The 111,602-nt window shown below is 66.1% G+C and carries 101 protein-coding genes and 1 pseudogene (2 of these 102 only partly in view); 42 read left to right on the forward strand and 60 right to left on the reverse strand.

Annotated features, from left to right (window positions below; genetic code table 11):
* The 3 genes in view from RUGAMON1_RS24840 to RUGAMON1_RS24850 are tightly spaced (at most 2 nt apart) and all read left to right on the forward strand, a layout consistent with a single transcriptional unit that may run on beyond the window.
* Positions 1-286: the 3' end of an HlyD family secretion protein gene (locus RUGAMON1_RS24840; RefSeq protein WP_445233032.1), read on the forward strand. 788 nt of this gene lie to the left of the window's left edge; the window shows 286 of its 1,074 coding nt (coding positions 789-1,074); its start codon lies off the left edge, out of view; it ends in the stop codon at positions 284-286.
* Positions 283-3,018: a ribosome-associated ATPase/putative transporter RbbA gene (rbbA, locus tag RUGAMON1_RS24845; RefSeq protein ID WP_445233033.1), complete on the forward strand. Its 2,736-nt coding sequence runs from the start codon at positions 283-285 to the stop codon at positions 3,016-3,018. Before RUGAMON1_RS24840 ends, rbbA begins: the two co-directional genes overlap by 4 nt.
* 2 nt (positions 3,019-3,020) lie before the next feature.
* Positions 3,021-4,160 carry an ABC transporter permease gene (locus tag RUGAMON1_RS24850; RefSeq protein WP_445233034.1) on the forward strand — a complete coding sequence of 380 codons (1,140 nt, stop codon included), beginning with the start codon at positions 3,021-3,023 and terminating at the stop codon, positions 4,158-4,160.
* 6 nt (positions 4,161-4,166) lie between these two features.
* On the opposite strand, the gene RUGAMON1_RS24855 is transcribed toward RUGAMON1_RS24850, so the two are convergent.
* On the reverse strand, positions 4,167-5,096 hold the full coding sequence (locus RUGAMON1_RS24855; protein WP_445233035.1) for a Gfo/Idh/MocA family protein: 930 nt from the start codon (positions 5,094-5,096) through the stop codon (positions 4,167-4,169).
* Positions 5,097-5,262: 166 nt separating this feature from the next.
* Between RUGAMON1_RS24855 and RUGAMON1_RS24860 the strand changes: the two genes are divergently transcribed.
* Complete coding sequence (locus tag RUGAMON1_RS24860) at positions 5,263-6,372, forward strand: acyl-CoA dehydrogenase family protein (RefSeq protein WP_445233036.1); 1,110 nt, start codon at positions 5,263-5,265, stop codon at positions 6,370-6,372.
* An 8-nt stretch (positions 6,373-6,380) separates the two neighbouring features.
* Positions 6,381-7,469: a serine hydrolase domain-containing protein gene (locus tag RUGAMON1_RS24865; RefSeq protein WP_445233037.1), complete on the forward strand. Its 1,089-nt coding sequence runs from the start codon at positions 6,381-6,383 to the stop codon at positions 7,467-7,469.
* Here the strand turns inward: RUGAMON1_RS24865 and RUGAMON1_RS24870 are convergent.
* The 4 genes from RUGAMON1_RS24870 to RUGAMON1_RS24885 are packed head-to-tail and all read right to left on the reverse strand — an operon-like array spanning position 7,450 to position 10,857.
* Entirely contained in the window at positions 7,450-7,896 is a 447-nt protein-coding gene (locus RUGAMON1_RS24870; RefSeq protein ID WP_445233038.1) for a hypothetical protein, read from the reverse strand. The genes RUGAMON1_RS24865 and RUGAMON1_RS24870 overlap by 20 nt on opposite strands.
* Positions 7,897-7,916: 20 nt before the next feature.
* Positions 7,917-9,218 carry an ATP-binding protein gene (locus tag RUGAMON1_RS24875; protein ID WP_445233039.1) on the reverse strand — a complete coding sequence of 434 codons (1,302 nt, stop codon included), beginning with the start codon at positions 9,216-9,218 and terminating at the stop codon, positions 7,917-7,919.
* Entirely contained in the window at positions 9,215-9,877 is a 663-nt protein-coding gene (locus tag RUGAMON1_RS24880; protein WP_445233040.1) for a response regulator, read from the reverse strand. Before RUGAMON1_RS24880 ends, RUGAMON1_RS24875 begins: the two co-directional genes overlap by 4 nt.
* An 11-nt stretch (positions 9,878-9,888) precedes the next feature.
* Positions 9,889-10,857: a YncE family protein gene (locus RUGAMON1_RS24885; RefSeq protein ID WP_445233041.1), complete on the reverse strand. Its 969-nt coding sequence runs from the start codon at positions 10,855-10,857 to the stop codon at positions 9,889-9,891.
* A 241-nt stretch (positions 10,858-11,098) separates the two neighbouring features.
* Here RUGAMON1_RS24885 and RUGAMON1_RS24890 point away from each other — a divergent pair, with 241 nt between their 5' ends.
* Positions 11,099-14,287: a bifunctional diguanylate cyclase/phosphodiesterase gene (locus RUGAMON1_RS24890; protein ID WP_445233042.1), complete on the forward strand. Its 3,189-nt coding sequence runs from the start codon at positions 11,099-11,101 to the stop codon at positions 14,285-14,287.
* Between the two features lie 99 nt (positions 14,288-14,386).
* On the opposite strand, the gene RUGAMON1_RS24895 is transcribed toward RUGAMON1_RS24890, so the two are convergent.
* Entirely contained in the window at positions 14,387-15,553 is a 1,167-nt protein-coding gene (locus RUGAMON1_RS24895) for a 4-hydroxybenzoate 3-monooxygenase (RefSeq protein ID WP_445233043.1), read from the reverse strand.
* 126 nt (positions 15,554-15,679) lie between these two features.
* Between RUGAMON1_RS24895 and RUGAMON1_RS24900 the strand changes: the two genes are divergently transcribed.
* Complete coding sequence (locus RUGAMON1_RS24900) at positions 15,680-16,561, forward strand: helix-turn-helix domain-containing protein (protein WP_445233044.1); 882 nt, start codon at positions 15,680-15,682, stop codon at positions 16,559-16,561.
* A gap of 13 nt (positions 16,562-16,574) precedes the next feature.
* On the opposite strand, the gene RUGAMON1_RS24905 is transcribed toward RUGAMON1_RS24900, so the two are convergent.
* Positions 16,575-17,348: an IclR family transcriptional regulator domain-containing protein gene (locus RUGAMON1_RS24905; protein WP_445233045.1), complete on the reverse strand. Its 774-nt coding sequence runs from the start codon at positions 17,346-17,348 to the stop codon at positions 16,575-16,577.
* 142 nt (positions 17,349-17,490) lie between these two features.
* Between RUGAMON1_RS24905 and pcaH the strand changes: the two genes are divergently transcribed.
* From pcaH to pcaCD, 4 genes are read left to right on the forward strand one after another with little or no spacing between them, the layout of a single operon-like run.
* Positions 17,491-18,183, forward strand: a complete 693-nt coding sequence (pcaH, locus tag RUGAMON1_RS24910) for a protocatechuate 3,4-dioxygenase subunit beta (RefSeq protein WP_445233046.1) — start codon at positions 17,491-17,493, stop codon at positions 18,181-18,183.
* A 13-nt stretch (positions 18,184-18,196) separates the two neighbouring features.
* Positions 18,197-18,718: a peptidase associated/transthyretin-like domain-containing protein gene (locus tag RUGAMON1_RS24915; protein WP_445233047.1), complete on the forward strand. Its 522-nt coding sequence runs from the start codon at positions 18,197-18,199 to the stop codon at positions 18,716-18,718.
* 18 nt (positions 18,719-18,736) lie between these two features.
* Positions 18,737-20,140, forward strand: coding sequence for a 3-carboxy-cis,cis-muconate cycloisomerase (gene pcaB, locus RUGAMON1_RS24920; protein WP_445233048.1), 1,404 nt, complete (start codon positions 18,737-18,739; stop codon positions 20,138-20,140).
* Positions 20,137-21,399, forward strand: a complete 1,263-nt coding sequence (gene pcaCD / locus RUGAMON1_RS24925; RefSeq protein ID WP_445233049.1) for a bifunctional 4-carboxymuconolactone decarboxylase/3-oxoadipate enol-lactonase PcaCD — start codon at positions 20,137-20,139, stop codon at positions 21,397-21,399. The genes pcaB and pcaCD overlap by 4 nt, the downstream gene beginning before the upstream one ends.
* An 8-nt stretch (positions 21,400-21,407) precedes the next feature.
* On the opposite strand, the gene RUGAMON1_RS24930 is transcribed toward pcaCD, so the two are convergent.
* The 3 genes from RUGAMON1_RS24930 to RUGAMON1_RS24940 are packed head-to-tail and all read right to left on the reverse strand — an operon-like array spanning position 21,408 to position 24,602.
* Positions 21,408-22,595 carry an ABC transporter substrate-binding protein gene (locus tag RUGAMON1_RS24930; protein WP_445233050.1) on the reverse strand — a complete coding sequence of 396 codons (1,188 nt, stop codon included), beginning with the start codon at positions 22,593-22,595 and terminating at the stop codon, positions 21,408-21,410.
* Between the two features lie 13 nt (positions 22,596-22,608).
* Positions 22,609-23,574 carry a PDR/VanB family oxidoreductase gene (locus tag RUGAMON1_RS24935; RefSeq protein ID WP_445233051.1) on the reverse strand — a complete coding sequence of 322 codons (966 nt, stop codon included), beginning with the start codon at positions 23,572-23,574 and terminating at the stop codon, positions 22,609-22,611.
* Complete coding sequence (locus tag RUGAMON1_RS24940) at positions 23,571-24,602, reverse strand: aromatic ring-hydroxylating dioxygenase subunit alpha (RefSeq protein WP_445233052.1); 1,032 nt, start codon at positions 24,600-24,602, stop codon at positions 23,571-23,573. Before RUGAMON1_RS24940 ends, RUGAMON1_RS24935 begins: the two co-directional genes overlap by 4 nt.
* A 137-nt stretch (positions 24,603-24,739) precedes the next feature.
* Between RUGAMON1_RS24940 and RUGAMON1_RS24945 the strand changes: the two genes are divergently transcribed.
* From RUGAMON1_RS24945 to RUGAMON1_RS24955, 3 genes are all read left to right on the forward strand, one after another.
* A complete protein-coding gene (locus tag RUGAMON1_RS24945) occupies positions 24,740-25,234 on the forward strand; it encodes a MarR family winged helix-turn-helix transcriptional regulator (protein ID WP_445233053.1) in 495 nt (164 codons plus the stop codon).
* A 108-nt stretch (positions 25,235-25,342) separates the two neighbouring features.
* On the forward strand, positions 25,343-25,804 hold the full coding sequence (locus tag RUGAMON1_RS24950) for a cache domain-containing protein (protein ID WP_445233054.1): 462 nt from the start codon (positions 25,343-25,345) through the stop codon (positions 25,802-25,804).
* A 51-nt stretch (positions 25,805-25,855) separates the two neighbouring features.
* Entirely contained in the window at positions 25,856-26,317 is a 462-nt protein-coding gene (locus RUGAMON1_RS24955; RefSeq protein ID WP_445233055.1) for a cache domain-containing protein, read from the forward strand.
* 3 nt (positions 26,318-26,320) lie between these two features.
* On the opposite strand, the gene RUGAMON1_RS24960 is transcribed toward RUGAMON1_RS24955, so the two are convergent.
* From RUGAMON1_RS24960 to RUGAMON1_RS24990, 7 genes are all read right to left on the reverse strand, one after another.
* On the reverse strand, positions 26,321-27,022 hold the full coding sequence (locus RUGAMON1_RS24960; protein WP_445233056.1) for an ABC transporter ATP-binding protein: 702 nt from the start codon (positions 27,020-27,022) through the stop codon (positions 26,321-26,323).
* Positions 27,015-27,773: an ABC transporter ATP-binding protein gene (locus RUGAMON1_RS24965; RefSeq protein ID WP_445233057.1), complete on the reverse strand. Its 759-nt coding sequence runs from the start codon at positions 27,771-27,773 to the stop codon at positions 27,015-27,017. Before RUGAMON1_RS24965 ends, RUGAMON1_RS24960 begins: the two co-directional genes overlap by 8 nt.
* Positions 27,770-28,741 carry a branched-chain amino acid ABC transporter permease gene (locus tag RUGAMON1_RS24970; RefSeq protein ID WP_445233154.1) on the reverse strand — a complete coding sequence of 324 codons (972 nt, stop codon included), beginning with the start codon at positions 28,739-28,741 and terminating at the stop codon, positions 27,770-27,772. The genes RUGAMON1_RS24965 and RUGAMON1_RS24970 overlap by 4 nt, the downstream gene beginning before the upstream one ends.
* A gap of 59 nt (positions 28,742-28,800) precedes the next feature.
* Positions 28,801-29,667: a branched-chain amino acid ABC transporter permease gene (locus RUGAMON1_RS24975; RefSeq protein ID WP_116988981.1), complete on the reverse strand. Its 867-nt coding sequence runs from the start codon at positions 29,665-29,667 to the stop codon at positions 28,801-28,803.
* Between the two features lie 68 nt (positions 29,668-29,735).
* Positions 29,736-30,938, reverse strand: coding sequence for a 3-oxoadipyl-CoA thiolase (gene pcaF / locus RUGAMON1_RS24980; protein WP_445233058.1), 1,203 nt, complete (start codon positions 30,936-30,938; stop codon positions 29,736-29,738).
* An 11-nt stretch (positions 30,939-30,949) separates the two neighbouring features.
* Positions 30,950-31,594 carry a CoA transferase subunit B gene (locus RUGAMON1_RS24985; RefSeq protein ID WP_445233059.1) on the reverse strand — a complete coding sequence of 215 codons (645 nt, stop codon included), beginning with the start codon at positions 31,592-31,594 and terminating at the stop codon, positions 30,950-30,952.
* Complete coding sequence (locus tag RUGAMON1_RS24990; RefSeq protein WP_445233060.1) at positions 31,591-32,256, reverse strand: 3-oxoacid CoA-transferase subunit A; 666 nt, start codon at positions 32,254-32,256, stop codon at positions 31,591-31,593. Before RUGAMON1_RS24990 ends, RUGAMON1_RS24985 begins: the two co-directional genes overlap by 4 nt.
* Before the next feature lie 136 nt (positions 32,257-32,392).
* On the opposite strand from RUGAMON1_RS24990, the gene RUGAMON1_RS24995 reads away from it, so the two are divergent.
* Entirely contained in the window at positions 32,393-33,232 is an 840-nt protein-coding gene (locus RUGAMON1_RS24995; RefSeq protein WP_445233061.1) for an IclR family transcriptional regulator domain-containing protein, read from the forward strand.
* Here the strand turns inward: RUGAMON1_RS24995 and RUGAMON1_RS25000 are convergent.
* A complete protein-coding gene (locus RUGAMON1_RS25000; protein WP_445233062.1) occupies positions 33,229-34,320 on the reverse strand; it encodes a porin in 1,092 nt (363 codons plus the stop codon). The genes RUGAMON1_RS24995 and RUGAMON1_RS25000 overlap by 4 nt on opposite strands.
* A gap of 208 nt (positions 34,321-34,528) precedes the next feature.
* Between RUGAMON1_RS25000 and RUGAMON1_RS25005 the strand changes: the two genes are divergently transcribed.
* On the forward strand, positions 34,529-35,704 hold the full coding sequence (locus tag RUGAMON1_RS25005; RefSeq protein ID WP_445233063.1) for an ABC transporter substrate-binding protein: 1,176 nt from the start codon (positions 34,529-34,531) through the stop codon (positions 35,702-35,704).
* Between the two features lie 13 nt (positions 35,705-35,717).
* Here RUGAMON1_RS25005 and RUGAMON1_RS25010 read toward each other — a convergent pair whose 3' ends face one another.
* Both RUGAMON1_RS25010 and RUGAMON1_RS25015 read right to left on the reverse strand, forming a co-directional pair.
* Complete coding sequence (locus tag RUGAMON1_RS25010) at positions 35,718-37,445, reverse strand: tannase/feruloyl esterase family alpha/beta hydrolase (RefSeq protein WP_445233064.1); 1,728 nt, start codon at positions 37,443-37,445, stop codon at positions 35,718-35,720.
* A gap of 11 nt (positions 37,446-37,456) precedes the next feature.
* Entirely contained in the window at positions 37,457-38,629 is a 1,173-nt protein-coding gene (locus tag RUGAMON1_RS25015; protein WP_445233065.1) for an ABC transporter substrate-binding protein, read from the reverse strand.
* A 128-nt stretch (positions 38,630-38,757) separates the two neighbouring features.
* Between RUGAMON1_RS25015 and RUGAMON1_RS25020 the strand changes: the two genes are divergently transcribed.
* Positions 38,758-39,249 (forward strand): MarR family winged helix-turn-helix transcriptional regulator, encoded by a 492-nt coding sequence (locus RUGAMON1_RS25020; protein WP_445233066.1) that lies wholly within the window; start codon positions 38,758-38,760, stop codon positions 39,247-39,249.
* Between the two features lie 19 nt (positions 39,250-39,268).
* Here the strand turns inward: RUGAMON1_RS25020 and RUGAMON1_RS25025 are convergent, their stop codons facing one another.
* On the reverse strand, positions 39,269-41,086 hold the full coding sequence (locus tag RUGAMON1_RS25025; RefSeq protein WP_445233067.1) for a sigma 54-interacting transcriptional regulator: 1,818 nt from the start codon (positions 41,084-41,086) through the stop codon (positions 39,269-39,271).
* Between the two features lie 291 nt (positions 41,087-41,377).
* Between RUGAMON1_RS25025 and RUGAMON1_RS25030 the strand changes: the two genes are divergently transcribed.
* The 9 genes from RUGAMON1_RS25030 (at position 41,378) to RUGAMON1_RS25070 (ending at position 55,209) form a co-directional block, all read left to right on the forward strand.
* The gene (locus RUGAMON1_RS25030; RefSeq protein ID WP_445233068.1) at positions 41,378-42,847 is read left to right on the forward strand and encodes a benzaldehyde dehydrogenase; all 1,470 of its coding nucleotides are present in this window, start codon (positions 41,378-41,380) and stop codon (positions 42,845-42,847) included.
* 24 nt (positions 42,848-42,871) lie between these two features.
* Complete coding sequence (locus RUGAMON1_RS25035) at positions 42,872-43,639, forward strand: coniferyl-alcohol dehydrogenase (RefSeq protein ID WP_445233069.1); 768 nt, start codon at positions 42,872-42,874, stop codon at positions 43,637-43,639.
* Between the two features lie 63 nt (positions 43,640-43,702).
* Complete coding sequence (locus RUGAMON1_RS25040; RefSeq protein ID WP_445233070.1) at positions 43,703-45,406, forward strand: DUF1302 domain-containing protein; 1,704 nt, start codon at positions 43,703-43,705, stop codon at positions 45,404-45,406.
* Between the two features lie 13 nt (positions 45,407-45,419).
* The gene (locus tag RUGAMON1_RS25045) at positions 45,420-46,784 is read left to right on the forward strand and encodes a DUF1329 domain-containing protein (protein ID WP_445233071.1); all 1,365 of its coding nucleotides are present in this window, start codon (positions 45,420-45,422) and stop codon (positions 46,782-46,784) included.
* A 15-nt stretch (positions 46,785-46,799) separates the two neighbouring features.
* Positions 46,800-47,939: a YCF48-related protein gene (locus RUGAMON1_RS25050; RefSeq protein ID WP_445233072.1), complete on the forward strand. Its 1,140-nt coding sequence runs from the start codon at positions 46,800-46,802 to the stop codon at positions 47,937-47,939.
* Positions 47,940-47,975: 36 nt separating this feature from the next.
* Positions 47,976-50,405 carry an efflux RND transporter permease subunit gene (locus tag RUGAMON1_RS25055; protein ID WP_445233073.1) on the forward strand — a complete coding sequence of 810 codons (2,430 nt, stop codon included), beginning with the start codon at positions 47,976-47,978 and terminating at the stop codon, positions 50,403-50,405.
* A 4-nt stretch (positions 50,406-50,409) separates the two neighbouring features.
* Positions 50,410-52,044: a methyl-accepting chemotaxis protein gene (locus RUGAMON1_RS25060; protein ID WP_445233074.1), complete on the forward strand. Its 1,635-nt coding sequence runs from the start codon at positions 50,410-50,412 to the stop codon at positions 52,042-52,044.
* Positions 52,037-53,929, forward strand: coding sequence for a carboxylesterase/lipase family protein (locus tag RUGAMON1_RS25065; RefSeq protein ID WP_445233075.1), 1,893 nt, complete (start codon positions 52,037-52,039; stop codon positions 53,927-53,929). Before RUGAMON1_RS25060 ends, RUGAMON1_RS25065 begins: the two co-directional genes overlap by 8 nt.
* Positions 53,926-55,209 (forward strand): thiolase family protein, encoded by a 1,284-nt coding sequence (locus RUGAMON1_RS25070; RefSeq protein WP_445233076.1) that lies wholly within the window; start codon positions 53,926-53,928, stop codon positions 55,207-55,209. Before RUGAMON1_RS25065 ends, RUGAMON1_RS25070 begins: the two co-directional genes overlap by 4 nt.
* On the opposite strand, the gene RUGAMON1_RS25075 is transcribed toward RUGAMON1_RS25070, so the two are convergent.
* A complete protein-coding gene (locus RUGAMON1_RS25075) occupies positions 55,186-55,641 on the reverse strand; it encodes a MarR family winged helix-turn-helix transcriptional regulator (RefSeq protein ID WP_116988942.1) in 456 nt (151 codons plus the stop codon). The two genes, RUGAMON1_RS25070 and RUGAMON1_RS25075, sit on opposite strands and share 24 nt — an antisense overlap.
* 119 nt (positions 55,642-55,760) lie before the next feature.
* Between RUGAMON1_RS25075 and RUGAMON1_RS25080 the strand changes: the two genes are divergently transcribed.
* From RUGAMON1_RS25080 to RUGAMON1_RS25090, 3 genes are read left to right on the forward strand one after another with little or no spacing between them, the layout of a single operon-like run.
* Positions 55,761-56,594 (forward strand): p-hydroxycinnamoyl CoA hydratase/lyase, encoded by an 834-nt coding sequence (locus RUGAMON1_RS25080; RefSeq protein ID WP_445233077.1) that lies wholly within the window; start codon positions 55,761-55,763, stop codon positions 56,592-56,594.
* Positions 56,595-56,629: 35 nt separating this feature from the next.
* On the forward strand, positions 56,630-58,084 hold the full coding sequence (locus tag RUGAMON1_RS25085; protein ID WP_445233078.1) for an aldehyde dehydrogenase: 1,455 nt from the start codon (positions 56,630-56,632) through the stop codon (positions 58,082-58,084).
* A 14-nt stretch (positions 58,085-58,098) separates the two neighbouring features.
* Positions 58,099-59,964, forward strand: coding sequence for a feruloyl-CoA synthase (locus RUGAMON1_RS25090; protein ID WP_445233079.1), 1,866 nt, complete (start codon positions 58,099-58,101; stop codon positions 59,962-59,964).
* A gap of 20 nt (positions 59,965-59,984) precedes the next feature.
* Here RUGAMON1_RS25090 and RUGAMON1_RS25095 read toward each other — a convergent pair whose 3' ends face one another.
* From RUGAMON1_RS25095 to RUGAMON1_RS25120, 6 genes are all read right to left on the reverse strand, one after another.
* Entirely contained in the window at positions 59,985-61,322 is a 1,338-nt protein-coding gene (locus RUGAMON1_RS25095) for an MFS transporter (protein WP_445233080.1), read from the reverse strand.
* Between the two features lie 30 nt (positions 61,323-61,352).
* Positions 61,353-62,477, reverse strand: a complete 1,125-nt coding sequence (locus tag RUGAMON1_RS25100; RefSeq protein WP_445233081.1) for a porin — start codon at positions 62,475-62,477, stop codon at positions 61,353-61,355.
* A gap of 76 nt (positions 62,478-62,553) precedes the next feature.
* Entirely contained in the window at positions 62,554-63,009 is a 456-nt protein-coding gene (gene aroQ / locus RUGAMON1_RS25105) for a type II 3-dehydroquinate dehydratase (RefSeq protein WP_445233082.1), read from the reverse strand.
* A gap of 15 nt (positions 63,010-63,024) precedes the next feature.
* Positions 63,025-63,912 (reverse strand): sugar phosphate isomerase/epimerase family protein, encoded by an 888-nt coding sequence (locus RUGAMON1_RS25110; RefSeq protein ID WP_445233083.1) that lies wholly within the window; start codon positions 63,910-63,912, stop codon positions 63,025-63,027.
* Positions 63,909-64,754 carry a shikimate dehydrogenase family protein gene (locus tag RUGAMON1_RS25115; protein ID WP_445233084.1) on the reverse strand — a complete coding sequence of 282 codons (846 nt, stop codon included), beginning with the start codon at positions 64,752-64,754 and terminating at the stop codon, positions 63,909-63,911. The genes RUGAMON1_RS25110 and RUGAMON1_RS25115 overlap by 4 nt, the downstream gene beginning before the upstream one ends.
* Positions 64,747-65,631, reverse strand: a complete 885-nt coding sequence (locus RUGAMON1_RS25120; protein ID WP_445233085.1) for a 4-hydroxyphenylpyruvate dioxygenase — start codon at positions 65,629-65,631, stop codon at positions 64,747-64,749. Before RUGAMON1_RS25120 ends, RUGAMON1_RS25115 begins: the two co-directional genes overlap by 8 nt.
* 128 nt (positions 65,632-65,759) lie before the next feature.
* Between RUGAMON1_RS25120 and RUGAMON1_RS25125 the strand changes: the two genes are divergently transcribed.
* Positions 65,760-66,542 (forward strand): IclR family transcriptional regulator domain-containing protein, encoded by a 783-nt coding sequence (locus tag RUGAMON1_RS25125; RefSeq protein ID WP_445233086.1) that lies wholly within the window; start codon positions 65,760-65,762, stop codon positions 66,540-66,542.
* Here the strand turns inward: RUGAMON1_RS25125 and RUGAMON1_RS25130 are convergent, their stop codons facing one another.
* Positions 66,543-66,998 (reverse strand): cache domain-containing protein, encoded by a 456-nt coding sequence (locus RUGAMON1_RS25130; protein ID WP_445233087.1) that lies wholly within the window; start codon positions 66,996-66,998, stop codon positions 66,543-66,545.
* Positions 66,999-67,226: 228 nt separating this feature from the next.
* Here RUGAMON1_RS25130 and RUGAMON1_RS25135 point away from each other — a divergent pair, with 228 nt between their 5' ends.
* Positions 67,227-68,231: a sugar kinase gene (locus RUGAMON1_RS25135; RefSeq protein ID WP_445233088.1), complete on the forward strand. Its 1,005-nt coding sequence runs from the start codon at positions 67,227-67,229 to the stop codon at positions 68,229-68,231.
* A gap of 61 nt (positions 68,232-68,292) precedes the next feature.
* Here the strand turns inward: RUGAMON1_RS25135 and RUGAMON1_RS25140 are convergent, their stop codons facing one another.
* The 14 genes from RUGAMON1_RS25140 to RUGAMON1_RS25205 all read right to left on the reverse strand — a co-directional run bounded on the left by RUGAMON1_RS25140 (position 68,293) and on the right by RUGAMON1_RS25205 (position 83,280).
* Complete coding sequence (locus tag RUGAMON1_RS25140; protein ID WP_445233089.1) at positions 68,293-69,246, reverse strand: ABC transporter substrate-binding protein; 954 nt, start codon at positions 69,244-69,246, stop codon at positions 68,293-68,295.
* Positions 69,247-69,290: 44 nt separating this feature from the next.
* On the reverse strand, positions 69,291-70,274 hold the full coding sequence (locus tag RUGAMON1_RS25145; RefSeq protein ID WP_445233090.1) for an ABC transporter permease: 984 nt from the start codon (positions 70,272-70,274) through the stop codon (positions 69,291-69,293).
* Positions 70,271-71,794, reverse strand: coding sequence for a sugar ABC transporter ATP-binding protein (locus RUGAMON1_RS25150; RefSeq protein WP_445233091.1), 1,524 nt, complete (start codon positions 71,792-71,794; stop codon positions 70,271-70,273). Before RUGAMON1_RS25150 ends, RUGAMON1_RS25145 begins: the two co-directional genes overlap by 4 nt.
* A gap of 63 nt (positions 71,795-71,857) precedes the next feature.
* A complete protein-coding gene (locus RUGAMON1_RS25155; RefSeq protein ID WP_445233092.1) occupies positions 71,858-72,724 on the reverse strand; it encodes a fumarylacetoacetate hydrolase family protein in 867 nt (288 codons plus the stop codon).
* 15 nt (positions 72,725-72,739) lie between these two features.
* Complete coding sequence (locus RUGAMON1_RS25160) at positions 72,740-73,486, reverse strand: SDR family oxidoreductase (RefSeq protein ID WP_445233093.1); 747 nt, start codon at positions 73,484-73,486, stop codon at positions 72,740-72,742.
* A 2-nt stretch (positions 73,487-73,488) separates the two neighbouring features.
* On the reverse strand, positions 73,489-73,818 hold the full coding sequence (locus tag RUGAMON1_RS25165) for an L-rhamnose mutarotase (RefSeq protein ID WP_445233094.1): 330 nt from the start codon (positions 73,816-73,818) through the stop codon (positions 73,489-73,491).
* 9 nt (positions 73,819-73,827) lie between these two features.
* A complete protein-coding gene (locus RUGAMON1_RS25170) occupies positions 73,828-74,658 on the reverse strand; it encodes an amidohydrolase family protein (RefSeq protein WP_445233095.1) in 831 nt (276 codons plus the stop codon).
* The gene (locus RUGAMON1_RS25175; protein ID WP_445233096.1) at positions 74,655-75,668 is read right to left on the reverse strand and encodes an aldo/keto reductase; all 1,014 of its coding nucleotides are present in this window, start codon (positions 75,666-75,668) and stop codon (positions 74,655-74,657) included. Before RUGAMON1_RS25175 ends, RUGAMON1_RS25170 begins: the two co-directional genes overlap by 4 nt.
* 2 nt (positions 75,669-75,670) lie before the next feature.
* Positions 75,671-76,894, reverse strand: coding sequence for a UxaA family hydrolase (locus tag RUGAMON1_RS25180; RefSeq protein ID WP_445233097.1), 1,224 nt, complete (start codon positions 76,892-76,894; stop codon positions 75,671-75,673).
* Positions 76,891-77,223 (reverse strand): UxaA family hydrolase, encoded by a 333-nt coding sequence (locus RUGAMON1_RS25185; RefSeq protein WP_445233098.1) that lies wholly within the window; start codon positions 77,221-77,223, stop codon positions 76,891-76,893. Before RUGAMON1_RS25185 ends, RUGAMON1_RS25180 begins: the two co-directional genes overlap by 4 nt.
* Before the next feature lie 2 nt (positions 77,224-77,225).
* Positions 77,226-78,356, reverse strand: coding sequence for a mannitol dehydrogenase family protein (locus RUGAMON1_RS25190; protein ID WP_445233099.1), 1,131 nt, complete (start codon positions 78,354-78,356; stop codon positions 77,226-77,228).
* Positions 78,357-79,367, reverse strand: coding sequence for a zinc-binding alcohol dehydrogenase family protein (locus RUGAMON1_RS25195; RefSeq protein WP_445233155.1), 1,011 nt, complete (start codon positions 79,365-79,367; stop codon positions 78,357-78,359).
* Between the two features lie 212 nt (positions 79,368-79,579).
* A complete protein-coding gene (locus RUGAMON1_RS25200) occupies positions 79,580-81,619 on the reverse strand; it encodes an alpha-L-fucosidase (protein WP_445233100.1) in 2,040 nt (679 codons plus the stop codon).
* Complete coding sequence (locus tag RUGAMON1_RS25205) at positions 81,616-83,280, reverse strand: alpha-L-fucosidase (protein WP_445233101.1); 1,665 nt, start codon at positions 83,278-83,280, stop codon at positions 81,616-81,618. The genes RUGAMON1_RS25200 and RUGAMON1_RS25205 overlap by 4 nt, the downstream gene beginning before the upstream one ends.
* Positions 83,281-83,495: 215 nt before the next feature.
* On the opposite strand from RUGAMON1_RS25205, the gene RUGAMON1_RS25210 reads away from it, so the two are divergent.
* Positions 83,496-85,016, forward strand: a complete 1,521-nt coding sequence (locus RUGAMON1_RS25210; protein ID WP_445233102.1) for a tryptophan halogenase family protein — start codon at positions 83,496-83,498, stop codon at positions 85,014-85,016.
* 51 nt (positions 85,017-85,067) lie between these two features.
* Positions 85,068-87,275, forward strand: coding sequence for a WD40/YVTN/BNR-like repeat-containing protein (locus tag RUGAMON1_RS25215; protein WP_445233103.1), 2,208 nt, complete (start codon positions 85,068-85,070; stop codon positions 87,273-87,275).
* Between the two features lie 78 nt (positions 87,276-87,353).
* Here RUGAMON1_RS25215 and RUGAMON1_RS25220 read toward each other — a convergent pair whose 3' ends face one another.
* On the reverse strand, positions 87,354-90,731 hold the full coding sequence (locus RUGAMON1_RS25220; protein WP_445233104.1) for a carboxylesterase family protein: 3,378 nt from the start codon (positions 90,729-90,731) through the stop codon (positions 87,354-87,356).
* Between the two features lie 152 nt (positions 90,732-90,883).
* On the opposite strand from RUGAMON1_RS25220, the gene RUGAMON1_RS25225 reads away from it, so the two are divergent.
* Together RUGAMON1_RS25225 and RUGAMON1_RS25230 are read left to right on the forward strand one after the other, a co-directional pair.
* Positions 90,884-91,090, forward strand: coding sequence for a hypothetical protein (locus RUGAMON1_RS25225; RefSeq protein ID WP_445233158.1), 207 nt, complete (start codon positions 90,884-90,886; stop codon positions 91,088-91,090).
* Positions 91,048-91,263 (forward strand): annotated as a pseudogene (locus tag RUGAMON1_RS25230) (helix-turn-helix domain-containing protein); the annotation flags it as partial. The gene RUGAMON1_RS25225 and the pseudogene RUGAMON1_RS25230, both read left to right, overlap by 43 nt.
* Positions 91,264-91,547: 284 nt before the next feature.
* Here RUGAMON1_RS25230 and RUGAMON1_RS25235 read toward each other — a convergent pair.
* Positions 91,548-91,952, reverse strand: coding sequence for a hypothetical protein (locus RUGAMON1_RS25235; RefSeq protein WP_445233105.1), 405 nt, complete (start codon positions 91,950-91,952; stop codon positions 91,548-91,550).
* 198 nt (positions 91,953-92,150) lie between these two features.
* Here RUGAMON1_RS25235 and phbB point away from each other — a divergent pair, with 198 nt between their 5' ends.
* The gene (phbB, locus tag RUGAMON1_RS25240; protein WP_445233106.1) at positions 92,151-92,873 is read left to right on the forward strand and encodes an acetoacetyl-CoA reductase; all 723 of its coding nucleotides are present in this window, start codon (positions 92,151-92,153) and stop codon (positions 92,871-92,873) included.
* A gap of 22 nt (positions 92,874-92,895) precedes the next feature.
* Positions 92,896-94,977, forward strand: a complete 2,082-nt coding sequence (locus tag RUGAMON1_RS25245) for a [FeFe] hydrogenase, group A (protein WP_445233107.1) — start codon at positions 92,896-92,898, stop codon at positions 94,975-94,977.
* Here RUGAMON1_RS25245 and RUGAMON1_RS25250 read toward each other — a convergent pair.
* Positions 94,952-95,974, reverse strand: coding sequence for a zinc-dependent alcohol dehydrogenase family protein (locus tag RUGAMON1_RS25250; protein ID WP_445233156.1), 1,023 nt, complete (start codon positions 95,972-95,974; stop codon positions 94,952-94,954). The genes RUGAMON1_RS25245 and RUGAMON1_RS25250 overlap by 26 nt on opposite strands.
* A 26-nt stretch (positions 95,975-96,000) precedes the next feature.
* Entirely contained in the window at positions 96,001-97,899 is a 1,899-nt protein-coding gene (locus RUGAMON1_RS25255) for a pyruvate kinase (RefSeq protein WP_445233108.1), read from the reverse strand.
* A gap of 297 nt (positions 97,900-98,196) precedes the next feature.
* On the opposite strand from RUGAMON1_RS25255, the gene RUGAMON1_RS25260 reads away from it, so the two are divergent.
* The 3 genes from RUGAMON1_RS25260 to RUGAMON1_RS25270 are packed head-to-tail and all read left to right on the forward strand — an operon-like array spanning position 98,197 to position 99,593.
* Positions 98,197-98,535 carry a DUF5335 domain-containing protein gene (locus RUGAMON1_RS25260; RefSeq protein ID WP_445233109.1) on the forward strand — a complete coding sequence of 113 codons (339 nt, stop codon included), beginning with the start codon at positions 98,197-98,199 and terminating at the stop codon, positions 98,533-98,535.
* 46 nt (positions 98,536-98,581) lie between these two features.
* The gene (locus RUGAMON1_RS25265; RefSeq protein ID WP_445233110.1) at positions 98,582-99,154 is read left to right on the forward strand and encodes a rhomboid family intramembrane serine protease; all 573 of its coding nucleotides are present in this window, start codon (positions 98,582-98,584) and stop codon (positions 99,152-99,154) included.
* A 22-nt stretch (positions 99,155-99,176) separates the two neighbouring features.
* A complete protein-coding gene (locus RUGAMON1_RS25270) occupies positions 99,177-99,593 on the forward strand; it encodes an NUDIX domain-containing protein (RefSeq protein WP_445233111.1) in 417 nt (138 codons plus the stop codon).
* Here the strand turns inward: RUGAMON1_RS25270 and RUGAMON1_RS25275 are convergent.
* From RUGAMON1_RS25275 to RUGAMON1_RS25315, 9 genes are all read right to left on the reverse strand, one after another.
* Positions 99,588-99,839 (reverse strand): universal stress protein, encoded by a 252-nt coding sequence (locus tag RUGAMON1_RS25275; protein WP_445233112.1) that lies wholly within the window; start codon positions 99,837-99,839, stop codon positions 99,588-99,590. The genes RUGAMON1_RS25270 and RUGAMON1_RS25275 overlap by 6 nt on opposite strands.
* A gap of 10 nt (positions 99,840-99,849) precedes the next feature.
* Positions 99,850-100,290, reverse strand: a complete 441-nt coding sequence (locus RUGAMON1_RS25280; RefSeq protein WP_445233113.1) for an Hsp20/alpha crystallin family protein — start codon at positions 100,288-100,290, stop codon at positions 99,850-99,852.
* Between the two features lie 20 nt (positions 100,291-100,310).
* On the reverse strand, positions 100,311-100,757 hold the full coding sequence (locus RUGAMON1_RS25285; RefSeq protein ID WP_445233114.1) for an Hsp20/alpha crystallin family protein: 447 nt from the start codon (positions 100,755-100,757) through the stop codon (positions 100,311-100,313).
* Between the two features lie 12 nt (positions 100,758-100,769).
* Positions 100,770-102,404: a bifunctional aminoglycoside phosphotransferase/ATP-binding protein gene (locus tag RUGAMON1_RS25290; RefSeq protein ID WP_445233115.1), complete on the reverse strand. Its 1,635-nt coding sequence runs from the start codon at positions 102,402-102,404 to the stop codon at positions 100,770-100,772.
* 36 nt (positions 102,405-102,440) lie between these two features.
* Positions 102,441-103,103, reverse strand: a complete 663-nt coding sequence (locus tag RUGAMON1_RS25295; RefSeq protein ID WP_445233116.1) for a BON domain-containing protein — start codon at positions 103,101-103,103, stop codon at positions 102,441-102,443.
* Positions 103,104-103,137: 34 nt separating this feature from the next.
* Complete coding sequence (locus RUGAMON1_RS25300) at positions 103,138-103,866, reverse strand: lipid-binding SYLF domain-containing protein (RefSeq protein WP_445233117.1); 729 nt, start codon at positions 103,864-103,866, stop codon at positions 103,138-103,140.
* 143 nt (positions 103,867-104,009) lie between these two features.
* Complete coding sequence (locus RUGAMON1_RS25305; protein ID WP_445233118.1) at positions 104,010-104,801, reverse strand: SDR family NAD(P)-dependent oxidoreductase; 792 nt, start codon at positions 104,799-104,801, stop codon at positions 104,010-104,012.
* Positions 104,802-104,832: 31 nt separating this feature from the next.
* Entirely contained in the window at positions 104,833-105,468 is a 636-nt protein-coding gene (locus RUGAMON1_RS25310) for a response regulator (RefSeq protein WP_445233119.1), read from the reverse strand.
* 60 nt (positions 105,469-105,528) lie between these two features.
* On the reverse strand, positions 105,529-108,336 hold the full coding sequence (locus tag RUGAMON1_RS25315; RefSeq protein ID WP_445233120.1) for a sensor histidine kinase: 2,808 nt from the start codon (positions 108,334-108,336) through the stop codon (positions 105,529-105,531).
* A 327-nt stretch (positions 108,337-108,663) separates the two neighbouring features.
* Between RUGAMON1_RS25315 and RUGAMON1_RS25320 the strand changes: the two genes are divergently transcribed.
* Complete coding sequence (locus RUGAMON1_RS25320; protein WP_445233157.1) at positions 108,664-109,527, forward strand: alpha/beta fold hydrolase; 864 nt, start codon at positions 108,664-108,666, stop codon at positions 109,525-109,527.
* Between the two features lie 195 nt (positions 109,528-109,722).
* The gene (locus RUGAMON1_RS25325) at positions 109,723-110,151 is read left to right on the forward strand and encodes a VOC family protein (protein WP_445233121.1); all 429 of its coding nucleotides are present in this window, start codon (positions 109,723-109,725) and stop codon (positions 110,149-110,151) included.
* Between the two features lie 48 nt (positions 110,152-110,199).
* Here the strand turns inward: RUGAMON1_RS25325 and RUGAMON1_RS25330 are convergent, their stop codons facing one another.
* The 4 genes from RUGAMON1_RS25330 to RUGAMON1_RS25345 all read right to left on the reverse strand — a co-directional run.
* On the reverse strand, positions 110,200-110,724 hold the full coding sequence (locus tag RUGAMON1_RS25330; protein ID WP_445233122.1) for a protein tyrosine phosphatase family protein: 525 nt from the start codon (positions 110,722-110,724) through the stop codon (positions 110,200-110,202).
* Positions 110,725-110,737: 13 nt separating this feature from the next.
* The gene (locus tag RUGAMON1_RS25335) at positions 110,738-111,205 is read right to left on the reverse strand and encodes a group II truncated hemoglobin (protein ID WP_445233123.1); all 468 of its coding nucleotides are present in this window, start codon (positions 111,203-111,205) and stop codon (positions 110,738-110,740) included.
* 44 nt (positions 111,206-111,249) lie between these two features.
* The gene (locus tag RUGAMON1_RS25340) at positions 111,250-111,465 is read right to left on the reverse strand and encodes a hypothetical protein (protein WP_445233124.1); all 216 of its coding nucleotides are present in this window, start codon (positions 111,463-111,465) and stop codon (positions 111,250-111,252) included.
* A gap of 114 nt (positions 111,466-111,579) precedes the next feature.
* Positions 111,580-111,602 carry the 3' portion of a LytR/AlgR family response regulator transcription factor gene (locus RUGAMON1_RS25345; RefSeq protein WP_445233125.1) on the reverse strand. It continues 691 nt past the right edge of the window, so 23 of the gene's 714 nt are visible here — the last part of the coding sequence; its start codon lies off the right edge, out of view; it ends in the stop codon at positions 111,580-111,582.

The raw sequence follows: 111,602 nt of genomic DNA on the forward strand, positions 1-111,602 counted from the left end.
GCTGGCGCTGGGCGCGCCGGTGCGCGTGGTGCTCGACGCCGCGCCCCAGTACGTGCTGCCGGCACGCGTGTCCTTCGTCGCCAGCACCGCGCAGTTCACGCCCAAGACCGTGGAAACGACCAGCGAACGCCAGAAACTGATGTTCCGCGTCAAGGCACAGATCGATCCGGCGCTGCTGCAAAAGCATATGAAACTGGTCAAGACCGGCTTGCCCGGCGTGGCCTGGGTGCAGCTGGACGCCAGGACGCCGTGGCCGGCCAAGCTGGAAATCAAGGTGCCGCAATGAGCGATACCGCAGCGGCCGGCGTCGCCGGTCTGCGCGGCGTGACACTGCAATACGGCGACACCTGCGCGCTGCGCGCCGTCGACCTCGACCTGCCGGCCGGCTGCATGGTAGGCCTGATCGGCCCGGACGGCGTCGGCAAATCGAGCCTGCTGTCGCTGGTGGCCGGCGCCCGCGCGGTGCAGCAAGGCGGCGTGACGGTGCTGGGCGGCGACATGCGCAGCAAGCGCCACCGCGACGCCGTCTGCCCACGCATCGCCTACATGCCGCAGGGGCTGGGCCGCAACCTGTATCCGACCTTGTCGGTGGAGGAGAACCTGCAATTTTTCGGCCGCCTGTTCGGCCACGACGCCGCCAGCCGCCGGCGCCGCATCGACGAGCTGACCGCCGGAACCGGCCTGGCGCCGTTCCTGCAACGGCCGGCCGGCAAGCTGTCCGGCGGCATGAAGCAGAAGCTGGGCCTGTGCTGCGCGCTGATCCACGACCCCGATCTGCTGATCCTGGACGAACCGACCACCGGCGTCGACCCGCTGTCGCGCGCGCAGTTCTGGGATTTGATCGCCCGCATCCGCCGCCAGCGCCCCACCATGAGCGTGGTGGTGGCCACCGCCTACATGGAGGAAGCCGACCGCTTCGACTGGCTGGTGGCGATGGACGACGGCCAGGTGCTGGCCACCGGCACGCCGCAGGACCTGCGCGCGCGCACCGCCACGACGACGCTGGAGCAAGCCTTCATCGCGTTGCTGCCGGCCGAGAAGCGCGGCGACCACCAGGCGGTGACGGTGCCGCCGTTCCAGCCGTCCCAGGGCGGCGACAGCATCGCCATCGAAGCGCAGGGCCTGACGATGGTGTTCGGCGACTTCACCGCGGTCGACCATGTGGACTTCCGCATCCGCCGCGGCGAAATCTTCGGCTTCCTCGGCTCCAACGGCTGCGGCAAGTCGACCACGATGAAAATGCTGACCGGCCTGCTGCCCGCCACCGAAGGCAGCGCCCTGCTGTTCGGCCGCGCGGTCGATGCCGGCGACATGGCGACGCGCCGCCGGGTCGGATACATGTCACAGGCGTTCTCGCTGTACGGCGAGCTGACGGTGCAACAGAACCTGGTGCTGCATGCGCGCATGTTCAGCGTGCCGGAGGCCGAGATCGCCGGGCGCGTGGCCGACATGGCGCAGCGCTTCGGCCTGGCCGGCGCGCTCGATACGCTGCCCGAACAGCTGCCGCTGGGCGTGCGCCAGCGCCTGTCGCTGGCGGTGGCCATGGTGCACAAGCCGGAACTGCTGATCCTCGACGAGCCGACCTCCGGCGTCGATCCGGTGGCGCGCGACCTGTTCTGGCGCCTGATGATCGACCTGGCCCGCAACGACCAGGTCACCATCTTCATCTCGACCCACTTCATGAACGAGGCCGAGCGCTGCGACCGCATCTCGCTGATGCACGCGGGCCGCGTGCTGGTCAGCGCCGCGCCGGCCGAGCTGCCGGCGATGCGCGGCGTCGCCACGCTGGAGCAGGCCTTCATCTCCTATCTCGAGGAAGCGGCCGGCAACCCGCCGCCGCCGGCCGAAGCGCCGCCAGCGCCGACGCTGGCCGCCGCCCCGCGCGCCAAATGGCGCCGCAGCCTGCAACGGGCCTACAGCTACACGCTGCGCGAAACGCTGGAACTGCGCCGCGATCCGGTGCGCGCCACGCTCGCGCTGCTGGGCACGGCGATCCTGATGTTCATCATCGGCTACGGCATCAATATGGACGTCGAGAACCTGTCCTACGCCGTGCTCGACCGCGACCAGAGCGGCCTCAGTCAAAACTATGCGCTCAACCTGTCCGGTTCGCGCTACTTCATCGAGCACGAACCGCTGGCCGACTACGACGACCTGGACCGCCGCATGCGCAGCGGCGAACTGGCGCTGGCGATCGAGATCCCGCCCGGCTTCGGCCGCGACCTGCAACGCGGCGCCCCGGTGACGGTGGGCGCCTGGGTCGACGGCGCCATGCCGATGCGGGCCGAGACCACGCGCGGCTACGTCCAGGCGATGCACATGGGCTGGCTGGCCGACCTGGCGCAGCACCGGCTGGGCATGAAGCTGGCCGGCGCCGGCACGCTGGAGACGCGCTACCGCTACAACCCCGACGTCAAGAGCCTGCCGGCCATGATCCCGGCCGTGATCCCGATGCTGCTGATGATGATACCGGCGATGCTCAGCGCGCTGTCGGTGGTGCGCGAGAAGGAACTGGGCTCCATCCTCAACCTGTACGTGACGCCGGTGACGCGGCTGGAATTCTTGCTCGGAAAACAGGTGCCCTATGTCGCGCTGGGCATGCTGAACTTCGCGCTGCTGACCGTGCTGGCGGCCACCGTGTTCGGCGTGCCCGTCAAAGGCAGCCTGCCGACGCTGACCTTGGCCGCGCTGGTCTACGTGATCTGCGCCACCGGCCTGGGCCTGCTGGTGTCGACCTTCACCCGCAGCCAGATCGCCGCGCTGTTCGTGACCATGATAGGCACCATCATCCCCTGCGTGCAGTTTGCCGGCCTGCTCAATCCGGTGTCCGGCCTGAGCGGCATCGGCGCGCTGATCGGCCGCATCTACCCGGCCACGCATTTCCTGACCATCAGCCGGGGCGTGTTCAACAAGGCTCTCGGCCTGGGCGAGCTGGGCGGCTCGTTGTGGCCGCTGCTGCTGGCGGTGCCGGTGATACTCACCTTGTCCGCGCTGCTGCTGGACAAACAGGAGCGATGAGCATGCGTATCCCCCTGAGCACGCGCGCGGCGCACATCTACCGCCTCGGCATCAAGGAGCTGTGGAGCCTGCTTCGCGACCCGGCCATGCTGGTGTTGATCGTCTACACCTTCTCGCTGTCGATCTACGTGGCGGCCACGGCGATGCCGGAAAGCCTGCACAACGCCGCCATCGCCATCGTCGACCTGGACGGCTCGCCCTTGTCGGCCAGGATCGCCGCCGGCTTCTATCCGCCGCACTTCCGCACGCCGTCGCTGGTGAGCGCCGGCCAGGCCGACGCCGGCCTGGACAGCGGCAACTACACCTTCGTGCTGGCCATTCCGCCCGACTACCAGCGCGACACGCTGGCCGGCCGCGCGCCGGCGATCCAGCTCAACATCGACGCCACGCGCATGAGCCAGGCCTTCACCGGCAACGGCTACATCCAGCAGATCGTCGGCGCCGAGGTAGGCGATTTCCTGCGTCGCCAACAGGCCGCCGCCGAGCCGCCGGTCGGCCTGGACCTGCGCATGCGCTTCAATCCCAACCTGGAACAGTCGTGGTTTGGCTCGCTGATGGAGATCATCAACAATGTCACCATGCTGTCCATCATCCTGACCGGCGCCGCGTTGATACGCGAGCGAGAACACGGCACCATCGAACACCTGCTGGTGATGCCGGTGACGCCGATGGAGATCATGCTGGCCAAGGTGTGGTCGATGGGGACGGTGGTGGTGCTGGCGGCTTTGGCGTCGCTGGTGTTCATCGTGCAGGGCGCGCTGCACGTGCCGATCACCGGTTCGATTGCGCTGTTCGTGCTGGTGACGGCGCTGCACCTGTTCGCCACCACGTCGATGGGGATCTTCCTGGCCACGCTGGCGCGCAGCATGCCGCAATTCGGCATGTTGCTGGTACTGGTGCTGCTGCCGCTGCAAATGCTGTCGGGCGGCTCGACACCGCGCGAGAGCATGCCGGCGCTGGTGCAGGACATCATGCTGGCCGCGCCGACCACGCATTTCGTGGCGGCCGCCCAGGCCATCCTGTACCGGGGCGCCGGCATCAGCGTGATCTGGCCGCAGATGCTGGCGTTGGCCGCCATCGGCGCGGCGCTGTTTGCGCTGTCGCTGAGGCGCTTCCGCAAGACCATCGGGCAGATGGCCTGAGCGGCGTCAGTCGTGGAAGGCGTCGACCAGCTTGCGTTGGCCGAGCATGAAGGCGTCGGCCACATGGCGCAGCGGCGCCACGTCGACGTCGGCGCGGCCTTCCTTGACCAGGCCGGCGAAACGCCGGTACAGCGACGGATATTCGGCTTCCTTGGCCAGCGGCTGTTCGACGCCGTGCACCCACAGCCGTGCGCCGCCGTCGCTCAGTTTCAGCTCGCCATCCGCGGTCTGGACCACGATGTCCCAGCTTTGCTTGCCGGTCTGGCGCCAGTCGAAGACGGCATGTACCGGCACCCCGTTGCCGTCCTGGAAATGCAGCTCGGCGGCAATGGGAGCGTCGCGGTTTTCGGGGAATTCCAGCGTGGCGCGGTTCAGGAAGATCAGCGACGGCAGGATTTCAGTGACGATGGACAGCGCATTGATACCCGGGTCAAACACCCCCAGGCCGCCGGCCTGCCAGATCCATTCCTGGTTCGGGTGCCATTGGCGCACGTCTTCCTTCCAGGTGACCTGCATGCCGGTCGGCGCGTGGGCGGCCAGGTAGGCCTTGGCCGGCTGCACCGCCGGCGCGTAGCGCGAATGCCAGCTGGTGAACAGGGTCAGGCCCCTGGCGGCGGCCAGCGCCTCCAAGTCGGCCACTTCGGACAGGGTCGCACCCGGCGGCTTTTCCAGGAACACGTGTTTGCCGGCGGCCAGCGCCACGCGGGCAGCCTGGTAGCGGTACTGCGGCGGCATGCAGAGCGACACGGCGTCGATCTCCGGCACGGCGGCCAGCATCTCCTCGATGGACTTGAAACCGGGCAGGCCGTCGACGGTGTTGTGCCGGCTGGCCGAGGCCACCAGCTGGAAATCGGCGTTTGCCGCGATGGCGGGCAAGTGTTGGTCGTGGACGATCTTTCCGACGCCTACGATCGCGAGTTTAATTGCTGACATCATCTGTCTTTCATAAAGTGGGAGCATGTGCGCCACCATGCTACGACGAACGATGCCAGCTTAACCAATCATTTTTATCGCTGCAAACATACCGAAATGGCATGGGAGTTTCGGAAACTGGCCCAATAATGCGAAAATGCTCGGCATTGCTACCGTCCAAAGATTCCGCATGCCCCTGCCCGCCGTCTCCCCCCTCCTCCCGCGTGACGCCCGCCGTATCGAACGCTATGCGGCAATGGCCGATACCGCCCGTTTCCTGCACCCGGTCCAGCAAGCCTTGCTGCACCGGCGCGGCTGGCTCAGGATGCTGGCGCCGCGCACCAGCGGCGGCGCCGAACTGCCTTTGCCGCAAGTGGTGCGCCTGGAGGAAGCGGTTGCCGCCGTCGACGGCAGCATGGGCTGGGTGCTCACGCTGTGCGCAGGCGCGGGATGGTTCGCCGGTTTCCTGCCGCCGGCGCTGGCGCGCGACATCATCGGCAGCAAGCGCGTTTGCCTGGGCGGCAGCGGCGCGCCAACCGGCTACGCCGACCAGGATGGCGATGGGGAAGCCGCAGGGTTCCGCATCACCGGCCGCTGGGATTACGCCAGCGGAGCGCCGATGGCCACCCACTTCACCTTGAACGCGGTCCTGCGCGCCGGCGGCCAGCCGCTGCTGGACGAACAAGGCGCGCCGCGCATCCGTGCCTTCCTGGTGCCGGCGGAGCAAGTGCAGATAGTGCCGTCCTGGGGCAGCATCGGCATGCGCGCCAGCGCCTCCCACAGCTACCGCATCGACGGCGCATGGGTGAGCAAGGACCACGGCTTCACGATCAGCCCCGCTACCGCAACGGCTGATGGTCCGCTGTATCGCTTTCCGTTTTATTCTCTGGCCTTTGTCACGCTGGCGGCCAACGTGGCGGGCATGGCCAGCCATTTCATGCACTTGGCTCGGCCTTGCATGAGCCGCCGCCGGCACGCCCTCAAGAATCTGCCGCTGCTGGAGGTCCCTGAAGTCGCCGCGCTGTTGCGCGACAAGGAGCAGGCCCACGCCACCGCCCGTGCGCGCTTCTACGATGTGCTGGATCGCAGCTGGGCGCTGGTGGAAAGCGGCAAGCCGCTCACCGCCGACGATATGGAGGCGGTGCAGGCCAGCTCTCTGGCATTGGTGGGCGCCTCGCGCGCGGCGGTCGATGAGTTGTATCCTTATTGCGGCCTGTACGCAGCGCACGAAGACAGCACCATCAACCGGGTCTGGCGCGACTTCCACACCGCCAGCCAGCACTCGCTGCTGCTGCCATAAGCCACGCCATGAAATCGCCCTCGTCGAGCATCGGACTTGCCTTGCTGTTGATGGCCTTGTGCGCCAGGGCTGGCGGTGCCACGCCGGGCGCGCACTGGACCGACATGCCGGAGCCAAGCGCGGCATGCCGCGCCGGCCTCGCCGAGGCACAGGATTATTTGAAAACACTGCCCAGCACCTCGATGATGGCGGTGCGCGACGGCCAGGTGTTCGCCAGCTACGGCCCGCTGGACCAGGCCAACCAGGTCTATTCGATACGCAAAAGCGTGCTGGCCATGATGTACGGCCCCTATGTCGCCGACGGCACGATCTCGTTGAGCCGCAGCCTGGCATCGCTGGACATCGACGATGTCGGCGGCCTGCTGCCGCTGGAACGCACTGCCACGGTGGGCGACCTGCTGGCGGCGCGTTCCGGCGTCTATCACGCGGCATCCAACCCCGGTGACGATGCCGATGCCGCGCCGCCGCGCGGTTCCCAGACGCCGGGCGCCTACTTCTTGTACAACAACTGGGACTTCAACGCCGCCGGCACCGTGTTCGAGCAACTGACGCAGCGTGACATCTACCAAAGCTTCGAAGACCAGCTGGCGAAACCGCTGCAAATGGAGGACTTCCGGCTGTCGCAGCAGCACCGCAACGGCGATCCGGCCCGCTCGCGCCATCTGGCCTATCACTTCCACCTGTCGACCCGCGACATGGCCCGCCTCGGCCAGCTGATGCTGCAACAGGGAAGCTGGAACGGCCGGCAGCTGCTGCCTGCCGACTGGGTCAGCCGCATCACCAAACCGGTAACGCCGGCGGCCAACATGCATCCGCCCTCCACCGCGCGGCGCCGGCTGGACTACGGACTTCTGTGGTGGATACCGGCACTACCGGCGGGATCACCGCTGGAGGGCGCCTATATGGCTTGGGGCTACTACGGCCAGTACATCCTGGTCGTCCCACGGCAGCATATGGTGATCAGCCATCAGCGCGTGGTCGACGCAGCGCAGGCGAAAACGGCGCGCAAGGTGAGTCCGGCCGAGTTCCTGCGGCTGGCCGAGCTGCTGGCACGGGCGCCCTGCTCGCCCGCCTTCGTCAAACCACCATCAAAATAACCGGCAGCAGCATGCCGGCGGCCAGCGTCAGGCCGACCGGGAGACGGATCCGCGGATTGCTGAAAGCGATGTATAGCCCTGCCAGCGACGACGCACATAAGCCTATCGCCAAGGCCACCACGAACAATTTCAGCGGCAGGCTGGAATGCTCTTCGGGCTGTTCCACTTCTGGTTTCGGTTTGGCGGTTTCTGCTGGTGTTGCGTTCACCAACTTGCTGGCCTGTGGCTTCGGCGCCGGCGCTTCGTAGAGCTCCTGATCCTGATGCAGCGACGCCATCGCCGCTATCCATGGATAAGTCGGCGGATCGCCACGGTGCGCGCCCTTATGCAAATTGAAGGTCTGCAGTGCACCCGAAAAAGCGAAGAACACTATGGCCGGCGTGAAGAACACGCCGAGGTAGCGATGCAGTTGTCGTATCGAAGGCATTTCACTGTCCTTATTAAAAATTAAACCACTGGTAAATAAACACTTACCACCAATCCTACCCCGCCATTGCTGGACAATTCGATTTCGGCGCCATGCCCATCGACGACGTTCCTGACGATGGACAGTCCCAGGCCGCAGCCCCAGACGGCGTTGCCATCGGGGCGATAGAAGCGGTCGAACAGTCGCCCGCGTTCCGCCTCCGGCACGCCGGGACCGTTGTCGGCCACCCGCAAACACGCCAGCCCGCGCTCCATGCCGGCCGTGACATCAACCTGCCCGCCTGGCTGCGTGTAGCGCACCGCGTTGTCGACCAGGTTGCTGAGCATGACCGACAGGCCTTCGGGATGAACCGGCACCCACAACGGTTCGCCGCTGCCCGCCACACCCAGATCTATCCCCCGATTCTCGGCGAGGATGCTGTGATCGGCGACCACCTGCCGGGCCAGCGCCAGGACATCGGTCGGCACCGGCGTTGGCAGCGCCTGATGCTGTTCGTGGCGGGCCAATGTCAGCAACTGGTGAACCAGATGGGTGGACCGGTCCAGCCGTTCATGCAAGCGATGAAAGGCGACGTTGCGCTGCTCATCGCTGCCGGCCCGCTCGGCCAGTTGCAGCTGCAATTTGAGCGCGGTGAGCGGCGAACGCAATTCGTGCGCGGCGTCGGCGATGAAGCTGCGCTGCGCCGCCATCGCGCTGTCTATCTTTTCCAGCAAACCATTCAGCGCGACCACAATGGGCAGCAGTTCGGGCGGCATGCCCCTGGTCTCCAGCGGCTGCAACACGCCCGGCGAGCGGCCACGCACGGCCTGCGCCACCTGCTCCAGCGGCCGCAACGCCATCCCCACCACGATCCAGATCAAAGCCGCCAGCGCCGGCAGCAGCACCAGCAAAGGCGGCACGATACGCAACGCCATTTTGGCGGCAATACGCTCCCTCACCGAGAACGGCTGGGCGATCTGCATGAAGTAGTCCGACCGCGATTCGTTGTACACGCGCCAGCGCTCGCCCTGATGGGTGATGGTGCCGAAGCCCGTCAGCGACTGGCGCGGCAAGGCCTGCGACGGTTCCGACACATACGCGGGCCGGCCCGCCCGGTCCCACACCTGGATCAGCACCGCATCGTCCTGGTCGTCGTCGCCGGGCAGCTGCACGCCATCACCCAGATGCGGCGGCAAGGCCCACGCCACTTGGCGCAAGCGCAGGTCGGACTGTTCGTCAGCCTCGTGATCGGCGCGCTGATAGACCATCAGGCCGGCGACCAGTGTGAAACAGAGCGTGCCAAACATCAGCCCCGCCAGCAGGCGCGCGCGGATCGACTTCATGTGATGCTGGCCAATTTATAGCCGACACCGCGCACGTTCTTGATAAATTCGCTGCCCAGCTTCTTGCGCAGATGGTGGATGTAGACGTCGATGGTATTGCTCTCGATCTCCTCGCCCCAGCCGTAGATTTTTTCCTCCAGCTGGGCTTTGGAAACCACGCTGCCCGGCACATCCAGCAAGGCGCGCAGCAAGGCGAACTCGCGGGAGGACAGGTGTAGCGCCACACCATTGAAAGTGGCTTCATGCGCGGCCAGGTCGACACTCAACGCGCCGTGCGTGACCAGCGAATGAAGATGGCCGCCGCGCCGGCGCAACACGGCGCGGATGCGGGCCAGCAGTTCGTCCAGGTCGAAGGGCTTGACCAGGTAGTCGTCGGCGCCGGCGTCCAGGCCCTCAACGCGGGAAGCCGTGGCATCGCGCGCGGTGACGATCAACACCGGCGTCTGGCCGCCCTGCGCGCGCAGGCGCCGCAGCACGTCCATGCCCTGCCGCTGCGGCAAGCCCAGGTCCAGCACCAGCAAGTCGTAGATATCCTGGCGCATCGACAGCTCGGCCGCCACGCCGTCGCGTACCCAGTCGACCGCATAGCGTTCGCCGCGCAGCGCTTCAAGCATGCTCTCGCCGATCATCGGATCGTCTTCTACCAATAGCAGGCGCATAATCTGTACGCTCAGGGTGTGGCCACGATGACCGTGAAGTGCTTGTCCACCACGGTCGGCAGATACAGGCTGCCGCTTTCATGGTCCATGGCCATGGTGCGTGCGCCCTTCTCGGTGCGCAGCGTCACCGCCTTGGCATAGTGATCGGCGTCGTCCTGGTGGATGACGCTGAGCGTGCCGTCGCCGTTGGAGGAAAACACCGTGGCGCTGGCGGCGTCGAACACCACCGCGTCGGAATTCTGGCCGATGGCGGCGCGCGTCACGGCCTTGCCGTTGCTGGTATCGGTGATGGCCAGCACGCCGTTCTGGCAGGCCGAGAACAGGCGATGGTGTGCGGCGTCGAGCGCCAGCCCGGTCGGCTCCTCGCAGCCGTTCAAAGTCCAGCGCGCGACCTGGCGATCGCCAGCGATGTCGATCACCGCGATCTCGCCCTTGTCCTCGATATTGACGTAGATGCGCTTGCCGTCGGTGACCGCGAATTCCGGCTTGCCGCCGACGGCGATGGTCGCCTTCAGCACCATCGTGGCGGCGTCGAACACCGAGACGTTGTTGGTTTTTCCGTTGAAGGCGTAAAGCTTGCCGCTACCTTCGTCAAACAGGAGGGCGTCAGGGTTGGCGCCCGACACTTTCACTTCCTGGCGGGTTTGCAGCGTCGTCAGGTCGAAGACGACGATGCTGTTGCCGCCGCCGCTGCTGGCAAAGCCCAGGTTGAGCTTCTGCGCCAACACCACACCATGTGCACTCTGCAGGCCGTCGATCTGGCCGGTCACCTTGCCCGATGGCAGATCGAGCACCTGCACCCGATCGCCGCGCGTCATGAACAGGCGATGGCGCACCGGATCCACCTCGAGATAGTCCCAGCGCCCTGCCTGGTCCAGCGTCCAGGTCTGCCGCACCGCGTAGTCTGCGGCCTGGGCCGCAGTCAGGGGAACGGTCAGCAGGCTAATGGACAACAGCAAGGTCGATATCGTTATTTTCATCGCTTTGTGTGCAAGTGAATGGGAAGTGAAGTGTATGCGGGCCTTCATTAAGTGGTCATTAACGTCGCGCCGCCCGCCACGGATAATAGCGACCTGGGTTCGGACGCACCACAGCGCTACGCGGCGATACCACAGAATTCAACTAGCAATTTGATCTACATCATTCAAATAGCCTGCGGACAACACCATAATATCCGAATTACGTCTGTTTCCCGCTAGAGAACACGTTCCGCTGACTTCCATGCACCGCGTCAATACCGTACGGAATATCTTGCTGTTCATCGTCGCAGCCCTGGTCCTGCCGGCGTTTCTGATCAGCCTTGCGTGGTCGCTCCAGGCGTTCGACGCCAGCCGCGCGCAAAGCGACGGCGATACACTGCACACCACACGCGAGTTGTTGCTGAATATAGACAACCAATTCAAGTCAATCGGCGCCATCGCCGGCACCCTGGCAACCTCGCCCGCACTACGGAACGGCGACCTGGTGACTTTTCACCGCCAGGGCGCAGCGGCCACCCGCTACACTACAGCCACCAATTTCGTACTGACGGACCTGCATGGGCAGCAACTAGTCAACACCCTGCGGCCACTCGGCACTGCGCTGCCCCCGCATGGCAATCCGGCGTTGCTGGAACGCGTCGCCGCGAGTGGCAGCTTGCAGATATCCGATCTCTATATCGGCCCCGACACCGGGGCGGCGGTGATGAGTATCTGCCTGCCGGTGCTGATCGACGGCAAACTGACCTACTTTCTCGACGTCGGCCTGGCCGCCAGCGAGTTCGCGACGCTGCTCGCCAGCCACAAGCTGCCGCCCGAATGGCTGGTAGCCATTATCGACCGCAGCGGCACCATTGTGGCGCGCAGCCACCTGGCGGCGCAATATGTCGGCCGCAGGGCGCGGGTGGACGGCCAGCAGCTACCTGCGAACGAACAGACGACTCATGCGCGAACCGTCTCGCTGGAAGGCATTCCCGTTTATAACGCCTTTGCACGCTCGGCGGACAGCGGATGGGCGGTCAGCGTAGACATACCCAGCGCTGCCGCGGACCAGCAACTGTGGCGCGCATTGGCATTCAATCTGGCCGCCAGCGCGCTGCTGCTGGCGGTCGGCATCGCCCTGGCCAGGCACGCCAGCAAGCTCGTCCAACAGGCCATGGCGCAACTGGTGGAGCTCTCGACTGCGCTCGGCTGCGGCGCGCAGCTGCCGCCCCATCGCATCAGACTGCGCGAAGCCGAGCAGGTCGCCGCCGCGCTGGATGAGGCGGCAGCACGCCAGCGGCGCAGCGATGACAAGCGGATCGAGGCCGAGACCAAGATTCGCCAAATCAACATCGAACTTGAGCAACGGGTGCAAGACCGCACCGACGATTTGCGGCAGTCGCGCCATCTCCTCGCCTCCATGCTCGACCATATGCCGGCCATCATCATGGTCAAGCATGCCGCCAGTCTGCGCTATGACGTCTTCAACCGCGCCGGCGAGCAGATATTCGGCAAGCCCGCCAGCGCAGTCATCGGCCAGACCGACATCGACCTGTACCCCGGCGCCGAAGGCGAAGCAAGAATGCAGTCCGACCGCCAGGTCATCGCTTCGCGCCAGATCCTGGACATCGCGCAGGAAGCCGTGCAGGACGCCAGCGGGCAAACACGCTATCTGCACACCAAGAAATTGGTTTTGCTCGACAGCGCAGGCCACCCGACTCATCTGTTGAGCATCTCGCTGGACATCACCGACAGCCTGTACGCGGCCGAACAGCTGCACATCGCCGCGGTCGCCTTCGAGTCGCAGGAGCCGATGATGATCACCGACGCCCAATCGACCATCCTGCGCATCAACTCCGCCTTCACCGCCAGCACCGGCTACAGCGAGAATGAAATCCTGGGCCGCACGCCGCGGGTGCTCAAGTCCGGGCGGCATGACGCGGCATTCTATGCCGACATGTGGGACAGCATACTCCACAGCGGTTCCTGGCAGGGCGAATGCTGGGACCGCCGCAAGAACGGCGAAATCTATCCGACCTGGACCATCATCAGCGCCATCCGCGATGCTCACGGCAGCATCCGCCACTTTGTCTGCACCCAAAGCGACATCAGCGCCCGCAAGCAGGCGGAGGAGGAAATCCGCCAGCTCGCCTTCTACGATCCGCTGACCAAGCTGCCCAACCGCCGCCTGCTGTTCGACCGCCTGCGCCACGCCATCGACAGTTCCGCCCGCAGCAAGCTGGTCGGCGCGCTGATGTTCATCGACCTCGACAATTTCAAGCAGCTCAACGATACGCTGGGTCATGACCAGGGCGACTTGCTGTTGCGCCAGGTGGCGCAGCGGCTGCCAGCCTGCGTGCGCAGCGCCGATACCGTCGCCCGGCTCGGCGGCGACGAATTTGTCATCATGCTCGAGGGTTTGAGCGACAGTCTGGACGAGGCGGCGCGCAAGGTGCAGGCCATCGGCGATGGTCTGCTGGCCGAGCTGAACCGGCCCTACCAGCTGGGCGAACGTCCCTATCACTGCACGCCCAGTATCGGCGTGACGCTGATCTCCGATCACCAACTGACGATCGAGGAAGCGCTCCAGCAGGCCGATCTGGCGATGTACCAGGCCAAGGCGGGCGGCCGCAATACACTGCGTTTCTTTGAACCGCAGATGCAGCAAGCGGCCAACGCCCGCGCCGAGATGGAACACGACCTGCAACAGGCCTTGCAGCGCGGAGAATTCGAGCTGTACTACCAGGCCCAGGTCGACACGACGGGGCGTATCGTCGGCGCCGAAGCCCTGCTGCGCTGGCACCATCCACGCCACGGGCTGGTGCTGCCCGACCAGTTCATCGCGCTGGCCGAAAGCACCGGCATCATCCAGCCGTTGGGGCAATGGGTGATGCAGGCCGCCTGCGACCAGTTGGCGGTCTGGGCGAAGGAAGCGCCCATGCAAGGCCTGACCCTGGCCGTCAATGTCAGTCCGCGGCAGTTTCGCCAGCCCGACTTTGTGGCCCAGGTCGACGCCGCGCTGTCCCGCAGCGGCGCCGACCCGCGCCGCTTGAAATTGGAATTGACCGAGAACCTGTTGCTGGACGACTTTGCCAGCGTGATTGAAAAGATGAGCACCCTCAAGCGCAGCGGCGTCGGCTTCGCCCTGGACGACTTCGGCATCGGCTATTCCTCGCTGTCCTACCTCAAGCGCCTGCCGCTGGACCAGTTGAAGATCGACCGCAGCTTTGCGCGCGACGTGCTGGTCGATACCAACGACGCCGCCATCGCCTGCGTCATCGCGGTGCTGGGCCACACTCTGGGACTGACCATCATTGCCGAGGGCGTGGAGACCGACGAACAGCATTCCTTCCTGGCGGCCAATTATTGCAACCTGTTCCAGGGGTACCTGTTCAGCAAGGCGGTCCCCGAAGCGGCGTACAGGGCCCTGGTCGCTGCAGGCAGCCTTTGATTTCGAACATATCCAGCCCGCTACAACCCGGCGACCAGGCGGGCGGCCGCTTTTCTGCTGAACCTCTTCTGACGCTACGGGCGGCTCGGCTATTCGCGCTCAGAATGCCCCGACGTAATTCTCCGCCAGCGCCGTCGCCATGGCGCGCGAGCTGACCACGCATTCCAGTTCGGCGCGCTGCACCTCGCGCTGGAAAGGCGTGGCGTCGGCAAAGGTGTGCAACAGGCTGGTCATCCACCACGAGAAGTATTCGGCCCGCCAGACGCGCTTCAGCGCCGCATCCGTGTACCCGTGCAGCCGCTCCTCGCTGCCCTGGCGGTAGAACTGCTCCAGCCCCTGCGCCAGCAGCGCCACGTCCGACACGGCCAGGTTCATGCCCTTGGCGCCGGTGGGCGGCACGATGTGCGCGGCGTCGCCGGCCAGGAACAGGCGGCCCGACTGCATCGGCGTCGAAACGAAACTGCGCATGCCGATGATATTTTTCTGGAAGATGCGGCCTTCGTTGACGCGCCAGCCATCGTTGTTCTCCAGACGGGCGTGCAGCTCGGCCCAGATGCGGTCGTCCGACCAGTTGTCGACATGGTCGGCCGGATCGCACTGGAAGTACAGGCGCTGCACGGTCGGCGTGCGCGTGCTGACCAATGCGAAGCCGCGCTCATGGCGCGCATAAATCAGCTCTTCCGACGATGGCGCCGACTCCACCAGCACGCCGAACCATCCGAAGCCGTAATCGCGCTTGAAGTCCTGCCGCCCTTGGCCCGGCATCGCCGGCCGCGTGACGCCGTGGTAGCCGTCGCAACCGATCACGAAATCAGCCTCGATGCGCGCCGCTTCGCCGCAATGAATGAAGCCGACCGAAGGCGCGGCGGTGTCGACGCCATGCAGCTCGACGCCGCTGACTTCGAACAGCAACTGTCCCTGCGCCGCCAGCCGCGCCGCCACCAGATCCTTGATCACTTCATGCTGCGGGTAGACGGTGATTGCCTTGCCCGTCAATTCGGTGAGGTCGATCCGGTGGCGCTGGCCGCCGAACGCCAGTTCTATACCGTGGTGCAGTGCGCCCTCGGCTTGCATGCGGGCGCCGACGCCGGCGTTGTTGAGAATGTCCATGGTGCCTTGTTCCAGCACGCCGGCGCGGATAGTGGCCTCGATCTCGGCCTGGCTGCGCGATTCCAGCACGATCGATTCGATGCCGTTCAAATGCAGCAGATGGGATAGCAGCAGGCCCGCTGGGCCGGCGCCGATGATGGCTACCTGGGTACGCATGATGTCTCCGTTATGGTGTTAGTGTGCTGCCATCGTAGCGCCGGCCCGTTGCAAAAAAAATGGATGAAACTTCTTAAAACTTGTACTATTTCGACACTCCATTCTTTTAAACGGCACGCCCTCTCCATGCCCCGCACCGTCCGACCAGCACTACCCGACGTCCCGCAGTTTGGCCTGTACGGCGAGCAAACACGGGGAGAAAACGCCGAATTCGTGCATATCGAGTTGATAGAGACCCGCAGCCGGGTGCACCACTGGCATATCGAAAAGCACACACATGCCGGACTGTTTCAGGTACTTTTCCTCTACGGTGGAGAGGTCCGCGCCAGTGTCGACGGCGCCGTCTGGGAATGCAGTGCGCCGACCGTCATCACACTCCATCCATCGGTGGTGCATGGCTTCGACTTCTCGGCCGAGGCGCACGGCTATGTGCTGACGGTGGACCAGAACGTGATGTATGCGGGCCACGGCGATTTGTATTCCTCGCTGTTTGTGGAACCCTTGGCGATCGACCTGGCCGGCCAGCCGGAACTGCGCGCACGACTGGAATCGCTGCTGAAAAACCTGCTCACGGAGGCGGCCTGGCCGCAGTACGGCCATACGCTGATGTTGGAGTGGCTGGCGCGCAGCGCCTTGTTGCTGCTGGTGCGGCTGCATGCGGAACGCCGCCTGGCCGACCAGTCGGGCCGCAGCGATTTCGAGCTGTTCAGCCGCTTTCGCGCCGAAGTGGAACGGCGCTACAAGGAGCAATGGCAGGTCGGCCAGTATGCCGAAGCGCTACGCGCCACGCCGACGCGACTCAACCGCCTGTGTCTCAAGCTCTCCGGCAAATCCGCGTTCGACATCACCCAGGACCGGCTGATGCTGGAAGCCTGCCGCAAACTGACCTATCTGCCTGCCAGCGTCGCCAGCATCGCCTACGAACTGGGATTCCAGGATCCGGCCTACTTCAGCCGCCTGTTCAAGAAGCGCATGGGCCTGACGCCGAAGGCGTTCCGGGGCGACTAGAACGCCGGCCGGCCTACAGCAAGGCGTTCAGCTCGACCTGGATCTTGATCAGCGCCGGCAGGCAGCGCTCCACCATCTGCTCACGTGGCATGCGGCCGGCATGGACGCTGATGTTCATCGCCGCCACCACCTCGCCTCGGAAATTCTTCAACGGCACGGCGATGGTGCGCAAGCCCAGTTCCAGCTCCTGGTCCACCAGCGCATAGCCTTGCGCGCGGGCGCGGGCGATCTCCAGCGCCAGGCGCTCCTTGCCGACGATGGTGTGTTCGGTGATGCGCTCCGGCTGGGCGCGTTCCAGGAAAGCGTCGATCTGCTGCTGCGGCAGGTGCGCCAACAGCACGCGGCCATTGGCGGTGCAATAAGCCGGCACGCGGGTGCCCGGCTGCAGCGTGACCGATACCAGTTGGCCGGCGCTGACTGCCGCCACACACACCAGCTGATCGTGATCGAGCACGCCCACCGACGCCGCCTCGCCCAGCGCATAGGCCAGCCGGTACAACAAGGGCTGGACGATGCGCGGCAGGCGTGCCGAATGCAGGTAGGACTGGCCGAGCCGCAGCACCATGGGCGTCAGTGCGAACAGCTTGTTCTCATGCCGCATATAGCCCAGGTGCGTGAGCGTGATCAGGTAGCGGCGCGCAGCCGCCCGCGTCAGGCCGGTGCGCTCGGCCACTTCGGCGATGCTCAGGCGGCTGCGCTCCTGGTCGAAGGCGGCGATCACCAGCAGGCCTTTTTCCAGGCCTGCCACCAGGTCGCGCTGGGCTGGGACGTCGTCTTCAGCAGTCATAACGTAGAAATTGATTGATTTGTGCGAGTATCGCACAAAATGTGCGCATAGCGGATATCACCGACCGTGCACGTATTGTGACGCGGCGCGGCCTTCCCTAACATCGTCTCCACACAACACAACAACCATCAGGAGGCCCGCCTTGAACTTCGATGCCATTCCATCCGGCGTCTACCCGGAACTGATCTACCCGCCCTACAAGTCCACGCTCAAGCGCGGCCCCACCCAGCCGCTGCTGCGCATCCGCGCCGACCAGCCGGTGCAGGACAACGTGATCGCGTCGCCGCGCATCCTGCTGCCGAACGATATGGACCTGACGGCCCACGGCCACGGCGCGCCGCTGGGCGAGAAGATCGTCGTCACCGGCCGCGTGGTCGACGAGGATGGCAAACCGGTACGCAATTCGCTGCTGGAAGTCTGGCAGTGCAATTCGGCCGGCCGCTATTGGCACAAGAAGGACCAGCACGACGCGCCGCTCGATCCGAATTTCTACGGCATCGGCAAGATGATGACCGACGGCGATGGCCGCTACCGCTTCGTCACCATCAAGCCCGGCCCCTACCCATGGGGCAATCACGACAAGGCCTGGCGCCCGGCGCACATCCACTTCTCCTTGTTCGGCAATGTGTATGCGCAGCGCCTGGTCACGCAGATGTACTTCCCCAGCGATCCGCTGTTCGACTACGATCCGATTTTCCAGAGCATCCCGGACCTGGCCGCGCGCCAGCGCCTGATTTCCCGCTACAGCCTGGAACACACCGACAGCGACAAGATGCTGGGCTATGAATTCGACATCGTGCTGCGCGGCCGCGACGCCACGCCCATGGGCATTTAAAGGAGCTAACGGCATGAGCCACATCACCACCTCACAGACCATCGGACCGTTCTCGCATGCAGCCTGGCAGTGGGCGGCCGACGCCAGCGCCGCCGGCCAGCTGGAAACCACGGCCCCCACCATCACCATCAGCGGCACCATCTACGACGGCGACGGCACGCCGATCAACGACGCCCAGATCGAAGCCTGGCAACCGGAGGCCGCAGGGGCGGAGGCGGCGCAGGCCTTGCCCGGCTTCCGCCGTGTGCCCAGCGGCGAACAGGGAGAATTCAGCCTGCGCCTGTCGCAATGCGCGGCGCCGGCCAGCGGCGCACCGGCCACCTTCATCACCGTGTTCGCGCGCGGCCTGGTCAAGCACCAGTTCACCGCCGTGTTCCTGGAGGACGATAGCGGACTGGCCGAATCGGCGATATTGCAACAGGTACCGGCCGCGCGCTGGCCTACGCTGGTCGCCCGCAAAACCGCGCCGGGGGTCTATCATTGGGACATCTGGATGCAGTCCGAAAAAGAGACCGTATTCTTCGACTATGCCTGACCTGCCAGCGGAGTTCTCTTGAGCGTATCCATCTTCGACAGTTTTCTCACCACGCCGGACATGATCGCGGTCTTCGACGACGCCGCGATCGTGCAGGCCATGCTGCGCTTCGAGCAGGCCTTGGCCGAGGCCCAAGCCCGGCAAGGCATGTTGCCGCCGGAATCGGCGCGCGCCATTGCCGGCGTCTGCAACGCGCAGCTGTACGACATCCCGGCCATCGTCAGCGCCGGCCGGCGCGCCGGCAGCCTGGCCATCCCGCTGGTGCGTGAACTGACGCGCACCGTGGCGTTGTACGACGCCGAAGCAGCCGCCCGCGTCCACTGGGGCAGCACCAGCCAGGACGTGATCGACACCGCCATGGTGCTGGCCACGCGCGACGCACTGCAACTGCTGGACGACGGCTTGCACGACCTGACCGGACACCTCCTGCAATTGGCGGACCAGCATGCGGCGACGCCGGTGCTGGCGCGCACGCTGATGCAGCCGGCGCAGGTGAGCAGCTTCGGTTTCAAGATCACCGGCTGGCTGGCGCCGTTGGTGCGGGCCCGCGCGCGCCTGCGCGAGTGCGCCGCGCGCGCATTGCAACTGCAACTGGGTGGCGCGGTCGGCACATTGGCCGTGATGGGTGAGCAAGGCGCAGCCGTGGCGGCGCTGGTGGCCGCCGATCTGGGCCTGAAGCTGGCGGATGCCGCCTGGCATACGCAGCGCGACGAATGGGTGCGGCTGGGACTGGAGGTGGCGGTGCTGACCGGCAGCATGGGCAAGATCGCCACCGATATCAGCCTGATGGCGCAAGGCGAGATCGCCGAACTCGCCGAACCATCTGGCAATGGCCGCGGTGGCTCTTCCGCCATGCCGCACAAGCGCAATCCGGTTTCGGCGATGATCGCACTGGCTGCCGCCACGCGCACGCCGCAGCACGCCGCAGCGCTTCTGGCCAGCATGGGGCAGCAACATGAACGCGGCCTGGGTAACTGGCAGGCCGAACTCGCCGAATGGCCAGGCCTGTTCCTCAGCGCGCACGGCGCATTGCAGGCGCTGAACGACGCCTTCGCCGGCCTGCATGTCGATCCCGCGCGCATGCTGCGCAATATCGACGCCTTGCAGGGACTGGTGTTCGCCGAGGCGGCATCGGCATGGCTGGCCACCGCCATCGGCCGCCCGGCGGCACACAGTCTGCTGGAAAAAATGAGCGCCGAGGCGCTGGCCGGTGGCCGCCAACTTGCCGACCTGCTGGCGGATGCGGTGCAAGCCGACGAGCAGCTACGCAAGAAAGTCGACCCGGCCGCGCTGGCGTCGCTGTTCGATCCGGCCGTCGCTGCCGGACCGGCACAGCGCCTGGCGCAGCAACAGCTGCAAGGCCTGCGCAAGGACATCACCGCATTGAATTCCAACCCGTTCCATCACAGGACACCCGCATGAGCTTCGATCCGATCGACCACGACTTCGAACGTGGACTGAACAACCGCCGCGCCATCCTCGGCGACGCCTGGGTGGATAAATCCCTCGCCAATGCCAACAGCTTCAACGCGGAGTTCCAGAACATGATCACGCGCTTTGCGTGGAACGATATCTGGGGCCGCCCGGGCCTGGAACAAAAGACCCGGCGCGCCATGGTACTCGCCACCACCATCGCGTTGGGTCGCTGGGAAGAATACGAGCTGCACGTGCGCGCCGCGCTGCTGGGCGATGCGTCAAACCGCCTGTCGCCGGACGAACTGAAGGAAGTGCTGATGCAATCGGCGATCTACGCCGGCGTCCCCGCCGCCAACACCGCATTCACTCATGCGATGGCGATCCTGCGCGAGGTGGGGCCGCAGATCGGCTACACGCTGGAGCCGTCGGCGCCGGCCGCCGCCAGCCATCCCGGCGTCGGCCGCGAAGGCCGCAGCAGCGGCCAGCCCGCGCTGCACTACACTGTGCGTGAACCGCGCAACGGCAAGGCGCCGCGTCACACGGTGGTGCTGAGCCACGCCCTCGGCTGCGACCTGACGATGTGGGACGACCTGGCCAACCAGTTGGCGGCGGACTGCCGCGTGATCGCCTACGACCATCGCGGCCATGGCGGCTCGGCCGCGCCGCAAGGTCTGTACAGCATGGCCGATCTGGCCGACGACGCCGCAGCGCTGCTGCGCGAACTCGATACCGGACCGGTGGTGTGGGTGGGGCTTTCGATGGGCGGCATGGTCGGCCAGGAACTGGCGCTGCGCCATCCGTCGCTGCTGCGCGCTCTGGTACTGGGGAACACCACCTCCCGCTATCCTGATGCGGCACGCGAGGCCTGGCAACAACGCATCGTCACCGTACGCGAACAAGGCATCGCGGCGATCGCCGACGCGGTCATGGGACGCTACTTCCACGACGCCTTCCGCGCCGACCACGCAGCCACGGTCGCGCGCTTCCGCCGCCGCCTGCTCAGCACAGACAGCACCGGCTATATCGGTTGCTGCAACGCGGTCGGCACGGTCGACACCACGGAACGGCTGGGCGCCATCGCCGTGCCGACACTGATCATCGCCGGTGAGCTGGACCAGGGCACGCCGGTCGCCATGTCGGAGACCGTACAACAAGCCATCCAGGGCGCCACACTGGTCGTACTGCCCAATGCCTCGCACCTGGGCGCGGTCGAACAGCCGGCGCTGTTCGCGTCGGCTGTCTCCGGCTTCATCGCCGGCTTGTAGATCCGGGGCTACACGCCCGGATCGCGCACCTTGTCGGACTGGTCGAACTCGATGTTGTAGAAGGAGCCGGCGCTGGCTTCGGCCTTGCGGATGTACACGGTCTGCACGATGTCGCGACTGGCGGCATCGATGCTGACCGGGCCGCGCACGCTGGTCCACGCCATGCCCTTCATCGCCGCCAGCAGCTTGTCGCCGTCGCTGTCGCCGTTGGTCTGCTTGAGCGCCTGATACAGCAGATGCATGCCGTCATACGCGCCGACCGAATGGAAGTTCGGCCGCATGCCCGGGTTGGCCTTGCCGAAGGCCTCCACATATGCCTTGTTCTCCGCCGACGGATGGGCCGCCGAATAATGATGGCTGCTGACCACACCTGCCGCGGCAGGGCCGATGCTGGCCATCAGGTCGTCGTCCAGCACATCGCCGGTGCAGATCAGCCGTATGCCGGCGGCGGCCAGACCGCGTTCCGTGAACTGCTTCAGCACCGCTGCACCCTCACCCGATGGCACGAACACAAACAACGCATCCGGCTTCAAATCCCGCACCCGCGCCAGGAACGGCGCATAGTCCGGATTACGTAGCGGCGCACGCAAGCTGTCGAGCACCTTTCCGCCGCCTTCAAGCAAGCCCTTGACGAATACCTTCTCCGCATCCAGCCCCGGTCCATAGTCGCTGACCAAGGTCACCGCATTTTTAATCTTGTTTTTGACCGCCCATTGCGCCATCGGCGCCGTCACCTGCGCCAGCGTGAAGCCGGTGCGCACGATGTACGGAGAACGTTGCGGCACCGCCGACGCGGCGGCCGCCATCACGATCATCGGCACCTTGGCCTGGGTGGCGACCGGCGCGGCGGCGAAGGCCAGCGGCGTCAGGCCGAAACCAGCCAGCACCTGCACCTTGTCGCGCGAGACCATTTCCTGCGCCAGCCGCTTGGTCACGTCCGGAGACAGGCCGCCGTCGTCCTTGAGGATGATCTCGATCTGGCGGCCGGCGGCGCTGGCGCCGTTCTGCCGCATGTACAGCTTGACCGCCGCCTCGATCTGGCGGCCGGTGGAAGCGAACGGACCGGACATCGGCACGATCAGGCCGACTTTCAGCGGCTCGGCGGCCGCGTTGGCGACGGCGGGCAAAACTCCGGCCGACAAGGCGGCGGCGCCCAGCAACAGCTGGCGGCGTTGGTGATTGATATGGCCTGGCATTGTGTCTCCTTTTTTATAGGTCCAGCAGCAGCGTGCCGGTTTTGGAACGTGAACAACAAGGGGTGAATTGGTCATTGGCGGCTTGTTCCGATTCGTCCAGATACAGGTCGCGGTGGTCCGGCACGCCGTCCAGCACGCGCGTCAGGCAGGTGCCGCACACGCCCTGCTCGCAGGAAGCGGGAATGAACACGCCGGCATCGGTCAGCACGCGCAGCACGGTGCTGTCGGCGGGGATGGCGTACACCTTGCCGCTGGAAGCCAGCTTCACCTCGAACGGCAGATCGCCTCCCGCCGCCGGCACAGCGCTGGCGCCGAAGTATTCGAGGTGCATCTGGTCCTGCGGCCAGTCATGCGCCTTGGCCGTGGCCTTGACATGGTCGATGAATCCGGCCGGCCCACAAAGGTAGATGTGCGTCCGGCGATCCAGCCCCGCCAGCAGATCCGGCAGGTCCAGCTTCTGCGCGGCGTCGCCGCTGTCGTAGTGGAAGTGCACCTGGGGCGCGAACAGCGCGGCGGCTAGGCGCTGGCGGAACGCGGTACGTTCGGGTGAGCGCGCGCAGTAGTGCATCTCGAACGCCGCGCCCCGCGCCGACAAGGCTTCCGCCATCGCCAGGATGGGCGTGACGCCGATGCCGCCCGCCAGCAGCAGGCTGCGTTCGGCGTCGGCAAGTGGAAAGTGGTTCTTCGGCGCGCTGATGGTCAGCGTGGCGCCGGCCTGCACCTCTTCGTGCATGGCTTTAGAGCCGCCACGAGACGATGGGTCGCGCAGCACGCCAATCAGGTAGCGGTGTCGTTCCTGTGGCGGATTGCAGAGCGAGTACTGCCGCACCAGGCCAGCGCCAAGGTGGACATCGATATGCGCCCCCGCCGTGAAGGGCGGTAGCGGTGCGCCGTCCGCGTTGACCAGTTCATAGGTGCAGATATCTTCCGCCTCCACATGGCGGCGTTCCACACGCACTTGCAGCAATTCGGTGTTCATGCGCCCTGCTCCTTCTCCAGCCACTGATCCAGCACGCGGCGCGACTGCACGCCACCGGCGTCGATATTCAGCATCAGCAGCTTGCGTTCGGGATGGCGCAGGATGTTGGCCTGCTGTAGCTCCAGCATCTCGCGGTCCTCACCGAAGATCTTGCCCTGGCCGGTGCGTATGGTGGCGGTCAATTCCTCGTCGTCCGGCTTGAAGTTGCGCGCCATGCCCCAGAAGTACCAATGCGAAGTTTCGCTTTCCGGCGTAATGAAATCGACCACGATGCTGGATGCCTTGTGCTCCGGCGCGGCGTCGTAGCCACCCTTGCCCGCATGGGCCACGCCGACCTCGATCATCACATGGCTGGGTGCCGTGAAGCGGCAGATCTGCCAGCGGTCCACCGGCACGTCGTCGGCCAGGCCGTTGCCGCGCAAGGCCGCGCGCCAGAACGGCGGCGCCATGATGTTCTCCATGTAGCGGCTGGTGATCACCTCTTCGCCTTCGACCCGCGTGCTGACCGGCGCTTCATCGATCTCCTTCTGGCCGATGCTCGACGCATGCAGATAGGTTTCGTGCGTCAGGTCCATCAGGTTGTCGATCATCAGGCGGTATTCGCAGTTGATGTGATACAGACCGCCGCCGTAGGCCCAGGCAGGATTGTCGGCCCATTCCAGATGATGGATCAGCGCCGGATCGGCCAGTTCGCGTTCGCCCGTCCAGACCCAGATGAAGCCGTAGCGCTCCTCCACCGGGTAGCTGCGGATGCATGGGAAGCCGCGCACGCGCTGGCCGGGCATGCTGATCACCTTACCGTCGCAGCCCATCTCCAGGCCGTGATAACCGCACACCAGCTGGCCGTCGCGGACGAAACCCAGCGACAGCGGCGCGCCACGGTGCGGGCAGAAGTCCTCCACTGCAGCCACCTTGCCCTCCGCGCCGCGATAGAACACGATCTTCTCGCCGCAGATCTGCCGTCCCAGCGGCTTGCCATCGATTTCATCGGGCGTGCAGGCCACGTACCAGGTATTTTTTGGGCACATCTCGTCTCCTTGTTCGATTTTCAGTTTATATTCAGTGCACTGAATGTTGTAAAGTATAGACCGTAAACCGGTGAAGTAAACCGCCGGACGAATTCTTTTTTTATGCCGCACCACACCGCGCAAGCAGAGAGCACGCCATGCCACAAACAGAGAGTCAGTTGACCAACCTGTACGAACACCCAGGTCACTTGCTGCGCCGCGCGCAGCAAATCTCGGTGTCGATTTTTTACGACGAAATGGGCGACGAACTGACCCCGGTGCAGTACGCGATGCTGCGCAACCTGGAAAGCCATGCCGGCATCGACCAGGTATCGCTGTCGGCCATCAGCGGCATCGACACGTCCACCGGCGCCACCGTATGCGCGCGGCTGGAAGAAAAGGGACTGCTGAACCGCACCGTGATTCCCACCAACCGCCGCCAGCGCGCCCTGACCATCACTGCGGCAGGCGAACAGCTGCTGGCGGATCTGATCCCGGGCTCGCAGCGCTTGCGACGCCGTCTGCTGGCCCCACTCAGCGGCCCCGAACAGCTGAAATTCATGGAGCTGCTGACCAAGCTGGTACAGGAAAACAACGCACAAAGCCGCGCGCCGCTGAGCAGCGCCGTGCCCACCATGCGCGAGGAACGCTGAAACATATTGTGCGATGACCGCACAATAGTATTTTAATCGCACAATCCTGAGGTATCATGGACTGCCACCCGGCATCCGGGTGAGCCTATGACTACAACAGGAGACTTTATGAAACGCTACGCCCTCGCAGGCTTGACCGCCATGCTGCTTGTCCCCACCCTGCCCGCCTTCGCGCAAAACGCCGCCAGGACCGCAGCCATCGAGCTCGCGGACAAGGCGGCGGCCAACATCCAGAAAAAAGGCGTCGAAGAGGCCTGCAAGGAATTCGCCGACCCCAAGCAAGGCTATATCCAGGGCGAGGTGTATGTCGTGGTCCAGGACATGCAATGCAAGATGGTCTGCCATCCGCTGCTGCCGAAAATGAACGGCAAGGACATGACCGAGCTGAAAGACTCCAACGGCAAATACTTCACCCAGGAGATGAAGAAGGTCGCTCTGTCCGGAAAGCCCGGCTGGGTGGACTATGTCTGGCCTAACCCGGCGTCCAAGGCGCTAGAGCCGAAGTCCGCCTTTGTGCGCAAGGTGGACGAAAAATACATGATCAGCGTCGGCATCTACGACAAAAAGTAGTAAGCTGAAGGCGGCACGCCAGATGCCGCCATCGCCACAACAGGAGACACCATGAAACGCTACGCTATCGCCGGCCTGACCGCCATGCTGCTGGCTCCCGCCCTGCCCGCCCTCGCGCAAACCGCCACCAAGGCCGACGCCATCGCTCTCGTGGACAAGGCTGTGGCGAACATCCAGAAAAAAGGGATAGAACAGGCATGCAAGGACTTCGCCGATCCCAAGGGCGGTTTTATGCAGGGCGACCTGTACGTGTTCGTCCAGGACGCGCAGATGATGATGGTCTGCCACGCCGCCACACCCAAGATGAACGGCAAGGACATGTCGCAGCTGAAGGACGCCAACGGCAAGAAGTTCGTGCAGGACATGCGGGACGTGGCCCAGTCGAAGAAACCCGGCTGGGTCGATTACGTCTGGGTCAACCCCGTCACCAAGGCGCTTGAAGACAAGACCTCGTATATCCGCCAGGCCGAGGACAAATACACCGTCGGCGCTGGCATCTACAAGCCTAAATAGTCCTCAGGCCACGGCCACCAGGCGATCCAGCTTGCCGCCGTCGGCCAGCAGACTGGCGCTGTCCGAGTCGTGGACGATGCGGCCACGGTCCAGCACAATCGCCCGCTGGGTCAGCGACAACGCCAGCCGCGCATGCTGCTCCACCACGATCACCGACATGCCCTCCTCCTGCACCAGCCGCCGTATCACCCGCACCAGCTCCTGCACGATGATCGGGGCCAGGCCCTCCATCGGCTCGTCCAGCAGCAGGATGCGCGGGTTGGTCATCAGCGCGCGGGCGATCGCCACCATCTGCTGCTCGCCTCCGGACAACTGGTTGCCCATGTTGGCGCGACGCTCGGCCAGGCGCGGGAAAATCTCGTAGATCTTTTCCAGGGTCCAGCGGCCGGGCCGCGCCACCACCGTCAGATGCTCCTCCACCGTCAGCGACGGGAACATATGCCGTTCCTGCGGCACCCAGCCCAGGCCCGCGCGCGAGCGCCGGTGCGTGGGCATGCGCGCGATGTCGCTGCCGGCCCAGCGGATGCCGCCGCCGTGCAGCCGCGTCAATCCCATCAGCGTCACCAGCAGGCTGGTTTTGCCGACGCCGTTACGGCCCAACAGCGCCAGGCTGTCGCCCTCGTTCAGCGTGAACGACACATCCTCCAGCACGATAGACTCGCCATAGCCGGCGGTGACTTTATCGAGCGCCAGTAATTCAGCCATGTTCGGCCTCCCCAAGATAGACTTCCTTGACGCGCGGGTCGGCCGCGATCTCCGCCGGCGTCCCTTCGGTCAGCACTTTGCCTCCCACCAGCACCGTGATGCGGTCGGCGAAGCGGAACACCAGCCCCATATCGTGTTCGATGAACAGCACCGTCACGTCGCGCGGCAGCTGCGCCAGCACTTCGAACAGCTCCTTGCTCTCGGCTTGCGGAATGCCGGCGGCCGGTTCGTCCAGCAGCAGGATGCGTGGCTTGGTGGCCAGCGCCAAGGCGATTTCCACCAGCCGCTGCTTACCGTAAGCCATGCTGCGCGTGACGCTGTTGGCCTGGTCGGTGAGCTTGAGCGTGGCCAGCAAGGCCATCGCCTCGTCGATCACGTCGGCGTGCTTGGCCACCGTTTTGTACCAGACCGATTGCAGGCCGCGCCGCTCGCAGATCGCCAGCGCCACCGATTCCAGCACCGTCATGCCGGCGAACAGGGTGTTGAGCTGGAAGGTGCGCGTCATGCCGCGCCGTACCCGCTGGTGCTGCGGCAGGTGCGTGATATCCTCGCCACCCAGGTAGACCTTGCCGCTGCTGGGCATGAAACCGCCCGTCAGCAGGTTGATGAAAGTGGTCTTGCCGGCGCCATTGGGGCCGATCAGCGCGTGGCGCGCGCCCGGCTCGAAGGTCAGGCTGACATCGCTGTTGGCGACGAACGGCCCCCAGCGCTTGGTCAAGCCTTCCGTGCGCAGTGTGATGTCCTGGCTCATGCCTGCTCCTTCCGTTTGAAACGCGATGCCATCTTTTCCAGCCCACCCAGAATGCCGCCGCGCGCGAACAGCACGATCACCATCAGCAGCAGGCCGATATAAAACTGCCAGTACGCCGGATTAAGGCCCGCGATGTAGTCCTGCGCCAGCATGAACACGGCGGCGCCGACCAGCGCGCCGTACAATCGGCCCGTCCCGCCCAGCACAAGCATGATCAACAGCTCGGCCGAACGCGGAAAGCCTAGCGAATCGAGTCCGACGAACTGCGTGGTCTGCGCCAGCAGCGCGCCGGCCAGGCCTGCCACCGTGGCGGCCAGCGTGAACACGGCCACCAGACGGCGGTTGACGTCCACGCCCAGCGCCGGCATGCGGCGCGCGCCCTCGCGGATACCGACCAGGCTCAAACCGAACGGCGACTTCACCACCCGGCGCAGCACCACGAACACGATGAACAGCACGGCGAAGCTGTAGCAGTAAGCCACGTTACCGTTCAAATCGAATTCGAAAGCGCCGAACAGTTTACCGACCATCATGCCGGACAAACCATCCACGCCACCGGTGAGGAAGGAGGCCTTGTTGGCCGCTTCGAACAGCATCAGGCCTATGCCCAGCGTGACCATCAGGCGCGTCAGGTCCTGGCCACGCACCACCAGGAAGGACATGACAAAGCCGAACAAACCGGCCACCACGGCGCCGGCCAGCAAGCCGCTAAACGGCTCGCTCCAGCCGTGCACCGACAGCAGCCCGGCCGTGTAGGCGCCCAGGCCGAAGAAGGCGGCGTGGCCCAGCGAGACGATGCCGGCATAGCCCAACATCAAATCCAGCGACAGCGCGAACAGGCCGACGATCATGATCTGGCTGATCAGCACCAGATATCCGGGGAAGGCGAAATACGCGGCCACCGGCAGCAGCCAGAAGGCGATTTCCAGCGGCGACCAGCGGTCGTCGGGCAAACGGAGTAGGCTCATGCTCTGCACCTTGTTGACGGCGACAGGCGCCGGTTTGACTTCAGCATCGGCGAAGGCGTTCATGCTTTCCTCCTGATCAGGCCTGCCGGGAACAGGATCAGCAACACCACCATCAAGCCATAGATGACGAAGGCGCCAATCTGCGGCACGTAGTATTTTCCTGCGACGTCGAACACACCCAGGATCAGCGCCGCCAGCAGCGGCCCCTTGATGGTGCCGGCGCCGCCCACGGCAACCACCAGCAGGAAGTAGACCATGTACTTGATCGGGAAGGTCGGGTCCAGTCCCAGCACATCGATGCCCAGGCCTCCGCCCAAGCCGGCCAGGCCGGAACCCAGCGCGAAGGTCAGGCTGAACACCAGGCCGACATTGATGCCCAAGCCGGCGGACGCGGTTTGATTGTCCACCGATGCCCGGATCTGCGCGCCGAAGCGGGTGCGTTCGATCAGCAGTCCAAGTGCCAGCGTGACCAGCACCACCACACCAATCAGGAACAAACGATACGCGCCGACTTCCAAACCGAGCAGCGATACCTGCCCGCGCAGCCAGTCCGGCAGCGTGACCGGCTGCTGCGACGGGCCGAACAGCCAGGTCGCGCCGGCCACCGACATGAAGGTCAGGCCGATCGAGAACAGCACCTGGTCCAGATGGCTGGCCCGGTACAGGCGGCGGTACAACACCCGCTCAAGCACCAGCCCGGCCGCGGCGGAAGCCAGGAAGGCCAGAGGAAGCGAGGCCAGGAACGGCACGCCCAGCCGCGACAGCACCGTCACGCTGACATAGCCGCCCAACATGGCAAAAGCGCCGTGGGCCAGGTTAATGAAGTTCATCATGCCCATCGTGACCGACAAGCCGACACTGATGAGGAACAGCAGGCTGCCGTAAGCAATGCCGTCGAACAGCACACCGGCGAAATTGGCTAGCATATCCGCCTCCTCGTTTGAATTGTTTTATACATTTTTGTCTCCACTACTACTCTGCAAACTACATTGAATCACACTCTTTCGATAATCATCGCAATGCCCTGCCCTACGCCTATGCACATGGTGCATAGCGCATAGCGGCCGCCGCTGCGATGCAGCTGGTAGGTCGCGGTGGTCACCAGGCGCGCACCACTCATGCCCAGCGGATGGCCCAGCGCGATGGCGCCGCCGTTGGGGTTGATGCGTGCGTCGTCGTCCCGCAAGCCGAGTTGGCGCAACACGGCCAGTCCCTGTGCGGCGAAGGCTTCATTCAGCTCGATGACGTCCATCTGCTCCAGCGTCAGGCCGGTCTGGCGCAGCAGTTTTTGCACCGCTGGCACCGGGCCTATGCCCATCACGCGCGGCGCCACGCCCGCCGTCGCCATGCCGACGATGCGCGCCAACGGCTTCAGGCCGTGCCGCTTGGCGGCGTCGCCGCTGGCGATCAACAGCGCACAGGCGCCGTCGTTGATGCCGGAAGCATTACCGGCGGTGACGCTGCCCTCGGGACGCACCACGCCTTTCAGCTTGGCCAGCGCCTCGATGGTGGTGGCGCGCGGGTGCTCGTCCTGCGTGAACAGCAGAGGATCCCCTTTCTTCTGCAACACCGAAACCGGCACGATCTCGCGCGCGAAAATACCTTCGGCGATGGCGATGGCGGTCTTGCTCTGGCTGGCCAGCGCAAACGCATCCTGGTCGGCGCGGCTGACGCCATAATCCTGGGCGACGTTTTCCGCCGTCTCCGGCATGGTCTCCACGCCGTAGGCTTCCTTCAGCGCCTTGTTGATGAAGCGCCAGCCCATGGTAGTGTCCTGCAACGACGCGCTGCGCGAAAACGCCGCGTCGGGCTTGCCCATGACGAAAGGCGCGCGCGTCATCGATTCCACGCCGCCGGCGATCATCAGGCAGGCGTCGCCCGCCTGGATCGCGCGGGCCGCCGTACCGATGGCGTCCATGCCGGAACCGCACAGGCGGTTGACGGTGGAACCCGGCACCTCCTGCGGCAGGCCGGCCAGCAGCGCCGACATGCGCGCCACGTTGCGATTGTCCTCGCCGGCCTGGTTGGCGCAGCCGTAGATCACGTCATCGACCTGGTCCCATTGCACGTCGGGATTGCGGCGCATCAGTTCACGCAGCGGCATGGCGCCCAGGTCGTCGGCGCGCACGTCCTTCAACGCTCCGCCGTAACGGCCGATCGGGGTGCGCACCGCATCGCAGATATATGCTTCGTTCATCTCGTCCTCTCCTATTTCAGCGGCAGCAAAGGCGCGCCGGTCGCGGCTTGCAGCTCTTCAAAAGTCAATCCAGGCGCCATTTCGCGCACCGCCAGGCCGGCCGGCGTCACGTCCAGCACGGCCAGGTCGGTGTAGATGCGGTTGACGCAGGCCACGCCCGTCAGTGGATAGCTGCACTGGCTGACGATTTTGCTTTCACCAGTCTTGGTCTGGTGCTCCATCATGACGAACACCTGCTTGGCGCCGATCGCCAGGTCCATGGCGCCGCCGACGGCCGGTATCGCATCCGGCGCACCGGTGTGCCAGTTGGCCAGGTCGCCGTTGGCCGCCACCTGGAAGGCGCCCAGCACGCATACGTCCAGGTGGCCGCCGCGCATCATGGCGAAGGAATCGCCGTGATGGAAGTAGGCGCCGCCCGTCAGCAGTGTGACCGGCTGCTTGCCGGCGTTGATCAGGTCTTCGTCTTCCTCGCCCGGAGCCGGCGCCGGCCCCATGCCCAGCAGGCCGTTCTCGCTGTGCAGGAACACTTCGCGCTCGGCTGGCAAGTGATCGGCAACCTTGGTCGGCAGGCCGATGCCCAGGTTGACATAGGCGCCTTCGGGAATATCCTGCGCCACGCGGGCCGCCATCTGGTCGCGGGTGTATTTATTCGTCATGCCGCCTCCTTCACTACGCGCTGGACAAAGATGCCGGGAGTGATGATCGCCTCGGGATCGAGCTCGCCCAGCGCAACCACCTGCTGCACCTGGGCGATGGTGGTCTTGGCCGCCATCGCCATGATGGGGCCGAAATTGCGCGCCGTCTTGCGGTACACCAGATTGCCCCAGCGGTCGCCGCGCAGCGCCTTGATCAGCGCGAAGTCGGCATGGATCGGCGATTCCAGCACATAGTGGCGGCCGTCGATCAGGCGCGTCTCCTTGCCCTCGGCCAGCAGCGTGCCGTAGCCGGTCGGCGAGAAAAAGCCGCCGATGCCGGCGCCGGCGGCGCGGATGCGTTCCGCCAGATTGCCTTGCGGGGTCAGTTCCAGCTCGATCTCGCCGGCGCGGTACAGCGCGTCGAAATGATGGGAGTCGGCCTGGCGTGGGAAGGAGCAGATGATCTTGCGCACCCGCTTGGCCTTGAGCAGCGCGGCCAGTCCCGTTTCGCCGTTGCCGGCGTTGTTGTTGACGATGGTGAGGTCGCGCGCGCCCTGCGCGATCAGCGCGTCGATCAGCGCGGACGGCATGCCGGCGTTGCCGAAGCCGCCGATCATGACCGTCGCGCCGTCGTGGATGTCAGCCACGGCGCGCTCCAGTGATGCAAATGTTTTGTCGATCATATGCCTGCCTTTTCGGTTCATTGTGCGATTATCGAACTAATGATTGATTACCGCACACTCAGTGTATCAACGTAAGCTCGCCACGGTCAACAAAAAAAACCCCTATCGAACGCGCCGGCTGCATTAAAATCACGCCATGTCCAAGACCACCAAACCCAAAACCAGCGTCGCCGAGACTGAGCCGGAGCACGAACCGAGCATCTCCGAACAGATCGACGCCCTGACCGATCCCAGTTTCATGACCTCGCTGGCACGCGGCCTGGCCGTGGTGCGCGCCTTCAGCGATTCGCGCAAGCCGCAGACCATCGCCAACATCAGCCAGAAGACCGGCATTCCGCGCGCCGCCGTGCGGCGCTGCCTGCATACGCTGCGCGAGCTGGGGTATGTGGACGCGGAGCTGAACAATTTTTCGCTGCGCCCCAAGGTGCTGACGCTGGGTTATTCCTACCTGTCGTCGACGCCACTGACGGTATCGGCCCAGCCCTACCTGAACAACATCAGCCGCGCGCTGAACGAATCGAGCTCGCTGGCGGTGCTGGACGATGACGAAGTGCTCTACGTGGCGCGGGCCGCCACCTCGCGCGTGATGTCGGTGGCGCTGAACACCGGTAGCCGCCTGCCCGCCTACTGCACCTCGCTGGGTCGCGTGATGCTGGCGCACCTGCCGCTGGCGGAGCTGGACCAGTACCTGGCCCGCACCGCGCTGCGGCCGATGACCGAGAACACGGTGGTCAACCAGAAGCGCCTGCGCGAGATCCTGGCCGGCGTGCGCCAGGCAGGCTACGCCGTCAACGACGAGGAACTGGAACTGGGATTGCGCTCGATCGCGGTGCCGGTGCGCGGCGCATCGGGCACCGTGCTGGCGGCGCTGAACGTGGGCGCACAAGCCTCGCGCGTCAGCGTCAAGCAGTTGGAAAAAGAGTTCCTGCCCGTGCTGCTGCGCGGCGCCCAGGAACTCTCCATACTTCTACCTTAGAAGCTGTGGCGCAGGCCGGCCATGACGCCATTCTGCGTCAGGCCGACGCCGACGGTGCCACCGGCGTCCAGCGCCACTGCCGATACGCCGGAGTTCTGCATACGGCCCAGCGCTCCATACACGGCGGTGCGCTTCGACAGGTAGTAAGTCAAGCGGGCCACCACCATGTTGACGTCCGAGCTGCTGTTCTTGGTATCGCGGCGCGCCACCTGCACATCCAGCGTGGACAGCGGCGTAACCGGATAGCTCACACCCAGGAAGTACAGATCCGATTCGGTCACGCCGGTGACCGCGCGCGTGGTGCGGTCGACGATGCCGCCGCCGATCTTGGCCGCGCCCACCTTGGCATAGCCGTTGACGGTGATGCGCTTGTCGCTGTTGTCGCTGCTGGTCAGGCCACCGGCCGCGCCGACGTTTCCGTACATGATGTCGTAGGAAGTGTTCAGGCCATATTCCGGAGTCTCGTAGCCCACCATGCCGGTGATCTGGCGGCAGGCCTTGGAATTGCCGGCCACTTCACCAGGGCAGCCGGTGGCGGCGGGACCGCCCGCAGCCGACGCATCGCGGCCGGTGCTGTAGGTGGCGCCGACCACGAAGTTGTTGAAGTTGCCCAGATAGCCGATGGCGTTGTCGCTGCGCGCGTTCGGCAGATAGGCGTCGATACTGCCGATCGCGAACAGGTTAGGTCCCAGCACATCGCCCTTCATCGAGGCGATATAGGTCATGTTGATCTGGCGGCCCAGCGTCACCGTACCAAACGCGCCCTTCAATCCCACCGACGCCTGGCGGCCGAACAGGCGATTACCCTGGCCCATGGTGCCGGTATCCATCGACAGGCCCATCTCCAGCGTGAACACCGCCTGCAAGCCATCGCCCAGGTCCTCGCTGCCGCGGAAGCCCAGGCGCGACGGGAATGAACCCGTCAACGACGGCATCTTGGTGATGCTGGCGCCGGCCGCATTGGCGTTGTTCGTATAAACCAGGCCTGTATCGACAAGGCCGTACACCGTGACACTGCTTTGCGCCATGGCGCCGGTTGCGCTGACCCCTGCCAGCAGCGCCGCAGCGCATCGGATTGCGTTCTTCATTCCAGTCTCCTGTTGTTATTGAAAGCGTTATTTTGAGATGTGCGATTATCGAACAATAGGTTGTTAATCGCACATAGATTGGGATACTATGCATGAAGCGATGCGCTGTCAACCAACGCCGCGTGGCAAAATTGAGTCCCGCCGCCGCCGCCGATTGCCGCGACTAGCCATTCTTCATAGAGAAAACAGAAACGCACAGGAGACCAACATGACGTTGAAAAAATTTGTAGCAATCGCGACACTCGCCACCACCGCATGGTCCGTAATGCCGCTGGCGCAAGCCCAGGACACCATCAAGGTCGGCGTGATCGCCGCCTTCTCCGGTCCCTTCGCCGACTACGGCAAGCAGATGGAGGGCGGTATCAAGGCCTGGATGGCGCTGAACGGCTCCACGGTGGCGGGCAAAAAGATCGAGATCATCTACAAGGACACCACCGGCCCCTCGCCGGAAATCGCCAAGCGCCTGGCGCAGGAACTGGTGGTGCGCGACAAGGTCGACTTCCTGGCCGGCTTCGGCCTGACGCCGGAAGCGCTGGCCGTGGCGCCTATCGCCGAGCAGGCGAAGAAGCCGATGATCGTCATGAACGCCGCCACTTCCGTCATCACCACCAAGTCCAACTACATCGCGCGCTTCTCGATGACGCTGCCGCAGATCTCCGCGCCAATGGCGACGTGGGCGGCCAGGAACAACATCAAGAAGGTGGTGACGCTGGTGGCGGACTACGGCCCCGGCATCGACGCCGAAACGGCCTTCAGGAATGAGCTGGTCAAAGGCGGCGGCACGGTGACGGAAGCGATCCGCGTCCCGCTGCGCAATCCGGAATTCGCGCCCTACATCCAGCGCATCAAGGACGCCAAGCCGGATGCGGTGTTCATCTTCGTTCCGGCCGGAGAGCAAGGCATCGCCTTCATGAAAGGCTACCGCGAGCGCGGCCTGGCCGCAGCGGGCATCAAGGTGATCGCCACCGGCGACCTGACCGACGACCACGTGCTGCCGGCGATGGGCGACGCCACGCTGGGCGTGATCACCACCTTCCACTATTCGGCCGCGCACAAGTCGCCGGAGAACGCAGCATTCCTGAAGAGTTTTGCGACGGCCAATCCTGGCGCGGGACGTCCGAACTTCATGGCCGTGGCGGCGTATGACGGCATGGCCGCGATCTACGAAGTGACGCGCAAATTGAACGGCAAGATCGACGGCGACCAGGCCATGACGATCCTGAAGACCATGCAGCTCAACAGCCCGCGCGGACCGATCAGCATCGATCCGCAAACCCGCGACATCGTCCAGACGGTCTACGTGCGCAAGGTCGAAAAGGTCGGCAGCGAATTCTATAACGTCGAATTCGACCAGTTCACCAACCAGAAAGACCCAGGCAAGTAAGCCGCCCGTCCTTCTATTTGCAGCTGAAGTTGGCCGCATCTTCGATACTGCCGCTGCCGTTGTACTTCGCCACCTGCGGATAAGGACACAGCGGCCGGGTGCGGGTCGCCGACCATGATGCCGGCACGTCGGCATTGGCGCCGCCGGCGTTGCCCGCGCCGCGCGCGCTGGCCACCACGCGTTCCGGCGCCTGCCCCTTCTCGACCCAGTTGACCAAGGGCGTCAGCATGTCGAATTGGTCGGTCGCCGGTCCGCCGGAACAGTGGTTCATGCCGGGCACCCGGAAGAAGCGCGCAAAGTTGGAAGCGTCGCCGCCGTTCGCCGCACGCAGATTGTCGTACCACGCCGTGGTGTCGTCGCTGGAGAAAATCGGATCGCTGGTGCCGTGATACAGCATCATCTTGGCGCCACGGTTCTTCACCGTGCTGTAGTCGCTCAGGTGCGGCGGCAGCATGAAGGACATCGCGCTTTCCGCGTAGACGCCATCGGTCGCGGCGACCTGCGCCAGCAGCGTATCAATGCTGGACGTCAGCGCAAACGTGGCGCCGTTGAAGGTCGCGGGATTCACCGGCGGCACCTTCCAGATCATCGCCACCGCGCCGGAATCGAGCTGCAGTGGGCTGAAGAACTTCCAGAACGCCCAGTTGCCCGTGGCCAGGCCCGCATCGTAGGGGAAGCTTGAGTAGAACTTGCTTTTTCCGCTGGTGACTGCGCCGGCGAACAGCTGGCCGATGGCCGTCTTCTGCGCCGCGCTGAGGCAGGTGCCGTCGCGCCCTTGCGCGCCGCAGGACGGCACGTCTCGCTCCAGGCTGAAGGCGGCCTGGCAAGCGCCGGTATCCTGCACCAGGCCATCCTTGACGCCGTCCAGCGCATCGCATTTGTCCAGCACCGCGTTCGACACCAGCGCACGTTCGGCCACCGTGAAGCCGGTCGACAGGTCGCCCGGCGTGCTCGCCAGCGCCGCGTAGGACTGGCCGCCGGCGATATTGGCTATCGCCGCCAGCGGCAGCCGGAAGCCGGGATCGCCGACCAGGTAACCGTCGAACTGCTCGCCGTAGCGGGACGCCGCCACCATCGTGTGACGGCCGCCGTTGGAACAGCCGCCGAAATAGGAATGGTCCGGCCCTTTGCCGTAGGCGGTCTGGATCACGCTCTTGGCCATCGGCGCCAGCTTGCCCGAGGCCTGGTAGCCGTAATCCAGGCGCGCCTGCGGATCGAGACCGAACAGCGGCGTCGCCGCGCCGTGGCCGGCGTCGGAACTGATCACCGCAAAACCCTGGTTCAACGCATGGTCCAACTGCCCGCCGCCGCCGACTTCGCCCGTGGCCGTGAGGACCGCGCCGTCAAGGCCGCCGTTGGCCTGGAAGAAGAAGCGTCCGTTCCAGTCCACCGGCAGCCGCATCTCGAAGCCGATCGCGTAGTTTTGCCCGTCGACCGGGCCAACCCGTTGGTACATCGATCCCTTCACCAGGCAATGCGCCGGCACCGGCTTGTCGGCGACCGTCAACACACCGGCAGCCACCGATGCCGCACTGGCGATCGTCGTATTGGGATAGGCGATCTTGCCAGCCAAATCCGTGCAGGTGGAAAGCTTGGCGCCGCTAGCCACAGCCAGCTGCGGCAGCGCCGCCGCGGCGCTTGGAACAGTGCCGCCATCACCTCCGCAACCACTCAAGGCCACCGCGGACAGACAAAGCGCCGCCAGCGGCGTGCCGTTCAAGACACGTCGTTCGATCATCATGACAAATCTCCTTAGTTGGGGCTGACGTCGCGCAGCACGGCGATCGGTTCGTTCACCAGCTTGCCGTTGACCTTCTTCACTTCGCGGATGTACATGTTCTGCACAATGTCGCGCGTGGCCGGATCGATGCTGATCGGACCACGCGGACTGTCGCGCTTCATCCCGGCCAGCACCTGCATCGCCTTGTCGCCGCTGACGGCGCCGCCGAGTTTGCGGACGGTCTCGTAGATCATGCCCATGGTGTCGTATGCCGCGACGGTGACGAAGGTAGCTGGCGGCCGGCCCGGATTGGCCTGCGCATAGGATTTCAGGAAGGCCTTGTTGACGTCGTTGTCCAGCGTCGGCGCGTAGTTCAGCACCGTTACCGCGCCCAGTGCGCGGTCGCCCAGCGCCTCCAGCGTCGGCGTCTCGCTGGTCATGTCGCCCACGCCGAGGAACTTGATGCCCGCCTTGTCCAAGCCCTTGTCGCTGAAGGCTTTCAACAGGCCGATGCCGTCTTCCACGCCGGGCGCAAAGAAGAACAACGCATCCGGCTTCTCATCCTTGATGCGCTGGATGAAGGGGGAATAATCGGGATTGGCCAGCGGCGCCCGCGCCGAACCCACCACCTTGCCGCCTCCGGCGCTGAACTCCTTGGTGAAGCGCGCCTCCGCGTCCAGGCCGGTGCTGTAGTCGCTGACCAGGGTATAGACCTTGCCGATCTTGTTCTTCGCGGTCCAGGCGCCGAACGGCCCGGTCATCTGGTGCATCGTCATGCTGGTGCGCAGCATGTACGGCGACTTGGCGGTGATGCCGTTGGTGACCGCGTTCATCACGATCATCGGCATCTTGGCCTGGGTGGCGATGGGCGCTACCGCCATCGCGCTGGGCGTCAGCGAGAAGCCGATCAGGAAGCTGACGTGTTCACGTGTGATCAGTTCCTGGGCCGCCCGCTTGGACTGGTCGACATTGGTGCCGCCATCGTCGCGGTAGATGATCTCGATCTTCCGGCCGGCCACCTGGTCGCCATATTGCAGCATATAGGTCCTGATGCCGTCCTCGAATGGCTTGCCGGTGTTGGCGAACGGCCCGGTGAGCGCGGCAATAACGCCGATGCGGATCAGTTCCTGGGCCGAAGCATGGCCTGCGGCCAGTACGGTGGAAAGTGCGGTGGAAAGTACGGCGATAAGGGCGCTGCGTTTCATCGTGTCTCCTCGATGGATGGTTTTGAGATAATTAGTTATGTTTTATAATGATTATAGACTATACGCATTTTCAAGACATTGCAAGCATCGGGATGGCCGGGGCGGCGCTTCTTTGCTAGAATCGGACCATGACCACGCAGCCCAAAAAAAAGAAGCCAACATTAACCGACGCCGTCCAGGAGGCGGCAGAGCAGCCGCTGGACCAGAGCATGCTGCTCGGCCTGGTGGGCTATAACTGCCGCCGCGCCTACATCAACATCCTGCCTTTGTTTGAAAAGCGGATGGCGAAGTACGAGCTGCGACCGGTGGATTTCAGTGTACTCAGCCTGCTGAAGGCGAATCCCAACATCAACCAGAAACGGCTGTCGGATGCGGTGAACGTGTCGCCGCCCAACCTCGCCATCCTGCTCGACAGGCTGCAGGAACGCGGGCTGCTGCTGCGGCAGCGTAGTCCGCTGGACCGGCGCTCGCAGACGCTGGCGTTGACGGCCGCTGGCCTGAGCATGTGCGCCAAGGCGGAAAAGACCGCCAGCGAGTTGGAAGTGGATGCGACGTCCGCGCTGACCGATGCCGAGCGCGCGCAACTGGTCAAGCTGCTGCAGAAGATCTACCTGGAGTGACCGGGGCAGTTCACCACGTTCAGCCCTGCCGGAGCTTCTTCATCCGGTAGGATAGCTGCGGCCGCGTCAGGCCCAGCGTGCGCGCCGCCGCCGACAGGTTGCCGTCGGTCCGCTTCACCGCCGCCAGTATCAGCGTGCTTTCCAGATTGTCCAGCGACCAGTCCTGCCCATGTTCCGACGCCTGACGCAGCATCTCGGGCAGCACGTCGAGCAGCGCGCCAGCGGGCGCCGGCGGCACGGCCGGCATTGTGCTCCCTTCATGGCTGGTCAGGCGTCCAGTCTGGGCCAACGAAAAATACGAGGTCCGCGATTCCTCGCCACTGGTGAACAGGTGCGGCAAATCGATCGGGCCATCCTCGTCGGCGTAGATCACGCCGCGCTCCACCAGGTTTTGCAGTTCGCGGATATTCCCAGGGAAGTCGTAGTTGAGCAGCGCATCGACCGCGCGCGCCGTGAAGCCGGTCACGCGACGCTGGTGTTTTTGGCCATAGTGCCGCATGAAGTAACCCATCAACAGCGGGATGTCGTCGCGCCGGTCGCGCAGCGGCGGCAGGCGGATCGGGAACACATTCAGCCGGAAGAACAGGTCTTCGCGGAAGCGGCCCTGCCGGATCTCCTCGCGCAGATCGACATTGGTGGCCGCCACCAGCCGCACGTCCACCTTCACGCTGCGCACGCCCCCTACCCGTTCAATCTCACCCTCCTGTAGCGCGCGCAGCAGCTTACCCTGCGCCACCAAGCTAAGCGTTCCTATCTCGTCGAGGAACAGCGTGCCGCCGGAAGCGCGCTCGAAGCGGCCGGGCCGCGACTGACTGGCGCCGGTGAAGGCGCCGCGCTCCACGCCGAACAGTTCGGACTCGATCAGCGTCTCGGGAATCGCCGCGCAGTTGACCGCGACGAAAGGCTGCTCCTTGCGGGCGCCGATCTGGTGCAGCATGTAGGCGAACAGCTCCTTGCCAACGCCCGACTCGCCGGTGAACAGCACCGTGGCGGCGGTCGGCGCCACGCGCTTGAGCATATGGCAGGCCGCGTTGAAGGCCGACGACACGCCGACCATCTCCTTTTCGCCGTATGAGCGTCCGTCGTCGCCCGGCAGCACTGCCGCCTGCTGATGCTGCCCCGGCCCGCCGTAAGCGGTGGTGCTGACGAACGATTCCGCGTTCAGGAAGCGCAGGTCCTCTTCCACATTGTCCCATTCGTCGGCCGGCTTGCCGACCAGGCGGCAGTGCTTGTGTCCCATCGACGTGCATTCGACCTCGCGGTAGATGGTCAGCCGTCCGATCATCGCGCTGGTGTAGCCGATGGCGTAACCGGTCTGCATCCAGCAGGCCGGCTCCGTGCCGATGCCGAAATCCGCAGTGTGCACCTCGGCCTCGCTGGAGTGATGCCACAGGAATTCGCCATGATAAGTACCGCGTTCGAAGTCGAATTCGAAATGCAGCGGCTCCACCTTGACCGCGCCCTCCAGCGAATGCATGCGCGGCCCCGCCGCGAACAGCGAACCCGGTTCGGCGTCGGGCCAGCGTTCCCGCAACAGCTGCGCATCGCGCGCGCCGGCCGAATAGCCGACCCGCGTCAACAGGCCGCGCGTGCGTTCCGGGCCTATGCTCTCCAGCAGCTCGCGCCGCAACGCGCCGAGCGAGGTGATATGCAACAGCTGCATGCGCTGGCCGTTGAGCCAGATGCGGCCATCGCCGGGCGAGAAGTGCAGGCTTTGCGTCAGGTCGTCCAGCGTGGGCGCGGCGCCGGCTTTCAGGTGCTGGCTGTCGCCCTGCGGCAGCATCTTGCCGCTGACGCGCGACATCTCAGCCAGCGATACGCGAGGGGGTTTGCTCATGTCTCCACTTTCATCGTCTTTTATCAAATCATACATCGGCAGTTCTCCCATTTGATCATTTCATCAATCGCCAGCAAGGCTTCTTTTTTGCTGCGCTGCGCTACGACGGCGCCTCCAGCGCTGCGTCAACCTCCAGCGTAGGCGCCACATGGTGCGTCGCAATAACCACGCTGCACAACGAGCTGGCACACAACTTGTAATAGCTAAGGCAAGAGCGGCAAGCAGACCTTCATGCAACTAGCGTGCTAACAGGCTGACTTGCCCACCCACCCATCATCCAAAGGAGACAGCATGACCAACACGAATGCGCTTTTGCGCCCATCGATCTGGCAGGGCCACATCTTCAACGGCGACTGGATCGCAGCACACGGCGGCGTCCACACCTTCACCGAGCCCGCGACGGGCGAACAGCTGGGCCGCATCGGCCTGGCCGATGCCGACGACGTGGCCCGCTCCGCCACCCAGGCCCGCGCCGCGCAGGCCGCGTGGGCCTCCAGCGACTACAAGGAGCGTGCCGCCATCTTTCGCCGCGCCGCAGCCGTCATCGTCGAGCACCATGACGAACTGGCGACATGGATCGTGCGCGAGACCGGCGCGATCCGCCCCAAGGCCGATCTGGAACTGCGCGAAGCCGGCGCCCACCTGCTGGAAGCGGCCGCGATGCTCACCCAGCCCAAGGGCCAGCTGCTGGCCTCCGCCAGCGGCGAGATGAGCATCGCGCGGCGCGTGCCGCACGGCGTGGTCGGCGTGATCTCGCCGTTCAACTTCCCGCTGATCCTGTCGATCCGCTCGATCGCACCGGCGCTGGCCACCGGCAACGCCGTGGTCCACAAGCCGGACCTGCAAACGCCGGTCAGCGGCGGTGCGTTGATCGCCCGCGTCTTCGAAGCGGCCGGCTTACCGAAAGGCGTGCTGCATGTGCTGCCCGGCGGCGCCGAAGCGGGACAGGCGATGTGCAGCCATCCCGACATCGCCATGATCGCCTTCACCGGCTCCACCGCAGTGGGCCGCAGCATCGGCGAACTGGCGGGCCGCAACCTGAAAAAAATGTCGCTGGAACTGGGTGGCAAGAACTCGCTGATCATCCTTGACGACGCCGATCCCGACATCGCCGCAGCCGCCGTGGCATGGGGCGCCTACCTGCACCAAGGGCAGATCTGCATGGCCTCCGGCCGCATCCTGCTACAGCGCGGCATCGCCGACGCCGTCATCGAGCGCCTGGTCGCGAAGGCCGGCCAACTGCCCGTGGGCGATCCAATGAGCGGCAAGGTGGCGCTAGGACCGCTGATCAATGCGCGCCAGGTGCAGCGCGTGCACGCCATCGTGCAGGACAGCGTGGCCGCCGGCGCCACCCTGCTGGCCGGCGGCGCCTACGAAAACCAGTACTACCAGCCGACCGTGCTGACCGGCGTACGCCCCGGCATGCGCTGCTTCGAGGAAGAGCTGTTCGGCCCCGTGGCCTCGGTCACCGTGTTCGACACCGACCAGGAAGCCATCGCGCTGGCCTCCGCCACCACCGGCTGCCTGGCGCTGGGCGTGATCACGCCGACGCTGGCGCGCGCCATGTTCATCGTCGACCGCGTGCCGGCCGGCCACGCCCACATCAACGACCAGACCGTGCTGGCCGAAGCGCATGCGCCGTTCGGCGGCGGCGGCACCTCGGGCAACGGCGGCCGCCACGGCGGCAGTTCCGACTGGGACGAGTTCACCCAATGGCAGTGGCTGACGGTGAAGACCGAAGCGCCGCGCTATCCCTTCTAACGACACCACCAACAAGGAGACCACATGAAGTTACGTAACAAGACCATCGTCGTCACCGGCGCCGCATCTGGCATCGGCGCCGAAGTGGCGCGCCTGGCGCGCTTCGAAGGCGCCACCGTGATCGGCATGGACCGCACCGAGCCTGGCCTGACACTGGACGGTTTCGTCGCCGTCGACCTGGGCCAGACCGCCAGCATCGACGCCGCCGTGGCCCAGCTGCCGCAGCGCGTGGACGCGCTGTGCAACATCGCCGGTGTGCCAGGCACCGCCGACCCGGCGCTGCTGGCGCGGGTCAACTATCTCGGGCTGCGCCACCTGACCGAGGCCGTGCTGCCGCGCATGCCGGCCGGCGGCTCCATCGTCAACGTCGCTTCCATCCTGGGCGCGGAGTGGGCGGAGCGGCTGGACCTGCACAAGCAGCTGGCCGCCGTGCGCGGCTACACAGAAGGCCAGGCCTGGCTGGACGCGCATCCCGTACCGGCCGACACCTGCTACCAGTACTTCAAGGAGGCGCTGATCGTCTGGACCTACGTCCAGTCGCAGAAATGGTTCATGCAGCACTCGGTGCGCATGAACAGCGTGGCGCCCGGCCCTGTCTTCACACCCATCCTGGGCGACTTCATCTCCATGCTGGGCGAAGAGCGCGTACAGCGCGACGCCCACCGCATGAAGCGCCCGGCCTATGCCGACGAAGTCGCCGCCGCCATCAGCTTCCTGTGCAGCGACGAATCGCGCTGGATCAGCGGCATCAACCTGCCCGTGGATGGAGGGTTGGCTTCGACCTTTATCTGATGCCTGTCATCCGCCCGGCCGCGCGTCAGCGGCCATACAAAACTATAAACTAGGAGACTGACAATGCAAGCGAACAAACGCCTGAGTCCAACCCTGTTGGCATTGGCCGTGGCGGCCGCCATGCCGGCCGCCCACGCCTTCGAGTTCGACACCGACAATCCCGACCTCAAGATCAGCTGGAACAATACCTTCAAATACAGCAGCGCCTACCGCCTCAAGGACGCCGACGCGCGCCTGCTGGCGGGCGGCTATCCATCGTCCGGCGCCGGCGACTTCACCGGCTACAACATCGACGACGGCAACCAGAACTTCCGCCGCAAGGGCATCGTCTCCAGCCGCATCGACTGGCTGTCCGAGTTCGACGCCGGCACCCGCAACCTGGGCATGCGCGTCAGCGCCGCCGCCTGGTACGACGCCTCGTACAACCGCAGCAACGACAACGGCTCCTACGCCAGCAACGCCGCCACGCTGACCGGCAAGGCCGGCAACGAATTCACCGACGGCACCCGCCTGCTACACGGCCGCAACGCCGAACTGCTGGACGCTTTCGTCTTCGCCAAGGGCTCATTGGGCGAGCTGCCCGGCACCGTGCGCGTCGGGCGCCACACGCTGCAATATGGCGAAAGCCTGTTCTTCGGCGCCAACGGCATCGCCAACGCGCAGGGGCCGGTCGACCTGGTCAAGCTGCTCAGCGTACCGGGCGCGCAGTTCAAGGAGATCCTGCGGCCGGTCAACCAGGTCTCGGGCCAGCTGCAGGTGCTGCCCAACGTGTCGATCGGCGGCTACTACCAGTTCGAATGGCGCCCCACCCAGATACCGGGCGTCGGCAGCTATCTCAGCTCCTACGACGCCGCCGGCGCCGGCAGCAGCGCCTTCCTGGTGGCGCCGACCAACAGCGGCGCGCCGGCCTTCTACACCGTCGCCGACATGAAGGCCAAGAATTCGGGCCAGGGCGGCCTGCAAGTGAAGTTCTCGCCGGCCGGCTCCGACGTCGAATACGGCTTCTACGCCGCGCGCTACCACGATAAGACGCCCTACTTCTACCTGGGCTTCAAGCCCGGATTCCCGCCCGGCGCGCCATCCACCGTGCAGGCCGTGTACGCGGAAGGCATCCGCACCTTCGGCGCCAGCGCCAGCACCGTGCTGCTGGGCGCGAACGTGGCGGCTGAAGTCTCGGTGCGCCGCAACACGCCGCTGGTCAGCGACCCGACGCCCAACTTCCTGTCGCGCGCCGGCACCGGCGTGTTCGCCGACAACAGCGGTAATCCCGCCTACGCGGTCGGCAATACGGCGCACGTCAACCTGTCGGCGATCTACGTGATGCCGACCAATCCCTTCTTCCAGGGCGCTTCGCTGCTGGGGGAACTGGCGTGGAACCGCGCCACCAGCGTGACCTGGCAAGGCTCGCTCGATCCCAACACCACGCGCGACGCCACCTCCGCGCGCATGATCTTCGAGCCGGCCTACTACCAGGTGATCGATGGTCTCGACCTCTCGATCCCGATCGGCGTCGGCTACAACATCGACGGCCGCTCGCGCGCCGTATTCAACTTCAACGGCGGCAGTTCGCACGGCGGCGACTTCAATATCGGCGTCAACGCCACCTATCACCAGGACTGGAAGTTCGGCATCAGCTACGTGCGCTTCCTCGGCGCGGCAGGCACCTTCCTGAAAAATAATCCGGCCACGAACACGCCCATCCTGAGCTACGCCCAGTCGCTGGCTGACCGCGATTACATCTCCTTCAACATCAAACGCGCATTCTAAGGACAAAACTATAATGAAGACGACCCTGAATTTCGCCGCCGCCCCGCTGGCCCTGGCCCTGGCTTTCGCACTGCCGCATGCCGGCGCCGCTGTCACCGCCGACGAAGCAGCCAAGCTGCACTCCACACTGACGCCGCTGGGCGCCGAAAAAGCCGGCAACAAGGACGGCACCATTCCAGCCTGGGACGGCGTCTACACCAAGGTGCCGGCAGGTTTCAAGGTGGGCGACTTCCGCGCCGATCCCTTCTCCGCCGAGAAGCCGACGCTGGCCATCACCGGCAAGAACGTCGACCAGTATGCGGCCAAGTTGTCCGCCGCTACCGTGGCGCTGCTGAAGAAATATCCCACCTACCGCATCGACGTCTACCCGACCCACCGCACCGGCGGCGCGCCGGCCTGGGTATATGAAAACACCCTCAAGAACGCCACCCGTGCCAAGTCCATCGATGGCGGTTTCGGCGTGGAAGGCGCGTTCGGCGGCATCCCGTTCCCGATTCCTAAAACCGGCTACGAAGCCATCATGAACCACCGCCTGGCCTGGACCGGCGAGACCACCGTGTTCCCCCTGCGGACCACCATCGTCACGCCGGACGGCAAGCGCGCCACCGCCACCGAGGCCGAGCAGACCATCATGCGGCCTTACTACTTCAAGGACGGCAGCCTGGAAAAATTCGATGGCATCTATCAGTTCGGCCGCCTGATCACGCGCGCGCCGGCATCCAAGGCCGGCGAAGGCATCCTGGTTCACGACGGCATCAGCGAGACGCAACCGCGCGCCATCTGGCAGTACCTTGTGGGCCAGCGCCGCGTGCGGCGCGCGCCGTCGGTGTCCTACGATACGCCCGACTCGGTCACTTCCGGCATCGGCCTGTTCGACGAGGCGTTCATGCTGTTCGGCCCTATCGACCACCATGAGCTCAAGCTGGTCGGCAAGAAGGAGATGTACATCCCATATAACAACAACCGCGCCGCCTCTGCCAAGATCAGCGACCTGGTTGGGCCGCAGTTCCTCAATCCCGACCTGGTGCGCTGGGAACTGCACCGCGTGTGGGAGGTGGAGGCAAGCCTGATCCCCGGCAAGCGCCACGTGGTCACCAAACGCCGCTACTACCTGGACGAGGATACGTGGCAGATCATCATGGTAGACGGCTATGACGCGCAAGGCCAGATCTGGCGCGGCAACTACACGCTGACGCTGCTGGCGCCGGACGTCCCAGCCGTGGTGGGCAACGTCATGTGGGGAACCTACAACGTGCAGACCGGCGCCTATCTGCTGAACGAGGCATCCAACGACCTCGCGAGCCAATACAAGACCATCCCGCGCCTGCCGGCCAGCTATTTCGGCCCCGAGGAACTGGCCAACCAGGGCTCACGCTAAGTGAAGGGGCGCTCGATGAACAAGTTGAATCCACACGCGGCCCGCCGCGCGGCGCTGGCGGCGTTGTTCGCCGGGTTGTTCGCCGCCTCCTGCGCGTTGACGCCGGGTGCTCGGGCCGAAGGCGTCGCCGCTACGTCGGCCGTTCCTGCAGCGTTAACGCAGCCGGCGCTGGTCACGCCCAAGGCCTTGAACGCGGCCATGCTGTCCATCGCCGCCGCCGGCCAGCGGCTGGTGGCGGCCGGCGAGCGTGGCACCATCCTGTACTCGGATGATGCTGGCGTCTCCTGGCGCCAGGCCAGCGTACCGGTCGGGGTCAGCCTGACGGCCGTGCAGTTCATCGACGCCCGGCAAGGGTGGGCGGTCGGCCATCAGGGCGTTGTGCTGCATAGCGCCGACGGCGGCGCCACCTGGAGCAAGCAACTGGATGGCATCCAGGCAGCCGCGCTGGTGCTCAAAGCGGCCGCCGATGTCACGCCCCAGGACCGGGAGCGCGCCCTGGCCGACGCCCGGCATCTGGTGGCGGACGGCCCGGACAAACCCTTCCTGGACCTGCACTTCGCCAACTCCCGCAGTGGCTACGTGCTGGGCGCCTATAACCTGCTGTTCAAGACCGACGACGGCGGCGCCACCTGGCAACCGTGGCAGCAGCATGTCGCCAATCCCAAGGGCCTGCACCTGTACGGCATGCGCGGCGCGGGCAACACGCTCTATCTGGCCGGCGAACAGGGCCTGCTGCTGCGCTCCACCGACCAGGGGGCCAGCTTCAGCGCCCTCGCCAGTCCATACAAGGGCAGCTACTTCGGCCTGCTGACCACGCGCGGCGGCGCGCTGGTCGCCTACGGCCTACGCGGCAACGCCTACTGGTCCGGCGACCAGGGCGCCAGCTGGAGCAAGGTCGATACCGGTGTCCAGGCGTCGCTGGCCGGTGGCGCCGAACTGGCCGACGGCGCCCTGGTGCTGGTCAGCCAAGGTGGCGACGTGCTGCTCAGCCGCGACCAGGGGCGCAGCTTCGCCGCGCAGACCGGCGCCGCCCTGCCCCCGGCCTTGCCGCTGGCCGCCGTGGCGCAAGCCAGCGACGGCGCAGTGGTGGTGGCCGGGCTGCGCGGCCTGCGCCGGGTACCCGCGCCCGCACCCGCACCCGCACCACAGCGCTAGCACGCTCCCCCTTTACACGAATATGGCTGGAACATCATGCACACAGATCAAGATTTGGAACAACAGCCGGTAGTACGGCGGCTACAGGACTTCGACACCCGCTCCGGCAACCTGGGCGAACGCGCGCTGTTCAACTACCGGCCGCTGGTCATCCTGCTTTGCCTGCTAGCGACCATCGTGCTGGGCTACCAGGCCACGCGCATCAAGCTCAATGCCAGCTTCGAGAAGATGATCCCCAGCGCCCATCCCTACGTGGTCAACTACCTGGCCAACAAGGCCGATCTGAATGGACTGGGCAACTCGGTGCGCATCGCCGTCGAGGCGAACGGCGGCACCATCTACGACCGCGCCTACCTCGACACCCTGCAACGCCTGAACGATGAAGTGTTCCTGCTGCCGGGCGTGGACCGCCCCTTCATGAAATCGCTGTGGACGCCCAGCACGCGCTGGGCCGCCGTGACCGAAGAAGGCCTGGACGGCGGCACCGTGATCCCGGACGGCTACGACGGCTCGGCCGATAGCCTGGCGCAGCTGCGCGCCAACGTCGCCCGTTCCGGCGAAATCGGCCAGTTGGTGGCGGCCGACTTCAAGTCCAGCATCGTCTTCGTGCCGCTGCTGGAGCAGAATCCGCAGACCGGCCAGGCACTCGACTACGGCGCCATGTCGGAGCGGCTGGAGCAGATCCGCACCAAGTACCAGAAGGAAGGCGTACGTATCCACATCACCGGCTTCGCCAAGATCGTCGGCGACTTGATCGAAGGCCTGCAACAGGTGCTGATGTTCTTCCTGCTGGCGATCGCCATCGCCGGCGCGGTGCTGTTCTGGTACACGCGCTGCTGGCGCAGCACCACGCTGGTGGTCATGTGTTCGCTGGTGGCGGTGCTGTGGCAGTGCGGCCTGCTGGCGGCGCTGCACTATGAACTCGATCCGTATTCCGTGCTGGTGCCCTTCCTGGTGTTCGCCATCGGCATGAGCCACGGCGCCCAGAAAATGAACGGCATCATGCAGGACGTGGGCCGTGGCACGCATCGCGTGGTGGCGGCGCGCTACACCTTCCGCCGCCTGTTCGCCGCAGGCCTCACCGCGCTGTTGTGCGACGCGGTCGGCTTCGCGGTGCTGGTCAGCATCCAGATCAAGGTGATCCAGGACCTGGCCATCATTGCCAGCATCGGCGTGGCGGTGCTGATCTTCACCAACCTGGTGCTGCTGCCGGTGCTGCTGTCGTACACCGGCGTCAGCGCCAAGGCCGCCGCGCGCAGCCTGCAGGCCGACAGCGCCGATGGCGCGGCCCAACCCTGGCTGTGGACCTTCCTCGACCGCTTCACGCAGCGCCGCTGGGCCACCGTCACGGTGGCCGCCAGCATGCTGCTGGGCGGCCTGGGCTACCTGTACAGCCTTAACCTGAAGGTGGGCGACCTCGATCCCGGCGCACCGGAACTGCGCGCCGACTCGCGCTATAACCGCGACAACGGCTTCATGGTCGCCAACTACGCCGCCAGTTCCGACATCTTGGTAGTAATGATCAAGACCGCGCCCGACCAGTGCACCCGCTACGCCACGCTGGCCAGCGTGGACAAGCTGGCATGGCAGCTGGAGCAGTTGCCCGGCGTCGACTCGACCAACTCGATGGCGGCGTTGAGCAAGCTGGCCACCACCGGCTACAACGAGGGCAACTTCAAATGGTATGACCTGATCCCCAACGCCGGCGCGCTCGGCGCAGTGCAGACCAGGGCCCCGCGCGAACTGTTCAACCAGAGCTGCTCGCTGCTGTCGCTGTACGTCTACCTGAAGGACCACAAGGCCGCCACGCTGACCCGCGTGGTCGACGCGGTCGAAACCTTTGCCACCGCCCACAACACACCGGAGGTGCAGTTCCAGCTAGCCGCCGGCAGCGCCGGCATCGAGGCCGCCACCAACATCGTCGTCAAGCAGGCCATGCACGACATGCTGTTCTGGGTCTACGGCGCGGTGATCCTGCTGTGCTACGCCACCTTCCGCAGCTGGCGCGCGGTGCTGGTGGCCATCCTGCCGCTGGTGCTCACCTCCATCCTGTGCGAGGTTCTGATGGTGTTGCTGGGCATGGGCGTCAAGGTCGCCACGCTGCCGGTGATAGCGCTCGGCGTCGGCATCGGCGTGGACTACGCGCTGTATGTGCTGAGCGTGATGCTGACCCGCATGCGCGCCGGCGCCAGTCTGTCCGCCGCCTACCTGCATGCGCTGCGCTTCACCGGCCGGGTGGTGATACTGACCGGCGTGACGCTGGCCGTGGCGGTCGCCACCTGGCTGTTCTCGCCGATCAAATTCCAGGCCGACATGGGCATCCTGCTGGCCTTCATGTTCCTGTGGAATATGGTGGGCGCGCTGGTGCTGGTGCCGGCGCTGGCCTACTTCCTGATGCCGCCCAAGCCCGCGCGCCGGGACACGCCAGAGCAGGCGCAGGAACGCGCCGTGGCCGGGGCCCACTAGCGCCATGGCTACCTCCGACATGAGCATCGGCGCCCGCCTGCGCCTGGGTTTCGGCCTGATCCTGACGCTGCTGGTCGCCGTCGTGGCGCTCGGCTTGGGTCACATGAGCCAGATGAAACAACGCACCGACCAGATCACCCTGGTCGGCAACGTCAAGACCCGGCTCGCCACCCAGATGCGCGACACCGTGTACGAACGCATGATCGCGCTGCGTAACATGGCGCTGATCGGTTCCCTGTCCTACCTCCAGCCGGAGGCGGAACGAATGCAGGACCAGGCCAAACGCTACGCCAGCGCCGAAAAGCGTCTGCGCGAACTGCTGGCCGATGCCGCGACGGCGGAGGAAAGCGCCTTGCTGGCGCAGATCGGCCAGCAAAATACGGCGGCCCAGGCGCCGATCGCACAAGCGATGGATCTGGCCATGCGCAGCGAATCGGACCAGATCTACACCGTGCTGGTCGAACGCCTGCTGCCGGTCCAGACCCGCTGGATGGCGGCGCTGGAACAGCTGGTCGTGCTGGAGACCCGCCAAAGCGAACTGGCCGCATTACAGGGACGCTCGTCCGATGCCGGCGCGCGCGCCTGGATGCTGACGCTGGGTGTAGCGGCCCTGCTGCTGGGCGGCCTGCTGTGCTGGCGCCTGACGCGCGGCATACTCGAACAACTGGGCGGTGAGCCGGCCTACGCGGTCAAGATCGCCGGCCGCACCGCCGCCGGCGATCTGGCGGGCAACGTCAGCTTGCGCGGTGGCGACGCTTCCAGCCTGCTGTTCGCGATGCACACCATGCGCACCGGGTTGGCCTCGATGGTCGGCCAAGTGCGCCGAGGCGCCGACCATATCGCCGGAGCGGCCAGCGAAATCGCCGGCGGCCACCAGGACCTGACTCGGCGCAGCGACAGCCAGCGCAAATCGCTGCGCGCCACCGCCGGTTGTGTCGCGCAGCTGGCGGAGGCCGTGCGCGACAACGCCGGCCACGCGCGCCAGGCTACCGAACTGGCCGCCAACGCCAGCGCGGTGGCGCGTGACGGCGGCAAGGTGGCGGCGGAAGTGATCCTGACGATGGACTCCATCACCAGCTCGGCCCACCGTATCGGCGAAATCATCGGCGTTATCGACGGCATCGCGTTCCAGACCAATATCCTGGCCCTGAACGCGGCGGTCGAAGCGGCGCGCGCCGGCGAACAGGGGCGCGGTTTCGCGGTCGTCGCCGGTGAGGTGCGCAACCTGGCGCAACGCTCCGCCACCGCCGCGCGCGAGATCCGTAGCCTGATCGGCCACTCGGTGAAACAGGTCGAAGCAGGCAACCGGCTGGTCGCGCGCGCAGGCGCCACCATGAACGAGGTGGTCGATAGCGTGCAGCAGGTCAGCGTCATCATCGACCGCATTGCCGCCGCCAGCGTCCAGCAGCAGACCGGCATCGAGCAGGCCGGCGCCGCGCTGCAGGCGATGGAATTGGTGACGCGGCAGAACGCGGAACTGGTCGAACAGGCCACCGGCGCTACCGCAGGCATGCGGCAGCAGGCCGCTGAGCTGGCGCGACTGGTGCACGCCTTCAAACTCGACGACGGCGCCGGCCATGCCACCCCGCCCCGGCCCCAATCCGCGCTCTCACTACAAAAGGAATTCGATCATGCCTGACATCCTGTTCTATGCCGCCAGCGCGCTGGCCCTGGCCATCCTGCTCTGGCGCTTCAGCCGGCCTGCCGCCTCAATCGCCACAATCCCCGTGCCGAGCGCGATACCCTCCGCCGATGCCCTACGCCATATCGCGCTGGGCGATCTGGTGGGCCGCGCCGACCGCCACCAAACCCACGCCTGGCTGGGATTGCCGTACGCCCAGCCCCCGGTTGGCCCGCTGCGCTGGAAGGCGCCGCGTCCGCCGCAGCCCTGGTCCGGCGTGCGCGAGGCGTTGGCCTTCGGCGGGCCCGCACTGCAACTGGCCGGCGCGACGCTGGAATTACCGCCCGATCAGTGGGGCCAGGTGGCCGGCTCGGAAGACTGCCTGACTCTCAATGTATTCGCTCCACAGATGACGGCTGAAGCGGCACACGCCGCCGCGCTGCCGGTGATGTTCTGGATCCACGGCGGCGCCAACACCGCAGGCACCGCCGCCACCTACACCACGCTGCGCAATCTGGCCGGCCAGGACCAGGTACTCGTGGTGTCGGCCAACTACCGCTTGGGCATCCTCGGCTGGTTCAGTCTCGACGAGCTGGCGCAGGACGATGACAGCCCAGCCGACCGCTCCGGCAACTTCGGCACGCTGGACCTGGTCGCAGCGCTGCAATGGGTGCGCCAGCACATCGCGGCTTTCGGCGGCGATCCCGATAACGTCACGGTGTTCGGTGAATCGGCCGGTGGCCTGAATGCCTACACCCTGCTGGCAAGCCCACTGGCCAAGGGCCTGTTCCACCGCGCCATCCTGCAATCGCCGCTGACTGTCAGCTACACGCCGGCGCAGGCCCGCAACTACGCGGACGACATCCAGCCCGGCCACGCCCTCAGTTCGCGCGAGCTGCTGTGCCAGTGGTTGCAGCGCGACGGCCGCGCCGCCGACCGCGCCGCCGCCAAGGCCTTGATCGCATCCATGCCGGCCGCCGACATCGCCGCCTATGTGCGCGGCCTGCCGGCGGCAGCCCTGCTGGCGCCGATCACGCCGGGGGCACTCAGCTTCTACGACGCACCGTGCGTGCTCCAGGACGGCCACGTGCTGCCGGCCATGCCGCTGGCCGAGGTGTTCGCCGACCGTAGCCGCTACAACGCGGTACCGGTCATCATCGGCACCAACCGCGACGAATACAAGCTGTTCATGTCCAACAATCCCGATTATGTGCACATGCTGTTCGGCCGCATTCCGCTGATGCGCAACCGCGCCCGCTACCAGCGCCACGCGGCATACATGTCCGCGTTGTGGCAGGCCGCCGGCGCGCTGGAACCGGCCAGCGCCATGGTGGCCTCGGGCCACCGCGATGTGTGGACCTATCGCTTCGACTGGGACGAGCAACCTGCCGTTCCCTTGATCGCGCCGCGCGTGCTGCTGGGTGCAGCGCACGTGCTGGACGTCGCTTTCGTCCTGCGCGACCTCGATGGCGAGTTCGATCCATTCCGCTCCTTCAACGCCGCCAACCTGCCCGGCCGCAAGGAAGTCTCCGACGCCATGGCCGGCTACTGGACCCACTTCGCCCGCCACGGCGAGCCAGGCAGCGGCCCGGCCGGCGCGCTGCCGGAATGGTGGCGCTGGAGCGGCGACGCCAGCGCCGCACGCCTGATGGTGTTCGACACCAGCGCCGACGGCGGCACCCGCATGGTAGCCCACGAAAACAGCCTGGCCAAGCTGAAGGCGGAGCTGGCGCGCGACCCGGCGCTGCACGACGATCCGCGCGAGCGCTGCGAGCTTTACGGCCGCATGTTCCTGTGGTCGATCTTCGGCCGCTACGAAGCGCCGCACGCGTTGGAAGCCTTCGCCCTCGCCCATGGCTACACCGGCGCAACCGGCCAACTGCGTCCGAGCTACTGGCCATGAACAAGAACGCCAACCAGGGCTTCTTCCAGGGCTACGACGACCTGTGGCTGATCAACGGCCTGCGCACGCCGCTGGCCGACTACTGCGGCGCCTTCAGCCAGGTCTCGCCCACGGATCTCGGCATCAAGGCCGCGCGCGCGGTCCTCAAGCGCAGCGGCGTGCCGGCCTCCGACATCGGCTCCGTCATCAGCGGCAGCATGGCGCCGGGCGACTGCTACCAGTACATGCTGCCGCGCCATATAGGCCTGTACGCCGGCGTGCCGTTGACGGTGCCGGCGCTGAACGTGCAGCGCATCTGCGGCACCGGTTTCGAGTTGTTCCGCCAGGCCGGCGACCAGATCGCGCTGGGCTACACCGACGCCGCGCTGGTGGTGGGAACCGAATCGATGACGCGCAATCCGATCGCCGCCTTCAACCACCGCAGCGGTTTCAAACTGGGCGCGCCGGTCGGCTTCGAGGACTTCCTGTGGGAAGCGCTGACCGACCCCGCTCCCGGCATCACGATGCCGCAGACCGCCGAGAACCTGGCGCGCCGCTACGGCATCACGCGCGCCGAGGTGGATAAATTCGCCGCCATGTCGCACGCCCGCGCGCTCGACGCCAGGACGGCCGGCTTCCACGCTGGCGAGATCGTCGCCGTCGGCAACGAGGTCTTCACGCTGGACGACTATGCCGACCGCCGCATCCGCCTGAGCGGCCCAGTGACGGAACTGGCCCAGGACACCCATCCGCGCATCTCGCCGCCGTCGGTGCTGGCCACGCTGCGCCCGCTCTATCCGCACGGTGTGCAGACCGGCGGCAACAGCTGCGCGCTGGCCGATGGCGCGGCGGCGGCCATCGTCGCTTCCGGCGCCTATGCCATGCATGGCGGACACCGGCCGCAGGCGCGCATCGTCGCGGCGGCGGTGGTCGGCGTGCCACCCGAGGTGATGGGCATCGGCCCCGCGCCGGCGATCCGTTTGCTGCTCGACCGCTGCGGATTGAGTACGCAGCAAATCGGCCTGTTCGAAATCAATGAAGCGCAAGGCGCGCAGATCATCGCGGTGGAGCGCGAACTGAAGCTGGACCGGGAACGCCTCAACATCCACGGCGGCGCGATTGCATTGGGCCATCCGCTGGCGGCGACCGGCGTGCGCCTGACCATCACGCTGGCGCGTGCGCTCGACCTGCGGCGCCAGCGCTACGGCGTGGCGGCGGCCTGCGTCGGCGGTGGCCAGGGCATCGCCCTGCTGCTGGAAAACCCGCGCTGGCGGCAATTACAAGACGATGGCGCTCAGTGAACGCAGCAGCACGCGCAATTGCGCATGCAGTTCGCCGCGCTGGTCGGCGTCCAGTTCGGCCAGCATCGCGCGCTCCAGCTCCGCCACCGCGGCGTCGCCCTGGCGCAGCAAGGCGCTGCCTTCGTCGCTGAGGCGCAGATGGATGATGCGGCCATGATTGGCGTCGGCCTGGCGCACCACCCAGCCGCGCGCCTCCATCGCCTTGACCATCTCGTTGGCCGATTGCGGCGAGATCATCGAACGCTCGGCCAGCTGTGCGTTCGACAGCTGCTGCTGGGTGTCGAGCACCGACAGCGCCGTGTACTGGGCCGCCGTCATGCCCAGCAAACCGAGGCTGTCGCGCAGGCGCCGGCTCAGCACATGGTCGATGCGGCCAATCAGGTAGGCGATGCCGGTGGGTTTGTCGTGCGCGGCGGAAGGAGGTTTTTTCATCGTGATCCAGAATTCAAAAGAAAGCGTTCGAAAAGCGCTTGCATTACAGCCCAAGCAGCATATATTATAAGTCACGTATCAGGCAACCTGATATCAACCTAACATAAAGTGAGACCAAAATGAGCCAATACGACAACCGCTGGAGCACCGTAAAAGTCGACATCACCGGCGGCATCGCCTGGGTGACCCTGAACCGTCCCGAAAAGCGCAACGCCATGAGCCCGACGCTGAACCGCGAAATGATCGACGTGCTGGAAACCCTGGAGCAGGATCCCGAAGCGGAAGTGTTGGTGCTGACCGGCGCCGGCGACAGCTGGACCGCCGGCATGGACCTGAAGGAGTACTTCCGCGAAAACGACGGCAAGCCGGAGATCTACCAGGAAAAGCTGCGCCGCGACTGTTCGCAGTGGCAATGGAAGCTGCTGCGCATGTACAGCAAGCCGACCATCGCCATGGTCAACGGCTGGTGCTTCGGTGGCGCCTTCTCGCCGCTGGTCGCCTGCGACCTGGCCATCTCCGCCGACGAAGCCGTGTACGGCCTGTCGGAGATCAACTGGGGCATCCCACCGGGTAACCTGGTCAGCAAAGCGGTCGCCGACACCATGGGCCACCGCCAGGCGCTACACTACATCATGACCGGCGACACCTTCACCGGCAAGGAAGCGGCCGCAATGGGCCTGGTGAACAAGAGCGTGCCGCTGGCGCAGCTGCGCGAAGCGACCATCGAACTGGCGGAAAAGCTGCTGGCCAAGTCGCCGACCGTGCTGCGCATCGCCAAGAACGGTTTCAAGCGCTGTCGCGAACTGACCTGGGAGCAGAATGAGGACTACCTGTACGCCAAAGTCGACCAGTCCAACTACCGCGACCCGGAAAAAGGCCGCGCCCAGGGCCTCAAGCAGTTCCTGGACGATAAGACCATCAAACCAGGCCTGCAAACCTACAAGCGCGCATAAGACGCACATCACGCCAACAACACAGGAGATACGCCATGCTTGAAGCCCGTTTGCTGATCGGAGGCCTGGACCAGGCCTCATCCACCGGCGCCACTTACCAGCGCCTCAACCCGGCCACCGGCGACACCGCCTCGGTGGCGGCCGCCGCCACGCTGGACGATGCCGACGCCGCCGTCGCCGCCGCGCAGGCGGCCTTCCCCGGTTGGTCCGCCACCGCGCCGGGCGAACGTCGCCGCCTGCTGCTCAAGGCGGCCGACTGCCTGCAGGCGCGCGCGCCCGAGTTCATCGCGGCCGGCGTGGCCGAAGCGGGCGGCGTGGCCGGCTGGTACGGCTTCAACGTGATGCTGGCCTCCTCCATGCTGCGCGAAGCGGCATCGCTCACCACCCAGATCGCCGGCGAGGTGATCCCCTCCGACGTGCCGGGCCTGATGGCGATGGGCATGCGCCAGGCTTGCGGCGTGGTGCTGGGCATCGCACCATGGAACGCGCCGGTGATCCTCGGCACACGCGCCATCGCCACGCCTCTGGCCTGCGGCAACACGGTGGTGCTTAAATCGTCCGAGATCTGCCCCGCCGTGCATCGCCTGATCGGCAAGGTGTTCGAGGACGCCGGCTTCCCGCCCGGCGTGGTCAACGTCATCAGCAACGCGCCGCAGGACGCCGCCGCCGTGGTGGCGCGCCTGATCGCCCATCCGGCCGTCAAGCGCATCAACTTCACCGGTTCGACCAAGGTCGGTCGCATCATCGCCCAGCAAGCGGCACAGCACCTGAAACCGGTGGTGCTGGAATTGGGCGGCAAGAATCCGCTGCTGGTGCTGGATGATGCCGACCTCGATGAGGCGGTGCATGCGGCCGCCTTCGGCTCCTTCTTCAACCAGGGGCAGATCTGCATGTCGACCGACCGCATCATCGTCGACAGCAAGGTGGCCGACGCCTTCGTCGAAAAATTGCGCATCAAGACCGCCGGCCTGCGCGCCGGTCTGCCGGGCCAGGAAGGCGCGGTATTGGGCGGCATGGTCGACGCCTCGGCCGCCAGCCGCGTGGCCGCCATGATCGCCGACGCCCAGGCCAAGGGCGCGCAGATCGTCTGCGGCAGCGCCAACAGCGACGGCAACCTGCTGCAACCGGCCATCATCGACCACATCACGCCGGTCATGACGGTGTACCAGGAAGAGTCGTTCGGCCCCATCGTCGGCATCATCCGCGTCGATGGCGACGAGGCAGCCCTGGCCGAGGCCAATGCCAGCGAATATGGTTTGTCCGCAGCAGTATTCAGCCGCGACATCTCGCGCGCGCTGGCGCTGGCACGGCGCATCGAGTCGGGCATCTGCCATATCAACAGCTCCACCGTGGCCGATGAAGCGCAGATGCCGTTCGGCGGCGTCAAGGCTAGCGGCTACGGGCGCTTTGGCGGCAAGGCCGGCATCGCCGAATTCACCGACCTGCGCTGGATCACCATCCAGAGCGGCCACCGCCACTACCCGGTCTGATGGAGGAGCATGCAATGACGCAGCTCCCCACCAACTCCGCAGCGACGCTGGACCTGTCGCGCTATCGTCCGGTGCGCGTCGGCGGCGCGCCGGTGCGGATCGAGACCGACGCCCAAGGCAGCTGGCGCCTGGCGTCGGAGGAAGCACTGGGTGCCTATCCCGACCGCATCACCGATTGCCTGGTGCGCGGCGCCGAGCACCATCCCGACCGCACGCTGGCCGCGCGGCGCGGCGCCGACGGCGCATGGCAGCACCTCAGCTACCGGCAGATGCTGGAACAGGCGCGCGCCGTCGGCCAGGCATTGCTGGACCGGGGCCTGTCGGCCGAACGTCCGCTGATGATCTTGTCCGGTAACGATCTGCAGCACCTGCAACTGGCGCTGGGCGCGCTGTACGCAGGCATCCCGTATTGCCCGGTCTCGCCAGCCGCTTCCGGCGCCGCCACCGACCACGCCAAGCTGACCCATTTCGTGCGCCATCTGACGCCTGGCATGATCTACGCCACCGACGGCGGCGCCTGTGCGGCGGCGTTGGCGGCGGCGGTGCCGGACGACGTCGAGATCGTGATCGACCACGGCGACGCCGGCCGCGCCAGCACGTCGCTGGCGCAATTGCTGGCGACCGCGCCGCGCACGGTGGACGCGGCCAACGCCGCCATCGGCCCGCACACCATCGCCAAGTTCCTGTTCACGTCCGGATCGACCAAGCTGCCCAAGGCGGTGGTCACCACCCAGCGCATGTTGTGCGCCAACCAGCAGATGCTGCTGCAAAGCTTCCCTGCCTTCGGCGACAAGCCGCCGGTGCTCCTGGACTGGCTACCCTGGAGCCACACTTTCGGCGGCAGCCACAATGTCGGCATCGCACTGTACAACGGCGGCAGCTACTACATCGACGACGGCAAGCCCACCGCGCGCGACTTCGCCGTCACGGTGCGCAATCTGAAGGAGATCGCGCCGACGGTGTTCTTCAATGTGCCCAAGGGCTGGGAGCTGCTCACGGCCGCGCTGGACAACGACCCGGAACTGTGCCGCCACTTCTTCTCGCAAATGGAGCTGTTCTTCTTCGCCGGCGCCGGCCTGTCGCAGGCCGCGTGGGATGCGCTGGAACGCGTCAGCGAAAACCGCTGCGGCCAACGGATCCGCATCATGGCCGGCCTGGGCATGACGGAGACGGCGCCCTCCTGCACCTTCACCACCGGCCCGGTGATGATGGCCGGTTATGTGGGTCTGCCGGCGCCGGCCTGCGAGGTCAAGCTGGTGCAGGTGGAAGGCAAGTACGAGGCGCGCTTCCGCGGTCCGCACGTCATGCCAGGCTACTGGCGCGCGCCGCAAGCCACCGCCGACGCCTTCGACGAGGAAGGCTATTACCGCAGCGGCGACGCGGTGCGCTTCGTCGATCCGGCGCGGCCGGAGCTGGGACTGATGTTCGACGGCCGCATCGCCGAGGACTTCAAGCTTAGCAGCGGCACCTTCGTCAGCGTCGGACCGTTGCGGGCGCGTGTCATCAGCGCAGGCGCGCCCTACATCCATGACGTGGTGGTGGCCGGCATCGACCGCGACAGCATAGGCTTGCTGGTGTTCCCGCGCCTGGATCAGTGCCAGCTGCTGTCCGGGCTGGGCGCCGACGCTGACGCCGCCGCCGTCCTGTCCAGCGCCCCGGTGCGCGGCCACTTCCAGCAACTGCTGGCGCAATTGAACGCGGCGGCGACAGGATCGGCGTCCCGCGTCGAACGCATGCTGTTGCTGGAGGAAGCGCCGTCAGTGGCGGCCGGCGAGCAAACCGACAAGGGATCGATCAACCAGCGCCTGGTGCTGGAACGGCGCGCGGCGCTGATCGAGGCAATGTATGCCGGAGCCGGCGCCGCAATACTGAGCGCCTGAGTACAGGCGCCGCCTGCCGGCTACACGCGCACGATCTTACCCAGTTCGTGCATCGGCAGCCGGTAGGTCTCTCGGGCGGTCGCCACGGAGATCGCCGAGACCAGGCTGGTGACCGTCACGAAGGCCGCCACCGGTATCCATCCCCCTGCCCCCGGCTGCAAGATCGCCGCGCTGATGGTCGGCGCGAAGCCGCCCAGCGCGAAGCCGATCTGGGTGCCGATCGCCATGCCGGACAGGCGCACGCGAGTGCTGAACATCTCCCCATACAACGAAGGCCAGACGCCGTTGGCGGCGCTGTAAACCACGCCCGACAGCAGCAGGCCGAAGGTGAACACCAGCGGCAGGTTGACAGTGCTGATGCTCCACATGTAAGGCCAGATCAGCGCCGCCGATCCCAGCGCGCCGAAGATGAACACCGGCTTGCGGCCGACGCGGTCCGACAGCGCGGCGAACAGCGGAATCGCGCCCAGCGCCACCACATTGGCCAGCACCAGCACCGTCAGCATGGTGGTGCGCGGGATGTGCATGGTGTTGACGGCGTAGGACAGCGTGAACACGCTGAAGATCGTGCTCACCACCGACACCAGCGCGGCGAAGATCACCCGCAGCAGATTGGCCTTGTGATCGCGGAACAGCAGCGCCACCGGCATGCGGCTGGGCTGGTGGCCGGACTCCTCGGCGAAGGCCGGCGTCTCAGGCAAGGTGCGGCGCACCCACATACCCACCGCCACCACGATCGCGCTCAGGAAAAAGGGAATGCGCCAGCCCCACGACAGCAGCTGCTCCTCCGGCAGCGTGGACAGCGGCAGGAACACCAGCGTCGCCAGGATCAGACCCGCCTGCGTGCCGCTCAGCGTGAAGCTGGTGAAGAAGGCGCGCCGGTGCGCCGGCGCGTGCTCCAGCGTCATCGAATTGGCGCCGGCCTGCTCACCGGCGGCCGATATCCCCTGCAGCATGCGCAGCACCACCAGCATGATGGGCGCGGCAATGCCGACCTGCCCGTACGTTGGCAGCAGGCCGACCAGGAAGGTGGAAATCCCCATCAGCAGCAAGGTGAAGGTCAGCACCCGCTTGCGGCCATAACGGTCGCCCACGTGGCCCAGCAGCACTGCGCCTATCGGCCGCGTGACATAGCCGACGCCGAAGGTGGCGAAGGCCGCCACGGTGGCCGCCGCAGGGTCGAAGGCGGGGAAGAAGATTTTGCCGAACACCAGCGCCGCCGCCGTGCCATAGATGAAAAAGTCGTAGTATTCGACCGCGCTGCCGATCCAGCTGGCAAAGGCCGCCTTGCGCGGCGAACGTGCCGGCGCCGGTGCTGCCGTCTTGTCAATCTTGTCTCTCGTTGCTGCTGCTGTCATGTCGTCCTCCAGTTAGCTATTGTAGTTGGGTTAAAACTTGTGCAGGATGCCGGCCTGCAGGCCGGTCAAATGTTTGCCGTTGATGTCGGCGCCTGCCAGGTTGGCCGAGGGTCCGGCCGAGCCGCTGAAGCGGAAGCCGGCGTTGGCCTGGTTCTGCATCACGCTGGCGAAGCCGTACAACGTGGTGCGCTTGGAGAGCTCGTAGTAGGCGCCCGCGTTGGCGCCGCGCGCGCCGCCATCGCCGCCGGAGGTGTCCCTGACGACGCCATACAGCGCCCCCACCCGCAGCTGGCTGCTGATGCGATAGTCGGCCGACACCTGGTAGAAGTTGTAGTAGCGGGCCGCGTTGCGGTCGGTGCCGGCGAAAAAGTTGTTCGGGTTGCTGACGTTGTTGAGTATCACCCCGGCGTTCAAGCCGTTGGCGCTGGCGGTGGAGTTGTTGCTGCGCGCCGCCGCCAGGTAGATGGTGCCGCCGCCGTATTGATAGTCGGCGTAGACGTTGTGGTACACCACCTTGTCCCCCACGGTGGCGGTGACGGCGTTGGGGCTGGCCTGCAAGCCCGCGTAGCCGACGCGATAAGGGCCGTTGCGGTAGTCGAGCGCCAGCTGGTAAATCGGGCTGTTGCCGCGTGTGGCGCCGCCGTTTTCCGGCAGCGCGTAATGCAGCACCAGCTGCGCCCCGGCCCATCGCGGCGAGCGATAGGACAAGTCGTTGTCGTAGCGCGAAGGGATGCCGAAGGTGTTGAACAGCGAGCCAAACGTGGTGCGCTCGGTATAGTCGATGGCGCCGCCGATCAGGAAGATCTCCGTGTTCTGGCGGCCGATGCGGTATTCACCGCTCGGCGCTTCGATGCCGACCCAGGCCTGGCGGTCGAACAGGCGGGTGGTATCGGCGCCGGTGCCGGTATCGGCGTTGACGCCCTGCTCCAGCGTGAACTTCACCTGGTAGCCGCCGCCGATGTCCTCCGTGCCGCGCAAGCCCAGCCGGCTGCGCAGCACGGCGCCGTCGTTCAGGCCCGTGATATGGGCGCCGCTGCTGCTGCGGATATAGCCCACGTATTCGTCGAAATTGCCGTAGATGGCGAGGTTGGACTGCGCCTGGGCGGCGGCCTGCCATGCCGCCATGCAGGCCAGCGCGATTGCTTGCTTCTTCATTTTGTCTCCGTTTTATTCACATCGTATGGTTGCTGCGGGTTCCCCCGGTACTGCTGCGAAGCGAGGGGCTTCTGTTTTAAACCTGCGCCAGTGCGGCGATCGCCAGCGCGTAGCCCTGCACGCCGAAGCCGGCCATCACACCGTGCGCCACCGGCGACAACCACGAGTGATGGCGGAACGGCTCGCGCGCATGGACGTTGGAGATGTGCAGTTCGATCACCCGCACCTCCGCGCCCTTGATGGCGTCGTGCAGCGCCGCCGAGGTGTGGGTGTAGGCGCCGGCGTTGAACACCACGCCGGCCAGCGCGCCCTGTGCCTGCGCCGCGCCGGCGGCGTGGATGGCGTCGATCAGCACACCCTCATGGTTGGACTGGCGAAAATCGAGCGTGTAGCCGTGCCGCTCGCAGGCGGCGGCGCACAGGCGCTCGACGTCGGCCAGCGTGGCGGCGCCGTACACCGCAGGCTCGCGCTGGCCGAGCAAATTCAGATTGGGACCGTTCAATACCATCACGGTCTGGCTTGCGTGCTGCATGGTGTGGTCTCCGTTTCAGGCCATCGTCGGGCGGGATGCGGTCGGATGCCGTACTTCGAGGCTGCGCCGCAGCACCTGGTCCGTGACCCATTTGGCTGCGCGATGGGCGCGCTGGCCGACGATCTCCGGCGCCAGTTGCAGGTAGTCGTCGTTGAACACTTCGAAGCTGTAGTCGCCGCGATAGCCGCCACGGTCCAGCCGGCGCAGCAGGTCGGTCAGTTCGTCCGAGTGCGCGCCTTCGCCGGGGAACACGCGCAGATGGCGCGCCGTCTCCAGCCGTTCCTCGGCGCTGCGGATGTCGCGCCACATGAAGTCGGACAGCTGCACCATCGCGATCTTGTGGCTGGGGATGTCCTCCAACCCGTCCAGGCCGGCCCTGTTGGCCAGCATGTGGAAGGAATCGATCACCACGCCCAGGTTGGCATGGTCCGCCAGCTCCACCGCCTCCCACGATTGCTCGTACTGGTTGATGTGGCGCCCCCAAGACAGCGCCTCGTAGCCCACCCGCACGCCCAGCGGCACCGCCAGCGTGGCCAGCTTGGCAAGGTGGCGCGCGATCAGCCGCATGTCGCCGCTGGCGTGGCCGGAAGTGCTGGAGCAGACCATCAGCAGCGGCGCGCCGACCGCCTGGCATACCCGCAGCATCTGGCTGGCGATATCGAGCTTGTACTCGTGCAGCGCGCCGTCCAGTCCCTCGTAGTCGCGCATCACCTGGATGCCGGTCACGCGCACGCCGCTGGCGCGCACCAGCCGCACCGCTTCATCGAGACCGCCCGGATGGCCGGCCAGGTCGCGCGCCCACAGCATGATCTGGCTGAAGCCGGCCGCGCGCGAGGCGCGCAGCTTCGCTTCCAGCGGGCCGGCCAGGGTGATGCTGTCCATGCCGAAGTTGGAGAGATTCACAGGGCCTCCAAGGCGCGGAAGGCGTCCGACGACACGCCCGGCCAGCCGAACAGCTCCAGGTACAGGGGCGCCTGCTCGATCAGCATCTCCTTGCCCTTCTGGATGCGGCAGCCCAGTTCCTGCGCCTGGCGCAGCAGGCGGCTCATCTCGATCTTCATGCCGCAATCGGCGACGATGCAGTGCGGCGACACGCCGCGCAGGTCGATCGGCAGCGCATCGTCGGGATGCATGCCGAGCGGGGTCGAATTGACCACCAGCTCGAAGCCGGCGGCAAGCGGCGGCGCGATCTCGATCAGCGTGCCGGGGAACGCCAGCCGCAGGCGCTGCAGCAGGGCATGCGCCAGCTCGATGCGGGTATCGTAGATGGCCACCGCGCCGATGCCGCGCTCGGCCAGCGCATAGGCCACCGCGCAACCGACGCCGCCGCTGCCCACCACCAGCGCGCGCGACGCCGGCCAATCCAGCGGCGCGGCGCCGCAGGTGCGGTCGAAAGCGCGGATGAAGCCCTCGCCGTCGATCAGGTCACCCAGTATGCGGCCCTGCCCGTCCTTGTAGATGGCGTTGCAGGCGCCGGCCAACTGCGCGCGCGGGGTGGGCGCGTCCACAGCGTCCACGCTCATCGGCTTGTGCGGAATCGAGACGAAGATGCCGCCCACGTTGGGGAAGGACATCAGCAGCCGCACGGCGGCGGTGTAGGATTCGGGCGGCACCTTCAGCGGCACCACGCGCGCGTCGATGCCGTGGCGTTGGAAGTAGGCGTTGAACAGCGCCGGCGCCTTCACCTGTTCGACCGGCCAGCCGATCACGGGGAAAATGCGGGTCGTGCCGGAAATCTCAATCATGGTTCTTCTCCAGGTGGCTGACGACCAGCTCGAAGCTGACGCCACCTTTGTACAGTTGTGTCAATGCGCCGCGTTCGTTGGACTGCGCCGGTGCGCGGTCGATGAACACGATGCCCCTTTGTTGCAGCGCGCGCACCGCAGCCAGCACGTCCGGCGCGCCGAAGCCGACCCGTATCAGCTGCTCGCCCCACTGCAGGCCGGCCGCGCCTTCGGGCGGCTCGACCAGTTGCAGGTAGAAGCTGTGGCACGGGCTTTCCAGCAGCGTCCCTTTCGGCACCACGCCGAAGTAGCGGCCTTCGGGCAGCACCCGGAAGTCCATCAGCTGCTGGTAGAAATCGATCCACTCCGGCGCCCGGCCGGCGCCGATGGCCTGCACCACGCCGAAGAAGTGCATGCCCGCCAGCGCCGGCGGATTAGCCGGGGCGTTGGGGATCGGCTTGAAGTCGACGTCGTAGATCGAGAAATCGCGGAAACGGTCGACGAAATACAGGATCGAATCGCCGGCGCCGTGCACGCCGGGGATGTTCAGCTCCATCACGCCGGCGCGGGTCTGGATCGCCCAGGCGCCCATGTCGATCGCGTGGCGGTAGGCGGCGTCGGCGTCGCGCACCCGCAGCGCGATGGCGCTGATCACCGTCGATTGCGGATCGGTGCCCGATTGCGGCAAGGCGCGCGGGTCGGCGTTGACGATCACGTTCATGCCGCCCTGGCGGTACAACGTCACCTCGCGCGAGCGGTGGCGGGCGGTGGCCACGAAGCCGAACTGCTCGAGCAGCGCGCCGAAGGCCAGCGGCTGCGCGCTCGCATACTCGACGAACTCGATGCCGTGTATGCCCAGCGGATTGTGCGGTTCCGGGTTGTGTTCCTGTGCCGTCATGGTGTTCCTCGCTTGGTTGAATGAGGCCAGTGTAGAAAAGCGGGACGGCAAAAAACAGCCCGTAAAACGGTCAATATTGCGCTCAGCGCGCAAAGTGCGCGATAATCGCGCAAAACAAGGGGTGAGCGATGAAGAAGAGCGCGTTGCAGGATGTGGTGGTCGACAAGCGCGACCAGATCGAGGGCCTGATCAAGGGGCTGGAGGTGATACGCGCCTTCGACCACGAGTCGGTGCGGCTGACGCCAACGGAGCTGGGGGAAAAAGTGGGCCTGAGCCGCACGGCCGCGCGGCGCTATCTGCTGACGCTGGTGCATGTCGGCATGGCGGCCACCGACGGCCGCACCTTCTGGCTGCGCCCAAGCGTGCTCAGCATCGGCCATGCTTACGTGGATTCGGCGCGCTTGCCGCGCGCGGTGGTGCCCTATCTGCAAAGGCTGACCAACCAGCTGCAGGAATCGACCAATTATTCGGTGCTCGACGGCGACGACGTGGTCTATGTCAGCCGCGTCAACGCGCCGCGCATCCTGCTGGCGGGCTTCGATCCCGGCATGCGGCTGCCGGCCTACACCTCGACCGCCGGCCGGGTGCTGTTGTCCTCACTCGGCGACGACGCCTTGCGCGCCTACCTAGACCGCATCACCCTGATCGCCTACACCCACCTGACGGTGACCGACAAAGACCTGCTGTTCGGCGAGATCGTCGCCATCCGGGAAGACGGTTTCGGCTCGACCGAAAACCAGTATGAAATGGGGCTGCGCGGCATCTCGGTGCCGGTCAAGAATCGCGTCGGCGACCTGGTGGGCGCGCTGTCGACCTCGATGCCGGCCAGCCACGGCAGCCGCAAGGAGGCGATCGCCCGCTGCGTACCGGCCATGCAGGCGGTGGCCAACACGCTGATGCTGTGGGTCTGACTACTTGCCTTTGTAGATGCCGGCTTCCAGGATGATGTCGCCCTGCTTGACGAAGTAGGTCGATTTCTTCTCGATCTCGCCGGTGGCCGGATTGTTGTAGCGGTAATCCACCCAGCCCTTGCCTTTGGCCTTGGCCGTGTCGATGATCTCCTTGCGGAACAACTTGCCGTCCGCATCGGGCAGCACCACCATGTTCTTGCCGACCAGCTTGGGATTGGTCGGGTGGGCCAGCTGGGTGCCGTCCATCGCCCGCACCGTCAGGTAGGTGTTCTCGTTGATGAACTCCGGATTCTTGTTGTTGACTTCCTTGATCAGGGCGTCCTTGCCATTCTTCTGCAAATAGCTGGCGCCCTTGTCCACCATCGCCACGGCGGCGGCGGACGCGTCGGCGGCCAGCGCCGGCAAGGAGGTCAGCGCGCCGGCGGCCAACAACACGGATAGGATAGTATTTTTCATTATGTCTCCGAAAGTAGTAGATCGCCGCTGCACTGGCGGCAAGGTACTATAGCAGTTCTACGCCTTAGGCCGCTCACTCCCCGGCTACGTGATTTCCCTTATTGGCGATGGCCCGGCGCAGCCGCTCCAGCATTCCGGCTCTGCAATATTGCCTGCCGGCGGATTTCATTGTGCCGCTTGTTGGTTTTAGCAATTGCACAGCGCCACGCCGCTTCGCACAATAGCACCATGAAAAATCCCATTATCTGCTTTGGCGAACTGCTGCTGCGCATGTCTGCCCCGTCCGGCGAAATGCTGTTGCAAACGCCGCTCCTGAATACCTGCGCCGGCGGCGCCGAAGCCAACGTGGCCGTATCGCTGGCGCGCTTCGGCCACGCGGTGGCGATGGTCAGCTCCCTGCCCGACAACGCGCTCGGCGCCGCGGTGCGCGACTGCGTCCGCAGCCACGGCGTCGATACCCGCCCGATCCGGTTCGCCCCCGGCCGCATGGGACTGTACTTCCTGACGCCGGGCGCCGTGCTGCGCCCGGCGGAAATCGTCTACGACCGGGCCGGCTCAGTATTCGCCGCCACCGATCCGGGCGACTATGACTGGCCGGCACTGCTGGACGGCGCCTGCTGGCTGCATGTATCGGGCGTCTCGGCCGCCGTCAGCGACGCCGGCGCGCAGGCCACGCTCGAGGCGATGCGCGCGGCCCGCAACCTGGGCGTGGCGGTGTCCTTCGACGGCAATTACCGGCAATCGCTGTGGGCGCAACGGGGGATGGACGGCGGCGAGGTGCTGCGGGAGCTGATGCGGCACGCCGACCTGGCGTTCGCCGACCAGCGCGATATCGGCCTGGTGCTGAGACGCCCAGAGCTCGGATACGGCGACCGCGTCGGCGCCATGCAGGCCGCGTTCGACGCCTTTCCCAACCTGCAAAAGATCGCCGCCACCTCGCGCACCCAGCTCAGCAACGACCACCACAAGCTGGCCGCCGTGCTGCACACCCGCGCCGGCGCCCTTGCCACGCGCGCGTACGCGCTGCACAATATTGTCGACCGCATCGGCACTGGCGACGCCTTTGCCGCCGGCGTATTGCATGGACTGCTGCGCGGCTGGAACGATGGCGCCGCGCTCGAATTCGGCCTGGCCGCGGCGGTGGTCAAGCACTCCATCGCCGGCGACTTCAACCTGGTCAGCGCAGCGCAGGTGGAAGCGGTGCGCAGCGGCACGCTGGACGTGCGCCGCTAAGCGCGCCGACCGCGACGATGCGGTCGCAGGTGGCCGGCGCACTGGCTTCGTGTATTGAATTTTAATACAACACGTTCTTCGCTTCCTGCGTATCGACGTTTTGCCTGGTGACCATGACCACGCCGGTATTGACCAGCGGCGCCACTTTCTTGCCTTGGATAACGTTGACGGCGGCCGCGATGCCTTGCGAACCCATCGAATACGAATCCTGCACGGCGGTGGCGTGCAAGGTTCCGGCCTGGACGAAATTGCGCAAGTCCTGGTTGCCGTCGAAGCCCACGCCCACCACCTTGCCCGCCCTGCCCGATTGCGCCAGCGCGCGGCCCATGCCGACGGCGGTCGGCTCGTTGGCGCCGAAAATACCCTTCAGGTCGGGATGCGCGGCCAGCACGTCGATGGTCTGGTTCAGCGCGGTCGCCATCAGCGATTGCGAGTAATACGTGCCGACGATCTGCAGCTGTGAATGCTGTTCGATGTAGCGCTTGAAGCCGCCGACGCGGCCCGCTTCCGAGCCGCTGCCGGCCACATACGACATCACGGCGATCTTGCCGGTGGTGCCGATGCGCTCGATCAGCGTGCGCGCGCTCTGCTCGCCCGCCGCGCGGTTATCGGTGGCGATATACGACTGGTAGTACTGCTTGCCGGAACCGGCGATGGCCGAGTCGATGATGACCACCGGGATGTGCGCCTCCCACGCTTTCCTGATGGCGGGCACCAGCGCGTCGGGATCGGACGGCGCCAGCACGATGGCGGCCACCTTGCGGTGTACGGCGTTCTCCACCATGCCGACCTGGTCGGCGATGGCCGATTCCGAGGCCGGCCCCTGGAACGTCAAGCGATACGCCGGGGCCCCGGCCAGCGCCGATTGCGCGCCCTTCTGCACGTTTTGCCAGAAGTTGGAATTGCTGGTCTTGACGATCAGCGCGATTTCCTTGCCGGCGTCGGCCGCCGCCGCCGTGGCCGCCGTCAGTGCCCATGCCATCAGCGTCATAGCGGCCCGTTTGAATGTTTGCATTGCTGGTCTCCTTGATGAGATTGCCGCCCGCCACTCGGGGCGGGTCAGTTACGGTTGCGCTTCTGATCGATCCACACCGTCAGCAAGATCACCAGGCCGATGATGATTTGCTGGATAAAGCTGGAAATGCCGTTCATGTTCAGGCCGTTGCGCAGCACGCCGATGATGAAGGCGCCTATCATGGTGCCGCCGATGCCGCCGATGCCGCCGGTCAGCGAGGCGCCGCCGATGACGGCGCTGGCGATCGCGTCGAGTTCGTACATGACGCCCTCGTTGGGCTGGCCCGTCACCAGGCGCGACATCAGCACGCAGCCCGCCAGGCCGGACATCAGGCCCGACACCAGGTAGGCGGACAGCACGACCTGATCGACGCCGACCCCGGACAGGCGCGCCGCCTCGGGGTTGGAGCCCACCGCATACACATGGCGGCCATACACGGTGCGGCCCAGCACGATGGCCACGCCCACCGCCACCGCGATCATCAGCACCACCGGATAGGGAATGCCGGGGAACACCACGTCCGGGAACGGCCCGCCGGTGTCGCGCACGATGCGGAACAGCGAGCCATTGCCCAGCTCGCCAAAACTGTCGCCCAGCCCGGACACCGCGCGCGCGCCGGTGATCTGCAGCGCCACGCCGCGCGCGATCAGCATCATGCCCAAGGTGGCGATGAACGGCGGCAGTTTCAGCCAGGTGACCGCGAGACCATTGACCAGCCCGCACGCGCCGCCGGCCAGCACCGCCACCAGCATCGCCAGCCCGACCGGCATGCCCTGCCGCGTCAGCAACGCCGCCACCACGCCCGACAGCGCCAGCACCGAGCCGGAACTGAGGTCGATGCCGCCGGTGATGATGACCACCGTGGCGGCGATGCCCAGCAAGGCGATGGTGCTCACCTGCAGCGCCACGCTCATGCCGTTGTCGAGCGTGAAGAAGGCGTCGCTGCTGACGGCAAACACCATGGCCAGCATCAGCAGGCTGCCCAGCGCGGCGAATTTTTGCACCAAGTCTTTTCGTTTGTCGTTCATGGTTCAATCCCGTTGTTGGTCGACGTGTTGGTCGACGCAAGATGCATGATGTCTTCCTGCGTGCTTTCCCGCGTCGTCAACACGCCGCTGATTTTCCCTTCGCGGAACACGGCCACCCGGTCCGTCATGCCCAGGATCTCCGGCAATTCCGAGCTGATCAGCACGACGCCGACGCCCTCGGCCGCCAGCCTGTCCATCAAGGCATAGATCGCCCACTTGGCGCCGACGTCGATGCCCCGGGTCGGCTCGTCGAAGAAAATCACCTTGGCGCCACGGAACAGCCACTTGCCGATGGCGACCTTCTGCTGGTTGCCGCCGGACAGATAGCGGGCCGGCTGGCCCGGCGACGGCGTCTTGATCTCCAGCGCCGCGATGTATTGCCGGGCCACGGCGTCCTCGGCGCCGGCATCGATGAAGCCGAAGCGGTTGGACACGCCCGCCAGGTTCGCCATCGTCAGGTTGGCGGCCACCGACATGCGGATCGCCAGCCCCTGCTGCTTGCGGTCCTCCGACAGGTAGGCCAGGCCGCGCGCGATCGCTTCGGCCGGGGTGCGCGCCGTGACCACGCTGGCGCCGAGCCGGACCTCGCCGCTGTCGCAGCGGTCGGCGCCGCAAATGGCGCGCGCCACTTCCGTGCGGCCCGCCCCCATCAAGCCGGCAAAGCCCAGGATTTCACCCCGGCGCAAGCTCAGGTCGACCGGGCCGAACACGCCCCGGCGCTCCAGGCCGGCGACCGTCAGCAAGGCCGTGTGCTCCGGCGCCGAGGTGCGCACCGGGAATTTGTCCTTCAGCGCGCGGCCCACCATGGCCGCCACGATGGCGTCGATCGAGGTGTCGGCGAACAGCGCTGTCGACACGGTCTTGCCGTCGCGCAGGATGGTGACGCGGTCGACGATGTGGCGGAATTCCTCCAGCCGGTGCGAGATGTAGACGATCGCCGCGCCCTGCCGCGCCAGTTCGTTGACGATCTCGAACAGCCGCCCGGTTTCGCTTTCCGTCAGCGCCGAGGTCGGTTCGTCCATGATCAGCACTTCCGCATCGAGCGACAGGGCCTTGGCGATTTCCACCATCTGGCGCTGCGCCAGCGACAGCGTCTTCACCAGCGCGCGCGGATCGATGGCCAGCCGCAAACGCTCCAGCAGCAGGCCGGCCTCGCGCCGCAGGCGGGCACGGTCGACGAACGGCCCCTTCCTCGGTTCGCGCGCCAGGAAGATGTTTTCCGCCACCGACAAATGGGGAATCAGATTCAATTCCTGGTGGATGATGGCGATGCCGGCCGCCGCCGCCTGCACCGGCGACTGGAAATTGCATGGCTGCCCGCGGTACACGATCTGGCCCGCGTCCGCCGGCTGCACGCCGCTGAGGATTTTCATCAGCGTGGATTTGCCGGCGCCGTTCTCGCCGCACAGCGCGTGCACCTCGCCGGCGCGCAAGTCGAGGTCGACGCCGTCCAGCGCCACCACGCCGGGAAAGCGCTTGCTCACGCCGCGCACCGACAGGATGGTGTCGCCCGCCCGCATGCCGGCGTTCCGCCCCCTTCCCGTGGCTGTGTTGTCCCGCATCGGCGCCCCGTCAGCCAAGGCTCAGTCGTCCAGCAACGCGGCTTGCCACGCGTGCACGGTCTGGCGCTGTTCGCCCAGGCCGGCGATACCGAGACGGATGGTGTCGCCCGGCGCCAGATAGACCGGCTCCGGCTTCTGGCCCAGGCCCACGCCCGGCGGCGTGCCGGTGCTGATGATGTCGCCCGGATGCAGGGTCATGAAGCGGCTGATATAGCTGACCAGGTGGGCCACGCCGAACACCATGGTGTTGGTGTTGCCGTCCTGGTAGCGGCGGCCATTGACCTCCAGCCACATGCCGAGGCTTTGCGGGTCCGGCACTTCGTCCCTCGTCACCAGCCACGGGCCGATCGGGCCGAAGGTGTCGCAGCCCTTGCCCTTGTCCCACTGTCCGCCCCGCTCCAGTTGGTACTCGCGCTCGGACAGGTCGTTGACCACGCAATAGCCGGCCACATAGTCGAGCGCCTGGTCTTCGTCGACATAGCGGGCGGTCTCGCCGATGACCACGCCCAGCTCGACTTCCCAGTCACTCTTGACGGAGGCGCGCGGCAGCACCACGGCGTCGTTGGCGCCGATGATGCAGCTGGTGGCCTTCATGAACAGCACCGGTTCGGCCGGCACCGCCATGCCCGATTCGGCCGCATGGTCGGAATAATTCAGGCCCACGCAGATGAACTTGCCGACATTGGCCCACGGCGGCGCGATGCGGCCGGGTTCGGTCACCAGCGGCAGCCGGCGCGGATCCAGCGCGGCCAGGCGCGCCAGCGAAGCCTGGCGCAAGTCGGCGGCATGCAAGTCCGGCAAGACGGCCGACAGGTCGCGCACCATGCCCTCGCTGTCGAGCATGCCTGGTTTTTCCATGCCCTTCGGGCCAAAACGTAATAATTTCATGTGCTTTCCTGTGTGTCAGTTGCACCAGCCGCCGTCGATGACGTGCGTGGCGCCGGTGGTGAAAGTGGATTCGTCGGAGGCCAGGTAGACGGCCAGCGCCGCCACTTCCTCCACCGTGCCCAGCCGGCCCATCGGCTGGCGTTGTTTGAAGGCCTGGGCCACTTGCTCGATATCCTGGCCGCTGCCGCGCGCTTGCGTTTCCATGCGGTCGGCCAGCGACGGCGAGGCGATCGTGCCGGGGCAGATCGCGTTGCAGCGCACCCCAGTGGTGACGAAGTCCGCCGCCACCGATTTGGTCAGGCCGATCACCGCCGCCTTAGTGGTGCCGTAGATGAAGCGGTTCGGCACGGCGCGCAGGCTCGACGCGATGGAAGCGATGTTGACGATGGAGCCGCCGCCCTGCTCCACCATGCCGGGCAGGAAGGCGCGGATGGTGCGGTACATGGACTGCACGTTCAGGTCGAACGAGAAGGCCCAGTCCGCTTCCGAGCAATCCAGGATGCTGCCCGCGTGGACAAAGCCGGCGCAATTGAGCAGCACGTCGATGCCGCCCAGTTCCTGTTTCAGCGCGGCGACGGCGCCGGTATCGCGCACGTCGAGCCGGCGCGTCTCGCAGCCTTCCAGCGTCGACAGCAGCTCGGGCTTGATGTCGGTGGCGATCACCCGCGCGCCCTCGCGCGCAAACGCCAGCGCGGCGGCGCGGCCGATGCCCTGGCCGGCGGCCGTGACCAGCGCGGTTTTTCCCTGCAGTCGGTTCGTCATGTTCAATCCATATGAAAGACGGGCTCCATCAGGGCCCAGTGTTCACCTTCGGCGCGACTGGCCAGCGGCAGCTGGCACGGTTCGCAAAACGTCCACCAGCGCCGGGTTTCCGGGTCGGCCGCGATGGTGCGCATGTCCGCCTCGAAATCCGTGCCGTGGTACTCCCAGTAGCCGAACAGCAGATTCTCCGGCTCCCTTAAAAAAATCGTGTAATTGGCCACCCTGGCCAGCTTCAGCCGCGCCAGCACCTGCGGCCACACGGCCGCGTGCAGCGCCTTGTACTCGTCGATGCGCCCGGGCGCGATGCCGATCACCATTCCCATCCGTTGCATGCCCACTCCTCAATCGATGCGGTAAAAACGCTGCGCATTCAGGCCGAAAATGCCGCACCTGTCCGCATCACCCAGGCCGGCCAGCAAGGCCTCGCTGGCGGCCACCCAGTGTTCGTATTGGCCGGCCAACGCCAGCACCGGCCAGTCGCTGCCCCAGATCACGCGCCGCGCGCCGAAGACGCCGACGATATGGTCGACGTAAGGGCGCAGGCCGGCGACGTTCCAGACCGGCCCGGCCTCGGTCAGCAGCCCGGACAGTTTGCAATGCACGTTCGGCAATTGCGCCAGCCGCGCCAGATCCGCGCGCCAGGGCTCCAGCCTGCCCAGCGCCACCAGCGGCTTGGCGCCGTGGTCGATCACGATCGGCAGCTGCGGATGACGCTCGGCAAACGTGTACAGCGCCGGCAAATGGCGCGGCAGCACCAGCGCGTCGAAACTCAGGCGATGTGCCAGCATGGCTGCCACGGCCGGCGCCAGCGCGGGGTCGGCTATCCAGTGCTCGTCGGCCAGGTCCTGCAGCATCGGACGCAAGCCCTTGAGCAGGGGATCGGCCGCCAGCGCCGCGATGCGCCGCGGCGCCTCGCTGTGTTTCAGGTCCACCCAGCCCACCACGCCGCCGATGAAGGCGTGGCGGCCGGCCAGCTCCAGCATCGAGCGCGTGTCCGCCTCGTTCGGCATCGATTGCACCAGCACGGTCTTGGCCACGCCGTGGCGGTGCAGCAGCGGCGCCAGGTCCGCTGGCTGGAAGTCGCGATAGATGACGCTCAGCGCCGGCGGCGGCCAGGCGCCTTGACGGTCGGCCAGGCGCCAGAAATGTTGATGGGCGTCGATGCGCATCATGCGCCACCGTCGACCGGCGCGCGCTCGTCCAGCAAGCCGCGCCGCTTCAACTCCTGCCACAGTTGCGGCGGGATGGACTGCTCGAACCACGCGGCGTTCTGGCGCAATTGCGCCACCCCGTGCGCGCCGGGGATGCACGATACGACCGCCGGGTGCGCCATCGGGAATTGCAGCGCGGCGGCCGGCAGCGGCACGCCGAATTCGCCGCACACGGCCTCGATGGCGGCGACCCTGGCCAGCACCCCGGCCGGCGCGTCGGCATAATTGAACTTGCCATTGCCCGTCAGCACCCCGGAATTGAAGGGACCGCCGATGACGATGGCGTTGCCGTCCCGCGCGCAGGCATCGAGCAGCGGCGACAGCGAGGCTTGCTCCAGCAGGGTGTAGCGTCCGGCCAGCAGCGTGCAATCGAGTCCGCACTCCTGCATCGCCGCGTACACCACCTCCGCTTCATTGACGCCCAGCCCGATGGCGCGCACCCGCCCCTGTTCGCGCAGCGATTGCAGCGCGCGGAAGCCGCCGCCGTGGGTCAATTGCCGCCAGTAGTGCTCATGCAGGTCGGCGTGCGTCGCCAGGCCGATGTCGTGCACGAACAGCATGTCGATGCGCGCCACGCCCAGGCGCTCCAGGCTGTCCTCGTGCGACCGCAGGATGCCGTCGTAGCTGTAGTCGTAGGATGGCCGGAACGGCAGCGGATCGGCCCAGCCGCACTCGCCCGGGCGCACCGTCGGATCGAGCCGCAGCAGGCGTCCCACCTTGGTGCTGATCACATATTCCTGGCGCGCGCGCCCGGCCAGCGCCGCGCCCAGGCGCCGCTCGGAGCGGGAAAAACCGTAGTACGGCGCCGTGTCGAAATAGCGCACCCCCAGATCCCATGCGGCATCGATGGCGGCGCGCGCCTCCTGCTCGGACACGGCCTGGTACAGCCCGCCGATCGGCGCGCAGCCCATCCCCAGCCGCGTCAGCTGCAATCCGCCGCGCGGCAGCGCCGATGTGTCGCTCGCCCGCAAGCTCAGGCCACCTTCAGCGGAAAGCAGCCGGGGCCGCTGGCCTCGAACTGCTTGTAGGTCAGGATGAACTCCTGGTGGCCCAGCTCTTCGGAACGGCTGGGCGCGCCGTTGGCGACGCGCGCCACCAGCTCGACGATTTCCGCGCCGACCTCGTCCAGCGTGGCCGCCCCCGTCAACACCCGGCCGGCGTTGACGTCCATGTCCTCCGCCAGGCGTTCGTAGGTTTCGGGATTCGCGCACACCTTGATGACCGGCGAAATGGCCGACCCCACGACCGAACCGCGGCCGGTGGTGAACAGCGTGAGATGCGCGCCGCAGGCGATCAGCTCGACGATCTCCGCGTTGTCGGAAATATTCGGGAAGCCGAAGCGCGGCTCGCCGTCCGGCACCACGTCCAGCAGGTACAGGCCGCCGCCCGGCGGTTGGTCGCCCGGCTTGAGGATGCCGCTGATCGGCGAGGCGCCGCTCTTGGCGTAGGCCCCCAGCGATTTTTCCTCCATCGTGGTCAGGCCGCCGTCGGCATTGCCGGGCGCAAAGCTGCCGTGGCCCATGATGGTGTAGTAGCGCGCCGCCTTTTCCACCGTTTGCACGATGGCGTCGCCCAGTTCAGGCGTCACGGCGCGGCGCTTCATGTGGTATTCGCAGCCGACCAGCTCGCCGGTTTCTTCGAAGATGCAGGCGCTGCCGGCGGCGATCAGCTGGTCGAACGCGACGCCCACGGCGGGATTGGCGGTGATGCCGCTGGTGCTGTCGGAACCGCCGCAGATGGTGGCCACCACCAGCTCGTCCAGTCCCATCGGCACGCGCGGCTGGCGCACCAGGTCGTCCAGCGCCCAGCGCACCCATTCGATGCCGCCGTTGACGCTGGTGCGCGTGCCGCCGGACTGCTGGATCGTCACCGTGTGGACCGGGCGGCCGCTGTCGGCCACCGCCGCGCCCAGGCCGTTCTTGTCGAAGCTTTCGCAGCCCAGCGACACCAGCAGCGCCGCCCCGACGTTCGGGTGCGTCAGCACGCGGCGCATGACCTTGTCCGCATACTCGTTCGGGAAGCAGCCGGGGAAGCCGATCAGGTGCACCGGCTGTCCCGGAAACTGGTTGACGATCAGGCGCGCGACATGGTGCGCGCATTCGACCAGGTAGGCGACGACGACGACGTTGCGGATGCCCTTGCGGCCATCGGCGCGCAGGTAGCCCTTCAGTGGCGGCAGGTTCGAAATGGTGCTCATTTGCTGGGGTTCCCGATGAAATGATGGCCGTCCTGGTCCAGCGTGTAAGTGGGGATGTAGTCGCTGTCCAGGTTGTGTGTGTGCACGTGCGCGCCGATCGCGACGGGCGCGCTCACGGTGCCGATCAGGGCGCCGTAGCGCAGCACCTTGTCGCCGGGTTGCAGCGCGCGCCGCGCCACCTTGTGCCCCAGCCGGACATGCTCCGGCATGGCCACGTCGCGGCCGTCAATGAGCACCACGGTGCCGGCCGGCAAGTCCAGGCGGGCGATCAGGCAATTGTCTTCCGGCGACATCAGCAGCAGGCTCGACGCCTGTATTGGGCTGGGCATGGTTATCCTTCGTGAATGAGGGCGAGATCGAGCGCGGCGCGCAGGCGCGGCTGGGCGATGCCCAGGCCCAGCTGCTCCGCCTGCGCCACGGCGGGCAACAGGCGCCGCTGCTTCTTCTCTTCATGGTTTTGCGCGATGTCGGCCAGGCGGTGCGCCAGATAGGGATTGCTGAAGCGCTCGCGCACCTGGTTCAGGTAGGCGCGGCCGGCCGCTTCCTCACCCCAGGCGCCGAACAGCGGCATCACTTCGTCCTGCCACACCGCTTCCAGCGCGCCCCGCATGTCAGGGTCATGCATGGCCTGCAATACCGTCATGCCCACCGGACATCCCTTGCGCAGCCACAGCTCGGCCAGCCAGGTATGCGCCAGGTTCAACAGCAACAGCTTGCGCCGTTCGTACTCCGGCAGCCGGTCGGTGACGACCATCTGCGGATGGGTGCAAGGCAACACCATCTTCGGCTGCGCTTCGATGGCCCACAGCGCGTAGGGTTCGGCCACCGCGCCGGCCGGCTCCAGCGCGGCCGACACGATGCGGTCGACCAGCGAATTGACCCACACGCATTCGGCCCGCAGCCACGCAGGGAAGGCCGGCGGCAGCGACCACGCGGCGGCCAGCGCCAGCACGCAGTCGCGCAGCACGCTGCCATTGTTGGCCACCAGTTCGCACGGCAGGATGGTGATCGGTGCGCCGCCGCGCAGGTAGCGCGCGTGCAGCAAGGCCAGCAGCTTGGCGGGGAAGCTGCGCGGCGCCGTGGCGGACGCCAGGCAGCCAGCATGGTCGTGCGGCGACAGCTCGTAGCCGCGATCGCCGGTATTGGAGATGATGACCCGCACCGTGGTGGCGGCCTGTTCGCGGATGTCGAGCCAGTCGTGGTCTGCCACCAGCCCGGCGCGGATAGCGCCGACTTGCTGGATGCGGTCGACCACCTTGCCGTCCTGCACACCCCGGATATGGACCGGATAGCCGCCCGCCGCATTGAAGGCGGCGATGCGGCGCGCGCTCTGCTTGCTGGCGGTGGTCTGCACCACGGTGACCGGTCCCAGCGCGTTGCCCGCCACCAGCGCTTCGCTGACGAACAGGTCGGCATGGGCCTGCAGGAAGCGGCTGGTGCCGAATTGCAGTATCGGATGCATCTACACCTCGACGATGGCTTTGATCACGCCGCTGGCCGGATCCATCCATTGCGGCAGCACCTGGATGAACTCGTCGAACGTGGCGCGGTGGGTATTGATGGCGCCGGTGGGGATCAGGCCGGAGCGCATGGCCGCCAGCACTTCGCGGAAATCGTCCGCCGTCGCGTTGCGGCTGCCCAGCAAGGTGGTTTCGCGCTTGTGGAATTCCGGATCGGAGAACGAAATCCGCTCCGGCACGATCGACACCAGCACGTAGGTGCCGCCGTGGGCCACGAATTCCAGGCCGCGCTCCATGGCGCCGATATTGCCGGTGGCATCGAACACCACATCGAAGAAATCGCCTTCCGTCAACTCGGACAGCGCCTGCTTGTCGCCGTCGCCGACCAGCACCGTGTGCGGCACCCTCAATGTATCGATGCAAAATGCCAGCCGTTCGGCGCGGGCGTCGAGCATGGTCACGCGGCCGCCTTTGAGGCCGGCAAACAGCGCCGTGGCGACGCCGACAGGTCCGGCGCCCACCACCAACACGTTCTGGCCCGGCTGCACTGCGGCGCGGCGCACCGCGTGGGCGCCGATGGCAAGAAATTCCAGCATCGCCGCATCGTCCAGCGAAATGCCGTCGGCCGGGAACACGAACTGGGCCGGGATGGCGAGGTACTCGGCCATGCCGCCGTCGCGGTGCACGCCCAGCACCTGTATCCTGGTACAGCAATTGGTCTTGCCCTTGCGGCAGGCGACGCACTGGCCGCAGGACAGGTAGGGCATCACATACACCGGCGCGCCCGGCGCCAGGCCGCTGCCCGCTGGCGCGGACACCACCTCGCCGGACAGTTCATGCCCCATCACACGCGGATATTGCAGGAACGGCTGAGTGCCTTTCACGATGTGCATATCGGTGCCGCAGATGCCGATGCGGCGGACGCGCAGCAGCACGTCGTGTTCCCCGGCGGTCGGGATCGGCCCCTGCCCCATGAGCAACTGGCCCGGCGCTGCGCACACTATGCTTTTCATCATGCTGGATGCATTCATTTTTTGCTCACGCCTCGATGTGCTTTATTCAGTTGGACACCACACGATGAAACAGACGGACAACGCCCCTGCTGCTACCCTCGCTCGTTGCCGGCTGTTGATACCATTGTGGGAGCAGCTGCAACCCGCCGCAATTGTGAAAACCACTAAAACGACATATGAAATTGCGCAGCCCGCCGTGGTTGACGCAACCGTCAGTCCGCGACCCGCAGAGTACGGATGGCGGCGGCCGGCCCATCCAGCTGCAGCGCGATCACGGTATCCATGGCGTCGCGCGCGCCCGGCGGCACGCTCAACTCGATGCCGCTGCCGGACTGGCTGTAGCGCACGGCGCCGCCGGCCAGCAGCGTCGCGCCGGTGATCCGGGCTGGCAGCGCCGGCAGCTTGAGCGTATCCCCCGGCCATTGCAGTACGTGCACGTAGATCGTGTTGCCGCTGCGGGTGGACGCGCCGTAGGCTCCGGGCAGGAACGGGCCGCCGCGCGTGCCGTAGATGCTCTGGCCGTGCTTACCCAGCCACGCGCCGATTTCACGCAAGCGCTGCGCCTGTTCCCCATCGATCCGGCCATCCGGACCCGGACCGACGTTCAGCAACAGGTTGCCGTCCCGTCCCGCGACATTGGCCAGCAGCTGCACATAGTGCTTCAGCGGCTTGGGCTTCATGTTCGGCTGGTAGCCCCATGCGCCGGCAATGGTGGTGCACAATTCCCACGGATGCTGGTCGTCATAGTCGCCCAGCGCGCCATCGCCTTCGCGTGAATGAAAATCTTCCGGCATGTCGGCGCGGCCGTTGACCAGCAACTGCGGTTGCAGCTTGCGCAATTGGCTGTAAACCTGGTCCGACTGCCAGCTGAAGCCGCCCGCATAGTGCTTGCCGTCGGCGCGCTTCTTCCAGCCTGCGCCCGCCTCCGCCCCGCCCCAGTCGCCGGCGAAACTGAGCCAGTCCGCTTCACCGCCGTCGAACCACAGCACGTCCAGCTTGCCGTAGTTGGACGCCAGCTTCTCCATCTGGCGATGGTATTGCGCGCGCATGGCCTCGGCGTTTTCCCGTTGCAGGTCCGGGAAGAAGAAGCCGGGGTAGCGCCAGTCCAGCGGCGAGTAATACAGGCCCACGCCCAGGCCCGCCTTGCGCACGGCCTTCACGTATTCGGCCACGAAATCGCGGTGCGCCGCGCTGTTGACGCTTGAGAAGGGATTGTCGCCATCGTCGAACATGGCGAAGCCGTCGTGATGGCGCGCCGTCAATACCGTGTACTTCATGCCGGCGGCCTTGGCCAGCTGCGCCCAGGCGTCGGCGTCGAAGTGTTCCGGCTTGAACTGGTCGGCCAGCTTGGCGTATTCGCCCACCGGGATGCGCTCGTTCCATTGCACCCACTCGCCACGCCCGGGGATCGCGTACAAGCCCCAGTGGATGAACATGCCGAAGCGCGACTGCCGCCACCAGTCGATGCGGGACGCCGCTTCGGCTTGCGCGACCGGCTGGTCCCGCTTCAGCAAGGCTTCGATATCGGGACGCATCGCCGCAGCGAACACCTTGTAACCCTGTTCCGACATGTGCAGGAAATCCGGTTGCAGCGCGGCCGACAGCGTGCCGTCCGGCGCCACGAAGCGCGCGCCGTAGTCATGGAAGAACACGGTCCTGTCGTCGCCCAGCGTTTGCACCATGCGGTTCAGCGCCAGCACGCGCTGGCGTCCATCCTCGTCCGGCGTCCGGCCTTCCGGCAGCACCGCGTTAAGCAGAATGCGCGCGGCGGGATACTGGGCGCGCAGCCGCGCCACCACCGCCTCGATGCCGGCGAATACCTGCTGCGGCTGTTCGTTGCACAGGTTGATGTTGTTCACGCCGATCATCAGCACCACCAGCTTCGGCTTGACGCCGGCGATGGCCGGTTGCTGCAAACGCCACAGCACGTTGCCCGTATGGTCGCCGCCGATGCCGAAGTTGGCGGCCTTCATGCCGCCGAAATTCGCCTCCCACTGCGCTTTCGGCCACATTTCAGTGAGCGAGTCGCCGACGAACATCACGTCGATGTCGCCTTGGGCGGCGCGGTTCACCTGTTCGTCCAACATTTGATGCCAGCGCGCGACCGACATCCACGGATACTCGACGGTGCGCGGCGCCGCAGCGATCGCGCAAGGCGGATCGACGGCGGCGTGCGCGGTCGTTGCGGCGGCCCAGGCCAGCAGCGGCGCCAGCACGAACGGCGCCATCTGTCTGCAGAGTCGACGCATCATGCCACCTTCAGCGCAAAGGCATAGGGCAGCGCCGGCCGGTTGGGCGGCAGCGTCACCTGCAGGCCGTCGGCGGTCTGGCTGAAGACCAGCGCCCCGCCCCGGCCCAGCAGCTCGACCCGCTGCACGCGCTGCTTCAGGTGTCCGCCGCCGGCCCGCATCGACTTGATCAGCACCTTGCCGTCGTCCGGCCAGCCCATGACAAACGCATACACCGCGTTCTTGCCGGCCGTGAAGCGCACATCCGCCGACGAAAACGGCTTGCCCTTGCCCTCGTTGAAGCCCGCGCCCGACATCGGCGCCGCCGCCTCTTCCATCACCGGGCCTTCGCCGAACACCGACCATGGCCGGGTGTCGTAGATGCCTTCGCCGTTGGGCGCCATCCAGCGGCCGATTTCCTCGACGATGGCGCGCTCCTGCTCGTCGATGGTGCCGTCGCCGCGCACCGGCACGCTCAGCAGCAGGTTGCCGTTCTTGCTGACCACGTCGATCAGCGTCTGCACCACCGTCTGCGCGCTCTTGTAAGCCTTGCCGTCATACACGCGCCGGTCGTAGTGCCAGCTGCCGATGCAGGTGCAGGTTTGCCACGGCAGTTCTTCGATCTTGTTGCTCTGGCCCCGCTCGATGTCCCACACCATGGACTTGCGCTGCACCTCGTTCAGGATCTTGCCGTTGACGACGGCCTCCAGCTGGCCTTTGCTGGCGATGCTGCGGTTGTACATATGCGCCATCAGGCGCGGGCCGACGTCGCTCCTCACCGGCCACAGCGGCAGCACGGTGTCGTCGTAGTACACCAGGTCGGGATCGTAGGAATCGATCAGGTCGACCGTGCGCTGGTACAGCTTGTCGCCATACGCCTGGTCCGGCACCGCCGCGCCGCCGCCCCAATGCCACTGTTCTTCATACACGCCGCCGTCGCCCCCGGCCTTGCTGCGCGGGTGGCGCTGCGCGTACAGCGCCTGCGGATCGCGGCCGTCCCACCACTTGCCGTTGCCGTCGGCGCGGGTCAGGTTGCCATCGTAGGGGACGCCGGCATATGCGCCGCTTTTGTCCGCTCCCTGCGCCACTTCGTACCAGGTCCATGCGTGGGCGGCGTGCACGCTGACGCCAAAGCGCAGGCCATGCTTGCGGGCGGCCTTGCTCCAGCCGCCGACCAGGTCTTTGCGCGGTCCTACGCTGGTGGAGTTCCACTCCGGCTGGTGCTTGCTGCGATACAGGTCCAGATTGTCGTGGTGGTTGGCCAGCGCGACAAAGTATTTCGCCCCGGCTTTCTTGTACAGCGCCACCAGCGCATCCGGGTCCCAGCGTTCCGCCTTCCACTGGTGGATCACGTCCTTGAAGCCGAATGCGGACGGATGGCCGTATTTGTTCAGGTGGTGGCGGTAGGCGTCGCTGCCTTCTTCATACATGCCGCGCGCGTACCAGTCGCCGAACTCGGGTTCGCATTGCGGCCCCCAGTGGGCCCAGATGCCGAATTTCGCGTTGCGGAACCAGTCCGGCGTCCGGTAGGCCGACAACGACGTCCAGTCCGGGGTAAATGGCCCCTTGGCCATTGGCAGGCGCTGGTCGGCGCCGGCGTCGGCCTCGGCGGCTCGTACGTACGGCAACATGGTCGCCGCCGGGATGGCCGCCGCCAGGTGTTGCAGAAGTTTTCGTCTCTTCATGATTTCCTTTTTTTTGCGTCTCTCGCCTGGAGATATACCGCGATGTTGCCCTGAGCAGCCCACCCGCGCAATTATGAAAACCACCAAGCCCGCTCATGATTCCTCTGCAACTGTGACGAATTTCATTCCGCCAGTTGCTGATTTTCGCAATTGCTGCGCCGGCCCGAAGCACTGAGAATCGATCCAAACAAAAAATAACATCAGGGAGATCCAATATGTCCGGACAGAATCCGATCCGTAAAATCGTGATCGTCGGCGGCGGCACCGCCGGCTGGATGACGGCAGCGCCGCTGACGCTGGGCGTGGGTCTGGCATGCGACATCACGCTGGTGGAGTCGCCCGATATCGGCTCCGTCGGCGTCGGCGAGGCCACCTTGCCCACGCTGCGCCATTACAACCAGGTGCTGGGCATCGACGGCGTCGACTTTGTCAGGAAGACCCAGGCGACGTTCAAGCTCGGCATCGAATTCAAGGACTGGGGCCACCTGGGCAACCGCTTCTTCCACGGCTTCGGCGACTACGGCCCCAAGATCAGCAACGACTCGCCCCACATGGTCTGGCTGCGCCTGGCGCAAGCCGTCAAGGACATGCCGCCGCTGGAGGCATGGTCGACCGCGGCCGCCATGGCGCGCGCCATGAAGTTCGCCGAACCCTACGGCGACCAGCCGGCGGCCAGCAACGCCTATTCGTATGCCTTCCACTTCGATGCCGGCCTGTACGCCGCCTATCTGCGCGACTATGCGGTGCAGCGCGGCGTCAAGCGCATCGAGGGCACGATCGTCGACGTCGAGCAGCACCCGGAAACCGGCTTCATTACCGCCGTCAAACTCAAGGACGGGCGGCGTTTCGAAGGGGATCTGTTCATCGATTGCTCGGGTTTCCGCGGCTTGCTGATCGAGGGCGTGTACCAGGCCGGCTACGACGACTGGAGCGCCATGCTGCCATGCAACAGCGCGCTGGCGGTGCCATGCGCCAGCGCCGGCGTGCTGACGCCCTACACCACCTCGACCGCGCAGAGCGCGGGCTGGACCTGGCGTATTCCGCTGCAGCACCGCACCGGCAATGGTCACGTCTATTGCAACGGCTTCACCAGCGACCAGGACGCGGCGCAGACGCTGCTCGCCGGCCTGGACGGCCGTGCGCTGGACGAGCCGCGCCAGTTGCGCTTCACGACAGGCCGGCGCCGCAAGTCGTGGATCAAGAACTGCGTGGCCATCGGCTTGTCCAGCGGCTTCCTGGAACCGCTGGAATCGACCAGCATCAACATCATTGAAAACTCGGTCGGCTGGCTGCTGGAAAATTTCCCCGACCGCGACTGCAGCCCCGCGCTGGCGGACCAATACAGCCGCCTGATGTCGGAGCGCTACGAGTTCGTGCGCGACTTCATTGTCCTGCACTACAAGGTCACCCAGCGCACCGACTCGGAATTCTGGCGCTATTGCGCCGACATGGCCATCCCCGACACGCTGCGCCACCAGATCGAACTGTTCCGCGAAACGGGCCGTGTGGCGATTTACGACGCCGAGGGCTTTTCCGTGTCATCCCATCTGGCGATCCTGATGGGGCTGGGCGTGACGCCGAAGCGCTACCACCCGCTGGCCGACACGATGGACGTGCAGGCGCTGTTGAACCATTTCGTGCGGGTGCGCCAGACCATACAACAAACCGTGGCTGCCATGCCGGACCACGGGCAATACCTCCGTCAATTGACGGCGGCGCCGGGCAGCAAAAACTGATCGGTGCACACACCCTGGTTGTATCGACCAATAAATAAGGAGGAGCGCTTTATGAAGAAACAACTTGCTTGCTCGATCGCCGTCGCGTCCGCACTGGCGCTGGCCGGGATCGTCCCCCGGCCGGCGCAGGCGGCCAGCTATACCTGGAACAATGTGAAGGTGGTGGCCGGCGGCTTCGTCGACGGCATCATCGCCCATCCGGCCCAGCAGGGCCTGTTCTATGCCCGCACCGACATCGGCGGCGCCTACCGCTACAACAACGCCACCAGCAGCTGGCTGCCGCTCAACGACTGGACCACCCCGTCCAACTGGCACGAGATGGGCATCGAGTCCATCGCCGTCGATCCCCACAATGCGAACATGCTCTACATGGTGGCCGGCATGTACACCCAGAACTGGGACGGCAACGCCGCGGTGCTGGTGTCGTCCAACCAGGGCGCCAGCTTCAGTTCGTTTCCGCTCAGCTTCCGTACCGGCGGCAACGATGACGGCCGCAACGCCGGCGAAAAACTGCAGGTCGATCCCAATCTCGGCTCCGTGCTGATGTACGGCACCTTCAACGACGCGGCCCAAGGCGCCACCAACGGCATCTGGAAGAGCATCAACAGCGGCCAGAGCTGGACCCGGCTGGGCGGCTTTACCGCGCTGAGCAACGACGGCAGCGGCGCCGGCGTGGCCTTCGTCACCTATTACCAGCCGTCGGCCGGCACCGGCAGCGCGACCCCGACCGTGTTCGCCGGCGTCTCCACCGCCGGCGCCGCCTCGGCCGGCGTCACGCTGTACAAGAGCACCGACGGCGGCAGCCACTGGTCGGCGGTTGCGGGCGGCCCCAGCGGCCAATATCCGAACCACGGCCAGGTCGGCCCGGACGGCAATCTCTACATCAGCTACGGCAACGCCATCGGCCCCAACGGCATGACGACCGGGCAGGTATGGAAATACAGCATCGGCGGCAACACCTGGCAAAACATCACGCCGCCCAACCCGAACAACTACTCGTTCGGCTACGGCGGCCTGGCGATCGACCCGAAGAAATCGGGCGCGCTGGTGGTCATGACCATGGACCGCTGGTGGCCGGGCGACACCATGTTCCGCAGCACCAACGGCGGCTCCAGCTGGACCGACGTGGGCGCCGCATCCACCCGCGATCCGAGTCTGTCGCCATGGGTGAAGTTCGGCGCCGCCACGGCCGGCTTCGGCAACTGGGGACAGGTCGCGATCGATCCGTTCAACTCGGCGCATGCGATCTACGGCACCGGCCAGACCGTGTGGGCCACCAATAACCTGACGGCGGCCGACAGCGGCCAGGCCACCAGCTGGACCATCGGCGCCAACGGCATCGAGGAAACCGCGACGCTGGCGCTGATCTCGCCGACCGCCGGCGCGCCGCTGATCAGCGGCCTGGGCGACATCTGCGGCTTTGTCCACACCACCCTGACGGCGTCGCCGCCGGCCGGCATGGTCAGCAACCCGATCTGCGGCAACGGCACCGGCCTGGACTACGCCAAGTCGCTGCCGGCCAAGATCGTCCGGGTCGGCACCGGCGGCTCCGGTGTGTTCGGCGCCGTCTCCACCAACGGCGGCACCAGCTGGACCCCGTTCGCCAGCCAGGCCGGCTCCGCCAACGGCGACGGCACCGTGGCCATCTCGGCCGACGGCGGCACCATCGTCTGGGGACCGAAGGACGTCGCCCCGGCGTACTCGACCAACAACGGCGCCAGCTGGACCTCGACCGGGCTGCCTGTCAGCGCATCGTGGCAAATCATGTCGGACGGCCTGAACGGCAACCTGTTCTATGCCTACAACGCGGCCACCGGCATCTTCTACGCCAGCGCCAACAAGGGCGTCAACTGGTACACGGCCGCCTCCGGGCTGGCCAGCGGCGGCAAGGTGACGGCGGTGACCGGCAACCAGGGCGACGTCTGGCTGGCCAGCTCGTCCGGGCTGTACCGCAGCACCAGTTCCGGTTCGGGCTGGAGCCAGATGTCCGCCGGCGTGGTGACGGCGGCCACCTCGGTCGGCTTCGGCAAGGCGGCCGCCGGCGCGTCCTTCCCGGCCATCTACCTGGCCGGCACGGTGAGCGGCGTGACGGGCCTGTTCCGCTCCACCGACACCGGCAGCAGCTGGGTGCGGATCAACGACAACGCCCACCAGTGGGGCGGCTACAGCCTGGTGGTCGGCGACCCCAGGACCTTCGGCACCGTGTACGTGTCGCCTAACAGTGGCCGCGGCATCCTCTACGGCACCTCGCCCAATTAAGCGGCGGCCCGTCTGAGCCAACCCCGTACCGTCGCGCGCCGACGGTACGGGGTTTTTCATGGCCGCGCCCGACCGCTGTTACGGCAGCTTCTCGAGGATCACCGCCGCGCCGCCGGCCGCCGCAAGCCGCAACGACAGCACATCGCCGGCCTTCAGCTTGCGTTCGACGCGCCGCACGTCATTCGGCGAGCTGCCGTCTTCCCACACCATGGCGCGGTAGCGTCCGGGCGGCAGGAAGTCCAGCGCCACGCGCTCGACGCTGCCGCCCTTGGCCAGGTCCGCCGTCATCGCGCCCAGGTACCAGCTGCTGCCCTTGCGACGCGCCAGCACGATGTCGCGCCCTGGCGTGCCGGAGATGAAACGCGTCTCGTCCCATGCCGTCGGCACGCGCTGGATGAAATCGAATCCGGCGGCGTCGCGATACGCGTCCGGATCGTCGGACACCATCTGCAGCGGGCTGTCATACACCACGTACATGGCCAGCGCCTGGCCGCGAGTGGTCTGCGACTGCGGCATCAACTCGCGCACCGCGAAGCTGTCCGGCGTGGCGTTGTGGAAGCCGCCGGGCGTGTAGTCCATCGGGCCGGCCAGCATGCGGGTGTAGGGCAGCATCAGGTTGTGCTGTGGCGTGATGGTCTTGCCCATCTTGTTCCACTCCGCGCCGCGCACACCTTCCTGCGTGATGAAGTTCGGGTAGGTGCGCTGCAGCCCGGCGGGAACATAGGCGCCGTGCAGGTCCAGCAGGAGTTTGCGCCTGGCCGTGGCCTCCGCGATGCGATGGTAGAACGCGATCATATCCTGGTCGTCGCGGTTCATGAAATCGACCTTGACGCCCTTGATCCCCCAGCGGACATAGGTATCGAGCACTTCGTCCATGCGTGGCGCGACATGCTCCCAGTGCGCCCACAGCAGCAAGCCGACGCCCTTGGCGGCCGCGTAGCGCACCAGCGCCGGTATGTCGATGCCCTCGGCGGCACGGGTGATATCCGTGGTCGGCAGCGCGACCCAGCATTGGGGACCGGAGCCCAACGCCCAGTTGGCGTCGATCAGGTAATACGGCAAGCCAGCGGCGGCGGCGAAATCGATATACCGTTTATAGCTGTCCATGTCCGGCTTCATGCCGGCCAGCGGGCCCGAATACCAGTCCCACGCGGCCTTGCCCGGCTTTACCCAGCTGAAGTCTCCCGTCGGCGGCGGATTCAGGTTGCCGATCAGATTCGACGCGATCAGGTCGCCTTCGCGGTCGCCCATCATCACCACACGCCAGGCCGTGGTCAGCCCGGCCGCGGACTCGAACGCAGGCGCAGGCCGATTCGGCGGCACCGACAGGCGTACCTGCAACGCATCGCCCTCGCGCCACAGCGACGCGCCGGTGTAGCCGGCCAGGTTGGCCTGGGTGATGGCGTAGGCGGTGCGCCCGGCAGGCGTGGTGCAGACCATCGGCACGTCGTAGGCCTGGCCGCTGCGCAGCTGCGTCACCTTCATGCGTTCGAACGGGGATTCGTGCGCGCCGTCGACCACCGACACCAGGCATTCGGGATCGCCGGCCGGGACGAAGGCGGTTCGTTCGCCGCGCAGGCGCACCGGTTGCGTATCGTCGAGGCGATAGCGGAAGGCGACGCCATCGTCGTAGGCCCGCACGTCGATCAGCAGGCGACGGCCGTCGGCCGAGCTTTCGCGGAAGGCCAGCGTGGCGCCGCGATAGCGGTCCGGCGCCGCGGCGGCCTTGGTGGCGACCAGCGGGATCACCTGGTCGACCTCAACGTCGTCGCGCCGCTCCAGCGCCAATGTGCCGAACGCGGGCGCGCCGTCCAGCTCAAGGCCCAGCGGCGACGAAGCGATGACGGTATGGCCGCCGCGTTGAATTGTGAACCTGCTGGCGTCTTCTTCAATCTGGATGGCGATACGCCCGTCCGGCGACGAGACGACCACCGGCGCCGCGACCAACTGCGGGAACATGGAAAGATCCGGCAGCGGCGCCGCGTCACCGATGGACAACACCGTCGCCATCGAGCCGTCGAATATCGGCCATGCGGCCAAGCCTTTTCCAGACGGACTTCCGGTGCGCGCAAACTGGATCACGGTGTCGGCAAGTTGCGCCGCCAATCGTCGATCTGCCGGCGACCAGGCGCGCCCATCGACGTCCAGATTGTCGAGCAGGTACTGGATTTCGACGCCATGGCCCACGCCGCAACCCCAGTTGCAAGGCGTCGATGGCTCTGCCGGCCGGTGCGCAAAGAAATAGACGTAGGACCGGGAGCGGCCGTATTTCGATTGCAGCGCCGCCCAGTACGCCATGCGCCAGCCCCACCAGTCATTGATGAGCTGATGGATGGAGGCTTGCGCCTGGGCGTCCGTGACGCCGGGATAGGCCGTCAGCAGCCTCTCGGATGGCGCATAGCCCAGCAGATTCGTCACCTGTCCGCGGTGGCCGGCCGCCGTGAAATCGCCGGTACCGAGGATTTCCGGCGCCAGGTCCTTGCCTTCCTCGGCCACCCATCCCGCCAGCAAGGGCACGTCATTTTGGCGGTGGTTGCGATAGATGGTGGCCATATCCTCGTGCAGCAGATGGCCGTCGACATAGGTGCGCGGCAACCATGCCGGCTTCTGCAGGTCCTTGACGCTCATCTTGCGCAGATCCGCCAGATGTTGCGCACCGACGGCCTGGGCGAGAGCCTGGCCTTTTGCTTCGGCGGCGGCCTTGTGGTCGAAGCGGTGATCGTCGCCGGGGTTGATGGGCAGGGCGTCGTTGCCGCTTTCTGCGATGGCGCGATGAAATAGTCCCTTGGCCAAAGGCGACGCCACCAAGATCGCCACCGATTCACCGCCGGAGGAGTTGCCCATGATGGTCACGCGGTCAGGATCGCCGCCAAAGGCCGCGATGTTGTTCTTCACCCAGCGCAACGCTGCGATCTGGTCAAGGATGCCCTGGTTTCCGGACACGTGGTCGGGCGATTCCGCCGACAGTTCCGGATGCGCAAAGAAGCCGAATATGCCCAGCCGATAATTCAATGTGACTACGACGGCCCCGCGCTGTGCCAGATTGGCGCCGTTGTGCAGGGGTTGCGCGGCGGTGCCGCCGTATAAACCGCCGCCGTGTATCCACACAATGACCGGAAGTTTTTCGGCGCGTTCAGGACTCCAGACGTTGAGATAGAGGCAGTCTTCGCTTTTAGGATTCGAAATCCATTCAGCGGTCTGGGCACAAGCAGGGGAAAAGTTGCGGGCTTGCTTGACACCCTTCCACGGCACGACCGCTTGCGGCGCCCGCCAACGGAAAATCCCGACCGGCGGCGCCGCGAAAGGAATCCCCAGATAGGTCTTCAGCTTGCCGGCTTGCACGCCGACGACGTCACCGCCGGTGACTTTCACCGGGCCCGTCAGCTGGGCGGCATGCCCGAAGTGGGCCGCCAGGCACAGTGCGGCCAGGATGAGCGTACGAAAATGCATCATCATTACTCTCGTGAAAACGGCAATGGTACTAGCTATCCATTGCCGAAAAGGTATGATTTTCGACAGCCGTGATTATGGAATCTATCAATCGGGCCAGATCAAGTTCCGGGATTTCAGTCATACTCGGTCCCGCTCCCGATCATTTGCGAGGCCCCATGCTCCAGCCACCTCCCCTGCCGCCGTCCGACACCATATCCCGGGTTGTGGTGCGCTCCAGCATGGGCCGGGCGTGGAACGGTTACGGCGCGGAGTTGTTCACCGTCTCCGTCGGGCTGCACGCGATCGCGGCACGCCCGCATCACCGCGTCGCCGTGCATGTCGGCGCGGCGGTCAAGGCGAGCTGGCCGACATCGCCGCCCTGAGCGTGCCGCACTTCAGCGCGCTGTTCCGCCATACCCTGGGCATGCCGGCACATCAGTACGTGGTGCGGCGGCGCGTCGAACGCGCCCACGCCCTGCTCCTGCATAGCAAGCTCAGCCTGAGTCAGGTGGCGCTCGACGTCGGCTTCGCCCATCAGAGCCACCTGGCCCACTGAATGAACCGCATCCTGGGCGTGACGCCCGGGGATGTTCAGCAGGCTGCCTGAGGTCTTGCCCAGGCGGCGATGACGTCGATGACTATTCATGTGCTGTGCCCCCTGTTAAACAAAACCCATCATAGGCCAACGTCGTCAGGCTGCGCCGCAAATGGTTCTCGCCGCCCTACCCGGCCGATACCGTCGTGGAGGTGTCGGCCCTGTACACGCCGGAAGCCCACATCGAGATCGAAGCCATCGCCGCGCTGCGCGAAGGGCCGGCAAGATGAGGACTCCGGCTCACCTCAAGGCTCCCAGTAAAAGTACAGCTCATGCGCGCCGCGTCCCCTGACGTCGGCGGTTTTCGACAAGGTGTCGCCGTGCACTGTCGCCGAGATGCGGTAGCGGCCGGGCTCGAGGTTCAGATAGCAAATGGGTCCGGGCGAGGTAAAACTGGCGACGGGCTTGCCGGCCTTGTCGCTGACCGTCACCGCGACATCGGCCTGATACTCGCCCGTCCCCTTGGTCGCAAAGGTCAACAGCAGGTTGTGATCCGGGCGTTCCACGGCCATCGACTCCCGCTCGTCCAAGCCGACTCCGCTGCCGCCTTCACACGCCCCCGATTGCACGGCCTGATTGACATCTGCAGACTTCGCTATGCCGCAACACGCGCAACCCAGGACCAACGCCATACTCATCAAGATTCTCATGATTGCTCCTCCCTGTATAAGTCCCAGCGGCGACATTCTTCACAATAGGTCAGCGAAGAAAATACGGAAGATGGCGACTTTGATACAGGTCAAAACGACACCGGTACGCAGCTTCATTTCTGGGTGCCCTGACCTAGCATTCATCGTGCGGCACATATTTTTAATCTCTTTCGACGCGCTCACCCGGGGAGCTTACTCATGCAACGCACAGCGCTCGTTACAGGCGGCAGCCGCGGATTGGGCCGCGCCATCTCCATCGCATTGCATGCGGCCGGCCATCGGGTCGCCGCCGTCTACCTGAGCAACGAAGGCGCGGCGCAAGCGTTCTCCGACGCCACGTCGATACCCGTGTTCCGCTGGGATGTCGGCGATTTCGATGCCTGCCGCAAGGGCGTCTGCGCGGTCGAGCAGCAACTCGGGCCGATCGGGATCCTGGTCAACAATGCCGGCATCACCAGCGACGCCGTGCTGCACCGCATGACACCCGATCAGTGGACGCGGGTTGTTGATACCAATCTTGGCTCGGTGTTCAATATGTGCCGCCACGTGATCGAGGGCATGCGTGCGCGCGGATACGGCCGTATCGTCAACATCAGTTCGGTCAACGGCGAAAAGGGACAGTTCGGGCAGGCCAACTACGCGGCCGCCAAAGCCGGCATACTCGGCTTCACCAGGGCACTGGCGATCGAGGGGGCGCGCAAGAACGTCACGGTCAACGCGGTGGCGCCGGGCTACTGCGATACCGACATGGTGGCGGCGGTTGCGCCCGACATACGGCAACAAATACTGAACGGCATCCCCGTCGGCCGGCTCGGTACGCCCGACGACATCGCCCGGCTGGTCGCCTTCCTGGCCGACGATGCCAGCGGCTTTATCACCGGCGCCACCTTCGATGTCAATGGGGGACAATATATGGGTTAGCGTTGCACACAGCTGTTTTAAAATGATCAAGCTCACCGTGAACGGCATCGCTGTCGAGGTCATCGACGGCGCCACTTACCTCGACGCCGCGAACGCCGCGGGCGTCCACATCCCCACGCTTTGCTATCATCCGAGGCTGCCCTCGCATGGCGTCTGCCGCATGTGCCTGGTTCAGGTCGAAGGCCAGTCCCGCGCCCAACCGGCCTGCATTACCAAGGCAAGCGCGGGCGATGTGGTCGACACCGCATGCGCCGACCTGCAGCGCTTCCGCGACCAGGACGCGCAATGGCTGTTGGCGCGCCACCCGAACGACTGCATGCGTTGCGAAGTCAACGGATCCTGCAGGCTGCAAAACCTGGTCAGCGAAAACCAGTGGGAGGATCGCTGGGAAAAGATCCCCATCGGTTCCGTCACCCACCCGGAACATCGCCTGAGCGACCACACTTCGCCCAGCATCTGGCGCGACTTGTCGAAATGCGTTGAGTGCGGCCTGTGCGTGGAGGCTTGCGGTGTGCATGGACAACAGCAGTACGTGATCGGCTTCGCCGAGCGCGGATCGGACCGCTTGCCTGTCACCGTGTTCGATCGCCCGCTGGCCAATACCGGCTGCATCTCGTGCGGACAGTGCACGCAGGCCTGCCCGGTCGGCGCGCTGATCGAAACACCGCACTGGCATCAGGTCCTGCAGATCCTGGCGCAGCGCCGCCGCACCTCCGCCGTGCAGGTTGCCCCCGCCACCCGCGTCGCCATCGGCGAGGAATTCGGCATGGCGCCCGGCACGATCAGCACCGGAAAGATGATCAGCGCGCTGCGCCAGCTGGGTTTCGACTACGTCTTCGACAGCAATTTCGGCGCCGACCTGACGATTATGGAAGAAGCGACGGAGCTGCTTGAGCGGCTGAAAACGCCAGACGCCGGGAATGCGAAACTGCCCTTGTTTACTTCCTGCTGCCCAGGGTGGGTGAACTGGGTCGAAATCAACCGCCCCGATCTGCTGCCCCACCTGAGCACGACCAAGTCGCCGCAGCAGATGCACGGCGCGCTGACCAAACGCGGCGCCTTCGCCCGCTCGCTCGGCCCGGCATTCGCGGCAGGCCAGGCGGAGCCGTACGTGGTCAGCGTCATGCCGTGCACCGCCAAGAAGGACGAGGCGGTCCGGCCGGGCATGTCGGGCGACATCGACCATGTGGTGACCACGCGCGAACTGGCCAGGATGATCAAGGCGCGCGGCATCGCCTTCCATGCGCTGCCGGACGACGGCGCCTTCGACCATCCCTTGGGCGCAAGCACGGGCGCCGCGCAGATCTTCGCCGCGTCGGGCGGCGTGATGGAGGCGATGGTGCGCACCGCGGCGCACTTGCTCGGCATGGAACAGGCCCTGCCGCTGGAGTGGCAGCCGTTGCGCGGCGTGGATCAAAGCGTCAAGTCGGCGGAGATACCGGGCATCGGCCGGGTCGCCATCTGCAACGGCATCGCCGCCGCGCAGCGCATGTTGCAGACCGAGACGTGTCGCCAGCAGTTCGTCGCCGTCGAAGTCATGGCCTGCACCGGCGGCTGCCTGGGCGGCGGCGGCGAACCGAAATCGATGGACCCGCTGGTGCTGGAAAAGCGCATGCGGGCCGTCTACGCCATCGATCAACAGGCGCCGCTGCGTCGCTCGCACGAAAATCGCGACGTGCAGGCGCTGTACGCCGGGGAGCTGCACGCGCCCGGCTCCAAACGCGCACGGGAACTGCTCCACACCAGCTACGCCGCGCGCCGTTCCACGCGCCTGTTGCTGATGCGGTTTCTCGACTGCGTCGACCGCCGCGACGGCGCCGGCGCGGCCGCCCTGTGTCATCCCGATGCGACATGGTCCACCGCCTCGCCGTTCGGGGAAATCCGGGGGGCGGCAAACATCCGCGCGCTGATCGATACGCGCCTGCCAGCGCGCAAGTATGGGCCGGACTATGCCCGCCACCGGATGGCGTCCGCGGCGGATACGGAAAATCTCGACGTCATCACGCCGGACGGCGGGCGATGCGCGTTCCGGCTGGCGGTACAGCATACGGCTCAAGATGGCGAATCGCCGCTGGTGATCACGCGCCTTGAGCGGCTGCCGTGAGGCCCGCCTCCGGCACCAGCACGGCGGCGCCATCGAACGCGCCGGCGCGCAGGTCGGCCACCGCCTCGTTTGCCCGCAACAGCGGATAGACCACCGGCGCGGTGCGCAGCGCATGCTGTTCGGCCAGTTGCATGAAGGCGACGCCGTCGGCGCGCGTCAGGTTGGCCACCGAGCGCACGCTGCGTTCGCCCCACAGCAGCGCGTAAGGCATGGACGGCAGGTCGCTCATGTGGATGCCGGCGCAGACCACGGTCGCGCCCTTGGCACAGGCGGCGAGCGCGCGCGGCACCAGCGCACCGTCGGCGGCAAACAGGATGGCCGCGTCCAGCGGCGCCGGCGCCGGCCCGTCGGAGGCGCCCGCCCACACCGCGCCGAGCGTGCGCGCGAACTGCTGCGAGCGCGTGTCGCCGGGACGGGTAAACGCGTACACCTCGCGCCCCTGGGCCGATGCCAGCTGCACCACGATGTGCGCGGCGGCGCCAAAGCCGTACAGACCCAGCCGGCGCGCCGCGCCCGTCATCGCATACGCACGGTAGCCGATCAAGCCGGCGCACAACAGCGGCGCCGCATGCGCGTTGTCGTAACCCGCTGGCAGCGGCAGGCAGTAGCGGGCATCGGCCAGCGTGTAGCCGGCGTAGCCGCCATCCCTGTCGTAGCCGGTGAAGCGGGCTCGGTCGCACAGGTTTTCGCGCCCGGCGCGGCAGTATGTGCAGGTTCCGCAACTGTGGGCCAGCCACGGCACGCCTACCCGCTGGCCAACCCGCAGGCCGCCCGCGTCCTCACCCAGCGCGCGCACCTCGCCCACGATCTCGTGCCCGGGCACCACTGCGTGGCGGTGCGGCGGCAGCTCGCCGTCCAGCAGATGCAGGTCGGTGCGGCAAACGCCGCAGGCCAGCACGCGCAGCAGCACATCATGGCCGCGCGGCCGCGGCACCCGGTGCTCCCGCGCCTGCAATTGCGCGCCGGCGCCGGGCTGCTCCAGCACCATGGCCGTCATATGCCCGGGGATGCGGGCCGGCGCGCTCAATGAGGAGCTGCCCATGGGCGCTCCGATCCGCCGGCGCTTCCCCACTGCGCCAGGCGCAAGCTGCGCAGCATCGACTGCTTCTTCGACTGGTGCTGCTGCATGCGCCGCAGGATATCGTCGAGCATGCGCACCGCGTCCAGGACGTACGGTCCCTTGTTGAGCATGACGCATTCGGCGCGGTCGGACATGGCGGCGTCCGTGACCTCGGCGCGCGACGGCATGCCGCGCTGCGCCAACGACTCCAATACCTGGGTCGCCCAAATAACGGGCACGTGCGCCGCTTCGCAGATCCATAATATCTCTTCCTGCACTTCCGCCAGACGCTCGAAGCCGCATTCGACCGCCAGGTCGCCGCGCGCGATCATGACGCCGCAGACCGGCGAACGCAGCGCCATCAGCAGCATCTCGGGCAGGTTCTGGAAGCCGCGCCGCGTTTCGATTTTCAACACCAGCGGCAACTGCGGTCTGCCCAGTCGCGCCAGGTGGCGCTGCAACAGGGCGACGTCGTCGGCGGTGTTGGCGAACGACAGCTGCACGATGTCCGCGTGCGCAGCGATGAACTCCAGGTCCGCCAGATCCTTCGCCGTCAACGCCGCCAGTTGCAGCGCGCTGTCCGGCAGATTGATGCCCTTGTCCGCGCGCAAGACCGAGCCGCCCGGCGCCGCTTGCGTGACGAGCACCTGAACGAAGCCCGCCTCCACTTTGTTGACGACGCCGCCGATCTTGCCGTCATCGAAAAAGATGGCGTCGCCGGGCCGCACCTGCTCCAGCGCCTGCGGCAGCGTGCAGCCTATGGCCGCGGGCGCCGCGTGCCGGCCGGCCTGGCCGGTCTGCGCTTGACGTCCCGGCGTGGAGTTGGGCGCGACGATCAGGCGGTCCCCCTTGCGCAGCCGGATGCCGCCCTCCGCCTGCGGCAGCGTCCCCAGGCGCGCTGCTCGGCGTTTGCGCGGCACGTGGCGGCCGGCGTGGCGCAGCACGGTATCGGAGGTCAGATACATGGTGCGGTCGGCCTCGGCCCAGCAGCCGCCCGCATCGACCGCGACGACCGTCAGGCTGCGCCTGCGGCCGCGCGCGTCGGTCAGCTTCACGCGGGCGCCGACGCGCAGCCGGCGCAGCCACGCCTGCGGCAACGCCAGGTTCGCCGCAGCCGCCGTTGCCGGCCGGGCCGCGGTGTCCACCGCCAGCCATACGCGCGACTTTGCCGTCACGCGGCCGTATGCATCGCGCACCGGCCTGATCTTGACCACCGCAGGCCCCGCCGCCACCGGGCCGGTGCGCATTTTCGGCCCGGCCAGGTCCATCGCGACCCGGCAGCGGCGGCCAAGCGCCTGCCCGGCACGTCGCGCATGGCCGATGATGCGCGACCAGCACTCCGCGTCGTCATGCGCGCAGTTGATGCGCAGGCACTCCGCGCCCGCCGCCAGCAGTTGATGGACCAGCTGATAATCGTCGGCCGCCGCCGCCGGCATGGTGACCATGATGCGCACGCCGCGTTCGGGCGCCGCGCCGCCCAGCAGCGCCTCGGCCTGCTCGCGCAGCAGCGCGGAACCCCGGTCGAAGTCGCCGCAGACGGACGGCGACGGCTGCCATGGACGCCCCAGCGCGCGGTGCAGCATGGTGAGCACGGCATCGACCGTGGCCAGCACGTGCGACTCCGCCCGCCCCAGCGACGACAGGCCCATGCGCGCCAGGCGCTGCTGCAACGGGCGCAAGTCGCGCCGCCGCAGCGCCAGGTAAGCCGCCAGATTGGCGGCGCCATGGCGCTGATTGTCGTGCGCCGCAGCGATGAGCGGCTGCTGTAACGCAGCCTCGTCGACGATTTCTGCACGCAGCTCGACCAGTTCCTGGGCCAGCGCGTCGAGCGCGGCCATGTCGCGTTGATCGAAATCGCCCATCGTGGCCTTTCAGCGATGCCGTTTGCGCTCAACGCGGCAGCGTCGGGTTTTCACTATCGGTAACATGGCATCCTCTCATTCAAGCGGTATCACGGAGTCGCTGGCCATGTCGGACGCATGCCATGCGACTCGCCCATACTACCGTCGCGCCTCCCGCATCGTTGCCAACCTGCGTCAATTGGGAGCGCCGAACCGATTGCCGGCGCTGCGGTCCCATTGCCCTGCCGGCGATGCGCGATGAACTCCCGCAAACAGGGCAGGTCCAACCTTGATGACCAATTCCGGTGGAGAGCCATCATGACCAACACCATCAAGCTTGAACGGGCGGCCTGGAAAACATATTTTGACAATATTTCGAAACAGCTGGCCGGCGGACAGGTCGAAATTGAAATCGCGTCTCTTGATCTGGGCCACCAGATCGCCGCCGAATGGCTGCCAATGCTAGGCGTGACCTATGATGAGAAAAACGACCTGCTCGCGATCATGGCGGAAGGCCTCGACCATATGATCCGCCATCCGCGTGAAGTGTTTGTCGAGCGCGAGGGCGTCAGTCTGCGCTCCATCAACGCGATCGACAGCGACGGCGCGAGCCAGATCATCCGGTTCAGGGAACCGCTCGCGCTGCCGGCGGCCTAGGCCCCGCCGCCGCTGATTTGGCAACGACCATATTGTGGAGCGCGCCATGCCGTGCACGCGCCTGCTGATCTCGCTGACCACGGCTGGCTTCATGCTTGAGCTGGCGCTGGGCGAGAGGTTCGGCATCGCGCTCGCGTTGTGGCCGCTGGGCCACGGCTTTATGCCCTGGCAGTTGGTGACCTATTGCCTGCTGCACGGCAGTCTCTCGCATCTGCTGTTCAATTTGCTCGGTTTATGGATGTTCGGCCGCGCCCTGGAGGCGGAGTTCGGCCCGTCCTTCCTGCTGGTCACATACTTCGCGAGCGTGCTGTCGGCCGGCGCGACGCAGCTGCTGTTCAACAGCCTGAGCGGCGCGACCATGCCAACCATAGGCGCATCGGGGGGCGTGTTCGGCTTGCTGCTGGCGTTCGGCGTGAGTTTCCCACGGCGCGTCGTGGTGCTGCTGATTCCACCGCTGCCCTTGCCGGCCTGGCTGGCCGTCGCGCTGTATGCGGCCGTGGAGCTGCTGCTCGGCGTCACCGGCCGCACGCCCGGCGTTGCGCACTTCGCCCACCTGGGCGGCATGCTCGGCGCTTACCTGGTGGTTCGCCGCCGACGGCGTGCCTCGGGTGAGCCATAGGCCAAGCGCCAGGCAGCGCACCATGAAACAACGCCTGCTGTCGGCCGGGATGGTGATACGGCGCCGCGACGCCAGCGGCTGCCGCTTCCTGCTGCTGCGCTGCTATCGGAACTGGGAGTTCCCCAAGGGCCTGGTCGAACCCGGTGAAGATCCGTGGTCCGCAGCCCGTCGGGAGGTGCTGGAAGAAACCGCGTTGAACGAACTCAGTTTTCCCTGGGGGCGCGCATTTCACGAAACACCGCCATATGGGCAAGGCAAAGTGGCGCGCTATTACCTTGCGCTGGCCCATTCCGACGTCGTACACCTTCCCGTCAATCGCCAGCTGGGCCGCGCTGAACACCACGCGTTCCGCTGGCTGAGCTATGACGACGCACGCAAGCTGCTTCCCTCCCGGCTGCAAACAGTGCTCGACTGGGCCCATGCGATGGGCCCGTCATAGCCGCAGCCGCGTGCCCAGCGCCGCCACCGCTTCCATGCAGGTGCGTGCGCGCGCCCGGGCGTGCGCGCCATAGGCGTCGGGCGTGTCGGCCAGCACCTCGGCCCGGGTGCTCAGCACATGGAACGGCGTGGTCACGTGCAGCACCGTGAGCCTGGCGCCGATGTCATGGGCGAACCGCACGCACGGTTCCGCGGCTGCGATCGACGGCGCCTCGCCGTCGGTGGGAAACAGGATATGCCGGAACATGGCGGCCTCCCTAGCTGACCGGCACTAGGCCGCGCGGCCGGCCGGCCTTGGGCAGCACCAGTTTGAGCACGCCATGGCGGAATTCGGCGCTGGCCTGCCCGGCATCGACTTCCTGCGGCAGCCGCAGCATGCGGTAGCGATGCCCCGCGTAGCGTTCGTGCCGCAGCAGGCTGCGTCCTTCATGCTGGACGTGGTCGGCCTTGCCCTTGGCACGGATACGCACGCGGTCGCCTTCGACCGCCACTTCGATGTCGCCTTTGCCGGCGCCCGGCAGCAGCGCCAGCACCGTGTAAGCCTTCGGGTCTTCGCTCAGCTGCACGCGGATCTGCTGGTTCAACTGGCGCACCGCGTGCCGGAAGCGCAGCCGCTGCCACGCTTCGCCCAAGCCGCGCAAGGGGTGCAACCGGGTCAGCGCGCGGCGCGCTGACCCATCTGGCAATGCGGGATTCATGGCTGCTCCGTGCGTCGCGGTTACTGGATCGTCAGCCGGGTGCCGCCGGCGCCCGGCTTCTTGGGCAGCGTCAGGTGCAGCACGCCGTCTTCGTAACGCGCCTGGGCCTGGGCCTCATCGACCTCCTGCGGCAGCGTGAAACTGCGGTAGCACTGGCCGGCGTGCCGCTCGCGCCACAGCAGGCCGTCCTGCTCCTGCTCCGTCGTTTGCTCGGACTGGGCGCTGAGCGACACCTGGCGGCCGTCGATCGACACTTTGATGTCTTCCTTTTTCACGCCCGGCATGTCGGCCTGGACTTCGTAGGCCTGTTCGTTTTCCTCGACATCCATGCGGATGCTGGATCCCTGCGCCGCCGGCCAGAACGACTCCATGCCGCTGTCGCGGAATGCGTCCTCCAGTGCCCGCAGCGGCGCGAACAGGTCGAGTGCGGCGGCGGGAGCGAAGCGGGTCAACGAATTGTTTGCCATGGTCGTTCTCCTTCAAAATCGTGGATGGGAATGACCAATATTGGCATCTGCATGCGGCGTTTCCCTGCGCTGGATCAAACGGGCGCGGATCCGTGCCGCCAACGCTTCAGCCTCGACGGCACTCCATCGGCCGCTGGTATCGACAAACAATGCCTGCGCCTGCTCGTCCGCCTGCAAGGACTGCAGCGTGCGCCGCTGGTGAGCCACCAGTTCGACGCCGGCGTCCGACGCCTGCGGTGGTTCGCCGTCACGGGCCGCCAGCCGCGCGAACAGGCTCACGTCGTCGGTCGCGGTGGCGAGCAGCAGGCAGCCTGCGTGCAGACGCCTGGCCAGCGTGAACAGGCGCCGCCGCTGCCAGCGCTGCAGGAAGGCGGCGTCCAGCAGCACCGGCAGCCCGGCAGCGGCCGCGCCGCACGCCAGACGCAGCAGCCGGGCGTATGCCTGTTTGTCGGCTACGGCGGTGTAGATGCCGGCGCCGGGTCCGGCCGCCGCGCGCTGGTCCTCAGCCAATCCGTGCAGGCGCTTGCGTTCCACGTCCGAACGCACCCGCACGCCCGCCAGCGGTTCGACCAGACTGTCGCACAGCGTCGACTTGCCGCTGCCGGAGCGGCCGTGAGTGGCCAGCAGCACCGCCGGCGCCGGCTTGGCGGCGCGCAACGCCCAGTCCAGGTAGCGGCCGGCCTCGGCCGCGCCGGCGCGACCTCCATCCGGCATGTGCCGGCCCGCCAGCAGCGCCACCTTGGCCCGCACCAGCGCCCGCTGGCAGCGGTAGTAAGGCAGCAGCGCCAGACCGTCGTAGTCGCCGCCGCGTTGCAGATAGGCGTCGAGCAGCCGGGCGGCCAGGTCGTCGCGGCCGTGGCATTGCAGATCCATGCACAGGAACGCCAGGTCCTGCTGCACGTCGATCCAGCGCAGGCCGGGATTGAACTCGACGCCGTCGAAGGCCAGCACCCGGTCCGCCAGCGTCAGCACGTTGCCGCAATGCAGATCGCCGTGGCATTCGCGTACCCAGCCCGCCGCCAGGCGGCGCGCGAAGCGGCCGGACAGCCTTGCCTGCTGCCGCGCGAGCCAGTCGGCCAGCGCGTCCAGCGTCGCGTGCGCCGGTGACGCCGGCGCCAGCAGCGCGCGCACTTCGTCCAGATCGGCGCCGGTGCGCGCGCCGATGGCGGCCGCGTGTCCCCAGGGCGAGCCGGCCGGCGCGCGCGCGGCGGCGGCGTGAAAATCCGCCAGCACCGCACCGAAGCGCCCTACTTCGCCGGCAGTGAGCTGCCGCTGCGCCAGGCGCCAGCTCCACAGCGCGCGCTGGTCGAAGCGACGCATGCGCACCGCGTAGTCCAGCACGGGTTGGCCGCCGAACTGCGGCGCGCGCCAGTGCCCGCCGACCTCGGCCAGCCCCAGGTACAGCTGCGGCGCCAGCCTCCGGTTCAGCCTCAGCTCTTCCTCGCAGCAACGGCGCCGCGTGGCCGGATCGCCGTAGTCCAGCCAGCTGTTGCGCAGCACCTTCTTGAATTTGCAGGCCTGCGCTCCCGCCAGCAACACCCACGAGATATGCGTTTCCATCAGCGAGCCGTGCAGCCGCCGCGCCAGCGCATGCAGCATGCGCCGCTGCCGCAGCGCGGCGCGTTCGAGTGGCGCACCGCCGTTCATGCCCTGGCGGCGGCCGGCGCGCGCTGACGACGATGGTCAGGGGTGGAGCGTGGCATCGATGCTGATGCGGTTGTTGACGTGGGTGACGCCGGGCGCCAGCCAGGCGGCCCGCTCGGCCGCCTCGCGTTCGCTCCACGAGCGCACGCTGCCATCGAGCGTCACCTCGCCACCGCTGGCTTCGACGCGCAAGCGCGCAGCGTCCACCGCGGCATTGCGGTGGAAGGCGGCAACGATCTTGCGCTGCACATCGGCCGGCGCCACCGCCGGCCGCAAATGAATCAGGTTGCTGACCGCGCGCACGCCGCGTATGCGCCGCACCGCCTGCTCGGCCCGCTGGCGCTGGTAATTCCACTCGACCGTCCCCTCCAGCTTCAGCGTGCCGTGGTCGACCACGACCTTGATCGTTTCCACCGAGTGCGGCAACTGGAACGTGAGCGCGGACACCGCCTCGCGCGCGATATCGGCGTCGAGCCGGCTCTCGCCGGCCAGCCGCACCTCCACGTCGTTGGCGACCCCGGCCACGCCGACCACGCGCTGCGCGGCGCGTTCGGCCGCCACTTTCTGGCTATAGCTGCGCACGAAACCGCTGAGCGTGACTATTTTCTCCCGTACCGACACGCCCAGCCCGGTGGCGCTGAGGTCGGCCTCCCACGCCAGCTCGTGCTCGACGTTGCGTTTGATTTCACTATCGGTCAACATGATGTGCTCCTTTCCGAAAAATCATGGGGGCAGCTCATCGAGTGACGGTGGATGCCTGCCCCAGCGCCTGCTGCAGCGGCTGCGCCTGCGGATTGCTGACGCTGCCATCGGCGATGTCGCGCGGCGACAACGTGCGGCCGTAATAGGCATTGGTCAGCGCCTGGTTGAAACGGACATCGTTCAGGCCGACCGCCACGGCGTCGCCGAACAAGCCCTTGGTGCCGCTCCAGGCCACGACGTCGCCGGTCCCGGCCGAACCCTGCGCCAGCTTGGACCAGTTGAGCACCGTCAGGCCGGCCTCGGCGCTGAGCGAGAAGTTATTCTTCTTCATGAACTCGTTGACCGCCTTGTCGTTGTTGAGCACCATCGCGATCGCACCGCCTTCGGCGCCCGCCTGCAACCCCAGCGTCAAGCCGCCCAGGTCGTAGAACGCCGGTCCGCTCCAGGCGCCGTCGGCGCGCTTGAGCAGCAGCAGGCCGGCGCCGCCATGGGCGCCGACGCCCAGCGCCGCGCGGCCGTATGAAGGCACGATCAATACGCCCTTGGCCTGCTGCAGCAACTGCTTCATGCGCGGCTCGGCTTCAAGCTGACGCACCACGGCCAGCGCGTCGTTGACGCGCCGGGTGGCGCTTTGCGCCGGCTTGGCGGCGAGATCGGTTTTCTCCTGCTGGCCGGCGGCGCTCTGGGCGGACGCGACGCCGCACAGTCCCACGGTGGCCGTAACGACCGCCAGCGCGACGCGGAACTTGTAATCGATAGACATGTTTTTTCTCCTGTGGGTTGGAATATGCTGCGCTCCAGGTACAGGATCATGCTAGCGCCGATGCCCGCAGGCCGCGTTTGATCTCAATCACGGTGTGCGGCGGAACCGCGAAAAAAAGATTGGACGGCCTCGAACAGCCCGTTTCAGAAGGCGCTCTTGATCACGCCGCCGTCGACACGCAAGGCCGCGCCGGTGGTCGCCGACGCCAGCGGACTTGCCACGTAGGCGACCAGCGAGGCTACCTCTTGCGGCGTGCCGAAGCGTTTGATCAACGATGTCGGCCGCACGTGGTCGAAGAACTCCGCCTCGACCTGCTCGAAGCTCTTGTCGGCCGAGCGCGCCATGCCTTCAACGAAGTCGCCAACGCCACGCGATTTGGTCGGGCCGGGCAGCACGCTGTTGACCGTGATGCCGGTGCCGGCAACCGACTCCGCCAGTCCGCGCGACACCGCCAGTTGCGCCGTCTTGGTCATGCCGTAGTGGATCATCTCGGTGGGGATCTGCACCGCGCTTTCGCTGGAGATGAAGATGATGCGCCCCCAGTTCGCGCGCTTCATCTCCGGCAGCACCAGGCGCGCCAGGCGGACGCCGCTCAGGACGTTGACCTCGAAGAAGCGCCGCCAGTCCTCGTCGGGAATGTCCTCGAAGGCCTTGGGCTCAAAGATGCCGAGGTTGTTGACCAGTATGCTGATGCCCGGATGACGCCGAACCACCTCCTGCGCGGCATCGGGCAGGCTGAGGTCGCCCGCATAGCCCTGGACCATGCCGCCCGTCTCCGAACGCATGCGATCCACCGCCTCATCCACGCCGGACTGGGTTCTGCCGTTGACGATAACGCTTGCGCCTTCCTGCGCGAGCAAGTGTGCGATGGCGTAGCCGATGCCGGCCGTGCTGCCACTGACTAAGGCGATCTTGCCGCCGAGTTGCAATTCCATGTCGATACTCCTTGCCTGTGAAAAGTGAAGTCTAGTTTTCCCAATACCCACGGTGCAGGGCGATCGTCACGGCATGGGTACGATCGCGCGCGTCGAGCTTTTGCAGGATGGTTTTCATGTGCGCCTTGATGGTGTCTTCGCTCAAGCCCAAGCGGTCGCCGACAAGCCGGTTGGAATTGCCGTCCGCGACGTGGCGCAATACTTCCAGCTCGCGCTTGCTCAGCGTATCTTGCCGGAAGTTGTTGGCCAGGCTGCTGACCACTTGTCGCGGCAGCTGCCACTGTCCGGCGTGCACGGCAAGGATGTAGCTGCTTAATTCGGTACGCGCCAGGTTTTTCAGCAGATAGCCACTGGCTCCGGCCTTCAAGCCGCGCGCCACGCGTTCATCGCCGGCGTAGGTGGTCAGGATAATGATGCGCGCCTGGGGATTGAGACTGCGGATGGCCCTGGTCGCCTCGATGCCGTTCCGTCCCGGCATTTGCACATCCATCAGCGTGATGTCGGGACGGAAGCGTTGGTATTGCTCGATGGCATCATCACCATCCGCGGCCTCGGCCACGACCGAGAATGCCGGATCGGCCGACAGCACGGCCGCTATCCCGCTGCGCAACAAGGGGTGATCGTCCGCGATCATCACCCTGATCATTTCGCCTCCGCTGCTTTCCATAACCGCGCTCCTTTAATATCTTGGACCAGCGTATCACCGGAAGGCCATGCCGGCATCACCCTATTGGGTATATGCCAGGGCCGCCGGCAGCGTCAGCTGCCACTCGGTGCCGGTCTCGGCACTACTGCGCAACAAGAGTTTGGCGTTGATCCTTGCCGCGCGCTCAGCCATGCCGCGCATGCCCCAGTGATTCCGGCGCCCGCCGTCGCTCAGGATTTCCGCGGGGATGCCGACGCCGTCGTCACGCACGATACAACGGAATTCCCGCAGGCCGTATTGAAGCTCCACCTCGATCCGCTGCGCCCTGGCGTGACGGCAGGCGTTGGCGATCGCCTCGATGGCGATCGCCATGGCTTCCTGGTAAATCGCGCTGTCCAGCTGGCGCAGCGAACCGCACATCTTTAACTGGATGACGTTTGCTTCGCACAGCTGCAAGCGGTGCGCGGCGGCCAGCAGCGCGTCCGGGAAGCTGAGTTTGTCGTCTTCCCCGCGCAATTCGCGTATGCGGCCGCGGCCTTCATCGACCACGTCGTCGGCCTGCTGCAGCGCATGCTCCAGCTGCGTGCGCATCGCGTCCTTGGGCGGCAGCTTCATGACGGCGGCGTGTATATGCAGGATCAGGCTCTGCACCGATTGCAGCAGGGTGTCATGCAGCTCCCGCGCAATGCGCTCGCGCTCGCTCACCCGCTCCTGCAGGCGATGCGCCATTTGCCGGGAGACGCGGTTGATGTGCCAGCGGTAGGCCAGATAGGCCGCCGACAGCAGCAGTACCCCGCACAGGGCCTTGAACCACCAGGTTTCCGTCATGGATGGGGCGACCGTGAAGTGCACCACGGTGGGTTGACCGGTCCATAGTCCGTTGTAGTCGGAGGCGGCGACGCGAAAACGATAGTCGCCAGGCGCCAGATTGCTGTAATACGCGTTGCGGCGCGCTCCCACGTCCTGCCAATCCGCATCGACGCCCTCCAGCCGATAGCGAAACCGCACCCGCTCCGGCATCGCCAGCAAGGGAACGGAGTAATCGATCTGCAATGCCGAGACGCCGGGAGCAAATTGCGCATGCTGCTGCACCGGCTTGCCTTCTCCCGGCGGTCCGATCGTCTTGATGATGGCGGGCTGTGCCGGCGAATGCGGCAATTGCTCCCTAGGATCGAGTCGAAACACGCCGGTCGACCGGACTATCCACAGCAGGGAATCGGACGACAGCACCAGCGACGGCGATGGGACAACGCGCGGCGCCGTCCCCTCCAGGCCGTCAAGCTGATCCAGGCGCTCGTACCGCACCCGGTAATCCGGGGCGCGTTTGAATTGGGCGATCTCCTCGCTGGCGATGCGGAACAGTCCCGCCGAGGCATTCAGCCACAGATCGCCGTTCTCCAGTTCGACGATGCCGGAGATGCCGTCGAAGGTCTCGCCATGCAAGCCGTTGACCTGCTTGAACCGGCCTGCTTCAAACAGCGCGAGTCCGTTGTCCCCGCCGGCCCACAGATGCCGGCCGTGCGGATGCAGCGCCATCACCAGGCCCAGCGTGAGGCCGTCGGCCTGGCCGTAACTGCGCCAGCCGGCGCCCTCGGCGTGCGCCACACTGCCGGGAAAGTAGCCCAGCCAAAGGCCCAACGCATCCGAGCGCGCCATCACACTGACTTCGCCGCCGTTTCCGGCTTTCTCCCACTCGCCGCTGGACCTGCGCCGATACAGGCCCAGCTGTTGTACCGCCGCCAGCAGGTCGTCGTTCTGGTCCGCCAGCACGCTTTTGACGACCAGCTTGCCGATCGCGGCAGGCAGTTCAATTCTGCGGCTGTCCTTGCCCTGGATGCGGCGCAGCGCGCCGTAGGACGAGCCCCATAGCGCGCCGTCGCGGGTTCGGGTAAAGCCGGTCAGCATATTCGCCCAGCCCTGCTGCCTGGCCGGCCACAGTGGCGTGATGCTGGCCTGGCCGGCATCGTTGGCGGCAACGTGGAAGCCGCCAATCCAGGCGCCGCCGCTGTCATCGGCCATGATCGCGGCGCCGATGGCCGATTCGGGGACCTCGATTCTGGCCAGGCGCCGGCTGCGGAAACGATCGATCCCGGAGGAGGTGGCGGCCCAGATATTCCCTTCCCTGTCCTCGAACATGGCGCCGACCGCAGGACCGCTCAAGCCTTGCGGCGGCGTGGTCCGGCGGGGAGCGCCGTTCGCGGTACGGTATTCAAGCCCCCCTTGCAGGCCGATCCAAAGATCGCCGCGACGGTCGAACAGCAAGCTGGCGGGATCGCCCAAGCGCTCCCACTGCCGCGGATAGCCGCCCTGCGCCGGCCCGGCAAGCCGGTTGAAACGGCCATGCCCGGCGTCCCAGCTCACCACGCTGCCGTCGGGCAGGTTAAACAGCACGCCGGTGCCGCTGTCGACCGGCGCCTTAGCGAACTGTTGATTGCCCGGCCGGAGCAAATAGACGCCGGTGTCGCCTTGCGCCCACAGCGCACCCTGGCGGTCGCGCATCAGCGTCTTGTACTGGCCGCCGGGTACTTTCCACGAGCTGGCGGGCGCATGCCAGCGTTCGTTTTCAAGGTAATACATTCCCTGCGATGTCGCCGCCCAGACGCGGCCGTCGCCGTCCTGCTCCACGCCCCAGACCGAACGGCCAGGCAAGCCGTCCCGCTCGCTGTAGTTGCGGATGCGTCCCTGCTGCAGCCGCGCGGCGCCGCCGGTGCGATAGCCTATCCACAGGGAGCCGTCGGCAAACGCGTTGACCATGCTGACATTCCTGGTCAACAAAGGCGCGTTGGACGGCGCGTACTGTTCGAACTGCATGCCGTCAAAGCGATACAGGCCGGTCGGGCCGCCCAGCCACAGCCAGCCATCCTTGGTCTGGGTGATGGACAAGATCATCGCCGGGGCGCCATCGCGAACGGTCCAGCTGGCGTGGTGCAGATTGATCGGCGCGGCCGAAGTGCTATCGGCCCGGGCGCTTACGCAACAGGAAAGAATTACCAGCAAGGTAAATACCCTGCCGTAACTCATCAATGGACTTTTCATGGAAAACAACCGGCAATGAAAGGTGAATCCGGGAATTTTTTACGACCGTTAACATTGTATAGAAATAAACCACCCGATAGTGTGTATGTCCGCGCCGGTCACTTGGATATCCTGTTGGTTTAACCACGGGAGATCATCATGTTACGAACTGTCACCAGCTTGCTCTGCACGGGCTTACTGATGTTTTACGCCTTCATCGGCACAGCGCAAGCGCAAGCCCCCAAGAGTAATTTCGCAGAAGTAAATGGCGTGCGGATCCACTACCTCTCCGCCGGCAAGGGCGATCCTGTGTTACTGCTGCATGGCTATACCGAGTCCAGCCACATGTGGCTGCCGCTGATCGCGCAACTGTCGAAAGACCATCTGGTCATCGCCCCCGATTTGCGCGGCTTCGGACAATCCGGCCTGCCGCAGGGGCCTTACACCAAATCGGTGATGGCGCAGGACGTCCACGCGCTGGCGGTCAGCCTCGGCATCAAGTCAGCCAAGGTTGTGGGCCATGACATCGGCCTCATGGTCGCCTACGCCTATGCCGCCCAGTATCCGCAAGAGGTCAACAAGATCGTCCTGATGGATGCGTTCCTGCCAGGCGTGGGCAATTGGAAGGATGTCTGGCTGCTGCGCGACTTGTGGCATTTCCACTTCTATGGCGAGACACCGCTGGCGCTGGTGAAAGGACGCGAACGCACTTACTTCGAACATTTTTGGAACGATTTCGCCGCCGACAAAACGAAATCGCTGAGCGAAGCGGATCGCAAATTCTACACCGCCGAATACGCCCAGCCAGGTCATATGCGCGCCGGCTTCGAAGTCTTCCGTGCCTTCAGCCAGGATGCGGAAGACTTCGCCCAGTACATGAAAACACCGCTGACCATGCCGATGCTGGTACTCGGCGGTGAGAAGGCATCGGGCGAATTCCTGATACAGCAGGCCCGCCTGGTCGACACCAAGGTCGAAGGCGTGGTGATCAAGAACAGCGGGCACTGGCTGATGGAAGAAGCCACTGCCGAGGTGGTGCCCAAGCTGGTCCAATTCCTGAAGTAAGCGAATTCGGCGGGCTGTTCAAGTCATCGCCGGCATCGCGAATTCCGCTTCCATCAAGGCGTCGACCGTCGGTCCGAGGTCGGCATCGGGCATGACCGCCATGTGGTTCCTGCCCCTCTGATCGGGGGGCGGTCGCGGTCCACCCTTGAGATGCTAAACTCGCTGGGAACTCAATAGACGAAAGCGCGGTTCCGTATGCAGCAATCCATCATCCATATTGCACTGGTGGTACGTGATTATGACGAAGCTATCGACTTCTATGTCGGCAAGCTTGGTTTCGATTTACTGGACGACACCTACCAGCCGGCGCAGAACAAGCGTTGGGTCGTGGTTGCGCCGCCTGGTGGTGCGGGCACCACGCTACTGCTGGCGAAGGCGTCCAACCCCGAGCAGGAACCTTTCGTTGGCAATCAAGCTGGCGGCCGCGTATTCCTTTTTCTAAACACGGATGATTTCTGGCGCGATTACGAACGGCTGCGAGCCCTTGAGGTCACATTCATTCGCGCGCCCAAAGAGGAAGAGTACGGAACTGTCGCCGTGTTTGAAGACCTGTACGGGAACCGCTGGGATCTGCTGCAACTGCGTCCTGATCACCCGCTCGCCGCACGGGGACGAATGCGTTGAGGTGAGCGCGTAAAATCCGGGGCTTTTTCCGGTCCGCGCCTACCTTCTTCAATACGGTTCAAACTGAATGCCCGCTTTTCGTAGCTGGGACACCAGCAAGCTCTTCCACGGCCCTTCCGGCGACCACACCCGCGCGACCGATTCATAGGCGAGCTCGGGCTTCTCGTGAAGGACGATGGCGCGATACAGGAAGGTCATGCTGGAGGCGCGCATATTGACCTGGCAATGGACCAGGACTTTGCGCTCACCCAGTCGCGCCATGGCCACCACGAACGACTGGAAGTCGGCTTCGGTGGGCTTGCCGAAGCCGATAGGAATATTGATGAACTCAAGACCCTGCCGGCGAACGATCTCCGCTTCGCCGGCAATGGCGTCCGGCACGGTCGGCGGCGCCAGGTAGATGACTGCGCCAAACCCCTGCGCGGCCAGGCCGGCCAGAGCCTCGGCGCTTGGCTGGCCCGACGTGACGAGCTTGGGCGAGATCGCGACCACGTTCGGGGCCTCGATCAGTACGCCAGTCGCCGACGCCGCGCCGCATGCCAGCAGCCCGGTGAGCAGCACGAGCACCGCCATTGCGCGCCTCGTTTCAGCCACGATAGGGCCCCTTGACCTCGCCCCAGCCCCACTTGGGCATGGGTGCATCCTGATCGGCTTGCGCCCCCGGCTGCGAGTTGATGACCGCCAGACGCGAACCCCATTCGAGATAGCCGACCAGCGCAGAACGGAATTCCGGGTCGTCGGGCATGCCTAGTTCATCGGCCGTTTCCAGCAGCAGCGCGACCCAACGGCGCCGCTGCTCCTGGACCAGATGCCGGTTGAGATGCTGCTGGATCATATGGGGGTGCCCGCCATGCTGCTCGGAGTAGGTGGTGGGCCCGCCCAGCACCTCGGCAAGGAAGGCGGCCACGTGCGCCGGATGATCGTCGCCCATATGGGCAAACACAGGGGCCAGCAAGGTATCGCGCTTGACGTGTTCGTAGAAGCGCGAGGTCAGACGGCGCAGGGCATCGATACCGCCCAGCCATTCGTACAGCGTAGGAATGTTTTCGGACATGCGGAACCTTTCAAAATGCGGTCTACGGCATCCAGGGGACCAGGTCAATCAACGCGCGCGGCACATTTTGCGCACTTCACGAGTCCCGTGCGGCCTATCGTCCAGCCGCACGCCCTCGCCGCCACCGCCGCCCTGCTGGCCCACTCTTCCATCGGATCATTGGCGACTTCTTCAAATTCAAAGAACGCGCGGCAATCATGGGATTCACACACCAGCATGAATTCACAGAATAGCATTTCTTCGAGCAGGTTATTCATCATTGCGATGACCTCTTAAATGTGGAACAACCTCTATTGTACTGGTGGGACCGTACCGGCCACGCCTCGATGCCTGGTTCGACGCCGCGCGCCAGCGCAGCGTGCCGCCAGCCTTCGCTAGGCCAGCCGATCCATAACGG

The sequence above is a fragment of the Duganella rhizosphaerae genome (assembly GCF_040364205.1).
Classification (GTDB): Bacteria; Pseudomonadota; Gammaproteobacteria; order Burkholderiales; family Burkholderiaceae_D; genus Rugamonas; species Rugamonas rhizosphaerae.

Excerpts from the sequence above, each read along its gene's own strand:
- rbbA (WP_445233033.1), top strand. The coding sequence starts at position 283 with ATGAGCGATACCGCAGCGGCCGGCGTCGCCGGTCTGCGCGGCGTGACA.
- RUGAMON1_RS24850 (WP_445233034.1), top strand. The coding sequence starts at position 3,021 with ATGCGTATCCCCCTGAGCACGCGCGCGGCGCACATCTACCGCCTCGGC.
- RUGAMON1_RS24855 (WP_445233035.1), bottom strand. The coding sequence starts at position 5,096 with ATGATGTCAGCAATTAAACTCGCGATCGTAGGCGTCGGAAAGATCGTC.
- RUGAMON1_RS24860 (WP_445233036.1), top strand. The coding sequence starts at position 5,263 with ATGCCCCTGCCCGCCGTCTCCCCCCTCCTCCCGCGTGACGCCCGCCGT.
- RUGAMON1_RS24865 (WP_445233037.1), top strand. The coding sequence starts at position 6,381 with ATGAAATCGCCCTCGTCGAGCATCGGACTTGCCTTGCTGTTGATGGCC.
- RUGAMON1_RS24870 (WP_445233038.1), bottom strand. The coding sequence starts at position 7,896 with ATGCCTTCGATACGACAACTGCATCGCTACCTCGGCGTGTTCTTCACG.
- RUGAMON1_RS24875 (WP_445233039.1), bottom strand. The coding sequence starts at position 9,218 with ATGAAGTCGATCCGCGCGCGCCTGCTGGCGGGGCTGATGTTTGGCACG.
- RUGAMON1_RS24880 (WP_445233040.1), bottom strand. The coding sequence starts at position 9,877 with ATGCGCCTGCTATTGGTAGAAGACGATCCGATGATCGGCGAGAGCATG.
- RUGAMON1_RS24885 (WP_445233041.1), bottom strand. The coding sequence starts at position 10,857 with ATGAAAATAACGATATCGACCTTGCTGTTGTCCATTAGCCTGCTGACC.
- RUGAMON1_RS24890 (WP_445233042.1), top strand. The coding sequence starts at position 11,099 with ATGCACCGCGTCAATACCGTACGGAATATCTTGCTGTTCATCGTCGCA.
- RUGAMON1_RS24895 (WP_445233043.1), bottom strand. The coding sequence starts at position 15,553 with ATGCGTACCCAGGTAGCCATCATCGGCGCCGGCCCAGCGGGCCTGCTG.
- RUGAMON1_RS24900 (WP_445233044.1), top strand. The coding sequence starts at position 15,680 with ATGCCCCGCACCGTCCGACCAGCACTACCCGACGTCCCGCAGTTTGGC.
- RUGAMON1_RS24905 (WP_445233045.1), bottom strand. The coding sequence starts at position 17,348 with ATGACTGCTGAAGACGACGTCCCAGCCCAGCGCGACCTGGTGGCAGGC.
- RUGAMON1_RS24915 (WP_445233047.1), top strand. The coding sequence starts at position 18,197 with ATGAGCCACATCACCACCTCACAGACCATCGGACCGTTCTCGCATGCA.
- pcaCD (WP_445233049.1), top strand. The coding sequence starts at position 20,137 with ATGAGCTTCGATCCGATCGACCACGACTTCGAACGTGGACTGAACAAC.
- RUGAMON1_RS24930 (WP_445233050.1), bottom strand. The coding sequence starts at position 22,595 with ATGCCAGGCCATATCAATCACCAACGCCGCCAGCTGTTGCTGGGCGCC.
- RUGAMON1_RS24935 (WP_445233051.1), bottom strand. The coding sequence starts at position 23,574 with ATGAACACCGAATTGCTGCAAGTGCGTGTGGAACGCCGCCATGTGGAG.
- RUGAMON1_RS24940 (WP_445233052.1), bottom strand. The coding sequence starts at position 24,602 with ATGTGCCCAAAAAATACCTGGTACGTGGCCTGCACGCCCGATGAAATC.
- RUGAMON1_RS24945 (WP_445233053.1), top strand. The coding sequence starts at position 24,740 with ATGCCACAAACAGAGAGTCAGTTGACCAACCTGTACGAACACCCAGGT.
- RUGAMON1_RS24950 (WP_445233054.1), top strand. The coding sequence starts at position 25,343 with ATGAAACGCTACGCCCTCGCAGGCTTGACCGCCATGCTGCTTGTCCCC.
- RUGAMON1_RS24955 (WP_445233055.1), top strand. The coding sequence starts at position 25,856 with ATGAAACGCTACGCTATCGCCGGCCTGACCGCCATGCTGCTGGCTCCC.
- RUGAMON1_RS24960 (WP_445233056.1), bottom strand. The coding sequence starts at position 27,022 with ATGGCTGAATTACTGGCGCTCGATAAAGTCACCGCCGGCTATGGCGAG.
- RUGAMON1_RS24965 (WP_445233057.1), bottom strand. The coding sequence starts at position 27,773 with ATGAGCCAGGACATCACACTGCGCACGGAAGGCTTGACCAAGCGCTGG.
- RUGAMON1_RS24970 (WP_445233154.1), bottom strand. The coding sequence starts at position 28,741 with ATGAGCCTACTCCGTTTGCCCGACGACCGCTGGTCGCCGCTGGAAATC.
- RUGAMON1_RS24975 (WP_116988981.1), bottom strand. The coding sequence starts at position 29,667 with ATGCTAGCCAATTTCGCCGGTGTGCTGTTCGACGGCATTGCTTACGGC.
- pcaF (WP_445233058.1), bottom strand. The coding sequence starts at position 30,938 with ATGAACGAAGCATATATCTGCGATGCGGTGCGCACCCCGATCGGCCGT.
- RUGAMON1_RS24985 (WP_445233059.1), bottom strand. The coding sequence starts at position 31,594 with ATGACGAATAAATACACCCGCGACCAGATGGCGGCCCGCGTGGCGCAG.
- RUGAMON1_RS24990 (WP_445233060.1), bottom strand. The coding sequence starts at position 32,256 with ATGATCGACAAAACATTTGCATCACTGGAGCGCGCCGTGGCTGACATC.
- RUGAMON1_RS24995 (WP_445233061.1), top strand. The coding sequence starts at position 32,393 with ATGTCCAAGACCACCAAACCCAAAACCAGCGTCGCCGAGACTGAGCCG.
- RUGAMON1_RS25000 (WP_445233062.1), bottom strand. The coding sequence starts at position 34,320 with ATGAAGAACGCAATCCGATGCGCTGCGGCGCTGCTGGCAGGGGTCAGC.
- RUGAMON1_RS25005 (WP_445233063.1), top strand. The coding sequence starts at position 34,529 with ATGACGTTGAAAAAATTTGTAGCAATCGCGACACTCGCCACCACCGCA.
- RUGAMON1_RS25010 (WP_445233064.1), bottom strand. The coding sequence starts at position 37,445 with ATGATGATCGAACGACGTGTCTTGAACGGCACGCCGCTGGCGGCGCTT.
- RUGAMON1_RS25015 (WP_445233065.1), bottom strand. The coding sequence starts at position 38,629 with ATGAAACGCAGCGCCCTTATCGCCGTACTTTCCACCGCACTTTCCACC.
- RUGAMON1_RS25020 (WP_445233066.1), top strand. The coding sequence starts at position 38,758 with ATGACCACGCAGCCCAAAAAAAAGAAGCCAACATTAACCGACGCCGTC.
- RUGAMON1_RS25025 (WP_445233067.1), bottom strand. The coding sequence starts at position 41,086 with ATGAGCAAACCCCCTCGCGTATCGCTGGCTGAGATGTCGCGCGTCAGC.
- RUGAMON1_RS25030 (WP_445233068.1), top strand. The coding sequence starts at position 41,378 with ATGACCAACACGAATGCGCTTTTGCGCCCATCGATCTGGCAGGGCCAC.
- RUGAMON1_RS25035 (WP_445233069.1), top strand. The coding sequence starts at position 42,872 with ATGAAGTTACGTAACAAGACCATCGTCGTCACCGGCGCCGCATCTGGC.
- RUGAMON1_RS25040 (WP_445233070.1), top strand. The coding sequence starts at position 43,703 with ATGCAAGCGAACAAACGCCTGAGTCCAACCCTGTTGGCATTGGCCGTG.
- RUGAMON1_RS25045 (WP_445233071.1), top strand. The coding sequence starts at position 45,420 with ATGAAGACGACCCTGAATTTCGCCGCCGCCCCGCTGGCCCTGGCCCTG.
- RUGAMON1_RS25050 (WP_445233072.1), top strand. The coding sequence starts at position 46,800 with ATGAACAAGTTGAATCCACACGCGGCCCGCCGCGCGGCGCTGGCGGCG.
- RUGAMON1_RS25055 (WP_445233073.1), top strand. The coding sequence starts at position 47,976 with ATGCACACAGATCAAGATTTGGAACAACAGCCGGTAGTACGGCGGCTA.
- RUGAMON1_RS25060 (WP_445233074.1), top strand. The coding sequence starts at position 50,410 with ATGGCTACCTCCGACATGAGCATCGGCGCCCGCCTGCGCCTGGGTTTC.
- RUGAMON1_RS25065 (WP_445233075.1), top strand. The coding sequence starts at position 52,037 with ATGCCTGACATCCTGTTCTATGCCGCCAGCGCGCTGGCCCTGGCCATC.
- RUGAMON1_RS25070 (WP_445233076.1), top strand. The coding sequence starts at position 53,926 with ATGAACAAGAACGCCAACCAGGGCTTCTTCCAGGGCTACGACGACCTG.
- RUGAMON1_RS25075 (WP_116988942.1), bottom strand. The coding sequence starts at position 55,641 with ATGAAAAAACCTCCTTCCGCCGCGCACGACAAACCCACCGGCATCGCC.
- RUGAMON1_RS25080 (WP_445233077.1), top strand. The coding sequence starts at position 55,761 with ATGAGCCAATACGACAACCGCTGGAGCACCGTAAAAGTCGACATCACC.
- RUGAMON1_RS25085 (WP_445233078.1), top strand. The coding sequence starts at position 56,630 with ATGCTTGAAGCCCGTTTGCTGATCGGAGGCCTGGACCAGGCCTCATCC.
- RUGAMON1_RS25090 (WP_445233079.1), top strand. The coding sequence starts at position 58,099 with ATGACGCAGCTCCCCACCAACTCCGCAGCGACGCTGGACCTGTCGCGC.
- RUGAMON1_RS25095 (WP_445233080.1), bottom strand. The coding sequence starts at position 61,322 with ATGACAGCAGCAGCAACGAGAGACAAGATTGACAAGACGGCAGCACCG.
- RUGAMON1_RS25100 (WP_445233081.1), bottom strand. The coding sequence starts at position 62,477 with ATGAAGAAGCAAGCAATCGCGCTGGCCTGCATGGCGGCATGGCAGGCC.
- aroQ (WP_445233082.1), bottom strand. The coding sequence starts at position 63,009 with ATGCAGCACGCAAGCCAGACCGTGATGGTATTGAACGGTCCCAATCTG.
- RUGAMON1_RS25115 (WP_445233084.1), bottom strand. The coding sequence starts at position 64,754 with ATGATTGAGATTTCCGGCACGACCCGCATTTTCCCCGTGATCGGCTGG.
- RUGAMON1_RS25120 (WP_445233085.1), bottom strand. The coding sequence starts at position 65,631 with ATGACGGCACAGGAACACAACCCGGAACCGCACAATCCGCTGGGCATA.
- RUGAMON1_RS25125 (WP_445233086.1), top strand. The coding sequence starts at position 65,760 with ATGAAGAAGAGCGCGTTGCAGGATGTGGTGGTCGACAAGCGCGACCAG.
- RUGAMON1_RS25130 (WP_445233087.1), bottom strand. The coding sequence starts at position 66,998 with ATGAAAAATACTATCCTATCCGTGTTGTTGGCCGCCGGCGCGCTGACC.
- RUGAMON1_RS25135 (WP_445233088.1), top strand. The coding sequence starts at position 67,227 with ATGAAAAATCCCATTATCTGCTTTGGCGAACTGCTGCTGCGCATGTCT.
- RUGAMON1_RS25140 (WP_445233089.1), bottom strand. The coding sequence starts at position 69,246 with ATGCAAACATTCAAACGGGCCGCTATGACGCTGATGGCATGGGCACTG.
- RUGAMON1_RS25145 (WP_445233090.1), bottom strand. The coding sequence starts at position 70,274 with ATGAACGACAAACGAAAAGACTTGGTGCAAAAATTCGCCGCGCTGGGC.
- RUGAMON1_RS25150 (WP_445233091.1), bottom strand. The coding sequence starts at position 71,794 with ATGCGGGCGGGCGACACCATCCTGTCGGTGCGCGGCGTGAGCAAGCGC.
- RUGAMON1_RS25155 (WP_445233092.1), bottom strand. The coding sequence starts at position 72,724 with ATGAAATTATTACGTTTTGGCCCGAAGGGCATGGAAAAACCAGGCATG.
- RUGAMON1_RS25160 (WP_445233093.1), bottom strand. The coding sequence starts at position 73,486 with ATGACGAACCGACTGCAGGGAAAAACCGCGCTGGTCACGGCCGCCGGC.
- RUGAMON1_RS25165 (WP_445233094.1), bottom strand. The coding sequence starts at position 73,818 with ATGCAACGGATGGGAATGGTGATCGGCATCGCGCCCGGGCGCATCGAC.
- RUGAMON1_RS25170 (WP_445233095.1), bottom strand. The coding sequence starts at position 74,658 with ATGATGCGCATCGACGCCCATCAACATTTCTGGCGCCTGGCCGACCGT.
- RUGAMON1_RS25180 (WP_445233097.1), bottom strand. The coding sequence starts at position 76,894 with ATGAGCACCATTTCGAACCTGCCGCCACTGAAGGGCTACCTGCGCGCC.
- RUGAMON1_RS25185 (WP_445233098.1), bottom strand. The coding sequence starts at position 77,223 with ATGCCCAGCCCAATACAGGCGTCGAGCCTGCTGCTGATGTCGCCGGAA.
- RUGAMON1_RS25190 (WP_445233099.1), bottom strand. The coding sequence starts at position 78,356 with ATGCATCCGATACTGCAATTCGGCACCAGCCGCTTCCTGCAGGCCCAT.
- RUGAMON1_RS25195 (WP_445233155.1), bottom strand. The coding sequence starts at position 79,367 with ATGAAAAGCATAGTGTGCGCAGCGCCGGGCCAGTTGCTCATGGGGCAG.
- RUGAMON1_RS25200 (WP_445233100.1), bottom strand. The coding sequence starts at position 81,619 with ATGATGCGTCGACTCTGCAGACAGATGGCGCCGTTCGTGCTGGCGCCG.
- RUGAMON1_RS25205 (WP_445233101.1), bottom strand. The coding sequence starts at position 83,280 with ATGAAGAGACGAAAACTTCTGCAACACCTGGCGGCGGCCATCCCGGCG.
- RUGAMON1_RS25210 (WP_445233102.1), top strand. The coding sequence starts at position 83,496 with ATGTCCGGACAGAATCCGATCCGTAAAATCGTGATCGTCGGCGGCGGC.
- RUGAMON1_RS25215 (WP_445233103.1), top strand. The coding sequence starts at position 85,068 with ATGAAGAAACAACTTGCTTGCTCGATCGCCGTCGCGTCCGCACTGGCG.
- RUGAMON1_RS25220 (WP_445233104.1), bottom strand. The coding sequence starts at position 90,731 with ATGATGATGCATTTTCGTACGCTCATCCTGGCCGCACTGTGCCTGGCG.
- RUGAMON1_RS25225 (WP_445233158.1), top strand. The coding sequence starts at position 90,884 with ATGCTCCAGCCACCTCCCCTGCCGCCGTCCGACACCATATCCCGGGTT.
- RUGAMON1_RS25235 (WP_445233105.1), bottom strand. The coding sequence starts at position 91,952 with ATGAGAATCTTGATGAGTATGGCGTTGGTCCTGGGTTGCGCGTGTTGC.
- phbB (WP_445233106.1), top strand. The coding sequence starts at position 92,151 with ATGCAACGCACAGCGCTCGTTACAGGCGGCAGCCGCGGATTGGGCCGC.
- RUGAMON1_RS25245 (WP_445233107.1), top strand. The coding sequence starts at position 92,896 with ATGATCAAGCTCACCGTGAACGGCATCGCTGTCGAGGTCATCGACGGC.
- RUGAMON1_RS25250 (WP_445233156.1), bottom strand. The coding sequence starts at position 95,974 with ATGACGGCCATGGTGCTGGAGCAGCCCGGCGCCGGCGCGCAATTGCAG.
- RUGAMON1_RS25255 (WP_445233108.1), bottom strand. The coding sequence starts at position 97,899 with ATGGGCGATTTCGATCAACGCGACATGGCCGCGCTCGACGCGCTGGCC.
- RUGAMON1_RS25260 (WP_445233109.1), top strand. The coding sequence starts at position 98,197 with ATGACCAACACCATCAAGCTTGAACGGGCGGCCTGGAAAACATATTTT.
- RUGAMON1_RS25265 (WP_445233110.1), top strand. The coding sequence starts at position 98,582 with ATGCCGTGCACGCGCCTGCTGATCTCGCTGACCACGGCTGGCTTCATG.
- RUGAMON1_RS25270 (WP_445233111.1), top strand. The coding sequence starts at position 99,177 with ATGAAACAACGCCTGCTGTCGGCCGGGATGGTGATACGGCGCCGCGAC.
- RUGAMON1_RS25275 (WP_445233112.1), bottom strand. The coding sequence starts at position 99,839 with ATGTTCCGGCATATCCTGTTTCCCACCGACGGCGAGGCGCCGTCGATC.
- RUGAMON1_RS25280 (WP_445233113.1), bottom strand. The coding sequence starts at position 100,290 with ATGAATCCCGCATTGCCAGATGGGTCAGCGCGCCGCGCGCTGACCCGG.
- RUGAMON1_RS25285 (WP_445233114.1), bottom strand. The coding sequence starts at position 100,757 with ATGGCAAACAATTCGTTGACCCGCTTCGCTCCCGCCGCCGCACTCGAC.
- RUGAMON1_RS25290 (WP_445233115.1), bottom strand. The coding sequence starts at position 102,404 with ATGAACGGCGGTGCGCCACTCGAACGCGCCGCGCTGCGGCAGCGGCGC.
- RUGAMON1_RS25295 (WP_445233116.1), bottom strand. The coding sequence starts at position 103,103 with ATGTTGACCGATAGTGAAATCAAACGCAACGTCGAGCACGAGCTGGCG.
- RUGAMON1_RS25300 (WP_445233117.1), bottom strand. The coding sequence starts at position 103,866 with ATGTCTATCGATTACAAGTTCCGCGTCGCGCTGGCGGTCGTTACGGCC.
- RUGAMON1_RS25305 (WP_445233118.1), bottom strand. The coding sequence starts at position 104,801 with ATGGAATTGCAACTCGGCGGCAAGATCGCCTTAGTCAGTGGCAGCACG.
- RUGAMON1_RS25310 (WP_445233119.1), bottom strand. The coding sequence starts at position 105,468 with ATGGAAAGCAGCGGAGGCGAAATGATCAGGGTGATGATCGCGGACGAT.
- RUGAMON1_RS25315 (WP_445233120.1), bottom strand. The coding sequence starts at position 108,336 with ATGATCTTGTCCATCACCCAGACCAAGGATGGCTGGCTGTGGCTGGGC.
- RUGAMON1_RS25320 (WP_445233157.1), top strand. The coding sequence starts at position 108,664 with ATGTTTTACGCCTTCATCGGCACAGCGCAAGCGCAAGCCCCCAAGAGT.
- RUGAMON1_RS25325 (WP_445233121.1), top strand. The coding sequence starts at position 109,723 with ATGCAGCAATCCATCATCCATATTGCACTGGTGGTACGTGATTATGAC.
- RUGAMON1_RS25330 (WP_445233122.1), bottom strand. The coding sequence starts at position 110,724 with ATGGCGGTGCTCGTGCTGCTCACCGGGCTGCTGGCATGCGGCGCGGCG.
- RUGAMON1_RS25335 (WP_445233123.1), bottom strand. The coding sequence starts at position 111,205 with ATGTCCGAAAACATTCCTACGCTGTACGAATGGCTGGGCGGTATCGAT.
- RUGAMON1_RS25340 (WP_445233124.1), bottom strand. The coding sequence starts at position 111,465 with ATGATGAATAACCTGCTCGAAGAAATGCTATTCTGTGAATTCATGCTG.